This is a genomic window from Janthinobacterium rivuli (assembly GCF_029690045.1).
Lineage (GTDB): Bacteria > Pseudomonadota > Gammaproteobacteria > Burkholderiales > Burkholderiaceae_D > Janthinobacterium > Janthinobacterium rivuli.
In genome coordinates, this window is record NZ_CP121464.1 from 6,125,067 (window position 1) to 6,240,409 (window position 115,343).

Sequence of the window (115,343 nt, forward strand, 5' to 3'; positions counted from 1 at the left end):
TTTGACTGGCCGCTGCTCACCGCGGCCACTGCGAATGCTTGGCAAGCTGCTGCCGCCCATTTCATTCGCCTGTGCGCGGGAAAGATCAGCACGGGACATCTCAGTTGCGCCAAGTTCCTGCTCCACGGCATAGGCAGAAGTGGCACCCAGCAGGAAAGCCGAGAAAATCACGTGTTTCACGAAAGGCGGGGGAGTGCGAAATTGCTTTTTCATGCTGGTCTTTGTCTGGATGAATGTTGTATGAGTAAAGGGAGCGCCATGCGCTTAATACTTGCCCTGCCAGGTCACGCTGATTTCTTTCGGTCCGGGATTGATCGACAGGCCCGATTTACTCTGGTCGCGCTGCGCATGCCACAGCCAGCTGCCCATGGCGTAGCCCAAGATGCCGCCGGCGACCGTGTCGGAGACCCAGTGCTTGCGGCCAAACACGCGGCCGGCGGAACCGACGGCGGCCACGCTGTACAGCCATGGCGCATCATATTCCTTGGCAAACGGCGTCACGGCGGCAAAACCGATCGCGGCATGCGCGGAAGGGAACGAGGAATTCGAGCGGGAATTGCCGCTGCCGACGCGGCTCCACGTTCCGAGGTCTTCCTCTGGACGGGCGCGGCCAAACGCATATTTGCCGGCCACCGCCAAACCCGTAGCCGCGGCAACCGATTGCAGGGAAATGAGTCCCGTATTTTGCATGCGCTCATCGCCCAGGGCGAAGGCGGCGGCAGCGGCGCCCACTGCCGCGTACGGCATGGCCTTGCCCAGCTTGTCCCAGTTGCGGTAAACCTTGGAATCTTCATGTTTCTTGACGAAACGGTCGACCGGTTTGTCGGCCAGCGCGGAAGCCACCACCACACCGCCGACCACCGCCGTCGCCTTGAGCCATTCAGGAACGCTAGGCGTAGCAGATGCGGATTGCTCCAGGCGCGCGCGCATGGCGGGCCATGGGCTGACAAACGGCCGGTCCGGCGGATTGACGGCAGGCAGATGCTGTTCGTCCGGGCGCTCGGCAAAGTTGCCCAGGCCATCGTAGCTGTGCATGTCGGCGCGCGGGCGCTCGAGCATGTCGTACAGGTCGCCCGGCGAGGCCACCATCTGCCCCACGTCGCGCGTCCATGGCGCAATGGCAAAACCGGCCGTCGATTGCGTGTCCATCGGCAACATGCTGTTCAGCGGCACGGACATGAAGATGCCACGGTCCTGGTATGGCTTCGATGGCGTGCCGGGGCTGGTGATGTCGTTGCCGTTCGTATGCGTGTACCAGGCGCCGACTTCGATGCCGGACTGGAAGCGGCGCTTGAATTCCATGCGCACGCCCGTGTCTTTTGCCAGGAAGCGGCCGGCACGCGCCGTCACGGTAATGTCGTGCGGCAAGCGGTAATGCAGGGAACCGATCGCCGTCACCGTCTTGTAGTCGCGCGAATCGAGCAAACCCTTGTAGCCTCGCTGTTGCAAGGCATCGACGGCCACGTCGGCCGCCCAGCGGCTATCCTTCGGCAGGTACAGCACCTGGCCACCCACGCCGCGGAACATGTCTTCATACAGGCCGGCCGACATGCGGGTATACACGCGCTCGGCAGGATTGTTGTATTTATTCAGCAAGACGCGGCTCAGCGAGAAACGCCCGCCGCGCAGATATTCCGCGATATCGGTACGCACGTGCGGCAAGTTGCTGTTCGATGGCTGCTTGACACCCGATACCGTTTCCAGCAACTGCAGGCTGGCGGCGCTGTTCAGGTACAGGCCGTCACCGAGGCGGCGGTCGTAGTTGGCCACGGCCGAAATCGAATAACGGAAGGCGCCGCTCGGGTCATTGAAGAAGAAGCCCACCTTGGGAGCGACCTTGAAGCGGTTCGCCTCACGGTCCAGCGATTTGATCTGCACCACGTCGCCATCGACGCCGACGCCGACGGCCAGCTTGCCATCATCGCTCAGGACGTTGGCGGCCCTGGCGGGAGCCGGTGCGGCGGCAAGCGCGGGAGCTGCGGCAAGTACCGGCACGGGCGCGGACGCAGGCGCTGGTGCAGGCGCGGCGGCAACGACGGGCACCGGCTTGTCGAGGAATTCCTGCAGCCAGCCTTGCTGGTCATCCCGGATGACGTCGCCTTTCTCCGGATAGCGCAGCAGCACGACGTCGAGGAAGGCCTTGCGGTCGATCTTGCCTGCCAAATAATCGTTCAGTTTTGGCAAATCAAAGAATTCGTAGGTGGCGATTGGCTGGTCCAGCTTGGTATACGTGATGCGCAAGGTCGTCACGCCCTTCGGCGTGAAAGCGACAGCCGTGCGCGCGGCGCGGCCAACGGCGCGGCCCATGTTCGAAATCCGGCTATTCGTCAGGCTCAGGCTCAGGACATTGCCCTCTTGCTCGACACGGATATTTTTATAGTCCTGTTTTACCAGAGCATTGACCAGATCGGCGCCATACACGGGGTCGCGGTGCCATTCTTCCTTGCTCGGCAGCGGTGGCGGATTCTTGTCATCGACGAAATACGCCGGTTCGTACACCTTGGGGACAAACTCGCGTTCGCCAAATGGAATGCTGATAAAGGCGTTCACGCTGAACTGGTCGCGGTTGCGTGCCGCTTGCAAGGCAAGCCAGCCCCAGCGGTACTCCAGGCCCAGGGAAGCGCCTTTACGGCGCTTGCCGGCGTCCGTTTCGCTGGCGCGGAAGTCGCGCACATAATTCGTTGCATCGTATTCGGCTACCACCGACCAGCGCGGCAGCGCAGTCGGCGTCCAGCGCGCGCCGGCAAACACGCCGTCCGGGCGTTTATGGGCATAGCCCAGGCTCGCTTCGATATTCTTGCTGGCGCCAAATGTCTTGGTGGCAACGAGATATTGCCCCTTGAACAACTCGGTACCGAACAAATCCGTCATGCCGACGGCAACGGACGGCATCCACTCCGTTTCCGTCCACAGGCGCAATTTACCGTCGACGACCTTATCCTTGTAGCGGCCATAGCCACTGCCATATTCGCCGGGCACATTGGTAAAGCCAGGAATGCCCGTGATCGACACATAGCGCCCCGTCATTTGCAGGAAAGGCAGGATATTCGCCGTCGCCCACAACTGGCCATACGGGCTGTCATAGCTGTAGCCGACGCTGAAGGTGCCGTCCGTTTCCACCACGGCGCTGGGCATATTGATGTAGCCGGATTGACCACCATGATTCGGGGTCGCGGCCATCACCGACGGCGCGCCAAGCACCAGACAGCCACACCAGGTATATTTGATTGATTTTCTGAGTACGCTTAACAAATCCGGCTACCTAAAAGATCCTGCACCTGGAATTCCTGACAATATATTCAGAAAATCAATGAGCTTGGGGAAACGTGAATGAAACGAAAAAAGGCCAACCGACGGGCATCTTGCAATGCCACGCATCAGTTCGCCACTAAAACTGGGCACTCCCGGGCAATTGATCGTTGCTTAACCATGCCTCAGGAATGTATGTCGCAGAATTTTAACATTGTTTTCTTGTAGCAAATGCTTAACTTGTTTCCCTTGCGCCACACCTGTCCATGCAGCGAAAACGCCGCCTGCGGCCCTGCATCAGGCTTGAACTGTCACTTCAAACTGCCAAACACTTTGCCGATAATCTTGCTGCCATAGGCGAGCGGATTGCTGCGGATGGCTTTTTCTTCCTCGCCGATCATCAGGTACAGGCCGTCAAGCGCACGGTCCGTGACATAGCCTTCCACCGTCGATTGCTGCTGCGGCACCAGTCCCGTCTTGCCGATCTGGCTCATGGTGCTGTTGTACTTGCTGGCCAGGCCGGAACGGTCGGTCACGGATTTCACGATGGGCAGGAATTTGACGGCCAGGGGCGCCGAGGTCTTCTGGCGGAAGAAATCCGTCACAGAAGTATCGCCACCGGACAGGATATTTTTCGCATCGCTCACGCTCATCGATTTGACGGCGTCGAGCAGCAAGGGCTTGGCCATCGGCACGGCCGACTCGGCGGCACGGTTCATCGACACCACCAGGTCGTCCAGTTGCTGGCCGCGGCCCGTCATTTTCAGCAAGGGCTTGGCTTGCTCCAGAATGCCGGGCAACTTGATCTTGACCTTGTCATTGTTCAGAAAACCATTTTCGATGCCCAACTTGGCAACGGCGGCGGCCGATCCGGCTTCCAGCGCCGCTTTCAAGCCATTGCTCGCATCCTGGTTGCTGAGGGCATCCAGGGGACCGGCGCCGGCGCCGGACGACAGCAACACCAGCGCACACAGGAGGGCGGCCGAACGGCCAGTGGAAGGGTTCAGGCGCATAGTTTTCCTTTTCTAAAGAATAGACAGACCACCTTCTGCTGGAACCTTAGCACATCAAAACCGCAAATACCGCAGCAATTTTTTGCGTCTTGGGGAAAACAAGGAGAGCCACAGATGGCGAAGGGAAAGGACTATACAGCACCTACTGTTGTATCCGCGCACGCTAATGTGGGCAACATGGCTCAGCCGGCTATCGCCGCCAGCTGTTCGCATACCCGCGCCAGATCCGTCTCGCGCATGCGCGCCGCCGTCTGGCGCAGGGATTTTTCAGCGCCGGCCACGCCGGCCGCCGCCGCCATCGACAGCCAGATGTACGCCTGCTGCAAATCGAGCGGACCGCCCTGGCCGCTGGCCGCCATCAGGCCCAGATTCATCTGCGCCCGCGCATGGCCCTGGCGCGCGGCCAGCGCATACCAGTCCCAGGCGGCGGCATAGTCCTGCGGCACGTCCTGCCCATTGTCATGCCGCAGGCCCAGCGCGAACTGGGCCAGGCTGTGGCCCTGCGCGGCGGCGCGGCAATAACAGGCGCAGGCCTGCTGGCTGTCGGGCGCGGGACCGTCGTCGCGGTCATGCAAGACACCCTGCATGTATTGCGCCGGCGCGTAATCCTGTTCGGCGGCGCGGCGGTACCATTCCAGCGCCACCGACAGATCCTGCGGTACGCCCTGGCCATGTTCATAACGCAGGCCCAGGTCGAACTGCGCCCGCACATGTCCCTGATCTGCCGCCTTGCGGTACCAGAAGATGGCTTCCTGCGCATCGGCAGGCATGCCCTGTCCATGCTCATGCAACAGTCCCAGCTGGTACTGCGCGGCGGGAAAGCCCTGCTCGGCGGCCTGGCGGTAAAACGCTTGCGCCTGCGCGTAATCGTGGGCGCCATGTTCATGATGCAGGCCCAGGTTGTGCTGGGCCGCCGCATGGCCCAGCCCCGCCGCCTTGACATACCATTCCAGCGCCGCCTGTTTATCGCAGGGCACGCCCTGGCCATTGTCATAGATCAGGCCCAGGTTGAACTGCGAACTGGCGTGGCCCTGCTCAGCCGCGCGCCGGTACCAGCTGATCGCCTGCCTGCTGTCCTGCGGCAGCACGTCGCCATTTTCATAGCGCAGCGCCAGGTTGAACTGGGCCGGCGCATAGCCCTGCTCGGCCGCCTTGCGCATCCAGGCCGTCGCCTGCTGGCGATCCTGGCGCACGCCCTGGCCATTGTCGTAGCGCAGGCCCAGGTTGAACTGCGCCCGCGCATAACCCTGCTCTGCCGCCTTGCGGTACCAATTGATGGCTTGCACGAAGTCCTGCGGCACGCCCTTGCCATTGTCATACATCATGCCCAGGTTGTTTTGTGCACCGGCGTCGCCCTGTTCCGCCGCACGGCTGAACCACAGCATGGCTAGCCCGCTATCTTGCGCGAGCCCCTGACCCTTGGCATACAACCAGCCCAGGTTGTACTGCGCCGCCGCGTACCCCTGCTCGGCCGCCTGCTGGTACCAGTGCGCCGCCTGCGCAAAATCCTGGGGCACGCCCTGCCCCTTCTGGCACATCACGCCCAGGTTGTACTGCGCATGTTCGAGCCCCTGCGCGGCGGCCAGGCCGTACCAGTGCAGCGCCAGCGCATAGCTTTGTTCGATGCCCTGGCCATTGAAATGCATGAAGCCTAGGCTGTGCTGGGCGTTCGCATTACCCTTCTCGGCCAGGCCTTTCAGGCGCAGATAATCAGCTGTGTAATGAGCCGCCGTGGAATGAGCCGCCGTGGAGCGGGGATCGGCTAGCGGCACGGTCAAGCCTCGATGGCCAGCGCATGGGGCACCGCGGGGGCGGCATCGGCGATCAGGCGGTTTTGCTCCTGCAGCACGCCGATGAAACTGCCCAGCGAAATGGGCCGGTGGTACAGATAGCCCTGCATCGTGGTGCAGCCCTTGTCCTGCAGGTAGCGCGCCTGGCCTTCCGTTTCCACGCCCTCAGCGATCAGGTGCAGGCCGAGGCCGCGCGCGATCGAGATGATGGCCAGGATGACGGGATAGTGTCCGTGCTCGTCATGGATTTCCTTCACAAACGACTGGTCGATCTTGATCGTGTGGATGGGGAAGCGGTGCAGGTACGACAGCGAGGAATAGCCGGTGCCGAAATCGTCGATGGCCACCGACACGCCCAGCTGGCACAGCTTGTTCAACTGCTCGATCGCATACTGCGGGTTGCGGATGCAGATGTTTTCCGTGATCTCCACTTCGATCTTTTCCGGCGCGATGCCATAGCGCGTCAGCGCGCCGCGCATCTTCTCGAAAAAGTCGCCCCGGTCCAGGTATTGCGGCGACAGATTGAGCGACAGGCGCACGGCTTCGCCGCCGGCGGCGTTCCACTGCACCAGGTCGCGGCACAGGGCGCCCAGCATCCAGTCCGAGATCGGCAGCATCAAGCCGTTTTCCTCGGCGAACGGCAAAAATTCGCCAGCCGTCAGCAAGCCCCGTTGCGGGTGGTTCCAGCGCATCAGGCCTTCGGCGCCGACGATGCGGCCCGTCATCACGTCCACCTGCGGCTGGTAATACATCTCCAGCTGGTTCAGTTCCAGCGCCTTGCGCAGGCTTTGCTCGAGCGCGATCTTCTGGTGCGACACGTCGAGCATGGACTCGTGATAAAAACTGTGGCCGTTCTTGCCCAGTGCCTTGACCTGGTACATGGCGATGTCGGCGTGGCGCAGCAGCTCGTCGATGGTCTCGCCGTCGCCCGGATAGATGGCGATGCCGATCGAGGCCGAAATATGCACCTGGTTGCCATCGAGGTCGAAGGGCTGGTGCAGACATTCGAGGAACTTGTCGGCAATCAGACGCGCATCCTGGCGGTCGCGCAGCTCCGGCAGCACGATGGTGAATTCATCGCCGCCCTGGCGCGCCAGCGTGTCGCCGCGGCGCAAACAATCCTTCAGGCGCAGCGCCACCTGCTGCAGCAATTCGTCGCCCTTCACGTGGCCCAGGGTGTCGTTGACCAGCTTGAAACGATCGAGGTCGATGAACATCACGGCCAGTTCCGTCAGCTTGCGCCGCGCCTGGATCACGGCCAGCCCCAGGCGGTCCTTGAACAGCATGCGGTTCGGCAGGTCCGTCAGAATGTCGTGATAGGCCTGGTAGGAGATGACTTCCTCGGCGCGCTTGCGGTCGGTGATGTCGCGCGCCACGCCGTAGGTGCCGAAGTATTCCTGCTTCCGGGCTTCGTGATCGTGCATGCCGATCGAATTGAGCGGAACCGTCATCAAGGTGTTGTTGAAGGTACGGTCGCTGCCGCTGCCGCTATGGCACTTCAGGCGTAATTCCACATTGCGCGAGGCACGCTCGTCGATGCGGCGCTCATTGAAGGCATAGCGCGCCCGCTCCTGGTCTTCATCGTGCACGAGGATGGAATAATGGCTGCCGATCAGCTCTTCGCGGCTAAAGCCCAGCAACTGGTGCACACGATCGTTGATGAAGGTGATGCGGCCTTCATGGTTCAGGGTATAGATGATGTCGGGCGAGCTGTCGACCAGATAGCGGTACATCTTTTCCGAGTTTTCCAGCTGCAGCGCGATGCGCTCGTTTTCCAGCGCCAGCTTGCGCTTTTGCAGCGCGTTCTCCACCGTCTTGAGCAGCTCCTCGCGGCTGTACGGCTTGCGCAGATAATCGTAGGCGCCACGCTTCAGGGCGCCGATAGCCGCCTCGATGCCGACGTCGCCGCTCATGACGATCACGTCGCCCTCGATGCCGCGCCGGTTGATGTGGTCCATGATTTCATGGCCGCTCATGTCGGGCAGGCGCAAGTCCAGCAGGATCAGGTCGAAGCGCAGTTTCGACAACTGCGCCAGCGCCTCGCTGCCGCAGGTCGCCGTGTACAGCTGGTAACCGCGGTCCTTCAGCAATTCGTGGAGGGAGGCGAGCAAACGGGGCTCGTCGTCGACCAGCAGGATGCGCGGGCTGTTTTCCAGGTCAAACGGAATGGCGGAGGAGTTCATGGACGTTACGAAGACAAGGCGGTATTGCCGGGCGCGGGCAGCGCGGTTGCAGCGCTCGCCGGCACGGGAATGGGCAGTAAAATTTCAAACGAGGTGCCGGACTTGCTGCTGCGGCAGCCGATCACGCCATGCAGGCGCGTGACCAGGTCATGCACGATGGACAAGCCCAGGCCGTGATGCGCGCCTTGCTTGCTGCTGCGCACAGGGGAAAACAGATTGGCCAGCACTTCCGGCGCCAGGCCGGCGCCATTGTCGCTGACGCACAGTTCCAGGTACAGGCGGCGGTCGCGGTTGACGTGGCCACGGTTCGCCACTTCGATGCGCCCGCCGTCGGGCAAGGCTTCGACGGCGTTTTTCAGCAGGTTGAGCAGGATTTGCTTGAGCATGCCGGCATCGGCCTCCACCTCGCATGGCGCATCCTGCATGCGCGTGACCACTTCGATCTTCGGCGGCAGGAAATCGGTGGCGCGGAACAATCGCAGCACGTCGTCGACCACGCGCGCGCAATCGGTCACGCCGCTGGCCGGCACCGGCTGCAGATCGGCCAGGCCGCCGATCAACTGGCCGACCCGGTCGATTTCCTCGTTCAGGATAGCCATCTCGCCGATGACCGGCTCCTGCTTCTCCAGCTTGTGATCAAGCACGCTCAGGTAATTCTTGATGATGGACAGCGGGTTATTCACTTCATGCACGACGCGGCGCGACGCTTCGCGGTACTCCTCGGCCACGTGATCGAGCTGGCGCCGCGCCAGGCCGCGCGCGCTGATCGCCGTTTCCAGCGCCGTGGCGGCCTGGCTGGCATACGCGCGCAGGAAACCCTCGCGCTTCTGGCAAGCGGGAATCTGCCACGCCGCCACGCCGCCAATCAGCACGCCCAGACTGCGCTGGCCCGCCACCAGAGGCATGCAAACCAGGCTGTCCGTGCCGAGAATGCGGAACAGCTGCTCCTCGACGATACCCAGCGCCGGCATGTCGCGTTTCAGGAACGCCAGCTGGCATTCCAGCGCGGATGCCGCCAGGGGCCCGCCCTTGGCCAGCGGGATAGAGAAGCCGGCCAGGCGATGCTGATGTTCGCCCGCCGCCACGCCGACCAGCGCATGGCCGGTGGGGTTTTGCAGCAGGATGACGGCGGTGTCAAAATCGAACAGGATGCGCGCCGAGCGCGTGATGGCTTCGAGCAGGCTGCTCTCGCCCTGTTGCCGGGCGAAGGTCTGGCCCACTTCGGACACCAGCACCATATTGCGCACTTCGTCGGACAGGCGCTGCTGCACCGGATCGGGGGCGGGCGGCGCATACGCGGGCGGCGTGGCGATATCGTCCGCGCCGGCCAGGTCGATGCCCAGGTGCTGCGCGGCCTGCGCCACCTGGCGCGCGACGCTGCCGGCCAGGTCATCCAGCACCGCTACGTCCAGCGCGCACAGGCTTGCCGCCTGCGCGATGGACTCGGCCTCGTCCGCATCGTCCGCATGGCAGCACAGCAGGTGCGCCAGGCGCACGATGCGGATCAGGGGATGACTCGCTTCCAGGCGCGCCAGCGGTTCGTGGTGATACAGCACGCTGTCGGCCAGGAAGGAATCGAGATGCCAGCGCTCGATCAGCCAGGCGCCCGCTTCGGCATGCGTGATCTGCAAGGTGCGCTGCTCCACCGCGCACAGGGCGGCATCGTCGCGCGCCGTGAAATTGAACGCGTATTCCTTCGGCGCCGTGGCCAGCAAGGCCAGGCGGCCCACGTTGTGCAGCAAGCCGGCCAGATACGCTTCCTCGACGTGCGGATAGGCCATGGCCTTGGCCAGCGCGCGCGCCATGACGGCGGCCGACAGCGAACTTTTCCAGAAGGCGCGCAAATCCGTGCTGCCGGAATGGGGAAAGCTGTTGAAGGTCTGGAACACGGATTCGCTGATGACCAGGGTCTTGATCATGTCCGTGCCCAGCGACACGAGCGATTGCTCCAGGCTGACGACCTTGCCCTGGCGATGGTAGGCCGAGCTGTTGGCCACGCCGAGGATCTTGCTGGTCATGCCCGCATCCTTGGCGATCAGGGCGGCCAGCTCTGGCATGCCGGCATCGTCGGCCTGCAGGTGGGCGATCAGCATGAGGAGAATCTGCGGCATGGCCGGCAGGCGGGCAATCAGCAGGCGATTGCGAATATCTTGATCAGATTGATGCATCGTATCAGGCATTGCCGGTTCGAAAAGGATGAGCGCTTAGCAGCGAAGCGCGGCCACGTTCAGAGGAATCCTCCACTCCTGTAACCAAAAAATCTATTGCCTGAGAGGATGCCGGGAAAGAAGTCATCTTATCATAAGCGCCGGATATTACTTGCAATATAGAAAATTAAGTTGAAATAAATCCAGCGTTCTGCAGTGGAAACTTATGCCTTGAAGGAACCCAGCAAACGGTGGCGGAAGCGCCGCGATATCAGCCACATGGCCAGCGCCAGGCCCGTAAACGCCAGCTGGCCCGACGCCAGCCACAGCACGGAACCGGACAGCAGCGGCGAGATCACGCCGGCCACCACGGCACCCAGCAAGGTGCTGGCAAACGACTGGCACGAAGCGACCGTGCCGCGGATATGCGGGAACAGGTCGAGCGCCAGCAGGGTCGCGCCCGGCCCCACCAGCGACATGCCGAACGTGTAGAAGAACAGGGGCAGCACCGACCAGGGCAGCGATGGCGGCAGGAACAGGTGATACACGACGTTGACGCTGGCGGCGCACAGCAGGAAGGCAAAGCCGATGCCGATCTGGCGCGCGAACGTGATTCTGCCGGCGATGCGGTTGGCCGCCGCGGCGCCCATGAAGATGCCGCTGACGCAGGGAATGAACAGCCAGGCGAATTGCGATGGCCCCAGGCCCAGCTGCTTGGGCAGCATTTCCGGCGCGGCCGTGATGAACAGGAACAGGCCCGCGAAATTGAGGGCGACGATGCCGGCCTTGATGTGGAACAGGGGCGAGCGCAGGATCTGGCCGTAGCTCGACGCGAGGAAACGGGGATTGAACGGCTGGCGCTTTTCCATCGGCAGGGTTTCGGGCAGGCGCCAGTAGCAGAACGCCAGCAGCACCACCGTGTAAAAGGCGAGGAACAGGAAGATCGAGCGCCAGTCGAACCAGATGACGATCCAGCCGCCGAGAATCGGCGCCACGGCCGGGGCGATGGAAAAGATCATCGTCACCAGCGACAGCAGCCGCGCCGCCGCCGCATCGGCGTACAAGTCGCGGATGATGGCGCGGCTGATCACCACGCCGGCGCCGGCCGACACGCCCTGCATGATGCGGAAGAACCACAGGTAGTGCACCGTGTGCGCCGAAGCGCAACCGAGCGAGCCGATGGCAAACATCAGCAGCGACACGAGAATGACGTTGCGCCGCCCAAAAGTATCCGAGATGGCGCCATGCCACAGCACCATGCCGGCAAAGGCCAGCATGTAGAACGTCAGCGACTGCTGCACTTCCAGCGGCGAGGCCTGCAGCGAACCCTGGATCGCGCCAAACGCGGGCAGATAGGTGTCGATCGACAAGGGTCCCAGCATCGACAGCCCGGCCAGCATCATCGCCAGCGCACCGCGGCTCAACGGCGCCATGTGGCTCGGCGTGGGAGGCGGAACGGGGGTGACCGGGTCGGGCGGCACATCGGCCGGAGGGGTGGGAAACATGGCGGATCCAAAGTGGCGCGCGGACCTGCATCGGTCCGCGCGCGGGGTTACTGCGGGGTCTTGCGGTGAACGCTTACTGCTGTGGTTTCGGTTTGGCTTCTTCGCGGCGGTTGTAGCCGGCGACCATGTCGAAACGGAACAGACGGCATTCCAGCGCGCCGTTGAAGAATGGCGTCTTGCGCGCTTCTTTCAGACGCAGCAGCTTGGGCAAGCCCAGGTCGGCCGTAAACAGGAACACGGTCCAGCCGGCGAAACGCTGCTTCAGGGTCGTGCCCATGGCCGAATAGAAGGACGTCGACAGTTCATCTTCCGGGATGGTGCTGTCGCCGCGCACGCCGATACGCTCGCCGTACGGCGGGTTGGTCAGCATGATGCCCGGCACGTCGCTTGGCGGCTTGACTTCCTGCGCCTCGATCTGTTTCAGCGGTACGTCGAAGCGCACGCCGGCGCAGCGCAGGTTATGGCGCGTCATGGCGACCATGTCGCCCGAAATATCGCTGCCGAAAATGGTCGGTTCGGCCGGCAACGGATTGACCTTGATGGCGTTTTTCATGGCATTCCACGGCGCCGGATCGAAGTCGTGGAAGTTTTCAAACGCGAACTGGCGCGAAGCGCCCGGCGGAATGCCCTGCAGCATCTGCGCCGCTTCGGCCAGAATGGTGCCGGAACCGCACATCGGGTCGAACAGCACCATGCCGGGCTTCCAGCCCGACACGCGCAGCAGGCCGGCGGCCAGGTTTTCGCGCAGCGGCGCGTCGCCCGTCTCTTCGCGCCAGCCGCGCTTGAACAGGGCTTCGCCCGAGGTGTCGAGGTAAACAGTGAACGTGTGCGCGTCGAGGAAGCCGACGATGCGCATGTCCGGCGTCTTGGTGTTGACCGAAGGACGCTCGTTGAACTGGTCGCGGAAGCGGTCGCAGATCGCATCCTTGATTTTCAGGGTCGTGAATTCCAGGCTGCGCAGCGGCGATTTGACGGCCGTGACGTCGACGCGGATCGTGTGGTGCACGCCGAACCAGTCTTCCCACGATTGCGCCAGGGTCAGGTCATAAATATCGTTTTCCGTCTTGTAGCCGGAATGGGCCATGCGCATCAGCACGCGCGAAGCGATGCGCGAATGCAGGTTGATGCGATAGGAGTCCAGCAGGTCGCCCGAGCAGTGTACGCCGCCCGGTACCTGGTTGTGGACCTTCATGGTCGAACTATCCTGGGCGATCTCGCCCAGTTCCTCGGCCAGCGCCGCTTCCATGCCGCGCGGGCATGGGCAAAAATATGAAGCCATGGTGGTGTACTCTTTATCCGTTGGAAAACAAACTAAAATCTGGGGTCAGACCCGGCGGGTCTGACCCCGGCACTAATTACTTTACTGATAACGCGCGCTCGACAAAATCGAGGCGGTCCTGGCCCCAGTATCCTTCGCCATCGACGATGTACCATGGCGAACCGAAGACGGATGCGGCGGTAGCTGCCTCCGTATTCGCGTCGTATTCGGCCTGCACGCTGGCCGTTTCCGACGTTTTCAGCAACTGGCGGCCATCGAAACCGGCGTCAACGGCGATCTGCACCAAGGTTTCCTCGTCGCCGATGTTGCGCTCTTCGGCCCAAAGGCCGCGCATGATGGCGTGCGCCAGGTTCAGCGAGGCTTCCACGCCGTGCGCCAGGCGCGTGGCGATGATCAGCTTGGCCGACGCTTCCGGCGACACGGGGAAGAACTTCGGCTGCAGGGTCAATGGCACTTGCAGAAAGGCCGACCAGCGCGCCAGTTCGGCCAGGCGGTAGGCCTGGCGCTGCGGTGCGCGCTTGGCCAGCGGCAGGCCGCCCGACACACTGAAAACCTTGCCCAGGTCGAAGGGACGCACGTCGATCTGCGCGCCCGTTTTGGCGGCGATGGCCATCAGGCGCGCGTGACCCAGATAGGTCCATGGCGAGTGGGGGGCGAAGAAATACTGCACGACTTTGCTCTGGGTTGCACTCATCTCGACTCCCTTAGAAAGGCTTGACCACGACCAGCACGACGACGGCCAGCAGCATCACCACCGGCACTTCATTAAACCAGCGGAACCAGGTGTGGCTGCGCTTGTTGAGACCTTTTTCAAACTTGCGCAGGATGGAACCGCAGGCGTGGTGATAGCCGAGCAGCAGCACCACGAACGTCAGCTTGGCGTGCATCCAGCCCGGCATCTTCATGCGGCCCTCGCCCCCGCCATACAGCATCCACATCAACGCCAGCCCCAGCACCATGGCCGGCAGCGCCAGCAGCGACATGAAGCGGTACAACTTGCGCGCCATCAGCAAGAGGCGCTCGGTGGCGACCGTTTCCGTCTCCATCGCCAGGTTCACGAAGATGCGCGGCAAGTAAAACAGGCCGGCAAACCAGGACATGACGAAGATGATGTGGAAGGCTTTGGTCCAGAGAAAGAGCATGGGGTTCCCAGTGTCGGAGGTGGAGAAAAACAGAGCGCGGGCCGCCTTGTGGGCCGCCCGCGAGGAGACTACTTGCGGATTTCGCCGTGGCCAAAGACCACGTACTTGAGCGATGTCAGGCCTTCCAGACCCACCGGACCGCGCGCATGCAGCTTGTCGTTCGAGATGCCGATTTCGGCGCCCAGGCCATATTCGAAGCCGTCGGCAAAACGCGTCGACGCGTTCACCATCACCGAGGCGGAATCGACTTCGCGCAGGAAGCGCAGCGCGTCGCTGTAGTCTTCCGTGATGATCGATTCCGTGTGCTTCGATGAATACTGGTTGATGTGATCCATCGCTTCGTCGATGCCGTCGACCACCTTCACCGACAGGATCGCCGCCAGGTATTCGGTGGACCAGTCTTCCTCGGTGGCCGGCACCAGATGCGGATAGGCAGCGGCGGCCAGGATCGCATGGCTTTCCGGATCGGCGCGCAGTTCCACCTGCTTGGTCAAATACAGTTCGGCCAGCTGCGGCAGCACGGTGGCGGCGACGGCGCGCGACACCAGCAAAGTTTCCATGGTGTTGCAGGTGCCGTAGCGGTGGCACTTCGCGTTGAAGCCAATATCGATCGCCTTTTTGATATCGGCCTTGGCGTCGATATACACGTGGCAGATGCCGTCGAGGTGCTTGATCATCGGCACGGTGGCCTCTTCCATCAGGCGCGCGATCAAGCCCTTGCCGCCGCGCGGCACGATGACGTCGACGAATTGCGGCATGGTGATCAGCGCGCCGACGGCGGCGCGGTCCGTGGTGTCGATGACTTGCACGGCATCGGCCGGCAAGCCTGCTCCCTGCAAACCCTCCGCCACCAGCTTGGCCAGCGCGCGGTTGCAGTGTATCGCTTCCGAGCCGCCGCGCAGAATCGTCGCATTGCCGCTCTTGATGCACAGGCCGGCCGCGTCCACCGTCACGTTCGGACGGGCTTCATAGATGATGCCGATGACGCCCAGCGGCACGCGCATCTGGCCCACCTGGATGCCCGTCGGACGGAATTTCATGTTCGAGATTTCGCCGATCGGATCGGCCAGCGAGACGATCTGCGTCAAGCCTTCGACCATGGTGGCGATGGCGGCGTCGGACAGGGTCAGGCGGTCGAGCATGGCCGGCGCCAGGCCGGCGGCGGCTGCCGCATCGAGGTCGCGCTGGTTGGCCGCGCGCAGCAGGTCGGCATCGCGCACGATGGCGGCGGCGATCAGGCTCAAGGCGCGGTTGCGCGTGGCGCTGTCGGCACGCGCCATGGCGCGCGAGGCGGCGCGCGCGCGCATGCCCACGTCCTGCATATATTCTGTGATGTCCATGCTCGTATCCATAAAAGTTAACCCTTGGCGATCTTCAGGCCCAGCTGCAGCATGGCGTCCCAGGCGTCGCCCGCGTAGCCCTTGGCGCGCAAGCCCTTGATCATCTTGTCCACCTGCGCCGCCTGCTGCAGCGCCGCTTCCAGCACGGGCAGCGAAATGCGCCGCAGGGCCGGTTCCATCATCCGCTCGCGCGGACCCCAGATGCGGTATTCCTTCAGCAGCGCGCCCAATGGACGCCCTTGCGCCATGCCGGCCTTCAATTTTAACAGCGTGCGGATTTCCTCGGAGACGGCCCACAAGACCAGCGGCAGCGCCTCGCCCTCGCCCTTCAAGCCTTCGAGCATGCGCACCAGGCGCGCCGGGTCGCCAGCCAGCATGGCTTCGGACAGCTTGAAGACATCGTAGCGGGCCACGTTCAGCACCGCGTCCTGCACTTGTTCGTACGTCAGCTTGCCCGCAGCATGCAGCAAGCCCAGTTTCTGGATTTCCTGGTGCGCCGCCAGCAAATTGCCTTCCACCCGCTCGGCGATGAAGTCGATGCTGGCCCGTTCGGCGCTTTGCCCCTGCGCGGCCAGGCGCTGCGATATCCAGGCCGGCAACTGCGCCCGTTCCACGTTCGGAATGTCGATATACACGGCCGCCTGCTGCAGGCTGGCGACCCAGGCCGCCTTCTGCGTGGCCCAGTCCAGCTTGGGCAAGGTGATCAGGGTCAGATTGTCGGGACTGAGGTTTTTCGCGTAGCTTTGCAGCGCCGCGCCGCCATCCTTGCCCGGCTTGCCGGTGGGGATGCGCAGCTCGATCAGTTTTTTATCGCCGAACAGCGACAGCTCCTGGTTCGCCGCCAGCAGTTCGCCCCACTTGAAGCTGCGCTCCACCGTCAGCACGTCGCGCTCGGAGTAACCTTGCGCGCGCGCCGCACGGCGGATCTTGTCGGCCGCTTCCAGCGCCAGCAAGTGTTCGTCGCTGGTGATCACATACAGCTGCGCCAGCGGCTTGGCCACATGCCCATCGAGCGCGTCTATCCGCAATTGCATGGCGACCCCGTTACTGCTGCGGGGCTGGCGCGACCGGCGTCACGGGCGCCACTGGCGCCACCGACATGGCCGGCAGCACCGGCTTGATGGCGGCCAGGCGGCGCATGATCTGCTGCACCAGGTCGTTGCGCATGTCGCGGTACAGCGCCGCTTCTTCCGTTTCCTTGGCCAGTACCTGCGATTCGTCGAAGGTGATCGGACGCACAAGGCTGATGGTGGTCGGCGCCAGCAACTGGTTGCCTTCCTTGTCCAGCACGCGGAAATTGATCGAATAGCCGAGTTGGTACTCTTGCACGCGGCCATTTTTGTTCAGCGACAAAATGGTCTTGGTACGATTCCTCTCCGGGTCATTGAGCACTTCAAGGACGGCGTCGGCGCCATCCTTGGTGCTCACCACCTCCGTGCTGCCAATGGCGCGGATATAGCGCTTCAGGCCGATCGCCAGCGGCGACGTGTCGGGCAAGCCGATGTACATCGTCGCGAACGGCAGCATGAAACTGCCGTTCGAACCGCGCAAATGAAAGCCGCAGGCCGACAGCAAAACAGTCAGGCCCAACGCCAGCACGGCGCGGCGGCCCAACAGCGATACTTGAGAGGAAGTCGTCATGATTACACCACGATGCTGATTAACTTGCCTGGCACGACGATGATTTTCTTCGGCGTGGTCTCGACATACTTCTGCACACTTTCGCACGCCAGCGCGGCCGCTTCGATGCTGGCCTTGTCCGCATCCTTGGCCACCGTGATCGAGCCGCGCAGCTTGCCGTTCACCTGGATCATCATCTCGATCTCGGACTGTTCCAATGCGGCCGGGTCGACTTGCGGCCATGCCACGTTGAGCAGATCGCCGTGCACGCCAGCGTAACCGAGTTCCTGCCACAGCACGTGGGTGATGTGCGGCGCGACAGGGTTCAACAGGCGCAGGAAGATGGAGAAGCCTTCGGCGATCAGCGCCTTCGACTGCGCGCTGTCGTCCAGCTTGGCCGATTCCAGCGTGTTGAGCATCTTCATGCAGGCCGACACCACGGTGTTGTACTGGATGCGCTTCAAGTCGTAATCGGCTTGCTGCAGCAGCTTGTGCAATTCGCGGCGCAGGTTTTTCTGCGCGTCGCCCGTGGCAGGAGCGGCGCCGCCAGCCAGCGCGGCCTGGATCGTGGCCGACCGGGCGTAGCCGAAGTTCCACACGCGGCGCAGGAAACGGTTCGCGCCTTCGACGCCGCTGCCCGACCATTCCAGCGTCTGTTCCGGCGGCGAGGCGAACATGGTGAACAAACGGGCCGTATCGGCGCCGTACTGCTCGATCTGCGCTTGCGGGTCGATGCCGTTGTTCTTCGACTTCGACATTTTTTCCGTGCCGCCGATTTCCACCGGCTGGCCATCGGCCACCAGGACGGCGCTTTGCGGACGGCCCTTGTCATCGAGCGACAGGCGCACGTCGTCCGGGTTGAACCAGGTGGTCTTGCCCACCGCGTCCTTGCGGAAATACGTTTCGTTGAGCACCATGCCTTGCGTCAGCAGGTTGACGAACGGCTCGTCGAACTTGACCAGGCCGAAGTCGCGCATGATCTTGGTCCAGAAGCGCGCGTACAGCAAGTGCATGACGGCGTGTTCGATGCCGCCGATGTACTGGTCCATCGGCATCCAGTAATCGTTGCGCGCGTCGACCATGGCGTCGTTCGAGCCTGGCGAGGTATAGCGCATGTAGTACCACGACGAATCGACGAAGGTATCCATGGTGTCCGTCTCGCGGCGCGCCGGCTTGCCGCACTGCGGGCAGTCGCACTGCAAAAAGGCTTCGTATTTGTTCAGCGGATTGCCCGTGCCGTCCGGCACGCAGTCTTCCGGCAGCACCACCGGCAGATCTTTTTCCGGCACCGGCACCACACCGCAATCGGCGCAATGGATCATCGGGATCGGCGTGCCCCAGTAGCGCTGGCGCGAAATGCCCCAGTCGCGCAAGCGGAACGTGGTTTTCTTTTCGCCCAGGCCCAGCTCGGCCAGGTCGGCGGCCACCGCATCGACGGCGGACGCGAAATGCAGGCCGTCGTATTTGCCGGAGGCGACGCAGACGCCATCCTTGCTGCCATACGATTCCTGCCATGCATCGGTGGAAAATTCCTGGCCCTTGACTTCGATCACTTGCTTGATCGGCAGATTGTATTTCTTGGCGAAGCCGAAATCGCGTTCGTCGTGCGCCGGCACGCCCATCACGGCGCCATCGCCGTAGGTGATCAAGACGTAGTTGCCGACCCAGACTTCCACTTGCGCGCCCGTCAACGGATGGGTGACGAACAGGCCGGTCGGCATGCCCTTCTTCTCCATTGTTGCCATGTCCGCTTCGATCACGGAACCGAGCTTGCATTCGGCGTTGAAGGCGGCCAGTGCAGGGTTCGTTTGCGCGGCGTGGATGGCCAGTGGGTGCTCGGCGGCCACGGCGCAGAAGGTCACGCCCATGACGGTGTCAGGACGCGTGGTAAACACATACAGCTTGCCGTCGCCGATCAGGCTGCCTTCGGCGTCCTTGATCTGGTGCGGGAAGGCGAAACGCACGCCCGTCGACTTGCCGATCCAGTTGGTCTGCATGGTGCGCACGCGCTCGGGCCAGCCCGGCAGCTTGTCGTCCACATACGCCAGCAATTCTTCCGCGTAGTCGGTGATGCGCGCGTAGTACATGGGGATTTCGCGCTTCTCGATCAGCGCGCCCGAACGCCAGCCGCGGCCATCGACGACTTGTTCGTTGGCCAGCACGGTCTGGTCGATCGGATCCCAGTTCACGGTACCGGTCTTCTTGTAGATGATGCCTTTTTCCAGCATCTTGAGGAACATCCACTGGTTCCATTTGTAGTATTCGGGCTTGCAGGCGGTCATTTCGCGCGACCAGTCGATGGCCAGGCCCATCGATTCCATCTGCTGCTTCATGTGGGCGATGTTCGAATACGTCCATTGCGCGGGCGGCACGTTGTTGGCCATGGCCGCGTTTTCCGCCGGCATGCCGAACGCATCCCAACCCATCGGCATGAGCACGTTGTAGCCGTTCATGCGCAGGTAGCGGTACATCACATCATTGATCGTATAGTTGCGTACGTGACCCATGTGCAGCTTGCCCGAAGGGTAAGGCAGCATCGAGCAGGCAAAATACTTGCCTTTAGGGAAACGTGGGTCGTGTTCGACGGCTTTATAGGCGTCGATCGCCTTCCAGTGCGATTGGGCGGCTTGTTCGACGTCGGCGGGACTATATTTATCTTGCATGATGATGTGCGACCAGCGTGGCCCGGCCAATAGTGGATATGAACCGAGCATTATACTGGTTGTCGCCGCCCGATAGCGCGGCGCGCTGGCGGCCCGGTCTGGCAAATTTTGGCCGGCGCGCAATTCTGCTGTGTAATATATGCACAATCTTGTTCTTTGCATCAAAGCCGGCCATGATCGTCTACCAGGAATATCCGCCCCTCCCCGCCCTGCGACCCTGGCTCGATTGCGTCTGGACCTGCCGCGTGCAAACGGGCGCCACACCCGTCACGCACCAGGTCTTGCCCGACAATTGCATCGACATCCTGTGCCAGGACCAGCAGGACGCCAGCTTTGCCGTCGGCATGATGACGGCGCCGATTGCCGTCGTCAGCCACGGTCTCGTGCAAACGGTGGCGGCCCGCTTCAAGCCGGGCGCGGCCGCCAGCTTCTTCCAGCTGCCCTTGTGCGAGCTCAGCGATGGCCGCACGGGCTTGCAGCAGCTGTGGGGCCGCGAGCTGGCGGCGCGCCTCGGTGACGCCCTGTGGAGCGAACCCTTGACCAATGCGCAACGAGTTTCCATTTTGCAAGAATATCTGCTGCTGCGCCTGCGCACCGCGCCGCCACGGCGCCAGGCGGGCGCGGCCGACCACGCCATCGCGGCCATCGAGGCGGCAGCGGGACAGGTGCGCGTGGACGGCCTGGCGCAGCAGCTGGGCGTGTCGCGCCAGCACCTGGCGCTGCAATTTCGCCAGCAAGTGGGCATCAGTCCGAAGCTGTTTGCCCGCATCTGCCGCTTTCGCGCGGCCAGCGCCGGCATGCAAAACCTGGCGGGACAACAGGACTGGGCGCAAGTGGCCTTGCAATATGGTTATTTCGACCAGTCGCACCTGATCCACGACTTCCAGGATTTCGCCCGCAGCTCGCCCGAGGCGTGGCTGGCGGGCAGGCGCACTTGAACACCTTCCATTTTTACAATCACGCGCCGCGCGCCAGTGGCATGATGGCGTGATTCTTCATTCACCAGGAGCAGAACATGATCAAGGGTTTACGCACCGTCACCTATCCCGTCCCCGACCTGGACAAGGCCAAGGCCTGGTACAGCCAGGTATTCGGCACGGCGCCGTATTTCGACCAGCCGTTCTATGTCGGTTTTAATATCGGCGGCTTCGAGCTGGGCTTGCTGCCAGATGGCCAGCCTGGCGCGCAAGGCAGCGTGACGTACTGGGGCGTGGACGGCATCGAGCAGGAAGTCGAACGCATCGTGGCGCTGGGCGGCAGCCTGCACCATCCGATCACGGACGTGGGCGACGGCATCCGCACGGTGGAATTACTCGACCCGTTCGGCAACCAGATCGGCCTGATCGACAATCCCCATTTCGACACGGCCAAGGTCGTTTAGGCCGCTTCGCCCTGCAGCCATGCGCGAAATTGCTGCAGGGCCGTCTTTTCATGCGCCGTTTCGGGCGTGATCAGGTAATACGCGCGCTGGCCGCGCAGTGGGCGCTCGCATGCAATGCGCAGCTCGCCACGCGCCAGTTCCGCTTCGACCAGCATGCGCGGCAGCAAGACCACGCCCTGCCCTTGCACGGCCGCCATGGCCAGCATGGAAAACAGTTCATAGCGGGCGCCATAGTGCGCCCCATCGCGTCCTTCTCCCTCGACCTGCATGGCGTCAAACCACTGGCGCCAGGCGCCCGGGCGCGTACTTTGCTGCAACAAGATCAGTTCCAGTAAATCCTGCGGCTGCCACTCGCTGCGCGCCGCCAGCAGGCGCGGGCTGGCGACGGGCACGATTTCCTCGTGCATGAGCAAGGTGGCGCGCGTGCCGGGCCAGCGCGCCAGTTGCTCTGGCGTGCCCGCATACAGGGCGCCGTCGTATTCCGTATCGGCAAACATGAACGGTTTTGTATACGCGTCGATATGCACGACGATGTCCGGGTGCAGCCCCGCCAGTGACGACAGCCGCGGCATCAGCCAGCGCGTGGCAAACGTGGGAACGGAAGCGAGCTGCAAGGCGCCGCCGCCGCCCTGGCGCGCCATGGTGTCGAGCGTGTCGCGCTCCAGGCCATCGAGGCGGGCGGCGATCTGCCGCGCATACGCGGCGCCGGCGCTGGTCAGCAACACGCCATGGCGCGTGCGCTGGAACAGTTGCACGCCAAGAAAGCTTTCCAGAGATGAAATCTGGCGCGACACGGCGCTTTGCGTCAGCGACAGTTCGCGCGCCGCATGCGTGTAGCTCTGGTGCCGCGCCGCCGCCTCGAAGCAGTTCAAGGCTTGCAGCATGGGGATTTTGCGTGACATGGGGGTATCGGGCCGGTCAAAGAAGCGTAGTATGCCGCAAGATATGCGCAGCACGCATGTCTGGGTGCGAAAAAATCGTTTGCGCAAGGCTAGGCAAAAACCTACCATGAGCCATATTCAATCTTGCGCCGATCACCGGCGCTCACCTGCGAGGCCTGTGATGAGCAAAACCGTATTCGACTGGAATTCCCCCCTGCTGCTGGAAGAACAACTGACGGGCGACGAACGCGCCGTGCTGGAAGCGGCCCGCGACTATTGCCAGGGCAGCCTGGTGCCAAGGGTCCTCGAATCGTTCCGCCATGGCCGCACGGACGCGGCCATTTTCCGCGAAATGGGTGAGCTGGGCTTGCTGGGCACCACCATTCCCGAAGAATACGGCGGCGCCGGCCTGAACTATGTTTGCTATGGCCTGGCCGCGCGCGAAGTCGAGCGCGTCGATTCGGGCTACCGCTCGATGATGAGCGTGCAATCGTCGTTGGTGATGGTGCCGATCAACGCCTTCGGCAACGAAGAAACCAAACAGAAATACCTGCCGAAACTGGCGACGGGCGAATTCATCGGCTGCTTCGGCCTGACGGAACCGAACCACGGCTCCGACCCTGGCAGCATGGTCACGCGCGCCCGTAAAGTGCCGGGCGGCTACAGCCTGTCGGGCGCCAAGATGTGGATCACCAACAGCCCGATCGCCGACGTGTTCGTCGTCTGGGCCAAGGACGATGAAGGCGCGATCCGCGGCTTCGTGCTGGAAAAAGGCTGGAAAGGCCTGTCGGCGCCGGAAATCCATGGCAAGGTGGGCTTGCGCACCAGCATCACCGGTGAAATCGTCATGGATGAAGTGTTTTGCCCGGAAGAAAACGCCTTCCCCGACGTGCGCGGCTTGAAAGGCCCGTTCACTTGCCTGAACAGCGCCCGCTACGGTATCGCCTGGGGCGCGCTGGGCGCGGCCGAAGACTGCTACCTGAAGGCCCGCCAATACACGATGGACCGCCAGCAATTCGGCCGCCCATTGGCAGCGAACCAGCTGGTGCAAAAGAAACTGGCCGACATGCTGACGGAAATCACCATGGGCTTGCAAGGCTGCTTGCGCCTGGGACGCATGAAGGATGAAGGCTCGCCCGCCGTGGAAATCACGTCCATCATGAAACGCAACAGCTGCGGCAAGGCGCTCGATATTGCCCGCATGGCGCGCGACATGATGGGTGGCAACGGCATTTCCGACGAGTTCGGCGTCATCCGCCACCTGGTCAACCTGGAAGTGGTCAACACCTATGAAGGCACGCACGATGTGCACGCGCTGATCATCGGCCGCGCCATCACCGGCATCGCCGCCTTCAACTAATGGACGCCTTGGCTTCCACCCTGCGGCCCGCGCCGCTGGTCGGCTTGCGCGTGCTCGACCTGTCACGCGTGCTGGCCGGTCCGTGGGCCGGGCAAATGCTGGCCGACCTCGGTGCCGACGTGGTCAAGGTTGAACAGCCGGGCCGCGGCGACGACACGCGCTCCTGGGGTCCGCCGTACCTGAAAGACGAGGACGGCCGCGATACTGCCGAGGCCGCCTATTTCCAGTGCGCCAACCGCAACAAGCGCTCGCTGTGCATCGACCTGGCCGCCCCTGAAGGGCAAGCGCTGGTGCGCAAGCTGGCGGCCGAATCGGACGTGCTGCTGGAAAATTTCAAGCTCGATGGCTTGAAGCAATATGGTTTGGACGCGGCCAGTTTGCTGGCACTCAACCCGCGCCTCGTCTACTGCTCCATCACGGGCTTTGGCCAGGATGGGCCGTACGCGGCGCGCGCCGGCTATGACTTTTTGATCCAGGGCATGGGCGGCTTGATGAGCATCACGGGCATACCCGATGGCCAGCCCGGTGCCGGGCCGCAAAAAGTGGGCGTGGCGCAGACGGACATCCTGACGGGCCTGTACGCCACCATCGCCGTGCAGGCGGCGCTGGCCGAACGGGAACGCTCGGGCCTGGGCCAGCATATCGACCTGGCCTTGCTCGACGTGCAAGTGGCCGCGCTGGGCAACCAGGCCGCCAATTACCTGTGCGGCGGCAAAGTGCCGCAGCGTATGGGCAATGCGCATCCGAACATCGTGCCCTACCAGGATTTTCCTACGGCCGATGGCGACATGATTCTGGCGATCGGCAATGACGGGCAATTCTCGCGCTTTTGCGCCGTCGCCGGCCACCCGGAATGGGCGCTGGACGAACGTTTTGCCACCAATCCGCAGCGCGTGGCAAACCGGTCCATCCTGATCCCCCTGATGCGCCAGGCCACGGTCATGCGCACGACGGCCGAGTGGATCAGCGCCTTCGAGGCGCAAGCCGTGCCGTGCGGTCCCGTCAACCGCATCGACCAGGTCTTTGCCGACCCGCAAGTGGTGGCGCGTGGCTTGAAAGTGGAGATGCCGCATCCCACGGCGGGCACGGTGGCGCTGGTGGCCAATCCCGTGCGCCTCTCAAGCTCGCCGGTGCAATACCGCTTGCCGCCACCGTTGCTGGGGCAGCATACGCAGGAAGTGCTGCAGCAGTGGCTGGGGTTGGACAACGCGGAGATTGACGGCTTGCGCGAACGCAAGGTGGTGTAAAAAGCTGGGGTCAGACCCGGCGGGTCTGACCCCGGAATTATTTCAGGGTCAGCTTCAACGCCGGCTTTTCGCCATAATCCTCATAGCGCTCGTTGATGCCGGCGATACAGAACGTGATTTCTTCCAGTAAATCCGGCACTTGCGCCTTCATCGCTTCCGCATCCTGCACAACGATGTCGAGCACTTCGTTTGGTTTCAAACGGAACTGCGTCATGTTTTCGTCGTCGCGCAGATAGCTGAGGCAATCGACCCAGGCATCCATGCTGTTGCCGTAGAACTCGGGGAAACCGAAGGCTGGCACGCATTGCGCGTGAAAGCTCGCTGCGTCGGTGATGTCTTTTCCATTCAGGATGGCAGTGGCCATAGCTTCCTCAGTTCTTCAGCGACAGCACGTCCTGCATGTCGAACAGGCCGGTCGGCTTGTCGGCCAGGAAACGCGCGGCGCGCAGGGCGCCGTGGGCGTAGGTGACGCGGCTGCTCGACTTGTGGCTGATCTCGATGCGCTCGCCGATGCCGGCAAACAGCACCGTATGGTCGCCGACGATATCGCCGCCGCGGATGGTGGCAAAGCCGATGGTCGACGGGTCGCGTTCGCCCGTCACGCCTTCGCGGCCGTACACGGCGCATTCCTTCAAGTCGCGGCCCAGGGCGCCGGCCACCACTTCACCCATTTGCAGGGCCGTGCCCGACGGCGCATCGACCTTGTGGCGGTGATGGGCTTCGATGATCTCGATGTCGTAGCCTTCGGACAGGCTTTTCGCGGCCAGTTCCAGCAGCTTCATGGTGACGTTCACGCCCACGCTCATGTTCGGCGCGAACATGATGGCCGTCTTTTCGGCGGCGGCGGCAATGGCGGCCTTGCCAGCGTCATCGAAACCGGTGGTGCCGATGATCATCTTGATGCCGTGCTCGGCGCAATACGCCAGGTGCTGCAAAGTGCCTTCGGGACGCGTGAAGTCGATCAGGTAATCGGCGCCGGCCAGGCCGGTAGCCAGGCTTGACTCGATCAGCACGCCGGCAGGTTTACCGAGAAAGGCGGCGGCATCCTGGCCGACGGACGGCGAACCAGCGCGGTCGAGCGCGCCAGCGAGAACAGCGTCAGGCGCGTTGCTGACGGCTTCGATCAGGATATGGCCCATACGGCCGCTGGCGCCAGCGATGGCAATTTTCAGTTCAGTCATTTTATTCTCTTACAGCAACTTATTTGGTGGGTTCGGCAGCAGGTGCAGGTGCAGGCTCGGCGGCAGGCGCCGTTGCGGGTGCGGGTGCGGGTGCAACTTCAGGCTTGCTCACAGGAATGGCAGGGGCGGCGTCGGCCGGCACCGGCACGGCGCTTGGCGCCACGGGCGATGGCACGGCGGCGGCAGGCGCGTCAGCCTTGGCAACCTTGGCGAATGGCGACGGACCGGCGATGCGGTCGATGTATTCTTTTTCCGTCGGCAAGTTGCCGCCTTCGAAACGTTCCACTTTGCCATCCTTGCCGAAGTACACGACCACGCGGCTGCTGGTGGTTTCGCCACTGCCCCGGGCCAGGCGGAACGGGTAATCCCAGCGGTCGGCATGGAAGATATCGGTCAGCAGCGAGGTGCCGAGGACGAAACGCACCTGGTCGCGCGTCATCCCCACTTTCAACTGGGCCAGCATCTCTTCGGAGACGAAGTTGCCTTGTTGAATGTCAGGACGGTAGGGCGAGAAAAACCACATGAATTTTTGCAGCGGCGTGATGGTGGTCGTTTGTGCGCCCTGTTCGGGAACCAGTTCCTTGCCTTCTTTTTGAGCAGCTGCCGGCTTTTCGCCCAGAATGCCACGGCTGGCGCAGCCGGACATGGCCAGCGCGACACAGACCATGCCTGCCACGACTGGTGCTCGAAATGAAATACGGTGCCAGAGAGATGGCAATACAGCCGGTGTTACGCGCATAAATGACCTCAATTGGATGAACAAAACGCCAGGAGTGACCGGCCCGCCAAAAAAAAGCATATTTTGGCACTCCCCGACAAAACGCTATATGATAAAGCACCTGACCCACATACGAGCAACAAACATGAGTAACAATCCTAGTGATCTCAAGGCAAGCGGCCTGAAAGCCACCCTGCCACGGCTGAAGATACTCGATATCTTCCAGAGTAGCCCGGTACGCCACCTGACCGCGGAAGACGTGTATAAAATTCTGCTGGCCGACAATATGGATGTCGGTTTGGCAACTGTCTACCGCGTCCTGACGCAGTTCGAACAGGCTGGCTTGCTCAACCGCAACCATTTTGAAACCGGCAAGGCGATTTTCGAACTCAACGAAGGCTCCCACCACGACCACCTGGTGTGCCTCGACTGTGGCCGGGTCGAAGAATTCTTCGACGAAGAAATCGAAATCCGCCAGCAAAAAGTGGCCGAGGAGCGCGGCTTCAAGATCGCCGAACACGCCCTGGCCATCTACGGCAACTGCACCAAGACAGCTTGCCCGCACAAAACCGCCTGATCCACGCTTGCCGGTCCCACGGAGCGGCTGGCGCGTCAGGCAGTACGATCAATGATGGCTGAGCGCGCTTGACAGCAACTTGGCCGTGATATCGACAATCGGGATGACGCGTTCGTAAGCCATGCGCGTCGGCCCGATCACTCCCAGCGTTCCCACGATCTTGCCGTTGACTTCATACGGCGCCGTCACCACGCTCATCTCATCCATCGGCACCAGGTTCGATTCGCCGCCGATGAAAATCTGCACGCCCGTCGCCTTGCTCGACACGTCGAGCAGCTGCATCAAGCCCGTTTTTTGCTCGAACATGTCGAACATCTGGCGCAGCGAATGCATATTCGAGGACAGATCGCTCACGCTGAGCAAGTTGCGCTCGCCGGAAATCACCATGTCGTCGCTATGGTCGGCCATCGCTTCGCTGCCCGCTTCCACGGCCGCCTGCATCAGGCTGCCCATATCGTCACGCAGCTGGCGCAGCTCGCCCTGCAGGCGCACGCGCACGGCGTCGAAGGACAGGCCGCCATAATTCTGGTTGATATAGTTGGCCGATTGCACCAGTTGCGCCGGCGTATAGTCGGCTTCCGTCAGCAATAAACGGTTCTGCACGTCGCCGCCGGGGGCGACGATGACGAGCAGGATGCGTTTTTCGGACAGGCGCAAGAATTCGATTTGCTGGAACACGGATTCGCGGCGCGGACTGAGCACGACGCCGGCAAACTGCGACAGCGACGACAGCATCTGCGCCGCGTTGGCGATGGTTTTTTGCGGCTGCGGCGTCTGCAGGCGCATGCGCGACTCCACCATGTGCTCGTCCAGGTGCCGGACCGTCAGCAAGGTGTCGACAAAGATGCGGTAGCCGCGCGGCGTGGGGATGCGTCCGGCCGAGGTGTGCGGACTGGACACATAACCGAGCTCTTCCAAGTCAGCCATGATGTTGCGGATCGTGGCCGGCGACAGGTCGAGGCCGGAAATTTTCGACAAGGCGCGCGAACCGACCGGCAGGCCGTCGGCGATATATCGCTCGACCAGGGCTTTCAGCAGTGTTTGGGCACGTGTATCGAGTTGCATGGTGTTTTATTTAAGCAAGTGTTTTGTTAAGCAAGCGGCAACGAAAGCGGCCGAACGTGCAGCAACAGCGCCTATTATGCACGTTCGCCCGTCCTGCGGCGATCAATCTTCCAGTTGCCCCTGCAACCACAACAGCAATTCATTAAAGTTGGCGCAGATGGCGTCGGGCTGCACGCCGGCGGCCAGGTGGGCATCGCTGCCCTTGCGGTTCATCCACACGGCACGCATGCCCGCCCCCTGCGCTCCCGTCACATCGAAATACAGATCGTCGCCGACATACACGGCTTCATGGGGCGCCACGTCCAGCGCGGCGCAAGCGGCCAGGAAGATGCTGGCGTCGGGCTTGGCCACGCCAAAGTCGCTGGCGGCGATCGATACCTTGAAATGCTGCGCCAGGCCGATAATTTCAAGGTCCGCATTGCCATTCGAGATGGAGCCGACCAGCATACGCTGGCCCATCCAGGCCAGGCCCGGCAAGACGTCGTCATATGGCTGGACGCGATGACGGGCCGCAAGGAACTGCGCGATGGCGCCGTCGACCAGGGCGGGATCCTCGCCGGCCGCCTCGAAGGCGGCCAGCAGGCCCGCGCGGCGCAACTCGATCAGGTTGCCATGGAAATGCGGCTGCGCATTGAGCATGGCCAGGCGATGCTGGCGCAACACCTCGATGGAAAACTGCTGCGCCACCTTGGGCGCATGCGTGGCCAGCCAGTCGTGCAGCAGGGTTTCGGCGGCGGCAATCACGGGCGCGATAGGCCACAAGGTATCGTCGAGGTCAAACAGGATGGCCTTGGGCGGCACGGCGGGTTTTACAGGAGCAAGGGACATGGGACTCACAATGGGATGCTGCGTCACAGTGCGCAGGGTATAGCTATTGTCGCACCGATCGCCGCCGCCGGCATGGCTGCGCCCCCGTGAAATGGGGCCGGGCCAGCGCTTCCCGGCGAAAAATTGTTACAGGGTGATACAAGGCAAGATCATCCAGCTTGCCAGATAGACTAAAATAGGCGCCATTCCAATGCGGCGCCAGCGTCCGCGTTGCGCTACCCAACCTAATTCGTTTTGGAGACTGTATGAAAAATTTGTACCTGCGCTCGATGCTGGCGGCGGCTTGCGCCGCCACACTGGCAGCCTGCGGCGGCAGCGGCGGCAACCTGTATCTGCAAGTCCAAGTCTTCGGCCTGGCCAAGGATGGCCTGATTCTCCAGAATGACGGGGAACGCTTGCCGGTTACTGCTGGCCTGTCCACCGCTGTTTTCACCAAGCTGGTCAAGAACGATGACCGCTACGACATCACCATCGCACAACAGCCCAAGGGCGCCGTTTGCACGATTATCAATGGCGTCGGCAAGGCATCGAGCTACTCCGTGAGCACGGCCCAGGTGAACTGCAAGACCAACACCTACCTGCTTCGCGGCACGGTCACGGGCCTGAGCGCCGATGGCTTGCGTCTGGTGATGGGTTCCAACGGCACCACCCTGCTGGCTGGCGCCACCGCCTACGAATTCAGCGTTGATGACGGCGCCGCGTACGGTATTTCCATACTGGCTCAGCCAACGGGCCTGAAGTGCCGCTTCCAGGGTTCCAGCAGTGCGGACGGCAGCGATACGGTCGGCACGATGGGCTCCGCCGCCACGACCGCGGCCACACTTGACTGCACGCCGCAGTAATCCTTGCGATCCGTCACCTATTTTTTGGAGAAATACATGAAGTTATCCTGCTTGCGCCCACTCGCCGCACTGCTGCTGACCCTGGGACTGGCCGCTTGCGGCGGCAAGGCCTCGTATGACGTCAGCGGCACCATCACAGGCTTGAACAATGAAGGACTGATCCTGGCCAACGGCAGCGACACCCTGCCGGTTCCTGCGGGCAAAACAGAGTTTACCTTTATCAAGCGCATCGACTATGGCACCGACTACAACATCACCGTCAATAAACAACCAGCCCACATGACTTGCGGCATCAGCGGTGGTTCCGGTTCGGCTGGCCATTACATCAATATCAGCGCCGCGGTTACTTGCTCGCAAAACAAATATACCGTGGGCGGCACGGTTTCCGGCCTGACGGTGGACGGCCTGGTGCTGATTAACGGCAGTACGACAACAACGGTGGCCAAGGATGCCACGACCTTTACCATGTCCGGCTCGGTCGCCTATGGCGACACCTATGGCATCAGCGTCTCCGAAACCCAGCCAAAGGGGCTGAAGTGCACGGTACAGCCAGGTACAGGCGGCGGCACCATGGGCGAAGCGAATGTGACGACGGTGCAGATCGTTTGCAATCCGGCCTGAGTGGCGGCAACGGTAGCCGCTGCGCGGCTACCGGGAAGAGATATCACGGAAATCTATAGTTGATATTCCAAAGATAAATTGGAGTTATATGTGGCGATGCAGCATAATGCATCTGTCTCCTCCAACTCTTCCAAGAATTGGATTTAGCCCGCTTTTACCAGCGGGCTTTTTTTTGCCCAAAATTCCTCAAACGGGTTTATTCAAGCCCGGCTGCAACATTTGCACGATGCTGGAGAAATCCTGCTGCGCATAACCGGCTTGCGCATGCATCTGGTACAACTGCCGCACCAGCCCGCCCAAGGGCGTGGGCGCGTTCGCCGACAGGGCCGACTGCTGCGCCAGGCCCAGGTCTTTCAACATCAGCGCCGTGCCGAAGCCGCCCGTGTAATCGCGCGACGCGGGCGTGCCGTCCATGACACCGGGCCACGGGTTGTACACTTCCAGGGTCCAGTTGCGGCCCGAACTCTTGGCCATGATATCGGACAATACTTTCGGGTCCAGGCCATGCGCCACGCCCAGGTTCAGCGCCTCGGCCGTCCCCGCCATCAAGATACCCAGCAGCATGTTGTTGCAAATCTTCGCCACCTGGCCCGCGCCCGCCTCGCCCGCATGGAAGATATTCTTGCCCATCTTTTCCAACAAAGGCCGCGCCTGCTGCAAGGCCGCTACACTACCGCCGACGATAAAAGTCAGGGTGCCAGCCGCCGCGCCCGCCGTGCCGCCCGAGACGGGCGCATCGATCATGGCAAAGCCGCGCTCGCTGGCCGCCTGCGCCACTTGCCGCGCCACATCGGCGGCGATGGTGCTGCAATCGATGAACAAGGCACCGGGCTTGGCCGAATCGAGCACGCCACCGGCCGCCAGGTACAGTTCCTGCACGTGCTTATTGGCTGGCAACATGGTGATGACGGCGTCGGCCGTCTGCACGGCCGCGCTGGCGGACGCAGCCGCCGTGGCGCCCGCCTCGACGAGGGACGCCACTGCCGCCGGCGCCAGGTCGAACACGGACACGTGAAAGCCGGCGGCCACCAGATTGCGGGCCATCGGCGCGCCCATGTTGCCCAAGCCGATGAAAGCGATATGTTGCATGGTAAAAATCTCCTGTTGTTCTTTTAATGCAGGTCGCGCAAAGGATGGCTATCCCATGGCGCCGCGAAATATTCATTGAGATACGCACCGCTGACCTCGGCCAGACTGGCCGGCTGCCACTGCGGCGCGTTGTCCTTGTCGATCAGCAAGGCGCGTACGCCTTCGCGGAAATCGGCATGGGCGCAGCATTGCACGGCAACAATCAATTCCAGCTGGAACACTTGCGCCAGACTCATGTGGCGTGTGCGTTCACGCATGGCCCAGACCAAGGCCGCCGAAGTGGGCGCGCCCTTGTCGAGCGAGTGGGCCGCCTTTTGCAGCCAGGCCGAATCGCCGTCATACGCGGCAATGGCGGCCACCACTTCAGGCAAGGTGGGCGCTTGCGTCAGCACGGCGATGGCGTCGAAGTTGGCGCGCACTTCCGAGACGGGCAGCATGGATGCCGGCGCCGAGAAGCCGCGCAGCAAGCGGTTCAGCTGCTCGCTGTTCGCTTGCGGGCTGGCTTGCCATTGCGCCAGCGCCAGCGAGTCAAGCACCATGGCGCGCTCTTCCTGGCGCAGGAAATAGTCGCCCAGACCCGTGAACAGGGCGTCGGCCGCGTTCATCGGCACCCCCGTCAGCCCCAGGAACAGGCCGCTGCGCCCCGGCATACGGCCGAGGAACCAGCTGCCGCCCACGTCGGGGAACAGGCCGATGGTGATTTCCGGCATGGCGATGCGCGTGCTTTCCGTCACCACGCGATGGCTGGCGCCCGCCATCAGGCCCAGCCCGCCGCCCATGACGATGCCGCCGCCCCATACCAGCAACGGTTTCACGTACGTATGGATGCGGTGGTCGAGCCGGTATTCCTCGGCAAAGAAGGCCAGCGCCTGCGGGTTCGGCACGACATCCGGCTGCTCGACGACGGCCGTGCGCAGGCTGCGCACGTCGCCGCCGGCACAGAAGGCCTTGTCGGTCGACGATTGCAGCACCACGCAGGCGATGGCAGCGTCACTGGCCCAGCGCACGAGGGCGCCATCGATGGCACGTATCATGTCCAGGGTCAGGGCGTGCAGCGACTTTGGCGCGTCGAGGGTGATGACGCCCAGCTTCATGCCGCCGGGACAGTCGCGTTCTTCTATCTTGACGGTCTCAACCATTCTTCCACTCCGCCGGACGTTTTTCCAGGAACGCTTGCACGCCCTCTTTCTGGTCTTGCGTATCGAACAGGCCGAGGAACAAGGTGCGCTCGTCTGGCAAGGAATTGACCAGCGGATGGCTGCGCGCGCCCTGGATCAGGGTCTTGCAGGCCGTCACGCTGCTGGGGCTCTGGCGCGCCACCTTGGCGGCCAGGGCCAGTGCCGTAGCGGCAGCCTTGCCGGTTGGCACGACTTCCTCGACCAGGCCGATGGCCAGGGCCTTGGCCGCATCGACTCTCTCGCCACATAAAATCATGCGCTTGGCCCAGCCTTCGCCCACCAGCCACGGCAAATGCTGCGTGCCGCCCGCGCACGGCAGCAAGCCGACGGACGCTTCCGGCAAGGCCATCTGCGCGTGTTCTTCGGCAATGCGAATATCGCAAGCGAGCGCGCATTCAAGCCCGCCACCCATGGCATAGCCATTGATGGCGGCGATGCTGACGCCGCGAAACGCGGACAGCGCCTCGAACGCCTCGCCAAAGGCGGCGGCCATGGCGAACGCCGTGTCCTTATTGCCGTCGGCAAACACTTTCAGGTCGGCACCGGCCGAGAAGAACTTGGCGCCGCCGCCCGTGATCACGAGCGCATACACGTCCGGATCCGCATTCAGGTCGGCCACCAGCTGCGTCAGCGCGTTCAGGCTGGCCAGGGTCCACGTGTGGGCTGGCGGGTTGTCGAGGGTCACCAGGGCCGTATGGCCACGGCGTTCCAGCAGTAAATTTGTATACACTTTGCTCATCGTAAGGTCTCCGTGGCGCCGTCTTTCAAAATCGCTCGCGCGACGATCAGGCGCATAATTTCATTCGTCCCTTCCAGGATCTGGTGCACCCGCGTGTCGCGCACGTGGCGCTCGAGCGGATACTCGCGGATGTAGCCATAGCCGCCGTGCAATTGCAGCGCATCGTTGGCCACATTAAAACCGACATCCGTGGCGAAACGTTTGGCCATGGCGCAATACGCCGTGGCGTCCGGGCTTTCCTGGTCCAGTTTCCACGCCGCCAGGCGCACCATCTGGCGCGCCGCCACCAGTTCCGTCAGCATGTCGGCCAGCTTGAATTGCAAGGCCTGGAATTGCGCCAGTTCGCGGCCGAACTGCGTGCGCTCCTTCATGTAGGTTTGCGCGCGCGTGAGGGCCGCCTGCGCCGTGCCCACCGAGCACACGGCGATATTGATGCGCCCGCCATCGATGCCCTTCATGGCAATGGCAAAGCCTTCGCCTTCCGCACCCAGCAAGTTAGCTGCCGGCACTTTCACCTGGTCAAAGCTGATGATGCGCGTAGGCTGGCTGTTCCAGCCCATCTTTTCTTCTTTCTTGCCATACACGATGCCGGGCAAGTTCGCCGGCACGGCAAACGCGGAAATGCCGGCCGCGCCTTCGCCTCCAGTCCTCGCCATGACGATCAGCATGTCCGTCTGGCCCGCGCCGGAAATGAAGGCTTTCGTACCGTCGAGTACATAAAAGTCGCCATTCCTGGCGGCCTTGGTGCGCAAGGATGCCGCGTCGGAACCCGACTGCGGTTCCGTCAGGCAATAACTGGCCAGCTTCTGGCCAGCGGCCAGGGCCGGCACCCACTCGTCGCACAGGGCTTCCTGGCCCCAGCGCGACAGCATCCAGGTGGCCATGTTGTGAATCGTGATGTAGGCCGTGGTCGAGGTGCAGCCGCCGGCCAGCTCTTCAAACACGATGGCCGCATCCTGGCGCGAGAGGCCCAGGCCGCCCCAGCGCTGCGGCGTGTACAGGCCGCAAAAGCCCATCTCGCCCGCCTTGGCGATCGTTTCCACGGGAAAGATCGATTCCGCGTCCCAATGGGCCGCGTGCGGCGCCAGTTCCCCTTCGGCAAACGCGCGCGCCGCCTGCTGGAACTCGCGCTGCTCGTCGCTCAGTTCAAAGTCCATGCCAGCTCCTTATTTCAGGCTGATGGTGGTGTTGACCTTGCCCACCGAGGCCGCGTCCGTGAACCAGCGCTGGGTAATCGTTTGCGTCTGCGTGTAGAACAGCACGACTTGCTTGCCGAACGGCCCCAGATCGCCCAGCTTGGAGCCGCGCGAACCCGTAAAGCTGAACAGGGGAACGGGCACGGGAATGGGCACATTGATGCCGACCTGGCCCACGTCGATTTCTTCCTGGAAGTAGCGGGCGGCCGCGCCGCTTTGCGTAAACAGCGCCGTGCCGTTGCCGTTCGGATTCGCGTTGACCAGGGCAATCGCTTCGTCAAGCGTATCGACTTCGACGACGATCAGCACGGGACCAAAGATTTCCTGGTCATACACGACCATGCCGGGCTTCACGCCGGAGAGAATCGTCGGTCCGACGAAGTTGCCGTTCGGATAGCCATCGACCTTGACGTCGCGGCCATCGAGGGTCAAGACGGCGCCCTGTTCGATGCCCTTGGCGACCAGGCTGAAGACGCGCTCTTTTGCGGCGCAGGAAATGACGGGACCCAGGTCAGGATTGTCCTTGCCCGCGCCGACCGTCAAGGTTTGCGCCTTGGCGGACAATTCCGGCAGCCAGTCGCGCGCTTCGCCCACCAGCACGGCGACGGAGGCGGCCATGCAGCGCTGGCCGGCCGCGCCGAAACCGGCGCCCAGCAGCTGGTTCAGGGTCTGTTCTTTATTGGCATCCGGTAAGACAACGGCGTGATTCTTGGCGCCCATCATGCATTGCGCGCGTTTGCCGTTCAGGCTGGCGCGCTGGTACACGTGCGTGCCCACCTTGCTCGATCCCACGAACGAGATCGCCTTGATGTCCGGGTGGTCGCACAGGGCATTGACGACGTCTTCGCCGCCGTGAATCACGTTCAGCACGCCGGCCGGGATGCCCGCCTGCAAGGCCAGGCGCACGAGTTTTTCCGTCACGAGCGGGTCTTGCTCCGATGGTTTCAGCACGAAAGTGTTGCCACAGGCAATCGCCATCGGGAACATCCACAAGGGGATCATGGCAGGGAAATTGAACGGGGTAATGCCGGCGCACACGCCCAGCGGCTGCATCACGCTGTAGGTATCGACGCCACCGGCCACGTTTTGCGCGTATTCGCCCATTTGCAGGGTGCCGATATTGGCCGCATGCTCCACCACTTCCAGGCCGCGGAAGACGTCGCCTTCCGCGTCGAGCAGGGTCTTGCCCTGTTCCATGGTGAGCGTCGCGGCCAGGTCGGCCATGTTTTCACGGATCAGCTGCTGCAATTTGAGGAAGATGCGGGCGCGCGCGCCAATCGGCGTCTTGCGCCAGGTTTTGAAGGCGCGCTGGGCCGAGGCGATGGCCGCGTTGACTTCGTCCGGCGTGGCGAACGGCACCTTGGCCAGGACTTCCTGCGTGGCCGGGTTGACGACGTCGCGCCAGACGGTGGTCTGGGATTCAACCCACTCGCCGTTGATCAAGAGGGGAACGGTCGGAATTGCAGTTTGCGTGGTCACTCGGTGTCTCCTTGTGTGGGTATAAGTCTGTTTGCATTATTCGCACAATCGCCGCCGCGAACAAGGCGTGAAAATGCGAGATAATGCAAAGCTGAATCTGTTAATCTGCAAATGTTGTAAATTTGCAGATTCCACAAACCGGGGAAGAGGAAACGCAATGGCAAAGGTTTTCATGGGCGTGCGCCTGCAGCGGCTGCGCGAGGAACGGCGCATGACGCAGGTGGCGCTGGCCAAGTCCCTGGGCATTTCGCCCAGCTACCTGAACCAGATGGAACGCAACCAGCGCCCGCTGACGGTGCCGATTTTGCTGCGCATCGGCACGGTGCTGGGGGTCGATCCGCAAATCTTTTCCGAACACGACAGCGCCAGCCTCGTGGCCGACGTGCGCGACGTGTTCGGCGAATTGCCGGACGCGCCGCCCACCTCGATGGCGGAATTGAAAATGCTGGTGGAAAACATGCCGGAACTGGCGCGCTCGATTTTGCTCTTGCAGCGGCGCTACCGGGTGATGGCGGAACGGGCCGACACGCTGGCCGCGCGTCTCGACGACGGCAGCCGCGGCGCCAGCTCGGCGGCCCCGTCCACGGATGAGGAAGTGCGCGAATACCTGAACCGGCGGCAAAATTACATCGATGAGCTGGACCGGGCGGCGGAACTGGTGGCGGGACAATTCGATCCCGCCCTGCGCACGCTCGATGCGCTGCAAGGCCGGCTGCTGGAACGCCACGGCATCGAAGTGCGCTTGTCCGATGGCGACGCGGGCATGGTGCGCAAGCACCGCTATGACGCCCAGCAACACATCCTGTGGCTGCCCGACACCCTGACGGGCGGCCAGCGCGCCTTCCAGATGGCGGCGCAAATCAGCCTGCTCGAACACAGCGAGCTGATCGACGCTCTCGTACTGGCGGCGGGATTGTCCGGCGCGGCCGCGCAAACGGGCGCGCGCCTGGCGTTTTCGAATTATTTCGCGGGCGCCCTCTTGATGCCGTACCAGCGCTTCCTGCAGGCGGCGGAAACGCGCGCCTACGATATCGAGCGCCTGGCGCACCAGTTCGGCGTGGGTTTCGAAGCCGTCTGCCACCGCCTGAGCACCATGCAGCGCCCCGAGGCGGCAGGGCTGCCGTTTTTCTTCGTGCGCGTCGACCGCGCGGGCAATGTCTCGAAGCGCCAGTCGGCCACGGACTTCCACTTTTCAAGGGTGGGCGGCACGTGCCCGCTGTGGATCGTGTACGACGCCTTCAGCCATCCGGGCCAGGTACTCACGCAAGTGGCCAGCATGCCGGACGGCTGCACCTATCTGTGGATCGCGCGCCAGGTCAGCACGGCGTCACCGGGTTTCAGGGCACCGGGGAAAACCTTTGCCGTGGCGCTGGGCTGCGACATCTCGCAGGCGCACCGCTTGATCTATTCAAAGGGACTCGATTTGCACGATCCGAGCAGCGCCACGCCCATCGGCACGGGCTGCAAGGTGTGCGAGCGCCAAAGCTGCCCGCAGCGGGCGTTTCCGTCGCTGCTGGCGCCACCACCAGCATCGGCCTGATTTATTCGGCGACCCGCGCGCGCAGTGCGTCAAATTCGCGCGCAAATTGCGCGCGCCAGTTGCGCCGCGTGGACTCGTCGATCCAGGCCGCGTCGAGGCCATTCAACATGAAGCCGCGCATGTCATCGAGGCCGAAGCCGAATGCACGCATCATCATCCAGGCACCCGTCGGCGTCACGTGGTGCAGGGTCGGATCGTCCGTGTTCGGATGCAGTTTCAGGCCCAGCTTGGCCATGGCGCGGATCGGGTGATCGAGCGCCCAGCGTTCGGGCGCCAGCGTGCGCAGATAATACGAATTGGTCGGCACCACGGTAAACACGAGACCGCGCTCCACGCAGCGCTGCGCCAGTTCCAGGTTGTCGACAATCGTGTAGCCATGGTCGACCCGGTCCACCTTCAATTCGTCTATCGCCGTCGCCACGTTCATCCACGGCATGCCGAATTCGCCCGCATGCGCCGTGCATTTGAAACCGGCGGCGCGCGCGGCGCGGTAAGCGTCGATGAACAACTCTGGCGGGCGATCGTTTTCGCGGTAGTCGATGCCGATGCCGATGACTTCCGGCGCGCGGTAAGCCTTCATCCATTCCACCATTTGCACGGCTTCGGCGGGAGCCGCTTCGCGGTCGATGCTGGGGATCAAACGGCCGATCACGCCAAAGTCGCGCTGTGCATCGCGGATGGCGGCCACGATGGCGTCTTGCGCCGCTTCATAGCGGATGCCCGACACGCGCACGGTGCCGGTCGGATTCCAGAAGAACTCCGCATAGCGCACGCCGTGGCCATGCACGTCTTCCAGGTATTCGTAGGCAAGGCAATACAGGTCCGTTGGCGAGACGATCAGGTGCGCGTCGAGCGCGCGCAGCACGCGCAGCACGCCGACGGGCTTGTCGCCGCGCGTGTAGAAAGAGTCGATTTCCTCGGGCGTGACGACATTGCCCGTCTTCGCGGCCAGCGCGCGGAAGGTAGCCTGGCGCACCGTGCCGAACAAATGGCAATGCAGCTCCACTTTCGGCATGGCGCGTAAAAACTGTTCGATGCTCAGGGGGGAATTAGACATGAAGCTCGTTTCGTAATGGAGTGGATCAGGCGAGGATGCCGGTGAGGCGACGCATCAAACGCTCGATGGCGGCCGGGCCGTCGGCCAGCATCGCCACTTGTGTATTGATGGCGGCGCGGCGCGGCACGCGGAACTCGCACACCGTCATGCCGCGCGTCAGTTCGCCCGTCAATTCGATGGCCACGTGGGCGCTCTGGAACTGGAACAGCTGCGGCGCTTCCAGGTACAGGGCCACCACGGGGTCGTACATGGGCATGGGCACGGAACCGTCGCTGCTGCGGATGCGCACATACGCTTCCAGGTAGCCGGCCAGGCACTGCGCGCGCGGCGTGCCGATGGCGCGCAGCTGCCGCACTTCCGCATTCGTCACCAAGAGCTGGCGGCACAGGTTCAGGCCGAACATGCGCAGTGGGATGCCTGCCTGGAAAACTTGCGCGGCCGCTTCCGGGTCCGCATAGATATTGAATTCGGCCGCCGCCGTATGGTTGCCCTGGTCGGTCGAGCCGCCCATCAGGATGATTTCGACGATTTTGTCCGCGATATCGGGCGCCTTGGCCAGCGCGGTTGCGATATTGGTCATCGGCGCAATCGCCATGATGGTGATCTGGCCAGGATACTTGCGCACGGCGGCGATCAGCGCGTCGACGGCGTGGCCGGCAGCATCCGTGGCCGCGCCCGGCGGCAGGATTTCTCCCGTCGTCGGCATGCCGCTGTCGCCGAGGATGCGCTGCGCCGTTTCGATGACGCCCGCCAGCGGCTCTTCGCAGCCGCAGTAGATCGGCACCGTCAAACCGTCATGGGCCTTGATGCGCAAGGCGTTGTCGTAGGTGATGGCGACGGGCGCATTGCCCGCCACCACGCTCACGCCCAGCCACTCGATAGCGGGATTGCTGCCCAGGAGCAGCATCGTCAGCCAGTCATCGAAACCGGGATCGGTATCGAGCCAGATCTTTTTCAAGGGTTTGTCCATGATGGTTTCCAGTCGAAGTTAGGCACCCAGCCACAGGGCGCTGTCCGCAGGCAGCACGAACGACACGGCCGTGCCTTCGCGCCAGGCGGCGCCACCGGCCGCGCAAATGCCCTTGACCTGGCCCAGCGGCGTTTGCAGCAGGTATTCGACGGTGTCGCCGAGGAAGCCGCGCGCCAGCACGGTGCCCGGATACTGGCCCGCCGCGTCATCGGCCGCGCACACGCGCACCTTGTCCGGACGCCAGCCCAGCACCGTGGTGCCGGCGGCGACGGGCAACGTGTACGGCAGGCTGGCGCCCGCGTGGTGCAGCGCGCCGTCGCGGTAGTCGAACAGGTTTTCAAAGCCCATGAAGTTGGCGACAAAGCGCGTCGACGGCGTATTGAAGACGGCTTCCGGCGCGGCCAGCTGCTCGATGCGCCCGCCGTTCATGACGACGATGCGGTCGGACAGGGCCAGCGCTTCTTCCTGGTCGTGCGTCACGTACAGCATGGTGATGCCCAGTTCGCGCTGGATGCGGCGCAGTTCGGCGCGCATCTGCACGCGCAGCTTGGCGTCCAGGTTCGACAGCGGTTCATCGAGCAACAGCAAGGCAGGTTCGACGACGATGGCGCGCGCCAGCGCCACGCGCTGCTGCTGGCCGCCGGACATCTGCGCCGGCAAACGCATCTCGAACCCCGTCAGTCCCACGGCGCCGATCACGGCTTCCACCTTGGTTTTCAGCAGGGCCGGCGCGACCTTGCGCAGGCGCAGCCCAAACGCGATGTTGTCGTAGACGTTCAGGTGCGGGAACAGTGCGTAGGACTGGAACACCATGCCGATATTGCGTTTATTGGGCGCCAGCTTGCCGATTTCGCGGCCATCCAAAATGATGCGGCCCGACTGCAGCGGCATCAGGCCGGCAATTGCGCGCATGGTGGTGGTCTTGCCGCAGCCGCTGGGGCCCAGCAGGGAGATCAGTTCGCCCTGCTCGACGTGCAGGTCCAGGTCTTTCACGGACGTCGTGTTCTTCGCGTAGCCGAGGTTCAGCTTGTGCAGTTCCAGATAACTCATGGTTTGTAGCCTCTTACATGTATTTAGAAATGCCCAGCACCTTCTCGGTCACCATCACGAAGGCCATGGTGAACAAGACCAGCAAGGTCGACAGGGCAGCGATCGACGGATCGAAGCTGTTTTCCATATGGCCCAGCATCTCGATCGGCAAGGTGCTGATGCCGGGGCCCGTCAGGAACAGCGACACGGGCACCTGGTTGAACGAGGTGACGAAGGCGAGGAAGAAGGCGGCGATCACGGCGTTGCGGATATTCGGCAGCACGATCATGAAAAACGCCCGCAGGCGCGACGCACCCAGCGTGATGGCGGCATCCTCGATATCCACGCGCAAATTCACCAGGCTGGCATACACGACGCGCACCGAATACGGAATCAACAGCGCGATATGGCCGATCAGCAGGCCCACATACACAGGCGCGTTAATCGTCAGGACCAGGTGGTGCAGCAAGCCCAGGCCGACGAGGATGGCGGGAATGATCAGCGGCGACGTCAGCACCTGCCGGATGGCACCGATACCGGGCGGCGGCATGCGCGAAAACGCATATGCGACGGGTATGCCCAGCAACAGCGCGATGACGGTCGCGATCAGGCCGATCTCCAGGCTGGTCTGAAAAGCGCGGCGGAACTCGGGCGCCGACCATACTTCCAGAATCCAGCGCAGCGAATACGACTCGGGCGGGAAGGCCAGCGTCTCGCCGCCGGAAAAACCGGCCAGCACGACGATGGCAAAAGGCCCCAGCAGGAACAAAAACACCAGCCACAGGACGGCGCGCGAAAACAGGCTTTCTTTCATACGGAACTCCGGCTCGAGGAAATACGTTTAAGGCCGGCATTCACCAGCAAGGTCATGCAGACGAGGATGACGGCGATGACATTCGCCGCGCCGAAATCGCTCTCCACGCTGACCTTCTGGTACAGCAGCGTTTCCAGCATCAGCACCTTGGTGCCGCCCAAGAGGGCCGGCGTCACATAGGCCGTCACGCAGCCCGTGAACACCAGCGTGCCGCCAACGACCAGGCCTTCCTGCGTTAGCGGCAGGGTGACCTTGCAAAACACTTGCCATGGATTGGCGCCCAAAGTCGCCGCGGCCGGTTCCACGTCGCGCGGCAGGTTTTCCAGTGCACCCGCCAAGGACATCAGCATCAGCGGCAGCAGCAATTGCAGCAGGCCGACAAACACGGCGAACTCGCTGAACAGCAAACGCAGCGGCTCTTCCGTCAAGCCCATGTTGACGAGTGCCGCGTTGACGGCGCCGTTACGGCCCAGCAACACGATCCACGCATAGGTACGCGCGATCGGCGAGACCATCAGCGGCAGGATCATCATGCCGACCACCAGCCCGCGCCACTTCGGCGACACGCGCGCCACGGCTTGCGCGGCCGGGTAGCCGAGGATGATGGAGGCGAGCGTCACCAGCGCGGCGATGCGCAGGGTGCGCCAAAAGATGGTGCGGTTGAATTCCTGCGAGAAGAAGTCAATGAAGCGGTCAACGCCCCACTGCATGCCGTCGCCGACGCGGAAGGCGTCGACCAGCAAGGCCAGCACGGGCAGCAGGAAGCAGACAACGATAAAGATCAGCGCCGGCAGGACCAGCAGCAGTCCCAGACGCTTTTTTGGATCAGCAAACATGGTGTTCTCTCCTCGTCACCACTATTTGCTCATGGCCTTGTTCCACTGCGTCATCCAGTTGCTGCGCTGCTTGAGGATGGTTTCCGGCTTGACGAATTTCAGCGAGCTGATTTGATCGGCGCCATAGGTATTGAATTGCGCGGCCGCCACGGACAGGCGCACGTCCTTGTTGACGGGCGAGTCGACCAGGTTGGTCGCCAGCTGCGTCTGCACTTCCTTGGACAGCCAGAAATCCATCAGCTGGTAGGCCAGGTCCGCATTCTTCGAGCCGGCCACGATGCCCATCACATTCATGCCGGCCGCCTGGCCTTCGGCCGGGATGCTCCATTTCAGGGGCAGGCCCGTCTTGAGCATTTGCGACCACGTAAAGCGCGCCACGGGTGCGGCCCAGATTTCATCTTGCGCAAACAGGGCGGCCAGCTGCGCGCTGTTTTTCGAGAACGTGACGACGTTGCCCTTCATGCCGACGATCTTCGCAAAACCGGTGGCGTAGTCGTCCGTCTTGCCACCCCAGGCCGCATCGGCCATGCGCAGCATCAACGGGCCCTGCGTGGTGCTCACGTCAGGGAAGGCCACGCGGCCCTTCAGTTCAGGGCGCCACAGGTCCTTCCAGGACGTCAGCGGGGCGATCTTGTCGCTGCGGTACACCAGGCCGACCGAGTACAAGGTGTAGCCGACGGCGAAATTGCCGCCGATGGGGTTTTTCGCCACGTCGTACAGGGCTTTGTAATTGCTCAGCTTGGCATAATCCATGGGCTGGATGACGCCTTTTTGCGCCGCTTCCAGCATGCCGGAATCGGACAGCAGCACCAGGTCGATCACCGGATTTTTGCTGTGCACCACCAGCTTGGCGATGCGGTCCGCATTATTCCCCGTTTCCACCTTGATATCGCAACCGCATTTGGCCTTGAACGGCTCGTACACATACTTCATGAACAAGGGCTGGGCAATCGGATAGGCCGAAATGACCAGCTCGCGTTTTTCCGCGTGGGCGGCGTTAGCCAGCAAGCCTAGGCTCAACGCCAACATGAGGTGCTTTTTCAAGATGCTTCCTTTCAGGGGACGGCGCTGCGGGACAGCGCCTGTAAAGATGTATCAGACTCAGAAATAATGTCGCATGCCGACGATCAGAACGCTTTGCGTCTTGCCGCCCGAGGCGCCAAAGCCGAACACGCGCGCGAACGTCGCGTCGCCCGCCGCTTTCTGGTAGCTCCAGGTGATGGCGACGTCGGTGCGCTTGGACAGGAAGTAATCGGCCTGGAAGTTGACCTGATGCCATTTCGGCGTCTTGTTGATCACGTCATATTTACCGGTGGTAAAGAAATACGACGCGCCCAGATTCAGCGCTTCCGTCAGCTTGTGGTTCACGTTCAAGTCCACGTTTTGCAAGGTCAGATTGCTTTGATCGAGGTAGTGGTAGCGCACGTTGGTGTACAGCGCGCCAAACTTGGTCTTGCCCACATTATAAAAGCCTCCCGTGCCGGCGATGGCCTGGTCATTCACGCCGGCGCCGCTGACGGCGCTCTTGTTGAAGATCAACAAGGGGCTGCCATAGTCATTGCCGATGGCGCCATTCGGCGCGTCCGGGCTGTTCGGGTGATCCATCTTGGTATAGGCGACGGCCCAGCTGAAGGCATCGACCTTGTAGCCGGCGCCCATGCTGTAGACGCGGTTGCGGTTGGAATCCTGGGGATTTTCGCTGACACCATACAAGCCCGTGAACGACACGTTGCTGATGTTCGGGCTGACGTACTTGACGGCGTTTTGCACGCGCAAGTTGTTGTAGCCATTGTCGTTGTCGCCGATATGCACGCCGTTACTGGCGATGACCACCGGGCCCAGCAGATCCTTGACGGCTTCGTACTGGCGCCCCAGAGTCAGGGTGCCCTTGTCGTTGCTCGACAAACCCACATACGACTGGCGGCCGAACAGGCGACCGCTTTGCGAGGCCGCGCCCGTCATCACGTTAAAACCGTTTTCCAGCACGAAGATGGCCTTGGTGCCGTTGCCCAGGTCTTCCTGGCCGCGGAAACCGATGCGGGGATTCTGGTTCGTGCCGCTCAGCGCATGCGTGCGGCTGCCGTTACCCTCATCCGAGACATAGCCGATACCGGCCGACAGCAAGCCATACACTTGCACGCTGCTTTGCGCCTGCGCCGCACCCTGCGCCGCCAGCAAGCCACCCACTACCATCGTTCCCGTCATCCATTTGTTCATCGCCGCCACCCTAAAAAGAATAAACCCTGAGTTTTTTTGGAATTATTGTATTGATGCGTCCCCTGCATGGCGTGCCACCGCGAGTACCGGCGCCGCCTGGCAAGCGCTTCTCTGAAGATTGTTGCCTTCAAGACAAGTAAAGACCAGTCCAGAATATGGTAAATTGCGGGATAAGAAAATTTGTTTATTTTTATAAATCCATTACTTTTTCTAATAAGCAAAACCCATGCATGAGTTGAGCAAGAAGATTTCCTTACGACATTTGCAAGCGTTTGCCACCCTAGCCCGGGTAAACAGCTTCAGCAAGGCTGCACAGGAATTGTGCGTGACCCAGCCGGCCCTCAGCGCGTCGATCAAGCTGCTGGAAAATCAACTGGGAAAAAAGTTGTTTAACCGCACAACCCACCAGCTGGAACTGACGCGCGAAGGCAAGCTGGCGCTCGATTACGCCACGCATTTATTGAATACGGCGAGCAACACGTTTGCCGATATCCAGCGCGCCATCGGCAGCGGCCGGCACCGCATCCGCATCGGCGCGATACCGTCCGCCATGGCGATGACGGCCGTGGTGGTGGCGCGCTACTGCGAGCAGCATGGCGACGAAGTGGAAATCGTCCTGTCGGACATGCCCAACGACGGCTTGCTGCACGCGCTGCATTCGGGCCAACTGGACTTTTGCGTGGGCATCGAGGTGCCCGGCTCCGTGTCGCTGGAAAGCGTGGGCCTGTTTGAAGACGAGCTGGTGCTGGTGACGGCGGGACGCCATGCGCTGGCGCCACTGAAGGAAGTGCGCTGGGAGCAACTGGCGGGCCAGGAAATCGTCGTGTTCACCAAGGGCAGCATCTGGGAATTCGCCTCGAGCGCGCTGCGCCAGCATGGCTTGAGCCCGTCGAGCCTGTACCAGATGATACACAGCGAATCGCTGTATGGCGTGGTGCGCGCCGGCATCGCCGTGGGCATCATGCCCAGCCTGTACACGACCTTCCTCAACGACGAGGACCTGCACGTGGCACCGCTGCGCCAACCCACGTGCAAGCGCAAGATCGCCTTGATGCGGCGCAATGAAATCAGCCGCAACCACCACGTGGACGACTGTTTTTCAGCGCTGCGGCAGGATTTGCAGCAGGTCGACCAGTGGTTTTAAGTTAAGCCAGCACTGCCGGGGCCAGACCCCCGCTCACGTCGGCGCCTGCTCAGACGCCGGTGGTGGAGAGGGTCTGACCCCAGCCCTTGCGATTACTGCGGTGCTTTGAGCAGATTCGCCAAAGCAACATACTGCTCCAGCCCCACGGTTTCCGGACGCAGGGTCGGGTCGATGCCGGCCGCCTTGATCTGCTCTTCCGTAAACATGCCGGCCAGGCAGTTGCGGATCACCTTGCGGCGCTGCGAGAAGGCCTTCATCACCACCGCTTCCAGCGTCGCCTGGTCGCACGCCAGGCGCTCGGCCACGGGGATCATGCGCACGATAGCCGATTCCACTTTCGGCGGCGGGTCAAACGCTGTCGGCGGCACGATGAACAGCAGCGACATTTTGTAGCGCCATTGCAGCATCACGGACAGGCGGCCATAGGCCTTGCTGCCCGGTTCGGCCACCATGCGTTCGACGACTTCCTTTTGCAGCATGAAATGCTGGTCCTGCACCAGCGGCGCGAAGTCCGCCAGGTGGAACAGCAATGGGCTGGAGATGTTGTATGGCAAGTTGCCCACGATGCGCAGCTTCTGGCCGGCCGGCACGGGGATTTGCGCGAAATCAAACTTCAGCGCGTCGCCCGAATGGATCGTCAGCTTGGCCGGATTGAAGGTTTTTTCCAGGCGCACGATCAGGTCGCGGTCCAGCTCGACCACATGCATCTGTTTCAAATGGCGCAGCAGCTGCTCCGTCATGGCGCCCAGGCCGGGGCCGATCTCGACCATGGCATCATCCGCCTGCGGCCCGATGGCGGCCGTGATGTCGTCGAGGACGAAGCGGTCATGCAGGAAGTTCTGGCCAAAGCGTTTGCGGGCAACGTGTTTCATAATTTTTTTCTATCAATGCGGTAAAGCCGGCACAGGCCGGCGGGATCGTTGAGCAGGCAGCGTCGGGTTACGCCTTGCGGCTAACCCGACCTACGCTCAGGTCGGGGTGCTGGCGCGCAGCATGTCGAGCGCCGTTTGCAGGGCCTGCTCCATGCTGTGGCAATCGGCCAGCCCCAGCCCTTGCGCGGCCAGGTCCAGCGCCGTGCCGTGGTCGACCGAGGTGCGTATCAGCGGCAAGCCCAGGGTGATATTGATGCCGCGCCCGAAGGTCGCGTATTTCAGCACGGGCAAACCCTGGTCGTGGTACATGGCCAGCACGCAATCGGCGTCGGCCAGATATTTTTGCTGGAACAGGGTGTCGGCCGGATACGGTCCGCGCGCATCGATGCCGCGCGCTTGCGCCGCGGCAATCGCCGGGGCGATGACGTCGATTTCCTCTCGTCCCAGATACCCGCCCTCGCCCGCGTGCGGGTTCAGGCCGGTAACGAGGATGCGCGGCGCGGCGATGCCGAATTTCTGTTGCAAGTCCGTCTGGAGAATATCGAGGGTGACGGCCAGGCTGTCCATCGTGATGGCGGCGGACACATCCTTCAATGGCAGGTGCGTGGTGGCCAGCGCCACGCGCAGGGTCGGTTCGCCATGTCCCGGTTCGCCAGCCAGCATCATCACCACTTGCGGTGTATTGGTTTTTTCTGCCAGGTATTCCGTGTGGCCGGAAAAGGCCACGCCGGCGTCGTTGATCGTGCTTTTTTGCAAGGGAGCCGTGACCATGGCACCGAACCAGCCGGCTGCTATGCCTTCCACGGCCGCGTCCAGGGTAGCGAGCACGGAACGCCCGTTTTCCTTGTCCAGCACGCCGGGAATGACATTGTTGACGGTGGGAATATCGATCACGGCCAGGCGGCCCGGTCCGAACTGAGGCAAGCCGCTGTTGCGCACGGCTTGCAGCGACAGCGCCGCCAGTCGGATCTCCGGATCGATCAGGCTGGCCGTCAGCGCCAGGAAGGCGGCGTCGCCCAGCAGGATGCAGTTGACCTCATTGCGCATGGCCCAGGCCGCGCGTATGGAAATTTCCGGGCCAACACCGGCCGGTTCGCCACAAGTGATGGCGATGGCCGGGCGGCGTGCAGGGGGCAAGTTACTCATGCGCAATGAATCAGCGGCATTACTGGTCGTCCGCGCGGAATTCGACGTAGGCACGGTCGCGCACTTCGCGCGCCCAGTTTTCCGTCGCTTCTTCCAGCTTGCGTTCGCGCAAGGCATTGCGTGCGGCGGCGCGCTGTTTCTCTTTCGAGACGTCGTCGCTCTTGCGTTCCAGCACTTCGATCAGGTGGAAGCCGAAGCTCGATTCGATCGGTTCGCTCACCTCGCCCGGTTTCAGCGCATTCATCGCCGTTTCGAATTCCGGCACGGTGTCGCCTGGATACAGCCAGCCCAGGTCGCCGCCCTTGGCCGCCGAACCGTCATTCGAGAACAAACGGGCCAGGTCTTCGAACTTGGCGGCCTTGTTGTCGAGGCGCTCTTTCAATTCCAGCAATTTACGCTTGGCTTCGGCAGCCGACAGGGTCGGCGTTACTTTCAGCAGGATATGGCGGGCATGCGTCTGCTGCACGGCAGCGACGGCTTGCGCTTCGGCCGCGCTGCGTCGGTCCACCAGCTTGAGGATATGGAAGCCGGTGTTGCTCTTGATGATAGGCGTGATCTGGCCCGGTTTCAGTTTCAGCAGTTGTTCCGTGAACAGGGGCGGCACGCGGTCGCTATGGCGCCAGCCGATATCGCCGCCGCTCAGCGCATCGCTGGCGTCGGAATAGGTGGCGGCCATCTTGGCGAAATCGGCGCCCGTGCGCAGCTGGCGGCTGACTTCTTCGGCACGCGCGCGGCGCGCGGCGATCTGTTCGGGGCTGGAGTTTTCCGGAATGCGCACGAGAATCTGCGCCAGATTCAGCTCCACCTGTTCGCTGGCGGCCGCTTTTTCCGCTTCCAGGAAGTTATCCACTTCGGAATCGGAAATCTGGATCTTGGCGTCGACTTCATGTTCGCGCAGGCGCTGCATGATGATTTCATCGCGGATTTCTTCGCGGAAGGTCGCAAACGGCGTGCCTTCTTTTTCCATCTGGTTGCGCAATTCCTGCACCGTCATTTTTTGCTGCTCAGCAATACGGCCGATCGCGCGGTCCAGGGTCTGGTCATCCACGCGCACGCCCATTTCCTTGGCCAGCTGCATTTGTGCGCGCTCAACAATCATGCGCTCCAGCAATTGACGACGCAGGTCGGCAGGATCGGGCAAGGGCACGTTCTGCGCCTTCATGCGCTGTTCCACGCTCTTGATGCGGGCAACTACTTCATTGCGCGTAATCACTTCATCATTGACGACGACGGCGATGGAGTCGATGGTCTGGCCACTGCTCGAGGCCGGTGGCGTGAACCCCTTGGCCGGCGCTGGGGCGGCGGCAGCGGGCGTGGCGACAGGCGCTGACGCAGCCTGTTGCGCCCAGACACTACTGGTCGCGGCGCCGGAAATGGCGCACAACAAAACCGTTGCAATTTTGAGTTGGTGCATACTGGCATTACGCATAATGTGTAGAGCGCTCATGAGTTCAGGTGAATAAAAAAACCGGTTTGTGCCAGCGCCGGGGACACCGGCGGCGGCAACGGTGCCTATCTTAACGGAGTGGCTGGCTCAGTGTCTGGTAACCAGGGATGGTTTTTGTAAAAGTTTCCAGGCCATTCGCGCCCAGACCCAGGCCATTCGACAAGCCCGTCAATTCCAGCTGGAAGAAGATCGGCGTCGAGACAGTCTTGGCCGTCGTCACGAAACGCTGCGCGCCCATGCGGAACACCCAGCAGTCGCCCTTGTATTCCAGACCGACCAGGCTTTCCAACATGCTGCGATCCTTGATGGAGTAACTGATGCGTCCCACGCCATACAGGCGATCCGTCAACGGCCATTGCGTCGATATTTCCGCATTGCGCAAACTGTCACGCTGGAAACGATTGCTGAAATTCAATACTTTCTTGGCACCAGGCTGATATTGCAAGCTGTAGTTGTAGCTCATCAGGCGGCGATCGCTGGGATTGTACTGCACCAGGCTGTCGGCGGTCCAAGTCTCAGACACGCGGCCCGTTGCCGCCAGCAGGATATCCGAACGCGACTGGTTGACGGGCGTGGTCGAATTGAGCTGCACACGCTGGTCGGCAAAATAGAAACGCTGGCCGAAGGTCAGGCGCATGCGCTCGGTGCCGTCCGACTGCAGGAAGCGCGAGACGACGGCGGCCGTGACCTGGTTGGCGTCGCCGATGCGGTCGCTACCGACAAAACGGTTTTCCGTGAAGATCTGCGTCAGGTTGAAAGTGCCGTCGGCCGTATCGAAATTCGGAAACTGCGACTGGTCCCGGTACGGCGTGTAGACGTAGAACAGGCGCGGCTCCAGGGTTTGCGTGCCGCCCTTGGCGCCAAACAGATTCGTGTCGCGTTCAAACACCAGGCCGCTGTCGACCGAGAAGGTCGGCACGGCGCGCGTAAACGACGTGTCCGGAAACAGCGCCTTGGTCCTGGCGTCATTGTCGAGCTGATACGCGCTGGCATTGAGCATCAGCTTGGGCGTGATGAAGTAGCCAGGGCGCATGATGGGGAAACTCACCTGCGGCACGGCCACGAGGCGCGAGCCTTGCACCAGGGTCGGGTGGGCGAAGCGCGTCGCTTCCGCGTCGAAGGTCCAGTCGAAGCCGCCCCAGACGTCATATTTGCCAGCGTGGAAGTTCACCGCCGGCAAGCGGTCATACGGACGCGGCACTGTCACGTTGGGATCAGGATCCTGCAGCACCTGGTAATTCTGCACGCGCGCCGTCAGGTTCCAGTCCTCGGTGCGGTAATCGGTGCGCAATTCGCGCAGCAACTGGCGCTCGGTGGCGGTGGCGACGGTTTTCGAAAAATCGTTCGGGTAATTATTGTCGGACGCCTCGCGCAGATCCCAGCTGTAACTCCAGCCCTTGGCCAGCGCCTGCTCATGCCTGGACTTGATCATGTAGCGGTTGGTCTTGGTTTGCTTGTCGTTAGGCAAGAACTCAAACGACGTTTCACCTTGGTACAGGCCGGCATCCGTCTCGCCCATGTAGCGGCCCGTCGCGCCGAGCTGGATGCCGCGCCGCTGGATGTAGCGCGGGAACAGGGTCAGGTCGCGGTTCGGCGCGATGTTCACGTAATACGGCATCAGCAGCTCGAAACCGTTCTTCGAGGCAAAGCCCGGCGTGGGCGCCAGCCAGCCCGAGCGGCGCGCACCGGACAGCGAAAATGAAATGCCCGGCGTGCCCAGGATCGGCACATCCTTGAAATAGATGATGGTCTTGCTGCCGGTGCCCACGTCGCGGCCCGTATCGAGGTTCAAGGTGCTCGATTTCAGGTACCAGTCCGGATTCGGCCCTTCGCAGGTACTGTAGGTGCCGTCGATGACAGTGGCTTCGTCGGGGTTGATGAAGTCGACGCGCTCGGCCTTGCCCTGGCCGCCGCCCACTTCGAAGCGGTACGTCGGATTGAGCAGGAAACCCTTGCCGGTCTCCATGTTCAGCTTCAGGACGTCGCCCGTGTAGTAATCGCCGAAACGCCACATCTTGATATGGCCCTCGGCATCAAACTGATCTTCAACTTGTTTGTAACAAGCTGTATCGGCCGTCATTTTTGTGGTTTTTCCGCGCTCAATCACGACATTTTTGTCGAGATTGATCTCCCTTTCGGGGCGTCCGTTCATGCTGTTCGCCGTCATGACGGTGGGCGCGTCGGGATCTTCCACGTGAACCGGGCGCGGCGCTTTCTGGGCGTGGACAGGCACCGTCGTGGCGGCGACGAGCGCGCTGATGGCGAAAGCCCAGCGCTGCGAAGGGGGGAGGCCGAAAACCAGCTCATGAATTGGAAGGGGCAAGCACCATGACAGGCGATTTTTTGATTTGAATCCCTTATTATATGGGAATACGCACCATCAACCCGATTCCACAGGCCGCTTAATGTCATTCTCCCCCAATTCCTCCACCGCGCCGGCCTCCGCCGACGCTCGCCTGACCCTGTTGAAAGCCTGGTTGGCCCCGCTGAACCTCGTCGCGCCCGAATCCGCCCGCCCCGCTTCCAGCGATGCGAGCTTCCGCCGCTACTACCGTCTCGACGTGCTGCCAGGCAATGCAACATTGCCAGGAAGTACACTCATCGCCATGGATGCGCCGCCCGAGCGCGAAAACGTGCCCGCCTATATCAAGGTGGCCGGCTTGCTGAAAGGCGCCGGCGTGTCCGTGCCCGAGATCATCGCGCAAGACCTGGAACAGGGCTTCCTGCTGCTGTCCGACCTGGGCACGACCACCTATCTCGACGCCCTGAACCACGACAATGCCAGCGTGCTGTACGCCGAAGCGCTGGAATCGCTGATGAAAATCCAGCTGGCCAGTCAGCCCGACGTCTTGCCTGACTTCGACCGCGCCTTCATCCTGCGCGAAATGAATCTGTTCCCGGAATGGTTTATCGGCAAGCACCTGGGCGCCACCTTGACGGATGTGCAACAAACCCAGCTGGACAAGGTTTTCGAGGCCATCACGGCGAATATCTTGTCGCAGCAACAAGTATTCATGCACCGCGACTACCATTCGCGCAATTTGATGCACATCAACGATGGTTCCATCCCCAATCCCGGCATCCTCGACTTCCAGGACGCCGTCTTCGGCCCCGTCACCTACGACATCGCCTCGCTGCTGCGCGACGCGTATATCCAGTGGGATGAGGAACTGGTGCTCGACTGGGTAATCCGCTACTGGCAGCGCGCCAAGCAGCTGGGCTTGCCAGTCAATCCCGACATCGACGCCTTCTACCGCGATTTCGAATTCACGGCCCTGCAGCGCCACCTGAAAATCCTCGGCCTGTTCGCGCGCCTGAATTACCGCGACGGCAAGGATCTGTACATGGGCGACCTGCCAACCGTGCTCGACTACGTGCGCAAGACCGCCAACCGCTACACGGAACTCAAGCCGCTGGTGCGTTTGCTCGATGCCCTCGAGAACAAAACGCCGCAGGTCGGTTACACCTTCTGATCACGTCAGAGCAATTTACAATGAATCAGAAAACGAGTATTCCATGAAAGCCATGATCTTTGCCGCAGGCCGCGGTGAACGGATGCGTCCGCTTACCGATACCTGTCCCAAACCGCTGCTGAAAGTGCGCGGCCGTCCGCTGATCGTCTGGCATGTGCTGAACCTGGTGCGCGCCGGCATCACCGACATCGTCATCAACCATTCGCACCTGGGCCACCAGATCGAGGAAACCCTGGGCGACGGCAGCGCGTATGGCGCGCGCATCGCGTATTCGCCCGAGACCACCCCGCTGGAAACGGCGGGCGGCATCGCCCAGGCGCGCCATTTGCTGGGCGATGAACCATTCCTCGCCATTTCCGGCGATATCTATTGCCCGTATTTCGACTTCAAGCAGGTACTCGACGTGCTGGCCGACAAGGATGTGCTGGGTACGCCGTACCCGGCCGACCAGCGCGACATCGCCTGGACTTACCTGGTGCCCAATCCCGACTTCCACCCCAAGGGCGACTTCGGCCTGACCTTGTTCGCGATCAACAATACGGACGACACCAAGTGGACCTTCGCCAACATCGGCGTGTACCGCCCTGAAATGTTCGACGGCATCGCGCCCGGCAGCCACGCCAAGCTCGGCGATTTGCTGCGCCGGTATGCGGACCAGGGCCGCGTGGGCGGCGAGGTCTATCCTGGCGAGTGGACGAATGTGGGTACGCCGGCACAGCTCGACGCGCTCAATGGCGTGACAGCCAAGGCAAGCGCAACATGATGGCCAACTACGCGGCCCGGCGCGCGGCGCTGCTGGCGCAGATGCTGCCGGGCAGCGTGGCTGTCATTGCCACGGCGCCCGAGGTGCCGCGCAACAGCGATTGCGATTATCCGTATCGCCACGACAGCTATTTCTATTACCTGAGCGGCTTTACGGAACCCGACAGCGCCGTGGCCCTCGTGGCCGCCAGCGCCACGGCGCCCGCGCGCGCCATCCTGTTTTGCCGCGCCAAGAACACGGAGCGCGAAATCTGGGACGGTTTCCGCCATGGCCCCGAAGCGGCCCGCGCCACATTTGGTTTCGATAGCGCCTTTCCCATCGAGGAACTCGACGTGGAAATGACGCGCCTGCTGGCCGACTGCCCCGCCATTTACTATGCGCTGGGCGGCAGCCTCGATGCGCAAGTAAAAGTCTGGCGGCACAACGTGCGGCAAAAGGCCCGCAGCGGCGTCACGGCGCCCGCCATCGCGCATGACGTCAATGACATGCTCGACGCCATGCGTCTGCTGAAAGACACGGAAGAACAGGGCCTGATGCGCCGCGCGGCCGCCATTTCCAGCGCCGCCCACGTGCGCGCCATGCGTGCCACGCGGCCCGGCATGCACGAATACGCGCTCGAAGCGGAGCTGCTGTACGAATTTCGCCGCAGCGGCGCGCAGTTCCCCGCATATTCCTCCATCGTGGCCGGCGGCGGCAACGCCTGCATCCTGCACTACAGCGCCAACAACGCGCTCTTACAAGACGGCGAGCTGGTGCTGATCGACGCCGGCTGCGAACTCGATGGCTACGCCTCCGACATCACGCGCACCTGGCCCGTCAACGGCCGTTTCAGCGGCCCGCAACGGGCGCTGTATGAACTGGTGCTGGCGGCGCAACAGGCGTCGCTGGACATGCTGCGTCCCGGCTTGCCGCACAGCGCCATCCACGAGGCGGCCGTGCAGGTGCTGGCGCAGGGCATGCTGGACCTGGGTTTGCTGGACCGGCAGAAAAGCGGCGGCGTGCAGGACGTCATCGCCGACAAGGCGTATATGCCCTTCTACATGCACGGCACCAGCCACTGGCTGGGCATGGACGTGCACGACGTGGGCGCCTACCGCGACACGGGTACGCCCGGCAAGCCGTGGCGCGCTTTGGCGCCGGGCATGGTGCTGACGGTGGAGCCGGGCATCTATGTGCGCCCGGGCGCGGGCGTGCCGGAGCAGTTCTGGCATACCGGCATCCGCATCGAAGACGATGTGCTGGTCACGCCGCAAGGCCATGAAGTCTTCAGCTCGGCGCCCAAGAGCGTCGCTGAAATCGAACAACTGATGTCACAGGATTAACGCCGCCGCATGCATACACCGTCCACTTTCGATCTCGCCATCTGCGGCGCCGGCCCCGTCGGCATGGCGCTGGCCGCCCTGCTGGTGCAGCGCGGCGGCCGCGCCGCCGGCATCGCCCTGCTCGACGCCAAATCCATCGAACAAGCGAGGCGCGACCCGCGCACCATCGCCCTGTCGCACGGCAGCCGCCAGATTCTCGAGGAAGCGGGCGCCTGGCCCGTGGAGGCGACACAGATCCACCAGATTCACGTCTCGCGCCGCGGCCAGTTCGGGCGCAGCCTGATGGACCGCGGCGAGCATGGCGTCGAAGCGCTCGGCTATGTCGCCCGTTACGGCGCCGTCGTCAGCGCGCTGGCCGACGTGTGCGAGCGCCTGGGCGTGGCCAGCCTGCGCCCGGCCCTGGTGACGGGCAGTGCCGAGGATGCCGACGGCGTCAGCGTGCAGATCGAGCAGGCGGGCGCCGCCTCGAGCTTGCGCGCCAGCCTGCTGGTGCAAGCCGAGGGCGGCCTGTTCGGCCAGCAACCGGAACGCGCCGTCAGCCGCGATTATGGCCAGAGCGCCATCATCGCCCATGTGCGCACAAGTAGCCCCATCGCCCACCGCGCGTATGAACGCTTCACCGACGAAGGCCCGCTGGCCCTGCTGCCTCAGGACGATGGCTACGCGCTCGTGTGGTGCGTGCCGCCCACGCGCGCCGAACAATTGCTGGCCCTGGACGACGCGGCCTTCCTGGCGCGCCTGGGCGCCGCCTTCGGCAGCCGCCTGGGACGCTTTACGCATACGACGGCGCGCCTGGCCTATCCATTGGGCCTGAACGCCCAAGGGGGCGGCACGCCGCGCACGGTCGCCATCGGCAATGCGGCGCAATCCCTGCACCCGGTGGCGGGACAGGGCTTGAACCTGGGCTTGCGCGACGCCGCCGTGCTGGCCCGCGTGCTGGCGCAGGACGGCAGTCCGGCCGGGCTGGAACGCTACGCCAGCCTGCGCCAGGCCGACCGGGGGCTGACCGTGCGCGTCACCGACACCATGGCGCGCATCTTCACGGGCAGCGCGCCCACGCAAGGCTTGCTGGGCCTGTCGCTGGGCCTGCTGGACGCATTTCCCCCTGCACGCAAGGCATTGGCTGGATTGATGATGTACGGCCGCCGCTAAGGCTTAGCAATAAGGAAAGAGCTGGGGCAAAAAAGAAACAGGGAACATATCCGGCATGGAGTAAACGGCCTGCGGATGCGACAATGGCTGTCACCTGGTTTCTGGCGACCGTTCCATGACAGATGCATTGCCCGCAGCACCGCCTGCCGCTCTTCCCGAAGTGCTGTTTTCCCGCCTGCTGGAAGACGCCCTCGACGCCGTCATCATCATCGACGAGCAGTGCCGCATCCGCTATATCAATGGCGCCATGCAGGCATTGTCCGGCTATGCCAGCGGAGAATTGCTGGGCCAGACCCTGAACGGCCTGCTGCCCGACGCCGTCGGCGCGCAGCACGACAACCACGTGATCAATTACATCCGCAGCTCGCGCACGTCCAGCGTGCTGGGCAAGATACGCGAATTCGCCATCCGCCACCGCGACACGCAGATGATCCCCATCGAAATGAAGGCGATGGACCTGGGCGTGGTCGACGGCATGCGCTATTTCGGCGCCTTTTTGCTCGACGTGCGCGAACGGCGCGAACTGGCGGCAAAGAACGCCAGCCTGCTGGCGCAGCTGGAACAGCAGGCGCTGCACGATGCGCTGACGTCGCTGCCCAACCGGCGCGCCTATGAAGCGCAGGCCGAGCAGGCAATGGCGCGCGCGGCGCGCAGCGGCGCAGCCCTGAGCGTGGGCGTGGCCGACCTCGACCATTTCAAGAAGATCAACGACCGCTACGGCCATGCCGTGGGCGACGCCGTGCTGCGCACGGTGTCGCAGGCGCTGCGCGACACGGGACGCATCACCGACGTGGCGGCGCGCCTCGGCGGCGAGGAGTTCGGTCTGCTCTTCCCCGACGCCAGCCTGCAGCAGGCGCACCAGGTGGCCGAGCGCATCCGCGCGGCCGTGGCAGCGGCCGTCACCGTGCTGCCCGACGGCGGCGCGTTGCACGTCACCATCAGCATCGGCGTGGCGCCACTGGTGCAGGGCGCCAGCCTGGACGCGGCCATGTCGGATGCCGACAAGGCCCTGTATGTCGCCAAGCACCAGGGACGCAACCAGGTCGTCGCGGCAGCGGCCGGCCAATAAAAACGGCCCGCGCAAGGCGGGCCGTCCGGTCGCCGAAAGCGGCGTTATTCGATGGCTTTCAACATATCCTCGATCACCTTCTTGGCGTCGCCAAACACCATCATCGTGTTCGGCTGGTAGAACAGGTCGTTGTCCAGGCCCGCATAGCCGGAAGCCATCGAACGCTTGTTGACGATGATGCTCTTGGCTTTATACGCTTCCAGAATCGGCATGCCGGCGATCGGCGATTTCGGGTCCTTCGCCGCCGGGTTGACGACGTCGTTCGCGCCCAGCACCAGCACCACATCCGTCTGGCCGAATTCGCCGTTGATGTCTTCCATCTCGAAGACCTGGTCGTACGGCACTTCCGCTTCGGCCAGCAGCACGTTCATGTGGCCCGGCATGCGCCCCGCCACCGGATGGATCGCGTACTTGACGGTGATGCCCTTGTGCGTGAGTTTTTCCACCAGCTCTTTCAGCGAGTGCTGCGCGCGCGCCACGGCCAGGCCGTAGCCGGGCACGATGATGACGGTTTCCGCATTGCCCATGATGAAGGCGGCGTCGTCGGCCGAACCCGATTTCACGGGACGCTGTTCCTGCGCGCCCGCCGCGCCAGCGGCCGGCGCATCGCCGCCGAAGCCGCCGAGGATGACGTTGAAGAACGAACGGTTCATGGCCTTGCACATGATGTACGACAGGATCGCGCCGGAGGATCCCACGAGCGAACCGGCAATGATCAGCATCGAGTTATTCAGCGAAAAACCGATGCCGGCCGCGGCCCAGCCCGAATAACTGTTGAGCATCGATACCACCACCGGCATGTCGGCGCCGCCGATGGGGATGATGATCAGCACGCCCAGCGCAAAGGCGATGACGGTCATGACGATGAACGGCGTCCAGGCCGGCTCGACACCGTCGGCGAAGCAGAACACCAGGCCCAGCGCGATCATCACCAGCGCCAGCACGAGGTTGAGCATGTGCTGGCCCTTGAAACTGACGGGCGCGCCCTGGAACAGGCGGAACTTGTATTTGCCCGACAGCTTGCCGAAGGCAATCACGGAACCGGAGAACGTGATGGCGCCGACAAAGGTGCCGATGAACAGCTCGAAGCGGTTACCGATGGGCAGCGCCTCGCCGTTCTTGGCGATATTGAAGGCCCACGGTTCCGACACGGCCGCCACGGCGATGCACACGGCCGCCAGGCCGATCAGCGAATGCATGGCCGCCACCAGTTCCGGCATCTTCGTCATTTCCACGGTTTTCGCCAGGTAGGCGCCGATGGCGCCGCCCGTGACGATGCCGATGATGACGAGGGTCAGGCCCATGCCGCCCGTTTGCTGCTCCTTCAGTTTGAGGATCAGCGCCACGGTGGTGACGGCGGCAATGGCCATGCCGCTCATGCCGAAGGCATTGCCGCGGCGCGCCGTCGAGGGCGACGACAGGCCCTTCAAGGCCTGGATGAAGCACACCGAGGCGATCAGGTACATCATCGTCACCAGGTTCATGGTGACGAAGCTCATGGCGTGACTCATTCTTTTGCTCCTTGCTTGGCTTTCGGTTCTTTTTTACGGAACATCTCGAGCATGCGCTGCGTGACGAGGAAGCCGCCGAACACGTTGACGGCGGCCAGCGCCACGGCCAGGGTGCCGGCCGCCTGCGCCAGCGGGCCTTGCGTCAGGCCGGCCGCCAGCATGGCGCCGACGATGATGATGGCGGAAATGGCATTGGTGACGGCCATCAGCGGCGTATGCAGCGCCGGCGTGACGGTCCAGACGACGTGGTAGCCGACATAAATGGCCAGCACGAAGATGATCAGGTTAATGATGGTGTGACTGATTTCCATGATGTTGTTCTCTCCGGCGCCGCGTTATTTTCTGAGGATGTCATTGCCCGCGCAAACCAGGCTGGCCTTGATGATTTCATCCTCGCGGTCGATCAGCAATTGATCGTCCTTGTCGATGATGAGCTTTAAGAAGTCCAGCACGTTGCGCGCATACAGGGCCGAGGCATCGGCCGCCACCAGGGTCGCCAGGTTCGGTTCGCCCACGATGTAGACGCCGTGCTTGACCACCGTCTTGCCCAGTTCCGAGAGCGGACAATTGCCGCCCTGCTCGACGGCCAGGTCGACGATGACGGAACCGGGTTTCATGGCTTTCACCGTTTCTTCGGAAATGAGCACCGGCGCGGCGCGGCCGGGAATCAGCGCGGTGGTGATGATGATGTCGGCCAGTTTCGCCCGTTCGTGCACGAGTTCGGCCTGGCGGCGCATCCAGTCGGCCGGCATGGCGCGCGCATAGCCGCCCGAGCCCTTGGCGATTTCCTTTTCTTCATCGGTAAGGAAAGGCACGTCGAGGAACTTGGCGCCCAGCGACTCCACCTGTTCCTTGACGGGCGGGCGCACGTCGGACGCCTCGATGACGGCGCCCAGGCGCTTGGCCGTGGCGATCGCCTGCAAACCGGCCACGCCCACGCCCATGATCAGCACGCGGGCCGCCTTGACGGTGCCGGCCGCCGTCATCAGCATCGGCATGAAGCGCTGATAGGTATTCGCGGCCACCAGCACGGCCTTGTAGCCGGCGATGTTCGCCTGCGACGACAGCACGTCCATCGACTGCGCGCGCGTGATGCGCGGCACGGCTTCCAGCGCGAAGGCGGACAGCCCGGCCGTGGCCATGGCGGCGATATTGTCCGCGTCAAACGGGTTGAGCATGCCGATCAGCACCGTGCCGCTGGCCATCAGCGCCCGTTCTTCGGCATCGGGCGCGCGCACCTTGAGCACGATGGCGCAGCCATAGGCTTCCTGGGCCGTGCCGATCTGCGCGCCGGCGGCGGCATACGCCTCGTCGGGAATCGAGGCTTGCAAGCCCGCTCCCGACTGCACGACGATCTGATGCTTGGCTGCCAGCTTCTTGACTGTCTCGGGCGTTGCCGCCACCCGCGTTTCACCAGGCCGTGTTTCGGCCGGTATGCCTATCCTCATGATGCCTCCGCTAATTGATAAACTGACTAGAATCTAACACGGAAAGCAGCGCGTTAAACGTTTGTGAAGCAGCAACTTTTAGTCGTACGACACTAATTTACCCCTAATACCAATCCTTGTTCCGCCATGCGGTATGGCGCCCGTATTGTGGGAAAGGTGTGTCAATCTCACCACAGTCGAGCACGTGTGCGCGCTTGTTTTGACCACCGGTAAAGCCTATATTAGCGGGCGTTTCCTGCCATCTTGCCGCCTAAGCCCCCATGCTAGTGCGCTCCCCGGGAAAGACGTAAGTACCTCCCACCGCTATTTGCTAAAACGTTGTCATTTATCAATATGTCCGCGCAACAGAAGGCCGGGTTCAAACCGCGCGCGCAGAACAAGATAAAATGTCGGCTCTTTCAAGGATGGAATCATGCCGAGAATCTGGAAACCCTCTGTCACCGTTGCCGCCATCGTCGAGCGCGACGGCCTGTTTTTACTGATTGAAGAAGAGACCAGCGAAGGCATCAAGATCAATCAACCGGCCGGTCACCTCGACCCGTTCGAGTCGCTGGAACAGGCGGTGATCCGCGAAACGCTGGAAGAAGCGGCCTACGATTTCATCCCCACGGCACTGGTCGGCATGTACATGTCGCGCTATCAGTCACTGCGCACGGGCGAGGACGTGACTTATTTGCGCTTCACCTTTTGCGGCACGGCCGGCGCCGAGCATGACCGCCCGCTGGACGAAGGCATCATCCGCACCCTGTGGATGACGCGCGACGAACTGGCCGCGTGCCAGGAACGCCACCGCAGCCCGCTGGTGCTGCAGTGCGTGGACGAATACCTGGCTGGCCGGCGCGCGCCGCTGGCCCTGCTGCACACGCATGCGTCCGTTTTCAATAGCGCATAGCAATACGCATTGCCATATTATTAAAGTAACTGGAAAGCAAGATGAGCAAGAAGAAAGTCGTTATCGGCATGTCGGGCGGGGTCGATTCCTCGGTCGCGGCATGGATGCTGAAGGAACAAGGCTATGAAGTCATCGGCCTGTTCATGAAAAACTGGGAAGATGACGACGATTCGGAATACTGCTCCACACGCCAGGACTGGATCGACGCGGCCAGCGTGGCCGACGTCATCGGCGTCGACATCGAAGCCGTCAATTTCGCCTCCGAATACAAGGACCGCGTGTTCGCCGATTTTCTGCGCGAATACCAGGCCGGCCGCACGCCGAATCCGGACGTGCTGTGCAACGCCGAAATCAAGTTCAAGGCCTTCCTCGACCACGCCATGACCCTGGGCGCCGACCTGATCGCCACCGGCCACTATGCGCGCGTGCGCCAGGCGCCCACCGATGCAGGCCGCTATGAACTGCTGAAAGCCGTCGACGCCAGCAAGGACCAAAGCTACTTCCTGCACCGGTTGAACCAGGCGCAGTTGTCGAAAACCCTGTTTCCGCTCGGTGAAATCCCGAAGACGGAAGTACGCCAGATCGCCGAGAAACTGGCGCTGCCGAACGCGCAAAAGAAGGATTCCACGGGCATCTGTTTTATCGGCGAACGCCCGTTCCGCGAATTTTTGAACCGCTACCTGTCCTACAAGCCGGGCCCGATGAAAACGGCCGACGGCAAGACCGTGGGCGAACACGTGGGGCTGAGTTTTTATACCCTGGGCCAGCGCAAGGGCATCGGCATCGGCGGCGTGAAGTCGTATCAGAATGCGGACGGCAGCAGCGACGCCTGGTATGTGGCGCGCAAGGATATCGCCAACAATACCCTGTGGGTGGTGCAGGGCCATGACCACCCGTGGCTGCTGTCGCCGGCCTTGACGGCCGACCAGGCCAGCTGGGTTGCCGGCGTGGCGCCGCAAGCAGGTGCATTGAGCGCCAAGACGCGCTACCGCCAGGCCGACGTGGCTTGCCAGCTGCTGCCGGACGGGAATGAACACTTCAGCCTGGCCTTCGACCAGGCGCAATGGGCCGTCACGCCAGGCCAGTCGGCCGTGCTGTACGACGGCGACGTGTGCCTCGGCGGCGGCATCATCGCCAGCGCGAGCGGCCTGGAAGGCGTCTAACTATTGCCTTGCGCGGCGGCAGCCAAGGCCTGCTGCTGCTTGCGCACCATGGCAATGACCGTGTTGCGCACGGTTTTCAGGACCGTGTCTGCCATGAACGGTTTCACGATGAAGCCCGACACGCCCATGGCGTGGGCCGCCTGCAGCGAGGCGGCATCGATGCCGCCCGAGACCATGAAAATGAGCGTCTTCGGATACTGGGCGCGGATGGTTTGCACCACATTCGTCCCATCTTCCACCTGTTCGCGCGCGATGCACACGAAATGCGGATGGTGCTTGACCAGCAGCGCCAGCCCCAGCGCGCTCGTATGCGTCTGCCCGCAGACATCGTAGCCGCCATCGGTCAGGACCGTGTTCAGCAGGCCGCGCGCCACGGCGCTGCTATCGATCAGGACTGTCTTTAACATCATGATTTACTTCCCTTGCTTGATTGTTCTTGCCTGGCGCTCTACTTTTCCCACGCCAGCTTGTTCCAGGTGACACCCAAGGTCACGTCGGTCTTGAGTTCCACTAACTTTCTTGAAAGATACAGTATTTCCCGCTCTTTTCGCAGGCTTTCACCCAGCGCACCGGGCAAAATGCCCGCGCCGGCCATCACGGCGTCGATATTGCCGTAGGCGCGCAACAGTTTCGCGCCCGTCTTCAGGCCGATTTTCGACACGCCGGGGATGCTGTCGGTGACGTCGCCCATCAGCGCCAGCAGGTCGGGCAGCAGTTCCGGCGGCACGCCGAACTTTTTCTCGACCCAGGCGTGGTCGTGCCAGATGCCCTTGAAGTGATCCCAGACGAGCGCGCCGTGCGCGATCAGGCCATGCAAATCCTTGTCGGTAGTGGCGATGACGGCCGCGCCGCGCCCCTCGTGCAGCCAGCGCATGACGGCCGTGCCGATCACGTCGTCGGCCTCGACCTCGGGAATGCTGACCACGTGCATGCCGAAGCTGGCCAGGGTGTCGTAAAAGCCGGGCAAGGCGTCGCGCAGCACCTGCGGCATGGGCTGGCGCCCCTCGCGGTAACCGGCATACAGGGCGTGGCGCCAGGTCGGGCCACCGAAATCGAAGGCCGGCAGGATGTGCGTCGGCTCGTGGTCGTTGATGAGAGTGCGGAATGACGACAGCGCATGGCGCAGCGCGATCTCCGCCTTCAGGTCGGAATCGGGTTCAGGACTGGCTTCGTAGACGCGGCGTACGATATTCAAGCCGTCGATAGCGAGGAGTCGGGCCATGCGGTAAGTGGATACTGATTGAATTGATCATTTTACCGTATGGAGCAAGCACTATTCCCCGCGAATTCCGCTTGGCAGGTTTTACGCGGCGTAACAACGCCTAACAAAACCGTAGCGAGCGGAAGTGAATTGTGGCTAAGAAGCGCAACCGTACTCAAGTACGGTGAGCATCGCAGGCCGCAAGTCGCGACGCGCAGTAGGTTTGGTTCGGCGTTCTCATTTGGCGAAATCGTAGGGCCCGCCTTTTTCCAGGGCGCGCTGGTAGGCCGGGCGCGCATGGATGCGCTGCAGGAACGCCGTCAGCTTCGGCAGTCGCTCGTCGAGTCCGCCGCGCATGGCGGCCGCTTCCAGCGGAAAACTCATCTGGATGTCGGCCGCCGTGAATTCATTGCCGGCAAACCATTTGCTGTTCTCCAGCTCCGCTTCCATGTAGGCCAGCTGGCTATTAATATTGGGCAGGACGAAGCTGCTCTTGACCTTGCTGGCGATGCCGCGCGCGATCGGCTTGACGAAAAACGGCATCGGCGACGATTCGACCTTGTCGAACACCAGCTTCATCAGCAGCGGCGGCATGGCCGAGCCTTCCGCGAAATGCAGCCAGTAAGTCCAGCGCAGCTTGTCCGGCGTGCCCGCCGCCGGTATCAAACGGCCATTGCCGTAGCGCTCGACCAGGTAATCGATGATGGCGCCCGATTCGGCGATGGTGTTGGCGCCATCGGTGATCACGGGCGACTTGCCCAGCGGATGCACGGCTTTCAAGGAAGCGGGCGCCAGCATGGTTTTCGGGTCGCGCTGGTAGCGCTTGACCTCGTAGTCGAGGCCCAGCTCTTCAAGCAGCCAGAGCACGCGCTGCGAGCGCGAGTTGTTCAGATGGTGGACGACGATCATGGTTTTCCCGGTAACGATGGTTGAGTTCCAGTATAGCCGGGGACGGCCGGATCGGGTCGGCGCAAGCGAATCGACGAAAAAATTGCGAAAAACAGTATTTTCAATTGATAACTTTTCAATAATCCCTTATCTTGTTTTGTTTCCAATCAGTAAGGAAACCCCTGTGGATTTCGACGCAAACAACACTACTCCCAGACAAGAAGCCATCACCTTCAGCGCCACCGGCAGCGAATACTTCCGTATCTGGATCGTCAACCTGCTGCTGAGCATCGTCACCCTGGGCATTTACTCCGCCTGGGCCAAGGTGCGCCGCAACCGCTATTTCTATTCCAGCACCCACCTGGCTGGCAGCAGCTTCGAATACCATGGCAATGCCGTGGCCATCCTGAAGGGCCGCATCGCGGCCGTCGTGCTGATCGGCGGCTACAACATCGCCCTGAAGGTTTCGCCCATCGTGGGCCTGCTGATGTTCGTGCTGCTGGCCGCCATTTTGCCCTGGCTGATATGGAAAAGCCTGCAATTCAAGCTGTACAACACCAGCTACCGGGGCATCCGCTTCGGTTTCGGCGGCAGCGCCCGGGAAGCCTACAAGTATTTCCTGTGGCTGCCCATCCTCAATACCTTCACCCTGGGCTTGATGACGCCATTCCTGCACCAGCGCCTGAAGCGCTTTCAGCACACGCAAAGCCGTTTCGGCGCCACCCCGTTCAGCTTTGACGCCACGGTCGGCAGCTTCTACAAGACCTATCTGCTGTTCTTCGCGCTGCTGCTGGGCGGCCTGCTGGTCCTGATTTTCGTCGTCTTCGGCAGCGTGTTCACCTCGTTTGCGGCCAATATGAATGACAAGGCCAAGGTTGGCAGCCTGCTGTTTGCCATCGGCGCCTTGTACCTGTGGGCGTTCACCGTGCTGCCGCTGTTCATGACCATGATCCAGAACCTGATCTGGAACCATACGCGTTTGCAGCAGCACCAGTTCCAGTCGCAGCTGACCTGGGGCCGCACCACCTTCATCATGCTGACCAACCTGCTGGGCGTCGTCGTCACACTGGGCCTGTTCGCGCCATTCGCCCATGTGCGCTGGCTGAAGTACCGCCTGGAAGCGACGTCGATGCTGGTGCACGGCAGCCTGGACGAGTTTGTCGCCGCCACGGGCCAGCAAGTGTCGGCCACCGGCGAAGGCATGGCCGACCTGCTGGACTTCGACCTGTCGATGTAAGCAATGCACGCCGACACGCAAGAAGACCACGCCGCGCTGGCCGCCCGCTATTTCGACGGCCAGAGTTCGCGCCTGTACCACGTGACGCTCAGCGTGCGCGATGGAGTCGCCGTGCTGGCCGGCGATATCGCGCGCAGCTGCCCGCTGGGCGAGCTGCACGTGTCCGAACGCAGCAGCCACGCCGTGCGCAAGGTCAGCTTCTCCGACGGCGCCTACCTGGAGATCGCCGACCAGGCGGCCTTCAACAGCCTGCTGCACGCCACGGGCCACCGCGACGGCTGGGTGGTGCGGCTGCAGCAAAGCTGGCGCGGCGCCCTGCTGGCCACGGTCGCCACCGTGCTGGCCCTGTGGCTCAGCTACCAGTACCTGCTGCCCGTGGTGGCGAAGGGGGTCGCATATGCGATTCCCCAGTCCGTCGAGCGCCAGCTGGGCCAGGGCGTGCTCGATTTCCTCGACCAGCACGTGTTTGAGGCGAGCAAGCTTGCTGACGCGCGCCAGCAAGCCCTGCGCGCCCAGTTCGCGCGCCTGGCCACGCCCGGCGACAGCACGCCCCAGCACCGCATCGTTTTCCGCAAGAGCAAGATCGGCCCGAACGCGTTTGCCCTGCCGTCCGGCGACATCGTGCTGACCGATGAAATGATCGAACTGCTGCCGGACGACCTGGCCATCATGGGCGTGCTGGCGCATGAGCTGGGGCATTTGCAGCAGCGCCACCTGACGCGGCGCATCATCCAGACCTCGGCCGTCGGCGCCGGCGCGGCGCTGCTGTTCGGCGACGTGTCGACGGTGGTGGCGACCTTGCCGCCGCTGCTGCTGGACTTGAAGTATTCGCGCGACGTCGAACGCGACGCGGACGACTACGCCATCGCCATGCTGCGCCAGAACGGCATCCCGCTGGAACACCTGGCGCAAGTGTTTGTCGCCCTGGGCAAGCTGGACCAGGGCACACCCTACCTGTCGAGCCATCCGGCCAGCACTGAACGCATCGAGCGTATCCGCGCCGCACAACGCTGATCCCGCGCGGCGTCCACGGGGCGCCGCGTTCTTTCCCACCAACACGTTCCGCGAATCGAAGGTAGACTCGGCAGTATCAGTCTGACTTCACCGGAGTGCCCATGCACCTAGTACCATTTCGCTACCTGACCTTCATTGCGACGGCAGCCATCTTTGTCCTGTCCCTGTTTTACTACGATCATTACTGGCTGCCCGTGCTGGCCGGTGCGCTGACCCTGGTCGGCATCAGCGACCTGCTGCAAACGAAGCGCGCCCTGCGCCGCAACTACCCCATCCTCGCGCATTTCCGTTTTTTCTTCGAGAGCATCCGCCCCGAAATCCGCCAGTATTTCCTGGAAAGCGACAGCGAGGCCACGCCGTTCTCGCGCAGCCAGCGCAGCATCGTCTACCAGCGCGCCAAGGAGCAGACGGACAAGCGCCCGTTCGGCACCCAGCTCGACGTGTATGCAGCGGGCTATGAATGGATCAACCACTCCATCGCTCCCGCCAAGGTCACCGGGCACGATTTCCGCATCGAGATCGGCAACCACCCGGACTGCCCGCGCGCCAAACCGTATTCGGCCAGCGTCTTCAATATCTCGGCGATGAGCTTTGGCGCCCTGTCGGCCAACGCCATCCTGGCCCTGAACGGCGGCGCGCGCAGCGGCGGCTTCATGCACGATACGGGCGAAGGCAGCATCAGTCCTTATCACCGCGAAAACGGTGGCGACCTGGTATGGGAAATCGGCTCCGGCTACTTCGGCTGCCGCAATCAGGACGGCACGTTTTCGGAAGAGCGCTTCATCGCCAACGCCAGCTCGGAACAGGTGAAAATGATCGAGCTGAAAATGTCACAGGGTGCCAAGCCGGGCCACGGCGGCGTGCTGCCCGGGCCGAAAGTGACGATCGAGATCGCCACCACGCGCGGCGTGATGGTGGGCGAGGATTGCGTCTCGCCGGCCGCGCACAGCGCCTTTTCCACGCCACTGGAAATGCTGCACTTTATCGACCGCCTGCGCACGCTCTCCGGCGGCAAGCCGACGGGCTTCAAGCTGGCCATCGGCCACCCGTGGGAATTTTTCGCCATCGTGAAAGCCATGCTGGAAACGGGCATCACGCCCGACTTCATCGTCGTCGACGGCAGCGAAGGGGGCACGGGCGCCGCACCGCTGGAATTCACGGACCACGTGGGCACGCCGCTGCAGGAAGCGCTGGTGCTCGTGCATAACACCCTGGTGGGCGCCAACCTGCGCGCGAAGATCAAGATCGGCTGCTCGGGCAAGATCATTACGGCCTTCGACATCGCCCGCCTGCTGGCGCTGGGCGCCGACTGGTGCAATTCGGCGCGCGGCTTCATGTTCGCGCTGGGCTGCATCCAGTCGCAAAGCTGCCACACGGACCGCTGCCCCACGGGCGTGGCCACGCAAGACCCGCAACGCCAGCGCGCGCTGGTGGTGCCCGACAAGATCGCCCGCGTGGCGCACTTCCATCAAAACACCATGAAGGCGCTGGCCGAGCTGATCGCCGCCGCCGGCCTGGCGCACCCGCAGGAACTGCGTCCGCACCACCTGGTGCGCCGCATCTCGCCGAATCAGGTGAAACTGGCTTCGGCCCTGCTGCCCTTCCTGGAAGCGGGCCAGTTGCTCGACCCGAGCCAGCTGCCGCAACTGCCGCCCGTGTTCGGCCTGTACTGGCCCAAGGCGCAAGCGGCCTCGTTCCAGCGCCTGGATTGATGCCGGCACTGCGCAAGTGGAGCAATACCACTTAATAACCACTTGCGCAAAAACCCAAATCCAATACAATACCAAAATAAGTACAAAACCAAGGCAGCTTTTCCGGTGATTGTCCAGACGCGTCACCGGGGGCCAGAATACGGACTTGTCGTCATCAGAATGAATACCGGAGGAGTTGCAGCATGGAGCAGGGTTTGCGCGAGAAAGTAGGACAGCTATTCATGGTGGGCTTCGACGCCCTGCAGGCGGACGAGCATATCAAGACCTTGATACGCGAAAAGAAGGTGGGCGGCGTGATCCTGTTCCGCCGCAACGTGCACACGCCCGCGCAAGTGTCCGCCCTGTGCCGCGAACTGCAGGAGATCAACGCGGAAGTGTCCGACATTCCGCTGCTGATCTCCATCGACCAGGAAGGCGGCATGGTGATGCGCATCGAGCAGGGCGTCACGCCAATTCCCGCCGCGATGGCCTTTCAGGCGGCCGGCTCCATCGACGACTGCGAACGCATGAACCAGATCAGCGGCGATGAAATGCGCCAGCTGGGCATCAACCTGCTGCTCGCGCCCGTGCTCGATGTGAACAACAACCGCAACAACCCGGTCATCGGCGTGCGCGCTTATGGCGAGGATGCCGCCACCGTCATCGCCTACGGCATGGCGGCCATGCGCGGCCAGCGCGCCAGCGGCGTGGCCGTCACCGCCAAGCATTTCCCCGGCCACGGCGACACGGCCACCGACACGCATTACGCCATGGCGCTGGTCCCGCACGACAAGGAACGCCTGCGCGCCGTGGAACTGGCGCCCTTCCGCGCGGCCATTGCCGGCGGCGTGGACGCCATCATGACGGCGCACGTGGTCTTCCCCGCCTTCGAGGCCGACACCAAGGTGCCGGCGACCTTGTCGAAAGGCGTGCTGACGGACCTGCTGCGCGGCGAGTTGAAATACCAGGGCGTGGTCATCACCGACTGCCTGGAAATGGCGGCCATTGCCGACGGCATCGGCATCGCCCAGGGCGCCATCGCCACCTTGCAGGCGGGCGCCGACATCGTCCTCATCTCGCACCGCGAAGCGCAGCAGACGGCCGCCATCGAGGCCGTCATCGCCGCCGTGGAGCGCGGCGACATCGCCATCGACCGCATCGACGCCGCTTGCGCGCGCGTGGCTGAACTCAAGCGCAACCGCGCCGTGCGCGACTGGCGCGCCCGCCCCGTCGCCCCGCCGGCGCTGATGCAACCGGCCGCCATGGCCCTGTCGCAGCTGCTGCAAAAGGCAGCCCTGCGCGTGCAGGGCGACTACCGCGCGCTCGACGCCAGCCTGCCCGTGACCCTGCTGACGGTGGAAGTGCGCTCGCGCAGCGAGATCGATGAAGTGGCGCTGGGTCGCAACAAGGAAGCGCGCAGCTCGATGCTGCCGGCGCTGCGCGAAGCGGGCCTGGACGTGCGCGAATATGCCTTGTCGGCCGAGGCACTGGACGACGAAGTCAATGAAGCCATCGCCTTTGCGCAAGGCGCGCAACAGATCGTGCTGCAAACGTATAACGCCATGTTCGTCGATGGCCAGCGTCGCCTGGTCGAAGCCCTGCCGCAGGATAAACTGTGGCTGGTGGCGGGCCGTTTGCCGTATGACCTGGACCTGGCGCCCCACGCGCAAGGCCGCCTGGCCGCCTTCGGCTGCCGTCCGGCAGCGCTGGTGCCGGTGGTCGACAAACTGGCCGGCAAAGCGTAAGCGCCGTACTGCAGACGTAAAAAAACCCGCATGCGCGGGTTTTTTCCATTCAGCTTGCTGCAACGGGCGGCAGCGCCGCCACCGCCAGCAGGGCAAACGGCCCGAGGAACAGGCCGATGCCGAACCAGAGTCCCCCGTGGCGGCCGCGCCGGCTGGCCAGCAGCCAGGTGGCGACCGCAAACAGAAACATGAAGATCAACAGTATCGCCATTGCCACTCCTTGCCATGCGGAAAACCCAGTGTAGCCCACGGGCGCGCCCGTGGCTACTCCGGCGTTGACCCTAGCGCTGCACCTGCATCAGGATCACGCGCTTGCTGCTGCCGTCGGCCGGCGGCGTGGCGGACGGTGGCGGCGGGCTGTCGCAGGAACCGCAGGAACCGCAGCCGCTGCCGCAACCGGGCGCCACCTTGAAGAAGGCCGACATCTTCGCCTCATCGAGGCCGCAGCGCACGAGGCCGCGCACGATGGCGCGGCGCACGCCCGCCGGCAGGTACTTGGTCGAAAAATGCAGCAGCGCGGCTGCGACGATCAGGGCGACGATCAGGGTTTGCCACATGCTTTTCTCCTAAGCACCCAGCATCAGGGCGATGCGGTACGTGATGAACGAGGCGGCGTAGGCCAGGGCGAACATGTAGCCGGCCATCAGCAGCGGATAGCGCCAGCCGCCCGTTTCGCGCTTCACCACGGAGAGGGTCGACAGGCACTGCGGCGCGAACACATACCAGGCCAGCAGGGACAGCGCGGTGGCCATCGACCACGAATGGGCGATCAGCGGCTCCAGCGTGGAGGCCAGCGCGTCGCCCGTTTGCGACAGCGCGTACACGGTGCCCAGGGCACCGACGGCCACTTCGCGCGCCGCCATGCCCGGCACCAGCGCGATGCAGATCTGCCAGTTGAAACCGATCGGCGCGAAGATCACTTCCAGGCCGCGGCCCAGGATGCCGGCCAGGCTGTAGTAGATCGGCGGGTGGATCGCGTTGTCCGGCGGGCCGGGGAAGGTGCTGAGGAACCACAAGATGATCATCAGGCTCAGGATGATGGTACCGACGCGCGTGAGGAAGATCTTCGCGCGCTCCCACAGGCTGACGGCCAGGTTGCGCAGGTGCGGCCAGTGGTAGGCCGGCAGTTCCAGCATCAGCGGCTGATTGCCGCGCACGCCCATGCCGCGCTTCATGACCCAGGCCACGGCCATGGCCGAGATGATGCCGGCGAAGTACAGGACGAACAGCACCAGGCCTTGCAGGCTCAGGTAGCCCCATACCTGGCGTTCCGGAATGAAGGCGGCGATGATCAGCGCGTACACGGGCAGGCGCGCCGAACACGTCATCAGCGGCGCGATCATGATGGTGACCAGGCGGTCGCGCGGATTCTGGATCGTGCGCGCCGCCATCACGCCGGGAATGGCGCAGGCAAAGCTCGACAGCAGCGGGATGAAGGCGCGGCCGGACAGGCCCACGCCGCCCATCAGGCGGTCCAGCAAAAAAGCCGCGCGCGGCAGGTAGCCGCAGTCTTCCAGGCTCAGGATGAAGAAGAACAAAATCAGGATCTGCGGCAGGAACACGAGCACGCTGCCGACGCCGCCGATGATGCCTTCCACCAGCAAGCTTTTCAGGTGACCGTCGGGCATGTTCGCCGTCAGCACGGCGCCCAGGTGGCCCACGCCATCGGTGATCATTTCCATCGGCGTGGCGGCCCAGGCAAATACGGCCTGGAAGATCAGGAACATCAGCACGGCCAGGATGATGGGGCCGAAGACGGGGTGCAGCACCACGTCGTCGATTTTTTCCGTCAGGTTGCCCTTGTCGCTCGTGTCATTGCTGACGGCGGCCAGGATGCGGCGCACTTCGCGCTGGGTTTCTTCGACGCTGACGGCATCGATGGCCGCCAGCGGTTTCGCTTCCACGGCCGGCAGCGGCAGCATGGCGTCGATGGCATTGAGCAGGGCTTTTTCGCCGTCGTGCTGCACCGCCACGGTTTCCACCACGGGCATGCCCAGTTCCTGCGACAGCTTGGCGGTGTCGATCAGCATGCCGCGCTTGCGCGCCACGTCCGTCATGTTCAGCGCCAGCAGCATGGGCAGGCCCAGGCGCTTGACTTCCAGCACCAGGCGCAGATTCAGACGCAAATTGGTGGCGTCGACGACGCAGATGATGGCGTCCGGACGCGGGTCGCCGCGGCGCAGGCCGCCCACCACATCGCGCGTGATGGCTTCATCAGGCGTGGTGGCCGACAGGCTGTAGGCGCCCGGCAGGTCGAGCAGGCGCACAGGCTTGCCGGCGGGCGAAGTGAAATGGCCTTCCTTGCGCTCGATGGTCACGCCGGCGTAGTTCGCCACTTTCTGGCGCGCGCCCGTCAAACGGTTGAACAGGGCGGTCTTGCCGCAGTTGGGATTGCCCAGCAAGGCAATTTGTGGCTGATGCGGCGGCTTGTGCACGCCCGCATCGACGATCGTTTCGACAGCACCCATGGTCATTCCGGTTGAAGCAGCGGTTGAATCGTGATCAGCGCCGCTTCGAAGCGGCGCAGTGCGAATGTGGCATTGCCCACCTTGATGGCCAGCGGATCGCCGCCGGGAATGCCGCGCTTGAGCATGCGGATGCGTTCACCGGGAACGAATCCCAGCTCCATCAGGCGGCGGGCCAGGTCGACGCCGTCCTCCGTCTGTCCTGCCGTGTGGGGCGTGATATGCAACACCGTGCCGCTCTGGCCGACTGCCAGCGCATCGAGCGTCATCATGGGTGGAACTAGAGTCATGAGCAAATTCCGTTCAAATTAAGAACACCTGATACCAGCTGCGGCGCGGGCGCCTTCCGCCGGTTCCAGGTTTGTGAGGTAAAACGCAACTGTTGCGCATTACCGACAAGCGGCCATTCCATCTGTCCAGACGGCAACCGTCCGAGACAATACCAGCATTATAAACATGAATGCGAATAGTTTTTATTTAGCCCGGAGAGCCGCCCCCACCAAGGGCTGCACCATCCGAAAAAATGGCATATCGATGCGCCGCGCCAGGCCGCCAACTGCCGCACACTTGATCAAAATCGCTTGCATTGTCCCGCACTTTGCGCGACAATGAAACGTAATGATAATGATTCTCATTAAAACACTAGCAACAATGCTTTCCAGCACTAGTGTCTGTTCATCCTCCAGCCAGAAGGTGTATCAATGATTGTATGTGTCTGCAACAACATATCTGATCGTGAAATCCGTCAAGCCGTCGATCTTGGCCTGTCCAGCATGGCCGAACTGCGCCGCGACCTGGGCGTGGCCACCTGCTGCGGCAAATGCCACACCTGTGCGCGGGAAGTGCTGAACGATCACCTGAACGCCACCGTGGCGCTGCAAGAAACCGTATTGATGCGAGCTGTACTGACAAACTAAAGAAAGCGATGAACGCCATGACGATGATGCCCCCGCCCGTAACGGTGCAGGCCGTGCAGCAATTTGCCGACTTCGACAAGAAGCGCAACAAATTCGCGCCGCTGATGGCCATCGTCGTCCTGCATATCGCCGGCTTTTACGCCATCCAGAGCGGCCTGCTGAGCCGCGTCGTCACGGCGGCCATGCCGACCATCACCACCATCAGCATCATCGCCCCGCCGGCGCCGCCGAAACCGCCCGCACCGTCCGTACCGAAAACCGTGGAATTGAGCGCGCCCGTGCCGCGCGCCGTGATCCCGCCGCTGCCGCTGATCGCCGTCGCGCCAAGCGAACCGACGATCACGCCGCCGCAACCGACGCGCGCCGAAGCGGCACCGGCTGTTGCCACCGCCGCGCCGACGGCACCATCGGCACCATCGCCGACGCCGCCGGCACCATCGACGCCGCGCACCGTCAGCAGCGTCGAATACATCAAGGCGCCGCAACTGATCTACCCGAACTTGTCGCGCCGCCTGGGCGAAAGCGGCACCGTGGTGTTGCGCATCCTGATCAACGAAAAAGGCTTGCCCGAGCAAATCCTGATCCAGAAATCGACCGGCTACAACAACCTCGATGAAGCGGGCCGCCAGGCCGCGCAACGCGCGCTGTTCAAGCCGATGATCGAAAACGGCAAGCCCGTGCCCGTGTACGTGCTCGTCCCACTGACCTTCCAACTGAGCTAGCCTTCCGGCGGCCACAGCGCCGCTGCCAGCCCGCAAGCACCGCACCCTGTGCCCTGCTTGCTTTTTTGCGCCTGTTTTCGTCAAGCGATTTGCTTGTTTCAGTCTGCCAGCCTACATCCCCGGGCCAGGCAGACTTTTTTTTGCCGGTGCTTCACGCAGTATCGTAGCTCGGATTAGCGCGGCCAAAGGCCACGCGTAATCCGACACCGCCACGATTACATCTCCGCCCACATCCGCAGCAGGTTGTGATAATGCCCCGTCAGCCCCACCGTCGCCGGTGAATCGCCATGCTCCGCGCGCACGCTCTGGATGTTCTGATCGAGCTCGAACAGCATGCTGCGTTTCCAGTCTTCGCGCACCATGCTTTGCGTCCACAGGAAAGAGCAGATGCGCTCGCCGCTGGTGACGGGCAGCACCTGGTGCACGCTGCTCGACGGATACACGATCACGTCGCCGGCCGGCAGTTTCACTTCATGCGTGCCGTAAGAATCGACCACCACCAGCTCGCCGCCTTCGTATTCATCCGGCTCGCTCAGGAAGACGGTCGACGAGACGTCGGCGCGCATCGACTGCATGCCGTTTTTCGGCGTGCGGATGGCGCCGTCGATATGCAGGCCATAGTGTTCGCCGCCCGCATAGCTGTTGAAGAAGGGCGGCAGGATGCGCAGCGGCAGCACGGCGGCAAAGAACAGCGGATTGGCCATCAGCGCGCGGCTGACGATCTCGCCCAGTTCCAGCGCCAGCGGCGAACCTTCGGCCAGCTGGCGGTTGCGCTTGACTTGCGCGCCTTGCGCCCCGACGCTGGCGCGTCCGTCGACCCAGTCCGTCTGCGCCAGGCGCTGGCGAAACTGCGTCACCTGTTCCGGCGTCAGCACGCCGGGTATATGCAGCATCATCTTGCTATCCTTTTTTCAGTAAATATCGCTGCCTGATTATCGCATCGCCGGCAGCGGCCAAGAAGACACAAAAGCAAGAACGGACCAACATTTCCCGCCTTTTCAGCGCAGCCATGCAGGCCCACCAGCGGCGGCCAAATAGCGGCGGGAACGCGAATGAGAATGGCCTTCATTTTCCTTAACAAATAAAAAACGGCGCAAGTGGGCAATCCACTTGAGAATGGGTTTTATTCGCACGATATTTACGTTAAAAAGACGGAAAAATGCCGTTTAGCACCGGAAATCGCCGACATTTTGCGCTATCATGCGGGCATAGCGAAACCGGCAACCTGAGCGCCACCAGGCAGCCAACGCCACCCGGCAGTGAACGCCAGCAGCCTGCGGTTTCATCATCGAACGCGACACAGAACAAAGGAAATCCCATGAAGGGCGATAAAGAAGTCATCCGCATGCTCAACGCACAGCTCACCAACGAACTGTCGGCCATCAACCAGTACTTCCTGCATGCGCGCATGTACAAGCACTGGGGCCTGGAAAAGCTGGGCAAGAAGGAATACGAAGAATCGATCGGCGAAATGAAACACGCCGACAAGCTGATCGACCGCATCCTGATGCTCGACGGCCTGCCTAACCTGCAAGCGCTGCACAAGCTGCTGATCGGCGAGAACACGCCGGAAATGCTGGAATGCGACTTGAAGCTGGAACGCGCCGCGCACGCCACCGTCAAGGAAGGCATCGCCATCAGCGAAAAAGCGGGCGACTACGTCTCGCGCGACCTGTTCCTGATGATCCTGGAAGACACGGAAGAGCATATCGACTGGCTCGAAACGCAGATCGACCTGATCGCCAAAGTCGGTATTCAAAATTATCTGCAAAGCCAGATGGCGATTGAAGAGTAATCTTTCGCAGCATCGTAAAAAAACCGGCAGAGCCGGTTTTTTTTACGCCTGTCGTCAAGCCTTGCCGGTCTGCGATGGGCGCAGCTTCACGAACAGCACCGCCACCGCCGCGCACAGCAGCAGAGCGCCAGCCAGCCGGATGACGTTTTCCGGATTGCCGCCCAGCCAGCTGCGGTAATACAGCGGCAGAGTAAATATCTGGATGATCATCGGGATGACGATGAACATATTAAAAATGCCCATGTAGACGCCTGTGCGCGCGGGCGGAATGCAGCCGGCCAGCATGATATAGGGATTGCCCATGATGCTGGCCCAGGCCAGGCCGATACCCAGCATGGGCAGCAACAGCAGCGCCGGGCTGTGGATCAGCGGGATGCTCAGCATGCCGACACCTGCCGCGCACAGGCACACGCTGTGCATGCGCTTGGGGCCGAAGCGGCGCGTGAACGGCACCAGCGCGAAGGCGGCGACAAAGGCGACGAAATTGTAGAAGGCGCCCACCTGCCCGTTCAGCAGGCCCGCGTCGCGAAAGCCTTGCGATGCGGGGTCCGTCGTATGAAACAGCGTCGCAGCCAGCGACAGCGCGATGTACTGCCAGTAGCAGAACAGGGCGTACCACTGGAACAGGTTGACGAGGGCCAGCTGCTTCATCGTCGGCGGCATGTCGCGCAGGGCCGCGCCGATGTCGGCCAGCGTGTGGCGCCAGCCGGGCGGGCGGCTGCGGATGGCTGCCAGCTCGGCCGCCGTGAGCGGATTTTCCGGCGTCGTCTTCAGGGTCCACAGCACCGAGGCGAGCGAGAACACGGCGCCGATCAGGAAGGCGGCGATGACGATGTGCGGGATATGGCTGCCGTTGACGGCATCCTTGTTCATGCCCAGCATGACCAGCAGCGACGGCGTCAGGTAGGCCAGCGTTTGCCCCAGCCCCGTAAACGCGCTTTGCGTGAGAAAACCCAGCGAATGCTGCTTCTTGTCGAGCTTGTCGCTGACAAAGGCGCGGTACGGTTCCATCGTCACATTGTTGGCCGCGTCGAGTATCCACAGCAGGCTGGCCGCCATCCATAAAGTCGGACTGAACGGCATGGCCAGCAGGCCCAGGCTGCACAGGATGGCGCCGATCAGAAAATATGGCGTGCGGCGGCCCCAGCGCGTCACCGTGCGGTCGCTCATGGCGCCGATCAGCGGTTGCACGAGCAGCCCCGTCATGGGACCGGCCAGCCACAGGTAGGGCAAGCTCGCCTCGTCGGCGCCCAGGTATTTGTAGATGGGGCTCATGCTGCTTTGCTGCAGGCCAAAGCTGAACTGGATGCCGAAAAATCCGACATTCATGTTGACGATCTGCCAGAACGACAGGTGTGGACGCTGCGCAGTGGCGTCGCTCATGACTGTTCCCTTTCCAGCCACAGCATATGCCAGGGCTGCAAGCCCACCGTGCCGGCCAGCACGCTGCCATCGAGGCTGTTGCGCCATTCGCCCGCAGGCAAAGTGAAACGCTGGCTGGCGCCGCTGAAGTTGCTCAGGTTGAGAAACGCATCGCCGCGCAGCAGCGCCAGCACGGCCGGCGTGTCGGCGGGCAGTACGCTGCGCGGCGCAGCGGCGGCCAGGGCCGGCAAGCGCCTGCGCGCGTCGACCAGCTGGCGCAGCGCCAGGTACAACCGGCCGCTGGCGCTCACGCCATCGTGGCGCCATGCCAGCAAGCTGTCGTCAAATGCGGGGCGCTGCAGCCAGCGGCTGTCCATGGCCCGGTCGGGGCGCTGCGTGTAGCTGTGATCGTTGGTCATGCCCAGTTCATCGCCCATGTACAACACGGGCAAGGCGCCAAAGCTCAAGGCCAGGCCATGCAGCAGCAGCAGGCGCCGCAACGCGTATTCCTGCTCCTGCACCGTGGCGGCGCTTTGCAGGCCGGCCAGCGAGGCGGCCATGCCGTTGCTGCCATGCGCCTTGTCGGCACTGCTGCTCTGGAAGGCGGCGCCGCGCGCATAGCTGCCCGGTGCCCCCGCAAAGAACTGTGCGATGCGCGCCAGGCGCGCCGGCCCGTCCTCACCGGCTTCATTGAGCAGCACGTTCCAGCCGATGTCGTCGTGGCAGCGCACATAACTGAGCCAGCTGGCGGCCGGCGGCAGCGGCGGCGTGGCGGCGATCACCTGCTGCAGCAAGTCCGTGCTTTCCTCGGCCAGCGCGCCCCAGCCGGCGGCCATCAGGCTGCTGTGATAAGCGATATGGCATTCGGGCGCCGCATCGCTGCCAAAGTAGGCGGGCAGCTTGGGCGTGGGCACGATGGCTTCGGCCTTGAGCAGCACACCCGGCGCGACGATGGCGGCAATCGCCCGCAACGCTTGCAGCAGGCTGTGGGCTTCGGGCTGGTTCATGCAATCGCTACCTTCGCGCTTCCACAGGAAGGCCGTCGAATCGAGGCGGAATACCTCGATGCCCTTGTTGGCCAGGCCCAGCATGGCGCCGGCCATGGCCGCGAAGACGGCCGGATTGGCGTAATTCAAATCCCACTGGTACGGGTAAAACGTGGTCCAGACCCAGCGATCAAGCTCCGGCACGAAGGTGAAATTGCCCGGCGCCGCCTGCGGAAAAACCTGGCCCACGGTGCGCTCGTAGCGGTCCGGCTGCACGCGGTCGGGATAGGTATGGAAAAAATCGCGCAGCAGCGGATCGCCCGCCTTGGCGCCCAGCGCCCACGCATGGTCGTCGGCCACGTGGTTGAGGATCAGGTCCGAGCACAGGCTGATGCCGGCCGCGCGCAGCTGCGCCGTCAACGCCAGCAAGTCGGCGTTGCTGCCCAGCGCGGGATCGACTTCCTCGAAGCTGGCGACGGCAAAGCCGCCATCGCTTTCGCCGGCGCGCGCACGCAGGAACGGCAGCAGGTGCAGATACGTCACGCCCAGTTCGCGCAGGTGGGCAATGCGCGCCGCCACGCCCTGCAGGTTACCGCCGAAGCGCTGCACATACGCGCTGTAACCGAGCATGGACTGGCTGGCAAACCAGTCCGGCTGCGCTGCGCGCTGCGCATCCTGGCGCAGCAGCTCGGGGGCGCGCGCCGCGTACAGCCGCCCCACGCTTTCCATCAGGTCGCCCAGCCAGGGCAGGAAGTCCGGCCGCTGGCCATACAGGCTGCCCAGGCGGTCGAGCAAGACCGCCTCCTGGCGCGCATAGCGGCGCGCCGCATCGTCGCGCAAGTGCGTGGGGAGCGGCGCCAGCAGGCGCGCCAGGGGGCTGCGTATCGACATCATGAATCTATCCTTGCTTAAAATGCGTATTTCAGGCTGACCTTGACGGCGCGCCCCGTGATCGAGCGGGCCGCATGGCCATCGCCCTCGACTTCCGTATAGCCGATCTTGTTGAACAGATTGTTCGCCGTCAGCGCCACCTGCATCTGCGGCGTGAGCTGGTAATTGACGAAGGCGTTGAGCACCTGGTAGGCGGGCAAGGTGATCGTGTGCGCATCGTCGCCCCACGACTTGCCCGTGCCGACCAGGCTCGCGCCCAGGGTAGCCTGCCCCCATTCATAGGTCGGCGCGATCTGGTACACGACACGCGCCTGGCGCCGCGGCGTATTGCCGATCAGCGCCACGTCGGCCGCCGCCGTGCCCGTGATCTCGGCATCCGTGAACGTCAGGCCGCCATTGATGCGGAAGTCGCCGGCGCTCCAGGCCGCTTCCACTTCCACGCCCTTCGCTTCATAGCTGTTGGCCGTGCGCAGCTGGGTGGTCGCCTCGTAATTGCTTTCCTTGGTCTTGGCCTGGAACACGGTCACAAAAGTGCTCAGGGGACCGCGCCGCCATTTCACGCCGCCTTCGAGCTGGCGCACGGTGTTGATCGCCACGGGCACGCTGCCATCCAAGGGCGTGCCGAACAGGATGCGGTCCGCATTGAAGGCCACGCCTTCGCTGACGCGGGCAAACACGGCCAGATTCGCTTGCAGCTTGTAGTTCGCGCCCAGCGAGTACGAGGTGTGGCCCAGGGTGTAGTCGACCTGCTGTACCGTCGACGGCAGGTAGGCTTGCGCGCCGGTGGCCTGGTTGGCCGTGCCGCTGGCGTGCTGGCGGTCGCGCCGCAGGCCGCCGTCGAGATTCAGCGCGCCGCTTTCCCAGGCCAGGTTCAGATACGGCGACGTCGTGCGGTATTCCATGTCGACGGCGCGCGAGCAGCAGGCGCCGAAGGCCGGGCCGATGTAGCCTGGCGTGCCGCTGGCCGTCTGCAGCAGCGCCGGCTGGTCGCCCGTGGCCTGCATCAGGTATTCATTGAAGTTCCAGGTCAGGCCCAGCTTTTGCTGCGACAGGTACAGGCCGGCCGTGGTGGTCAGCTTGCCGCTGTCGAGCACAAACGTCTTGGCCAGCTTGGTGTCGCTCAGGGTATTGCTGGCGTCGTCGATCGAGGTATTGAACACCACGGCGGAAAACGCGCGGCCCGTGTAGGGCTGGCCCCGATTCGGGCCGCTGGCAAACACGTAGCCGCCGTCGCTGCCGTTATTCGACGGGAACACGCCCGTGAAGCGCCCGGAATTGTCGGCGTAGCGGAAGTTTTCGCTCACGCTCCAGCCCTGCCCCAGCTTGAACGACGCTTCCAGCCCCACGGTGTCACTCTTGACGTGCAAGCCGTCGTTGACGCGGGTGGCCACGCGCTGGTTATCCTTGTTCAGCACCATGTCGGGCACCCAGTACGGCGAATAGAAGCTGGCCTTGCGCGGGTCGATGCCGGCGATTTCCGTGATGCGGCCATTGCGCACGCTGACCGGCACGGGCAGGGCCGTAGGCGACTGGTCGTCGAGGTGCTTGAACGACAGGCGCACGAAGCCGCTGTCGAATTCATGCGTGACATTGCCGCGGATCTGGCCGCCTTTTTCGCTGTTGACGCCACTGTGGCGGATGCCTTCGCCCGTGCGCCAGGAGCCGCCGATGAAGAAGCGCGTGCGCTCCGAAATTGGCGCACCGTAGTCGAAGTCCACGCGCGTCTGGTCGTAGCCCAGGCCGCGGCTGAGGGCCACGCTGCCGCCCTTCTCCTTGCCGTTCTTGCTGATGAAATTGATGATGCCGCCCGGCGAATTGGTGGCCAGGGTCGAGGCCGAACCGCCGCGCACCACTTCCAGGTGGTCGAGCGTGGAATCGATCTTGACGAAGCTGTCGGGCGTGGTGAAGTTGAAGTCGCCGAACTGCAGCACGGGCAAGCCATCTTCCTGGATCTGCACATAACGCGCGCCGCCAGCGGAAATGGGCAAGCCGCGCACGGTGATGTTGGCATTGCCTTCGCCGCCCGAGGACTCGGCCCGCAAGCCAGGCACCGAGCGCAGGACTTCGGCGGCGCTGGTCGGCGCGTTGTGCAGGATGGTGTCGAGCTCCATGCTGCTGACGGAATTGCTCGATTTCATTTTGGACGTGCCGCCGGTGGTGCCCGTGACCACGATGCGTTCCAGGTTCAGGCCATCGGCGGGGGCGGCAGCCGATTGTGCCTGGGCGGCGCCCCATTGCAGCAGGGCCAGGGCGACGGCGGCGGCCATGCAGCCGCGTTGAGCAGTACGTGTCTTCATCTTGTCTCCAGTGTTGTATGCCGATACATCGAGGTATCCGCTTGTTATGAGTCCTGGCCGCCGCATGCCGTGGCGCGCTGGCTGAGCCGGTACGTCATTATTCAACGAATAAGAATTTATTGCAATCGATTGCAATCGAGCACTGCAACATGGATTTTATGTTGTTTTCAAGAGAATTTTACGGGTGATACAGAGCCAAATATGCGGGATATGAGGCGAATACGACGGTTTTCATGCTGCGGCGCAGCATGGAAATATACGGATAAATTGGAATTTATTGCAATCGGTTGCAATCGACAGTCAACGCGCTCTTCAGCGGCCCGAGGCGCGTATGATCAGCTCGGTTGGCAATTGCTGCGATGGCGCAGGCGCGCCGTCGACCAGCGCCAGCAGCGAGGCCACCAGCGCGCGCCCGGCGGCGCGGATCGGCTGGCGCACGGTGGTCAGCGGAGGGTGGAAGTACGCAGCCAGTTCGATATCGTCGTAGCCGACCACGGCCACCTGTTCCGGCACGGCCACGCCGCGCGCGCGCAGGGCGCTGATGGCGCTCATGGCCAGCAAGTCGCTGCAGGCAAAGATGGCGTCGAACGGCAGCTGGCGGTCCAGCAATTCCTGCACGTCCGTCGCGCCGCCCTGCGGCAGGAAGGAGCCGGCTACGTACAGTTGCGGGTCGGGCGCCAGTCCCTGCGCGGCCAGCGCCTGCGCATAGCCCTGATGGCGCTGCGCCACTTCGGGCAGCTTGGCGTCGCCAAAGAAGGCGATGCGCCGGCGCCCCGCCGCCAGCAAGTGTTCCGTGGCCAGCCGGCCGCCGGCGATGTTATCGCCGCCGACGGTGCAATACAGCTGCTGCGGCAATTGCGCGCCCCACACGACGATGGGCACCTGGCGCGCGGCCAGCTGGTTCAGTTGTTCATGGTGGCGCCACTGGCCGATCAGGATGATGCCGATCACGCGGCCGCTGTCGAAGGACTGGGCGGCCGCATCGAGCGTTTCGGCATCCACGCGCGAGATAAGCATGTCGAAACCCTGCTCCGTCAGCGCATCGGCCAGGCTGCCCAGCATGCTCAGAAAGAAAGGATCGGACAGGTGCTGGCGCGTGGCCGCGTCATACGGCACCACCACGCCCACGGTGCGGTTCTGTTTCAGGCGCAGGTTTTGCGCGCCGATATTGATGGAATACTTGAGCGAACGGGCCAGCGCGATGACGCGCGCGCGCGTCTCTTCATTGACCAGCGAACTGCCGCTCAACGCGCGCGACACGGTCGACGTGGACACGCCAGCCAGACGCGCGATATCGGCCATCTGCAGGCGTTGCTGCGCCTTCGTATCGTTGCCGGTCATCGTGCGCTCACTGCGGCGCGGTGTCCTTGAACGACTGCCGCTCGGACAGTTTGTCGAACAAACGCGCCAGCGCCGGGTGATCCGCGCGCCAGTCGATTTCCGGGAAGCGGAAGCTGAGCCAGCCCAGGGTACAGCCCACGGCCACGTCGGCCAGGGTGTAGTTCTTGCCGGCGCAATACGCGCTTTCGCCCAGACGCGATGCCAAAGCCGCCAGGCCCAGCGTGACTTTGTCCAGCTGGCGCGCGATCCAGGCCGCGCTTTGCTGCTCGGGCGGGCGCTGCGTGCGCTCCAGGCGCACCAGCACGCCCGCGTCGAGAATGCCGTCGGCCAGCGCTTCCCAGTTCTTGATATCGGCCCGCTCGCGGCCATTGCCGCCGGCCGGCAGCAGTTTACAGACGGGCGTGAGCGTGTCGAGGTATTCGACGATGACTTTCGAATCGATGAGCGTGCTGCCATCTTCCATCACCAGGCAGGGCACTTTACCGAGGGGATTGGCCTGGGCGATGCGGGTTTCCGGCGCCCACACGTTTTCCAGCTCGAAGACATAGTCGAGCTTTTTTCCGCCAGCACGATACGGGCTTTGCGGACATACGGGCTGGCGAGGGAACCGATCAGTTTCATAGGTACTTTAAGGTAAGGGAGCAGCAAGCAGTATAGCATCGGCGACAGCGGTGTTTGGCAGCACGCGCCCGACGGTCGCTCGGGTGTGGCAGGCACGCCGCATCGGGGCCGGATTCGGCCAAAATGGGGGCCATCCGCAGCCGAGGGACGGCTGGCCAGCGGCCAGCGGTGGTAAAATCGCCCTTTACTGTGGCGCCGTCAGTGTTGCTGTATTGCAATAGCCCTGCCCTCCCCGCGCGCCACACGCCAACCGTTTCTTTAACTTGCGTCCGCTCTCATGACTTCTACTACTCCGTATTCCACGCTGTCGGCCCTGTCTCCGCTCGATGGCCGCTACGCCAGCAAGACCGATCTGCTGCGCCCGATCCTGTCCGAAGCCGGTTTCATGCACCACCGCGTGAAAGTGGAAATCTCCTGGCTGCAAGCGCTGTCGCAAGCCGGTTTCGCCGAGATCAAGCCGTTCTCGGCGGAAGCAACCGCCCTGCTCGACAAGATGGCGGCCGATTTCTCGGAAGCCGACGCGGCCCGCATCAAGGCCATCGAAGCGGTCACCAACCATGACGTCAAGGCCGTCGAGTACTGGCTGAAGGAACAAGTGGCGGACGTGCCGGAACTGGTGGCGGCGTCGGAATTCATCCATTTCGCCTGCACCTCGGAAGACATCAACAACACCTCGCACGGCATGATGCTCAAAGCCGCGCGCGATGGCGTGATGCTGCCGGCCCTGCAAGGCTTGGTGACCAGGCTGACGCAGATCGCGCACGACAACGCCGACGTGCCGATGCTGTCGCGCACACACGGCCAGACGGCCAGCCCGACCACCCTGGGCAAGGAATTTGCCAACGTCGTGGCCCGCTTGCAGCGCGCCGTGAAACGCATCGAACAAGTGGAAATCCTCGGCAAGATGAATGGCGCCGTCGGCAACTACAACGCCCACCTGTCCGCCTATCCCGGCTTCGACTGGCCGGCATTCTCGCAAGCGGTCATCGAACAGCGCCTGGGCCTGGTCTTCAATCCGTACACCATCCAGATCGAGCCGCACGACTACATGGCCGAGCTGTTCGACGCCTTCGCGCGCGCCAACACGATCCTGCTGGACCTGAACCGCGACATCTGGACGTATGTCTCGCTGGGCTACTTCAAGCAAAAGCTGAAAGCGGGCGAAATCGGTTCGTCGACCATGCCGCACAAGGTCAACCCGATCGACTTCGAAAACTCGGAAGGCAACCTGGGCCTGGCCAACGCCGTGCTGAAACACCTGTCGGAAAAACTGCCCGTCTCGCGCATGCAGCGCGACCTGACCGATTCGACCGTGCTGCGCAATATCGGCGTGGGCCTCGGTTACACCCTGCTGGCCTATGACAGCTGCCTGCGCGGCCTGAACAAGCTGGAAGTGAACCACGCGCGCCTGGCGCAAGACCTGGACGCGACCTGGGAAGTGCTGGCCGAGCCCGTACAAACCGTGATGCGCCGCTATGGCATCGAAAACCCGTACGAGCAGCTCAAAGAGCTGACGCGCGGCAAGGGCATCTCGAAAGAAGCGCTGCAAACCTTCGTCAATGGCCTGGCCATTCCGCAGGATGCCAAGGACGTGCTGTTGACCATGACGCCGGGCAACTATATCGGTATCGCCGCGCAATTGGCCAAAGCCATCTAAGCAGTTTCCACATGGGGATCCTGCTATCCCACTCCTGCGGGGCGGCCAGCACACAAATGCTGCCCGCCCCGCGGTTTTTCCGGCAATCTTTCTTGTAGAATCTGCAGCACGCAGCGCAATTTGCTTTTCTTTGGTATATTAGGCCGAATTAGTCCTAACACGTACTACTTTCAAGAAAGCCGTCGATGCAACGCTACACCACCACCGCCATCATCCTGCACTGGCTGACCGCCCTGCTGATCATCAGCGCCTTCGTCATGGGCCTGGTCATGGTCGATATTCCCGGCCTGACGCCCACCAAGCTCAAATATTTCTCGTGGCACAAATGGCTGGGCGTGACCGTGCTGGCCATCGCCGCCATCCGGCTGCTGTGGCGCAAGGCCAATGTGCCGCCGCCGCACCCGGCCAGCATGGTTGCCTGGCAAAAGAAGGCGGCCGACGCCATGCACGTGCTGCTGTACATCCTGATCTTCGCCGTGCCCGTCTCCGGCTACCTGTACACCCTGGCCGCCGGCGTGCCCGTGGTCTACCTGGGCCTGTTCCAGTTGCCCGTCATCATGGCGCCGAACCCGGAACTTAAGCCGCTCTTAAAAGAAATTCATTATGTTCTGAACATGACGATGGCCGCCGCCGTGGCCGCCCATGTGCTGGCGGCGCTGAAGCACCAGTTCATCGACCGTGACGGCGTCCTCAAGCGCATGCTGCCGTAACACCGACTTCCCCTTGCTCACTGAAAAACTACAGGAAAAAAACAAGATGAAAACCACCCAACGCCTCGTCCTCGCTTCCCTGCTGGGCCTGTCCGTGGCCGCCACCGCCGCCACCTTGCTGAAAGTCGATCCCGCCAAGACCAGCGTGTCGGCCGTGTTCAAGCAAATGAACGTGCCGGTGGAAGCGAAGTTCAAGAAATTCAATATCGCCATCGATTACAACCCGGCCACGCCGGACGCCTCGAAGGCGTCGGTGGAAATCGAGACGGCCAGCATCGATATCGGCGATCCGGAATACAACAAGGAAGTGGCCAAGAAAGAATGGTTTAACTCTGCACAGTTCCCGAAAGCCACCTTCGTCTCGAGCAGCATCAAAGCCGCCGGCGCGGGCAAGCTGACGGTTACCGGCAAGCTGAGCATCAAAGGCAAGACCACCGACGTGACCTTCCCCCTGGCGGTGAAAGCCGATGGCGGCAAATATGCCTTCGACGGCGCCCTGCCGATCAAGCGCCTGACCTATAACATCGGCGAAGGCGAGTGGAAAGACACGAGCATGGTCGCAGACGAGGTCACAATTAAATTCCACGTCGCAGCGCAATAACAACCCCACCACCTGTTCAACTATAGGATCTGCATGAAATTTTCGCACTTGATGATCGCCGTGCTGGCAACCGCCGGCGCGGGTTCGGCCATGGCCGCTACCGACACCTACAACCTCGACCCAACGCACACTTTCCCCAGCTTTGAAGCCGATCACATGGGCATGTCCGTGTGGCGCGGCAAGTTCAACAAGACCAAGGGTACGGTCACCCTGGACCGCGCCGCCAAGACGGGCAGCCTGGACCTCGTCATCGATGCCGATTCGATCGACTTCGGCCTGGACGCCATGAATACGCACGCGAAAAAAGCGGACATGTTCAACGTCGAGAAATTCCCGCAGATCACCTACAAGAGCAAGTCGCTGAAGTTCAACGGCGATCAACTGGTGGAAGTCGACGGCGAACTGACCCTGCTGGGCGTGACCAAACCCGTCAAGCTGAACGTGAGCAAGTTCAAGTGCATCATGCACCCGCGCTACAAGCGTGAAGTGTGCGGCGCCGACGCCACAGCGGAATTCAAGCGCAGCGACTTTGGCCTGAACTACGGCATGCCGGCGTTCTCGCCGGAAGTCAAGCTGGCCATCCAGGTGGAAGCCATCAAGGCCGACTAAACACGACCTTGCCGCATGACAAGCCCGCCTCGCTGCCCGCAGCCAGGCGGGCTTTTGCATGCGCCGTGCGAATCCGCTGGACTTTTCTATCGTGCGGCATCAGTATCAATTTGCCATGACGTGCAGGCCGCACCGCTCTGGCACAACCACTCATCCATCGCGCGGAGGATTACATGAATTTCATTATCTGGATCGTTATTGGCGGTGTCATCGGCTGGCTGGCCAGCATGGTCATGAAAACCAATGCACAACAGGGCATCTTTCTCAATATCGTCGTCGGCATCGTCGGCGCCTTCCTGGGCGGCTGGCTGCTGGCCCCCCTGTTCGGCACGGGCACCATCAATAGCGACAATTTCAGCCTGGCTTCGCTGCTCGTTTCGTTCCTGGGCGCCGTGATCCTGCTGGGCATCGTGAATCTTTTGCGCCGCGGCAAAATACGCTGAGCAGACAAATCGCAGCACATCAGCAAGTGGCCGGGCCGCGCAAGCGCCCGGCCATTTTTATTGCTGGCAAGACAATTGTATGGACAATACCACAGCCGCGGCACAAGAAAATGCCCGTTCGCAGCCCGCTCCTGCCCCTGCAATGCCGAAAATAGTGCAATTTCCACAAGCCACTACAAACATGCTGTCGGGAAAATGTGATTGACTAGTGCGAGTTCGATACGGATACTCTATGTCGCCCGCTGAGAAAAAACACTGGGTACACGTTGGTTCCGACTTCCCTTCATGTAAAAGACTAGAACTCGAATGAAAAAATCTTTAATCGCGCTCGCCATCCTGAGCAACTTCGCACACGCCGACGAAGGCATGTGGATGCCCCAACAGCTGCCACAAGTAGCCAAGGAACTGAAAGCGGCCGGACTGAAACTCGATCCGACCAATCTGACCAAACTGACCGAGTTCCCGATGGGCGCCATCGTCAGCCTGGGCGGTTGCTCGGCCTCGTTCGTCTCGCCGCAAGGCCTGGTTGCCACCAACCACCATTGCGTCTACAACAGCGTAGCGGTCAATTCGACCAAAGAGCGCGATTTGCTGGCCAACGGTTTCCTGGCCAAGACGTTCGCTGAAGAACTGCCGGCCTCCCCAGGCAGCCGCATCTTCGTCACCTCGGCCGTGACCAATGTCAGCGACAAGATCATCACCGCCGACGTGGCCAAGCTGCAAGGCAAGGCACGCATCGACGCGATCGAGAAAAACCAGAAGAAACTGGTCGCCGAATGCGAAAAAGAAGCCGGTTTCCGCTGCACCGTGTCGGCCTACTACGGCGGCCTGGAGTTTTACCTGATCAAGCAACTGGAAATCCGCGACGTGCGCCTGGTGCACGCGCCTCCAGCGGGCGTGGGCAAGTTCGGCGGCGACACCGACAACTGGATGTGGCCGCGCCACACGGGCGACTACGGTTTCTACCGCGCCTATGTCAGCAAAGACGGCAAAGCTGCCGACTTCAGCAAGGACAACGTGCCTTACCAGCCAAAACACGTGCTGAAACTGGCCAAGGATGGCTTGAAAGAAGGCGATTTCGTGATGGTCCTGGGCTACCCTGGCCGCACCAACCGCCACCGCCTGCCATCGGAAGTGGCGTACACGTTTGACTGGAACTACCCGGCCTTCGTGAAAGCATCGGGCGAAACCCTGGCCATCATCGCGCGCGAAACCAAGGACAACAAGGATGTTGCCCTGAAATACGCGGGTCAGGTTGCTGGCGTCAACAATTACTACAAGAACCGCCAAGGCATGCTGGACTCGTACGCCGGCAGCGATTTCCTGGCACGCAAGACGGCGGAACACGAAGCCCTGAAGACCTGGGTCAACGCCACGCCAGCACGCAAGGCCGAATTTGCCGGCGACATCGAGCAAGTGGAAAAGCTGATCGCCGAGCGCGATGCCGACACCAAGCGCGATTTCTTCCTGGGCTACGCACAGCCACGCCTGCTGAACACGGCACGCAGCCTGTACCGCCTGTCGAACGAAGGCACCAAGTCCGATACGGAACGCAAATCCGGCTACCAGACGCGCGACTTGCCACGCCTGGAAGCGGGCATCACCTCGGTCGAGCGCACCTACGATGAAAAAGTCGACAAGGCGCTGGTACTGAACAGCCTGACCAAGTACGCCGCGCAACCGGCAGCACAGCGCCGCGCCAGCTTCGACGCCGCCATCGGCATCAAGGATGGCATGTCGCCAGCCGACCTGTCCGCCGCCCTGGACAAACTGTATGCCGGCAGCAAGCTGGCCGACAAGGCCGAGCGCGCAGCATGGCTGAAACGCACGCCAGCCGAATTCCAGGCCAGCAAGGACAGCTTCATCCAGGCAGCCGTCGCCATGTATCCTGATTCGCTGAAAAACGAAGCGGAAGACGAAGAACTGGCAGGCAAGATCCAGCAAGCCTACGCCAACTACATGAAAGCCAAAATTGCCTTCATGAAGAGCAAGGGCCAAGCCGTCTATCCTGACGCCAACAGCACCCTGCGCGTCACGTTTGGCAAAGTAGCCGGCCGCGACCATGGCGCCGACGGCACCACCTGGTCCGCCTTCACCACCGTCAATGGCGTCGCCGCCAAAGCCACGGGCCAGGGCGAGTTCAATGCACCAGCCAATCAACTGGCCGCGATCAAAGCCAAGGACTTCGGTAAATTCGTCGATCCGAAGCTGAAAACCGTACCGGTCGACTACCTGGCCACCCTGGACATCACCGGCGGCAACTCCGGTTCGGCTGCCCTGAACGCCAAAGGCGAATTCATCGGCCTGGCCTTCGATGGCACCCTGGACTCGATCATTTCCGATTGGGACTACAACAAGGCCAATACCCGTTCGATCCAGGTCGACCTGCGCTACATGCTGTGGAACATGAAACACATCGACCACGCAGACAACCTGCTGAAAGAAATGGGCGCTGAATAACAAGAAGCAATAACCCGGCAACGGGCGCTTTAAGCTGAGCCACTCCTGCGGGAGTGGCTTTTTTTCGCCTAGCGTTTTACCTTGGTGAAGCGGTAAGGCACGGCTTGCTCCTCGCCAAACACTTGCGCCCGGCCACTTCCCAGCGGCAACATCACTCTGCGTCCGTCCTGCAGCAGCAAGGCCAGGTCGGCGCCGGGAAAGCGCTGCGCCAGCAGCGGATAGGCTTGCCGCGCGATGGTAGCGGCGGGAATCACGATGCGATAATCGGCCTCGCCAAAATCGAGCAGCAGTGCGGGAAGCTCATCCGGCCCCGGCAGCGCCGTGATGCGCAGGCGCGCACTCCCCTTGACGAGCTCGAAGGCTGACCACAGGGGCAAGCTGTGCTGCGTGGACCCGGTCTGCAGTTGCGGCGCATGGCCCGCCACCGCCGACGTCAGCACGACGTCAGGCCGTTCTTCCGAGACTGCCCCATCGACGGCCAGCAGCCAGCCCCGGTAGCGTATCAGCGCACCCTGCGCGCTAGCCGTGACGGAGCCGCCCTGCGCCACAGGTCCCTTTCCCGCCGGCAAGCGCAAGGGCGCCGCCTGTGCCGCCTGGCAAGCCCACCACACCAGCACCGCCATCGCCATCGCAGTCGCCATCTTGCCCATGCCACCTCCCTTGCGCGTGAAACGTATTCATAACACAAGTACGGCGACTAGCCCCTGCGGCGCCTCAAGGCGGCAGCGCCGGTGCTACAATTGGCGCCTAGCGGGCGTACTTACCCAGCGCGCCTTCCCCCTCCCAGACTCAGACCGCTATGCCACCAGACTTGCGCACGACCTACGAACTCGGTAACCACAACCAGACCACGACCTGGCTGGAATGCATCACCTTCTACAAGGATCTCGCCGCACGCTACCCGCAAGTGCTGCATTTCGAACAGATCGGCCTGTCCGACTCGGGCGTGCCCATCCACGCTGGCGTCGTCAGCGCGGACGGCGTGTTCGACCGCGAGCAGATCAAGCGCGCGGGGCGCACCGTGTTCTTCAACAACAACGGCATCCACCCGGGCGAACCGGAAGGCATCGACGCCTGCATGGCCATCGTGCGCGACCTGTGTACGCAGCCGGAACGCCTGGCGGCGTTGGGCAGCACCGTGCTGCTGTTCATTCCGATCTACAACGTCGATGGCAGCCTGAACCGCGCCAATACGTCGCGCGTGAACCAGGATGGCCCTGAGCAATTCGGTTTCCGCGGCAATAGCCGCCACCTGGACCTGAACCGCGACTTCATCAAGTGCGACAGCCTGAACGCGCAAGTGTTCAACCGCCTGCTGGCCAGCTGGGACCCGGACGTGATGGTCGACACGCATACGTCGAACGGCGCCGACTACCCGTACACGATGACCCTGATCCACACGCAGACGGATAAGCTGGGCAATGGCCTCGGCCCCTTCCTGCAAGACACCATGCTGCCGCACATCTTTGCGCACATGGAAAGCGCCGGCTGGCCCACCTGCCCGTACGTGAACCCCGTCAAGGACAGTCCCGACCACGGCATCGCCGAATTCCTTGAAGTGCCCCGTTTCTCGACCGGCTTTGCGGCTCTGCACCACGTTATCGGTTTCATGCCGGAAACGCACATGCTGAAACCGTTTGCCGACCGCTACGCTTCCATGCGCGCCCTGCTCGACATCACGATGGCGTTCACGGTGGAACACGGCGAGAAAATCCGCCAATTGCGCGCGCAAGCCAAGGCGGCCGGACGCACGCAAGCCGAGTGGCCGATCCACTGGGCCATGAACGAAGAGCAGCCGTCGACCGTCCCCTTCAAGGGCTATGCGGCGCAATACACGCCGAGTATCCTGGGCGACTACCAGCGCCTGTCCTACGACCGCTCGCAGCCGTGGGAACGCGATATCGCCTACTACAACCGCTTCGATGCGGACGTCACCGTGGCCGCCCCGAAAGCCTACATCGTGCCGCAAGCGTGGCGCGAAGTCATCGAGCGCTTGCGCTGGAACGGCGTCGAAATGAGCCGCATCACCACCGAACAGACGCTAACGGCACGCTACTACCACATCGCATCCGTCGGCACGCGCGCCACGGCCTACGAAGGCCACATGTTCCACGACATGGTCGACGTGGAAGCGCGCACGGGCCAGTTCACCGTACAGGCCGGCGATTATGTAGTGTCCCTGGAGCAGGACAACGCCCGCTACGCCGTGGAAACCCTGGAACCGCAGGCGCACGACAGCTTCTTCCGCTGGGGTTTCTTCAACAGCGTGCTGGAAAAGAAAGAAGCGTTTTCCGATTACGTGTTCGAAGACATGGCCTCCGAACTGCTGCGCGACGAACCGGCGCTGGCGGCCAAGTTTGCCGAGTGGAAAGCAGCCAATCCGGCCTTGCTGAGCAATCAGGAAGCCGTGCTCGACTTCATTTTTGCACACTGCCAGCGCTTTGCCGAGCCGGAATGGCGGCGCTATCCGGTGATCGCCCTGATGTAACTCAGGGGCTGTAGCGAATGCAACATCCTGGCGCCGCATCGGAGACCCCGGTGCGGCGCCTCTTTCTGTGCCCTGCCCACAAGGTAATCCCATGCACTACGCACTGAACCTGCGCACCTTCATTTACAGCCATTATTTTTACCTGGGCTTGCGCGTGGCCATCGGCCTGGTCGGCCTGGCCTTGCTGACCCAGGAAATCAGCGACAGCGCCACCGCCATGACGGTGTGCATCGGCGCCCTGTGCACCACCCTGATGGACATGCCCAGCCCGCTGCGCCACAAGTTCAATGAAATGCTCGCTTCCGTGCTGCTGTGCAGCGCCGTAACCTTATTGATCAGCCTGTGCGGCCCCGTGCAGTGGCTGTTGATGACGGTACTTGTCCTCGTGAGTTTCCTCGCCAGCATGATGGTGGTGTACGGCAAGAAATCCATGCCCTTGCAGCTGGCCGCCCTGTTCATCATGACCATGTCGATGGAGCATCAGATGACGTGGCAGCAATCGTTCCACCATGCGGGCCTGTTCATGCTGGGCGGCTTGATCTATCTGGCCTACGCCATGGCCATTGCCTGGGTCTTGCGCCACCGCATCAAACAGCAAGTGCTGGCCGAAGCCCTGTTCGAACTGGCCGCCTACATCGACATCAAGGCCGACTTCTACGACACGCGTTTTAATCTGACGGAACAATTCAACAAGCTGGTGCGCCACCAAAGCATCCTGGCCGACCGCCAGCAAGCGTCGCGCGACCTGATTCTGCGCAGCCACAAGAACAGCAAGGACGCCATCGTCGTGCAGGTGCACGTATGCATGCTCGATCTGTATGAACTGATCCTTTCCACGCACACGGATTACGCGCTGCTGCGCCAGCACCTGGCCGACTCCGACGTGCTGAAATCCCTGCACGACCTGGCCTACAAGGCGGCCCGCGACATCGAAGCCGTCGCCTACGCCGTCACGCGCAAGCGCGCTTCGTACGCGCAGATCATCTATGACAAGGAATGGGCCGACATCGAAGCGGAAATTGCCCGCCTTCACGCAAAAGGTGACGCTGCGCAGGAAGCGCTGGCCACCCTGCGCGCGCAGCGCAACAAGATCCGCGCGATTCTGAAAATGATCGCCGAGCTGCACCTGGCCACGCAAAAAGTCTATGCCGACGTGCCGTTCTGGAGCGGTGCGGACATGGCGCCCTTCTTGTCGCAGCAGAAATATGAGCTGACAACCCTGCTGTCGAATTTGCGCCTGGACTCGCCCGTGTTCCGCTTCGCCCTGCGCGTGTCGATGGCCATTTCCGTGGGATTGCTGATCGGCCACTGGCTGCCATATGCGGCGCACAGCTACTGGATTGTCTTGACTATCGTCATCATCCTGCGCCCCACGTTCAGCATGACGCGCCAGCGCCGCGCCGACCGCATCATCGGCACCATCATCGGCTGCGTGGTCACGGCCATCGTGATCCGCTACGTGCACAGTAATATCGTGCTGATGGCCATTTTATTTCTCTCCATCGTGGCCACGCCCACCTTCATCTATTTGCGCTACCGCTACACGGCCATCGCCGTCAGCCTGATGATCTTGCTGCAAATGCATTTGGTGGCGCCCAGCAACCCGAACCTCGTCAGCGAGCGCCTGATCGATACCCTGATCGGCGCGGCGGTGGCCACCGTGTTCAGCTTTGTACTGGCCAACTGGGAATACCAGAGCCTGCCACGCCTGGTGCGCCAGGTGTTGACTGTAAATGTGAGTTATATGCAGGCCAGCTTCGCGCTGCTGCAAGGCAAATGTTTTGATGATTTCGCCTACCGCATCGAGCGCAAACGATTGATGGACAGCCTGGCTGCGCTCAGCTCGGCGCTGGTGCGCATGCTCGATGAACCGGCCAGCAAGCAGCGCGCCGTGGAAGACATCAACCTGTTCATCGTGCAAAATTATTTATTGGTCGCCCACGTGGCGGCGCTGCGCTCCATCCTCGGGCGCCATGCCAGCCAGCTGCCCGTCGCGCCCGTCAATGCCTTGCTTGGCCACAGCCATACGCAAGTGTGTCTGACCCTGTCGCGCGCGCTGGAACAGCTCGACGACAAGGCTGCCATCAGCGCCCCGCTGGCTACCCTGCCAGCGCCGCCCGTCAGCGACGTAGCCTGGTCTGGCTGGCCGCTGGTGCAGCGGCGCATCCGCCTGTTGCAGGCGGATGCGGACAAGATTGTGATACATAGCGCGGCGATCGTGCATATTGTGGCACCGCGCTAAGCCTGCACAGCTTACTTCAGGTATTGTTCAAACCAACCGATAGTACGCTTCTGCAAGTCACGCTGGTGCTCGGGCTTGCGGAAGGAATGGCCTTCGCCATCGTAGATGAACAGGCTGGACGGCACGCCCATGGCACGCAAGCCGTGCCAGAATTCCAGCGACTGGGCGGCAGGCGTTTCCACGTCGCGCTCGCCCACGTAGATCAGGGTCGGCGTCTTGGCCGCCTTGATCGATTCGATGGGCGACGCCTTGCGGTAGACGGCCGGATTGTCATACGCGGAGGCGCCAAAGAACGGGATCATCCACTGATTGATGCCGTTCTGGCCGTAATAACTGATCCAATTCGACACGCCCGCGCCCGCCACAGCCGCCTTGAAGCGGTCGCTGTGCGTGACGCCCCACATGGTCATGAAGCCGCCATATGAATGGCCGATCAGGCCCAGGCGCTGGCCATCGACGGGCGCCACTTTTTCCACCGCGTCGATACCGGCTAGGATGTCGCGCCAGTCGCCGCCGCCAAAGTCAGCCATGTTGGCGCGCGTAAAGGCTTGGCCCTGGCCAAAGCTGCCGCGCGGATTGGGCAGGAAGACAAAATAACCTTTTTGCGTCAATTCGTGGATCAGGGTGCTCGCCGCTACATAACGGGGCGAGGCAGCCGCGCCGGGGCCGCCATGCACGTTGACGACCATCGGGTAGCGCTTGCCTGCCTCCGTCTTCAACGGTCCCAGCAGCCAGCCCTGCACCTTGTATTGCTCGTTGCTCCAGCCCACGTTCTGCACCGACAGTTGTGGCGCAAAGCCGTCATTGTCGCGCGTGATCTTTTTCAGCTGGCCCACCGGTCCCGCCACCAGGTAGCTGGCGTGCGTAAAATCTTCCTGCGCGGCGGCGGCGTGACGGCCATCGGCGCTGAACGACAAGCGGCCATCGCTGCCGCTGCTGCTCAGTTCACCGAGCATCACAGGTTGGCTGGGGCCGGTCTGCGCATCGACGGGCACCAGCGCCAGCTGCGAATCGATCAGGGCCGTCGCCAGCAAGCCGGCGCCGCGCCAGACGACGCCATTGAAGGTGCCGCGGTAGTCTTGTGTGAGATTGCGCGGCGTGCCGCCAGCCAGCGGCACCGTGTAGATATCGCCGCCGATGGAGCCGAAATCGCTCATCAGGCCGCCGATGAAGACCACCGTCTTGCCGTCCGGCGAGACCGAGGGCAGGTTCAGCTGCATGGCCGGCGACGCGATCACGCGCAGGGCGCCCGTGGCCGCATCGATATGGCTGAGCTTGGCGACCCACCAGTTGCTATCGCCATTGCCCTGCGCGCTGGTGGCAACAAAGCCGCGGCCATCGGGCGTCCAGCTGTATTCATACACATAGGTGTCGCCTGGTGACAGCAGACGCGGCTCGCCGCCGCTGACCGGCACGACGGCGATACGCTGGGCATCGTCTTCGCTGCCCACTTCGCCCACCTGGCGCGCGCCCGCCTCGACGGCGCCGGCCAGCTTGCGCGCGCCCACCGTCGCCAGCAGGGCCAGCTGCTTGCCGTCCGGCGACCAGCGCGCCGTGCTGGCTACGCCCTTGATACTGGTCAACATCCGCACCGGCGCCTGCGACAGGGTGGCCAGATATAGCTGCGCCGTGCCCGCCTTGGCGTCATAGCCGATGAAGGCCAGTTGCCTGCCGTCCGGCGACCAGCTGGGCTTGTCGTAGGAACACACGGCACACGGATCGAATTGCTGCACGATGGCGCCGTTGGCGGCGTCGCGCACGACGATCACCGCATGCGGGCGCTGCGGCAGTGGCTGTTCCACCCTGCTCGACTCGATGGCGGCGATGCGCTGGCCATTGGCCGACAAGGCCACGGCGCGGTAATCGCGCAATGCTGGCTCGGATGCAGACGCGGCCTGCGCCAGGGTGGCCAGGAGGCTGCTTGCCAGCAAGCCGCAAGCGGCCAGATCAGTTATTTTCATCATGTAAATTCCGGTTAGAAATAAAAAAAACCGCCGGCAAGCGCGGCGGTTTCGGATGGAACAGACTGCATTAGCGGGCCTTCTTGCCCAGATGCGAATGCCGCATGCTGTACAGGAAGTAAATGGCCACCGTCACCGCCATCCACACACTGAACACGACAAACGTCGTATGCGGCAAATCGCGCATGATGTACAGGCAAGCCAGAATGCTCAGACCCGGAATCACGTACGGGCCGAACGGCACGCTGAAGCCTTCGATGCGGTTCGCGCCCTGCTTGTGGCGCAGCACGGGCACGGCGATCGAGACGACCATGAAGGCCGTCAGGGTACCGATGCTGACCATGTCCCACAGGTAAGTCGCATCGACGGAACCGGCCACCACGGCCACCACCAGGCAGACGATGATGGTATTGCTGACCGGCACCAGAGTGCGCGGGTGGATCTTCTGGAACGATTTCGGGATCAAACCATCACGGCTGACGGCAAACAGGATGCGCGTCTGGCCGTAGATCGTCACCAGGGTCACGCTGAAGACGGAAATGACGGCGCCGGCCGACAGCACCAGCGCGGGCCAGGTCTTGCCCGTGACGTTTTGCAGGATCACCGCCAGGCCCGCTTCCTGGCCTTCGAACAATTTCGCCTGTTGCGCGCCGAGGGCGGCCACGGCCACCAGCAAATAAAACACGGTGACGATGAGCAAGGCGCCGAGGATGCCGCGCGGCACATTGCGCGTGGGATTTTTCACTTCGTCGCCCGCCGTCGCCACCGTATCGAGGCCGATGAAGGAGAAGAAGACGGTGCCGGCCGCGGCCGTGACGCCCGTCATGCCGGCAAAGCCCTTGCTGTTGTCGGTATTGAAGAAGGGGAAGAAATTGTCGGCGTTAAAACCGGAAAACGCGATGACGATGAAAAACACGAGGATCGCCAGCTTGATGATGACCATGATGGCGTTCATCAGGGCCGATTCCTTGGCGCCACGCAACAGCAGGAAGCCGCACATGCAGATCAAAAAGATCGGCGGCAGGTTGATGTGGCCGGCATGAAACTCCATGCCATGCGGGCCAGAAACGATCATCGGCGTGCGCAGCATCTCCGGGATGTGCCAGCCAAACGCGTTTTCCAGGAAGTTGTTCAAGTAGGACGACCAGCCGATGGCCACGGCACTGCCCGCCAAGCCGTATTCGAGCAGCAGACAGGCGGCCATGATGAAGGCAAGAAACTCGCCCACGGTGGCGTAGGCAAACGAATACGAGGAGCCGGAAGCGGGTATGCGGAACGACAATTCCGCATAGCACAAGGCCGTCAGGCCGGCCGTGATGGCGGCGATCAGGAAAGACAGGACGACCGAAGGACCCGCCTTGGGGACGGCTTCGACCATGGTAAAGAAAATGCCCGTGCCGATGGTGGCGCCGACGCCGATCATGGTGAGGGAAAACAGGCCGATGGACCGGCTCAAGCCACTGCTGCTGAGGCCTTCACCATATTCGACCGTGGTATCGATCGGCTTGGTGCGGCAAATTTTCTGGACCAGGGTTTGGCTCACTAATATTCCTTTATGAGGCACACATATTCGTATGACGGGTAAAAACAAATAACGCTCCGGCCCTACCTGGCAAAAAACCGGAAAGATCGCGTCCATTCTCAAAACTAAGCGATTATAGGGCTTTCATCGGCTCAGCTAAACAGAACTTTGATGTAAGGAAACAACGACTGGCGTGCGCCGCTAAACCCGCAAGAGTGCTGCTGAAGAAAAAATTGCTTCCATGAAAGAAAAAGCGCGCCGCTGCAGGGGCAGGGGCGCGCTTCTGGCTCAGCTCAGTTCAGCTGAATTACTTCTTGCCGTGTGGCGCATCGGCCGGCGGCCAGCCCGCTTCGTAGCCTTGCGGCACGTCGTCGCGGCGCGCTTTCGGCGCCAGGCCCAGCGCGTAGTACAGCACCGTCAGCAGGATCAGCCAGGCCGGTCCCACCATCAGGGCGATGCGCGTATCGGGGAAATACGCCATCAGGCCGATCACCAGCGCCAGGAAGGCCAGCGAAATCCAGGAACCATACGGCGCGAACGGCATGCGGAAGGCCAGGTTCTTGATTTCCAGCGGCGTCAAGGTCTTGCGGAACTGAATCTGCGTGACGAGGATCACGCCCCAGGTCCAGACGGCGCCGAAGGTGGAGATCGAGGTGACCCAGATAAACACTTTTTCCGGCACCAGGTAGTTCAGCAGCACGCCCAGCAGCAGCGCGAAGACGGACACGAGGATGGCGCGGCGCGGCACGCCGCTGGCCGTGGTTTCCGCGAACGCTTTCGGCGCCTGGCCTTGCAGCGCCAGGTTGTACAGCATGCGGCCCGTGCTGAAGATGCCGCCATTACACGACGACAGGGCCGCCGTCAGCACGACGAAGTTGATGATGCCGGCGGCCGTCTTGATGCCCAGGCGTTCGAACGTCATGACGAAGGGGCTGCCGGTGGTGCCGATTTCATTCCATGGGTAGATCGACAGGATCACGAACAGTGCGCCGACATAGAAAATCAGGATGCGCCAGAACACGGAATTGATGGCGTCGGGAATCGATTTCTTCGGGTTGGCCGCTTCACCGGCCGTCAAGCCGATCATTTCCACGCCCAGGTAGGCAAACATCACCATCTGCAGCGACATCAGCACGCCCTGCGCGCCATTCGGGAAGAAGCCGCCATGCGTCCACAGGTTCGAGATGCCGATGGCCACGCCGTCGTTGCCGAGACCGAAGATGATCATGCCCGTGCCGCCGATGATCATCAGGATGATGGTGACCACCTTGATCAGGGCGAACCAGAATTCGAACTCGCCGTAGGCTTTCACGGCCAGCAGGTTGATGGCGCCCATGGAACCGAGGGCCGCCAGGGCCCAGATCCAGCGCGGCACGTCGGGGAACCAGATGCCCATGTAGATGGCGACGGCGGTAATTTCCGCCACGCACGTGACCAGCCACAGGAACCAGTAGTTCCAGCCCGTCAGATAGCCTTGCAGGGGACCCAGGTAATCCTGGGCATAGCGGCTGAAGGAACCGGCCACGGGATTGTGCACGGCCATTTCGCCCAGCGCGCGCATGATCATGAAGATGACCGCGCCACCGATGATGTACGACAGCATGATGCCGGGGCCGGCCATCTTGATCGCGTTGCCGGAACCCAAAAACAGGCCCACGCCAATCGCGGCGCCCAGCGCCATCAGGCGGATCTGCCGCTCGCCCAGGCCGCGGTGCAAGCCTTGTTCACTCGTTTTCATTACGTGTCTCCGTTTTTTTCTTGAATACACCGATCCCTCCACCCCAATGGCGGTTCCGCTCTTGCTGGAATGGAGGAAAAGGCTGGCCGGCGGCTGAGCGCCGGCATGCTCATGTGGTCAGGCTACTGCGTCAGGCCAGTTCGGCGATCAGCTCGATCTCGACGCAAGCGCCCAGCGGGATTTGCGCCACGCCGAAGGCGGAGCGGGCGTGCTTGCCGCTGTCGCCGAAGACTTCGACGAACAGTTCCGAGGCGCCATTGGTCACCAGGTGCTGTTCCGTGAATTCGGAGGTGGAATTGACCAGACTCATGACCTTGACGATGCGCTTGACCTTGTTCAAGTCGCCGCCGCACGCGTCTTGCAGGGTGGCGATCAGTTCGATGGCGATGCCGCGCGCGGCGATCTTGCCTTCTTCCGTGGTGACGTCCTTGCCCAGCTGGCCAACCCAGACCTTGCCATCCTTCTTGGCCAGGTGGCCGGACAGGAAGACGGTGTTGCCCGTGCGGGCATGCATCACGTAGGCGGCAGCTGGCGCGGCAACGACTGGCAGTTCGATGTTGAGGGCTTTGAGTTTTTCGTAAAACGACATGCTATTTCTCCAAGAAAACAATATAAGCGAAACCAAAATTCATGCACGGCAGGGCACGCAGGATGACGCCCTGGCAGCGCGGTAGTGACCGACAACAGTGCCAGATTAAACGTCATCATATTGGTGAACCAGCAGTTTTAGTTCACAAATAGGCCCGGTTATTCAGTGGATTATACCGACAATCAAACAAAATTCAGCATCGGTTCATGAAGCATGCTCTACAGGCATCGAGCGTGACTTTTTCATTAAATTGTCACTTGTGCAATGTCAAGCCCTCGGGGTCAAGGTTTATCGCCTCCAGAAATGCCTGGTCGTGCGAAACCACAAGTAGCGCGCCCCGATATTGCAGCAGCATCTGCTCCAGCGCCTGCAGGCTGGCCAGGTCCAGATGATTGTCGGGTTCATCTAACAGCAGCAGTTGCGGCGGCGCCTGCGCATACAGTTCGGCCGCCAGCGCCACCTTCATGCGCTCGCCACCGCTGAGCAAACGGCTGGGCATGGTGGCGCGCGCGCCGGCAATGCCCAGCAGCGCCAGCCGCGTGCGCAGCTCGCCTTCCGGCAGCAGGCTGTTGCGTGCCTGCAAGCGCTGCACGGCGCTCCACTCGCCGTCTTGCAGTCCAGCATGCTGGTCCAGCCACGCCATCCGCGCATGGCACAGTAGCTCGCCGCTGGCGGGCGCCAGCTGGCCGGCGATCACGCGCAGCAAGGTCGACTTGCCACTGCCATTATTGCCCGTCACGGCCAGGCGGCGCGCGCCGCTGATGACCAGGTTCACAGGCTGCACCTGGCCATAGGGCAAGACCAGATCGCGCAGCTCCAGGATCAGCTTGCCGTTCGGCACGGCACTGTCGGGCGCCAGCAGCAGCCGTTCAGCCTCGGGCGCGCAGCGGGCGCTGGCCTCCATCACCCTTTGCTGGCGCGCCTGCTGCGCCTCTTGCGCGCGCAGGCGCAGCTTGCCCTGGCTATCCTGGCTTTTCTCCTTGCGCGCGTCGAGCAGCAGCTTGCTTTGATTGCCTTCGCGGCCATCCTTTTCACCACGTACCACCCGTTTCTGCTGGCGTTCGGCCTGCTGCTGCGCTTCGCGCTGTTCGCGTCTGGCGCCGGCCTTTTCCGCCTGCAGGGCCGCCGCAAAACCGGCCTGCTCCAGCGCGCGCTGCTGCGCATACATGGCGTAATTGCCGCCATAGCTGCGCAAGCCTTGCGGCGACAGCTCGGCGATGTCATCGACGTGCTCGAGCAAGCCGCGGTCATGGCTGACCAGCAGCAAGCCGCCCGGCCAGCGCGCCATCTGCGCCACCAAACGGGCGCGCTGCTGCGCATCGAGATGGTTGCTCGGTTCATCGAGCACCAGCCAGTCCGCCTGCGACAGCCAGGCCCCTTGCAGGGCGATGCGCTGGCGTTCGCCGCCGCTCAGGCTGGCAGTGCGCGTAGCGGCATTGACATGGCGCAAATCGAGCGCATCGAGCGCCTGGCGCAAACGGGCGTGGGCATCCCAGCGATCTCCCACGAGCGCGTAATCGGCTTCATCGATACTGCCCTCGGCGATGCGCGCCAGCGCGGCCAGCAAGTCCTGCATGCCAGCAAGGGCCGCCACGGTGGGATAGCGCTGCGGATCGAGTTCCTGCGCCACGTAATGCACGCTGCCGTCACAGCGCACGGCACCGGAAGACGGCTGCGCCTGGCCCGCCAGCAGGCGTGCCAGCACGCTCTTGCCCACGCCGTTATCTCCGACGAGGCCGATACGTTGCGGGGCAAAGACAAATTGCAGATCGGAAAACAGGGTGCGGCCATCGGGCAGCACAAAGGAAAGACGGTCGAGTTGTAGTAATGCGGGCATGGATACTCCTGGTACGTGCAGACAGGGCTGGCGAACCCGCACGGCGCAAAGGCGCTGTGGCGGGATGGGCGAGGCCGTGCACAGCACGGCAGTATCAATGGCGCATGTCGAAGCGTCCTGGAGAAATGGGAAAGAAGCGTCAGTGTAGCAGAGCAGGCTTGTCAGCGCTGGCCCAGGGTCGTGTCGCCGAACAGGTTCTTGAATTCGCGCGGCTGCGAGCGCCAGTACTGCGGCGGCGCCTGCACTTGCGCGCCCAGCTGGGCCGCCGCATGCCAGGGCCAGCGCGGGTCGAACAGGATGGCGCGCGCCAGCGCCACCATGTCGGACTGGCCGTTGGCGATGATGTCTTGCGCCTGCTGCGCTTCCGTGATCAAGCCCACGCTAATCGTAGGCAAGCCGCTGTCGCGCTTGATGCGTTCGGCAAACGCCACCTGGTAGCCTGGGCCCACGGGGATTTGCTGCTGCGGCGAAATACCGCCGCTGGAGACGTGGATGAAGTCGGCGCCCAACTGCTTGAGTTCCTGCGCGAAACGCACGCTTTGCTCGATGTCCCAGCCACCCTCGACCCAGTCGGTGGCGGAAATGCGCACGCCCACGGCCACCGTGGCTGGCACGGTGGCGCGCACGGCTGCAACCACTTCCAGCGGAAAGCGCATGCGGTTTTCCAGGCTGCCGCCATATGCATCCATGCGCTGGTTGGATAGCGGCGACAAAAACTGGTGCAGCAGATAACCGTGCGCCGCATGCAGTTCGATGCCTTCGATGCCGAGCGCATGCACGCGCTGCGCGGCCGCCACAAAGGCGCCCTTGATCTGCAGCAAACCCATTTCATCGAGGGCGATCGGCACGGTTTCGCCGGGCGCATGCGCGATGGCGGACGGCGCCACCGTTTGCCAGCCGCCTTCGGCCAGGTGCACGCAGGCACCGCCCTGCCATGGCGCGCGGCTCGACGCCTTGCGCCCCGCGTGGCCCAGTTGCACCACCAGCGGAATCGGAGAATGGCGGCGGATGGCCTGCACCACCTTGGCCAGCGCCGTTTGATTCGCATCCGACCACAAGCCCAGGTCTTCGGCCGAGATGCGTCCCTCGGGCGAGACGGCCGTCGCCTCCGTCATCAGCAAGCCCGCGCCGGACAGGGCCAGGTGACCCAGGTGGATCATGTGCCAGTCGGTGGCGTTGCCGTTGTCGGCCGAGTACTGGCACATGGGCGCGATGGCGATGCGGTTGGCCACCTGCAAGGGGCCAAGGGCATATGGCGTGAATAGCTGGCTCATGGCGGACTTTCGGAAAAGGGGAAGCACCGATTCTACTGTGCTTTGCAAAGCGCGGCTTACACCTGCTTACGTTTGATACAGCGCAAGGGCTAGCCTTGGGCCGGCGCAGCCGCTAATCTGGACACATCAATAACACCCGCAGCACCACCCCAGGAGAACACATGAACACGACGACTACCGCCAGCCGCATCCACCCTTTGATGGCAGGCGCCGCCATTTCCGTGACGGTCCTGTGCCTGGTGGGCGCGGCGTCCATCGCCGGCATCCTGCCCAATTCGCGGGCGAACGTGCCGGCCACGCCAGCCATCCCTGCCGACGTGGCCGCCATGACGCCGGCCAGCGCCGCTGCCTTGGCCGCTCCCGTGACTGCACCGGTGGCCGCGCCTGTCGTCGCGCAAGCCGCCCCGGCACCGGCACCGGCACCGGCGCCCGTCGTGCACAAGCGCGTCGTGCGCCACACGCAAGTGGCGCAAGCGCGTCCTGCCTACAATGACAACAACGACGGCTACCGCGACACGGCCTACCGCGAACCCGTGCGCCAGCAGCCAGTGCCTGCGCCGGCACCGGCACAACCGAACTACGTGGGCATAGGCACGGGCGCCGTCATCGGCGGCTTGATCGGCAATCAGGTCGGTGGCGGCCGCGGCAAGGCGCTGGCGACGGTGGCCGGCGTGATCGGCGGCGGCATGCTGGGCAATGCGGTGCAGAACCAGGTGCAACAGCCACAACGTTAATCGTACGGTCCCAGATAGTCGAGCTTGCCCACGGCCACGCCATTGTTTCTCAAAATGGCGTGGACCATGGAGACGTGGAAATAGAAGTTCGGCAAGGCAAAGCTGAGCAGGTAATCGTCGCCCGAGAATGTTGTCCCCTCGTCCGTCCAGTTCAGCACGACTTCCTTCTGCGCGCTGCCCGCCATCTGGCCCGCATTCACGCTGTCGATGTAGGCGATGGTATTGGCGATGCGTTCCTGCAGCTGCTCGAACGATGCTTCGTTATCCTCGAACTTCGGCGACGGCACGCCGCTCAGGCGCTCGACCGACATCTTCGACGTATCGCTGGCGCGCTGCACCTGCGCCGTCAAGTCCAGCATGTCGGGCGCCAGCTGCGCGCCCAGTAAAATCTCGGGCACGATGCCATCTTCCTCCACATGGGCTTGCGCTTTTTCCAGCAGGGCCGAGACGACCCGCAAGCCGCGGATGAAGACGGGAATGGTTGCCTGATACATGGACACGGACATGGCGGACTCCTGATAGTGAACGATGAATCAGTGTACCCGAGGCGCCGCCTGCGGGTACGCACACAAGCTTACTTGTCCAGGTTGACCTTGCCGTCCGGTAAATGCGCTGGCTGTTCAACGGACTCCTGCGGCTGTATCGGCGCCGGCTTGTCCTTGCGCTTGCCAGTGAAAAACTTGAAGATGGCCGCGCCGCCGCCCACGACGGCCAGGAGCAGCACTTTCTTGAAGGCCAGCAGCAGCGCCAGCAATTTTCCAAACAGGCCCAGCTTGCTGGCCACGCCACCAGCCACCAGCGCCGCCAGGCCATACTCGGCCACCTTGTCCGTCTTGCTGTCGAAATCCGTGTAGCGGTTACCGTCGGTAAATTCCGTGAACGCCGTCACTTGCTGCATCTCTTTCTTGATCGTCGCGATCTGCTGCATGCTGGCAATCGCGTTCAGGTTCAGCACGCCTTCACGGCCCAGCACGCGCACGTTGTAGTTCAGCGAGTGCTCGCCGCCATCGACCATCAAATCCTTGGCCCAGTACAGCTTGTGCGTATCCTTGGCATAGCTGGGTTTTTCCGCCCAGCCCATCAAATGGATGCCGGGATAGCCCTGCTTCTTGCGCTCCGCATTGTTTTCCAGCACGGACGCCTGCATATCCTTGAGCAATTCGTCGTACTTGATGCTGTCCGCATCGTCATCCTTGATATGCCCTTCCTTTTCATACGTCACCACCACGCCCCAGCTATCGCGCTCAAGCACGCTGATCTTGGCGGGCACGATCATGCCCAGCGATTCCATGCCCGGCGGATTGCCCCAGGCGTCGACCAATACGCGCTCGGCGTCCGTCGGCGACAAATAACGGAAATTGGCGGGCAAATCCAGGGTGGCGATGCCACCGGGCAAAGTGATCTTGCCGCGCTGCAGGTGCAACTGGGCGAGGAATTGCTCGGCCGTCATTTCCGGTGCGGCGGCCTTCTCTTCGGCAGGGGCGGCAGCCGTCAGGCCGGAGAGGGTCAGGCACAGCAGCGCTGTCAGCAGGCGTTTCAACATGATCGGTCCAGGAATTTGCAAAAGGGCAAATATTTTAAACCAGTTGATTGCTTAATGGATAATTATTTCTGTGCGGCATCTTTTTATGAAAAAAGCGCCAGGCGGGTTTCCCCGGCTGGCGCCTGATGCCGTGCATGGCTGGACGATCAGGAGACGCGCACGACCATCAAGCCCGCACGCAAACCCACGCGCACGTCCGGGTTCGGAAACACCACCAGCTCTTCCGCGTGCCGCACCGTGTAGACGTGGTCGCCATCGCTGGCGATCACGGCGTGCTGCGGCAGGGACGTGAAATTCTGCGTGCCGCGGTCAAACGCCATGCGGAATTCATCGCTGTGCTTGATGATTTCCTGCGCCACCTTGAACACGTGCGGCGCTGCCTTGACGGGCTGCGCAGGCAAGCCGCGCAGCAAGCCGTCCAGCGCCCGCGACACGTCGTCGAACAGGGACAAATCGTTCTGCCCCAGGGTGCCCACGCGGCCCAGTTCCACCGTGCTGGCGGCCGCGCCGAAATGCTCGGCCGAATAATAGCTATACGTGCCGGCCGACTGCGGGTTCATGATGATGGCGCCGATGGCGGCCTGGCCCAGCCAGGCTATCAGCTGCGCCTTGGCGTCGTCGGCCACCAGGTCCGGCACGATGGCAAACGTGGGGTACACGGAAGGCCGGATGGCCGTGTGCAAATCCAGGTGCCAGCGCACGGGACCGGCCGCTGCAAAGAACGCTGTTGTCGCGGCGATCATTTCATCGGCGCGCGCGCTTTCCGCCGCTTGCGCCAGGCTGCCCCGCACGGGGCGGAACATGCGATTGAGGTCGGCGTCAATAAAACGCTTGCCGGCCCGGATCGCATCGACATTGCCCACGCAGACAAGCAGGTCGACGGCCAGTGCGGACGCATCGCGCGACAAGGCGTCGAGCAGATGCGCCAGCACTTCGATCGGTCCCGTCTCGTCGCCATGCACGCCCACCGAGACGGCCACGCTGGCGCGGCCGGCTCCCGGTTTGACGACTTGCAGCATGCCGGGCGCCGGCAAGGCCACCGTGAAACCGGCGTCCGAAAACAACTGGGCCACGCCGCTGAAATCGGCCTGCGCCAGCGCCTGCACTACCGGTGTTACTACCTGGGTTACTTCTTGCGTCATTACACCGCCGCTTCCGCTGGGGTTTTCGCCGTGATTTTATTCACGGCTTCCGACAAGGTCCATACGTCCAGCATGGCTTGCTCCAGTTCCGTCGCCGCCACATAGGCCGACAGGCCGAGCGCGCCCGTCACGGCATCGACGGCCTGGCCCGCATTGCCTTGCTCGGCGCGCGCCAGCACTTGCGTCAGCAGACGCTGTTGCGTGCGGCGCAGGGCCTGCTGCGCGTAGTTGCGCAACTGTTCCTGCGATTTGCCTTGCGCGGCCAGCTTCAGGCCACGCTCCAGGGTGTCGATGCCCGCCTGGCTGCGCAGGGCCAGGCCCACTTGCAGGAAGGCGGCCAGGTCCATCGAAGCAGGACGCGGCACGGACAGGGCCGGGAACAGGAAGCCGGCAACGACTTCCAGCGCGTCGACCGCATCCCACGCTTGCACGAAGGCCGGCGTCAAGCCGGCTACCTGCGCCGCTTCCGACTTGATGCCAACGGCTTTGAGCAGCTCGCGCTTCGATTCCGCGCCAAACAGGCGCGTGAGTTCGGCCAGACCGGCGCCGCGTAATTGCTCGGCCGGCACCGACAGCACGCCGGCGATCATGGTTTGCTGCAGCACGCGCGTTTGCGCGTCGACCTTGATCGACACGTCGCGTGGAATCGTCAAGGCATCCGCATCGAGCGCGTCGAACACGGGCGCCAGATTCAGCGCCACCCATGCCTGGCCCCAGGCCAGGATCACGGTCGATTCGTCCACGCCGTGTTCCGCCGCCAGGTTGCGGATCATCAGCGGGCCGCAGCGGTTGATCACTTCATTGGCCAGCACGGTCGCCAGAATGGCGTTGGCCAGCGGATGGTCGAGCGCCGAACGGGTTTCCACCAGCAGGGACGGGAAGTACGGTTTGAGCACCGGCTCGGCCCATGTTTCGCCCGTCAACGGCAAGGCGGACAGGATGCGCTTGAAGCGGTTCTTCACGTTGGCGATCACCACCGCCAGCTCCGGCGTGCTCAAGCCACGACCGTCGCTCTTGCGGCGCGCCAGTTCGGCCACCGACGGCAACTGCTCCAGTTCGCGCGACAGGGCGCCTTCTTCTTCCAGGCTGGCGATCAGGGCGGCATAGCCATCCTGCACGGCGCTTTCGCTTTGCGCCTGCAACTCGCGCACCAGCAAATGCGTCTGCTGCGTGTTGTCGCGCAAGACCAGGCGCTCGACGTCGTCCGTCATCGCATACAGCTCGCGATTGCGTTCGGCTTCCGTCAGCTTGCCCGCATTGACTTCCACGTCCAGCCAGATTTTCACGTTCACTTCATGGTCCGAGCAATCCACGCCGGCCGAGTTGTCGATCGCATCGGTGAAGATGCGGCCACCGGCCAGCGCGAACTCGATACGGCCCGCCTGCGTCGCACCGAGGTTACCGCCTTCGGCAACGACTTTTACGCGCAGCTCATTGCCGCTGACGCGGATGTGGTCATTCGCGCGGTCCTTCACTTGCGCGTGGCTCTCCGTCGACGCCTTGATGTAGGTGCCGATGCCGCCGTTGTAGAACAGGTCCACCGGGGATTTCAGGATGCGATGCATCAGTTCTTCCGGCGCCAGCGAGGTTTCCGCGATATCGAGCGCGGCGCGGATCTGCGGCGACAGTTCGATGCTGCGGGCGGAGCGCGGATACACGCCGCCGCCTGCAGATATCAAGTCCTTGTTGTAGTCGTCCCACGAGGAACGCGGCAAGGCGAACAGGCGCGCGCGTTCCTCGAACGAGACGGCGACGTCCGGTGTCGGGTCGAGGAAGATGTGGCGGTGGTCGAACGCGGCCACCAGTTTCAGCTGGCGCGACAGCAACACGCCATTGCCGAACACGTCGCCCGACATGTCGCCCACGCCGACCATCGTGATCGGGGTGGTATTGAGGTCGTGGTCCATTTCATAGAAGTGGCGCTTCACGGCTTCGAACGCACCCTTGGCGGTGATGCCCAGTTTCTTGTGGTCGTAACCGTTCGAGCCGCCCGAGGCAAACGCGTCGCCGAGCCAGAAACCGCGCTGCACAGCGATGCCGTTGGCGATGTCCGAGAACGTGGCCGTGCCCTTGTCGGCAGCGACCACCAGATACGGGTCGGCTTCATCGAAGCACACGGTGTCGACCGGCGGGACGATATTGCCCAGCGAGCGGTTGTCCGTCACTTCCAGCAGGCTGGAAATGAACAGGCGATACACGGCTTCGCCTTCGGCCGCGATGGTTTCACGCACGGCATCCTTCGGCATCATCTTGCAGACAAAACCACCCTTCGCGCCGGCCGGCACGATGACGGCGTTCTTGACCATCTGCGCCTTCACCAGGCCAAGCACTTCCGTGCGGTAGTCTTCCATGCGGTCCGACCAGCGCAAGCCGCCACGGGCGACAGGGCCGCCGCGCAGGTGCACGCCTTCAAAGCGGCGCGAGAAGACGAAAATCTCGCGGTAAGGACGCGGTTCCGGCACCAGCGCCAGGCTGCTGGTGTCGAACTTGAAGATGATCTTGTCGCCTTGTTGATTGTTCTGGAAGTAGCTGGTGCGCAGGGTGGCGGCCATCAGGTCGGCCAGCGCGCCGAGGATTTCCTCGGTGTCCGCGTGGTTCACGGAAGGCAGGCCAGCCTTGATGGCGGCGATGCTTTCCAGGGCCGTCGCATGCTGCGCGTCGGACAGCGAAGGATCAAAGCGCTGCAGGAAGGCTTCGACCAGGGCTTCGACCTGGGCCGGCTGCTTGCGCAGGCTTTCGGCGATGTAGCGCACCGAGAAGCGGCTGCCCGTCTGGCGCCAGTAGCTGGTGTAGGCGCGCACCAGCTGCACTTCGCGCGTCGACAAACCGCCTTCGATGACGAGGCCATTCAGGCGGCCATCTTCGGCCGTGTCGTTGAACAGGGCGGCAAACAATTCCTGCGCGACGGCGACGACGGATGGCTGCGCCAGTTTCGCCGCGCTGGCCGCATCGACCGTCAGGCTGGTGACGAAATAGCGCGTGCCGTCGGACAGCGAAACGGAATACGCCTGTTCGCGGTCGATGGCCACGCCCGCATTGTGCAGGGCCGGCAGGATGGTCGACAGCGGCGGCACCTTGTTGGCCGAGTACAGGCGAATCGTGGTGACGGCGCCCGTCTCGATGCGCACGGCCACGTGCGCCGGATCCGTGTTGCGCAGGATGGTGTCGAGGTCGCGGAAGGCGACGGCCGGCGCGGTGGCGGCCACGTAATCGAGCGGCAAGGTAGCGCACAGTTTGCGCAGGCTGGTGCGCAGGGCCACGTCAGGCACGGCGTCGGCCACGGCGGCAAAGCCGTTATGCCAGCCATCGAGCACGCTCAGCAGCGGCTGTTCGATATCCGTTTCCAGGTCCAGCGGGTAGCGGGCGGCGTGGGCGATCAGGTAGACGCGCGCCAGGGGGCCGTCGGCCACCAGGGTTTGCATACTCACGTGCGTGGCGCCGGAACTGGCTTGCAGGGCTTTCGCCAGGCTCGATGCCACGCTGGCGCTGTAGCGCTCGCGCGGCAGGTAGACCAGCACGTTCAGGTGGCGCGCATACACGTCGCGGCGCGCGAAGACCTTGGTGCGCGGCTGCTTGTACAGCGAGACGACGGCACCACACACTTGCGCCAGCCAGTCGAGGTCCGCTTCCAGCGCTTCCGTGCGCGGCAGGGATTCAAGGATTTCGCGGAATTTCTCGGCGCGGAAGCCTTGCTGGCGCACGCCGGCCAGGCTCAGTACCTTGGCCACGCGGCCGCGCGCAAACGGCAGCGCCGCCAGCGGGGTGGAGTTGCCGGCACGGGTGAACAGGCCGACGAAGCAATGCTCGCCCAGAATCGCGCCTTGCGCATCCATGTCGCGCACGCCGATGAAGTCGAGCTGCTGGTCGCGGTGCAAAGTGCCCGCCACGTCGGCCTTGACGATGGACAGCGCCGAGTCGCGCTTGGCCAGGGTGTCGAAGTCGCCGGGAATATTCGCCAGGCAGGTGCCGTAGACCGGGTGCGCCGTATCCTGCAGCACGCCAACACGGCTAGGAATGTCGCGTTCGAGTTCGCGCACGCCCGGCTTGACGCGGTAATAGGCGTAGCCGAATACTTCAAAGCCGCCACTGCGGGCCCACTCCAGGAAGGCCGCCACTTCCGCGCCTTCTTCGCCATGCTGCGATGCAGCCGTGGCCACAGTGGCCAGGCGCTCGCTCATGGCGGCGGCATCGCGGCGCACGATGGCGGCGTCGCGCGCGACCGTCTCCAGGGCGGCGACCAGCGCGGTCTGGGCTTGCGGCGCCAGTTCTTCGTCGAGCAGCACCAGCACATACGATTCGAGCGGGTCGCCAGACTGGCGCACCGCTTCAACGCTGCCATCAAGAGCGCGGCGCACGGGCAGCACGGTATTCATCACGCCGCGCACGGCCAGGTGCTGGCGGCGCATGGCCATGACGATGGAGTCGACCAGGTAAGGCATGTCTTCGTTCAGGATCAGCAAGGCGCTCGCCATGCCGCCACGGCCATCCGCATAACGCAGGGTGGCGATCTGGCAGCCGTTGCCGGTGCGCTTGGCCGCTTGCGTGAAGCCGTCGACCAGCACGGGCGCCAGGCTGTCGGGCGCGATGTCGGCCAGGTCTTCGGCGTCGAGCGAGTCGAGCCATGCCTGCACCAGCTGCACGACAGGCGCTGCCGCCTTGCCTGCATTGCCAGCCGCGTTAATCAACTCCAGCGTTTGTGTACGCAAATCTTGTGGCGTGTGATTCATCTTGCATCTCCATTACGGTAATGTGAATGTCCAACGCTGTCGTTCGGGCTTGTGGCTGCGCGGCAGCGGTGTCAAGAGACGGGGGTCGCCCGTCCAATTCTGTCTGTGCTACGGATAGTTGTCTCGGATTTTTTCTGTGTTTTTTCTATCGCCTACAAGTCGTACAATCCCGGTAAGTTGAGGATGATCGTCAATTCTTCAAGCGCCGCATGCACTTCCAGCGCCAGCTGCGGGTCGGCCAGGTCGCCCGGCTCCAGATGGTCGCGGTAGTGTTTTTCCACCCACTGCACCAGACGATGGTACAGCGTTTCCGTCATGATCACGCCCTGATGCATGGCGCGCGCCTCGGTTTGCGTCAGGGCCACGCGCAAACGCAGGCAGGCGGGCCCGCCGCCGTTGCGCATGCTCTGGCGCAGATCGAAATGAATCAGTTCGTCAATCGGACCACCGCTGGCCACCAGGCCTTCCAGGTAGCGCGACACGGCGCGGTTTTCCTGGCACTCCTGCGGGATCACCAGCGCCATCTTGCCGCCCTCTTTCGTCAGCAACTGGCTGTTGAACAGATAGCTGGTCACCGCATCCTGGATCGGCACCTGGCCCGTGTCCACGCGCAGCGCGTCCAGCTGCGCGCCCGTGGCGGCGACGGCGCGATGCAGCTGCGAGAGGCTGGCTTCTTCATCGGCAAACGCCTGCTCGTGATAGAACAGCACATTGCCATTGCCGACGGCGATGACGTCGTTATGGAACACGCCCTGGTCGATCACGTCCGGGTTCTGCTGCACGTACACGGTGCGCTTCGCGTCCAGGCCATGCAGACGCGCCACGGCTTGCGACGCTTCCAGCGTCTGGCGCGCCGGATAGCGCTTCGGCGACGGCGCCGATGGGTCGAACTCCACCCGGCCATACACGAACAGTTCAACGGATGGCGCGCCGTGGCTGGCGCCCAGACGCGTGTGGTTGGCCGCGCCCTCGTCGCCAAAGGCGGGCGTGGGCGGCAGCGCGTCGTGCACGGCGAAGTGCTTGTCGTCGCTGAAAATGGCGCGCAGGCTGCGCGCAGACTGCGCGTGCTCGAAGGCGCGGTGCAGCTTGTTATTCAGGTTGGCGGCCGTGAAATGCACGCGGCCATCCTGCGTATCGGCCGACGGGCTGACCGTGGCGGCGTTCGCCGTCCACATGGGCGAGGCGGAATACGCGCAGGCCAGAATCACCGGGGATTCCTTGTAGGCGCGCGCCAGCACTTCGGCATCCGTGCCCGTGAAGCCGATGGAGCGCAGCAGGCGGAAATTCGGCCGGTCCTGTGGCGGCAGCAAGGCTTGCGCAAAGCCGCGCGCGGCCAGGGCGCGCATCTTGGCCAGGCCCTGCAAGGCGGCCTGCTTCGGATTCGAAGCGCTTTTCACATTGCTGAACGAGGCCACGTTGCCGAATGAGAGTCCGGCATAGTTATGCGATGGCCCGACCAGGCCGTCAAAATTGTATTCGCGCGTGCTGTGCATGGGGAGTTTCCTTAAAAATTCAGGCCAGGCGACAGCTTGGCCGGCATTTCCAGCGCGCCGTTCTCGATCGAGGCGACCGGGTAGGCACAATAGTCAGCCGCGTAATACGCGCTCGGACGGTGGTTGCCCGACTTGCCGATGCCGCCGAACGGTGCCGTGCTGGCCGCGCCCGTGGTCGGACGGTTCCAGTTGATGATGCCGGCGCGCGCGCGTACCTGGAAGGTTTTCCACAGGGCCGGGTCGTCGGATAGGAGCGCCGCGGCCAGGCCGAATTCGGTGGCGTTGGCGACCTTCAGGGCCGCGTTGAAATCGGCCACGCGTATCACTTGCAGCAGTGGGCCGAACCATTCCTCGTCGGGGATGCCGGTGGCGTTGGTGACATCGACGATACCAGCCGTGACAAAACCCGCCTCGGGATTCAACTGGCGCATCTGCAGCAAGGTGGTGCCGCCCTTGGCAACCATGTCCGATTGCGCCTGCACCAGGCGCGCGGCCACGGCGTTTGAAACCACGGGGCCCATGAATGGCTGCGGTTGGGCGTCGGACGCGCCGATGCCCAGTTTCGCGGCCACTTCCACCAGGCGCGCTATAAAAGCCACCCCGGCGGCATTATCTTGTACCACCAAACGGCGCGCGCAGGTGCAGCGCTGGCCGGCCGACACAAAGGCAGAGAAGATCGCGTGGTGCACGGCCGCGTCCACGTCCTTCACATCCCACACCACCAAAGCGTTATTGCCGCCCATTTCCAGCGCCAGCATCTTGCCCGGCTGGCCGCCGAACTGGCGGTGCAGGCTGATGCCCGTCTGGCACGAACCCGTAAACAATACGCCATCGAGGTGTGGATTGGCGCCCAGCGCCACGCCCGTATCGCGCCCGCCGTTGACGAGGTTGACCACGCCATCCGGCAAGCCGGCCTGCTGCCACAGCTGCACGGTTTTGATGGCCGTGCGCGGCGCATATTCGCTGGGCTTGAAGACGATGGTGTTACCGGCGATCAGGGCCGGCACGATGTGGCCGTTCGGCAGGTGACCGGGGAAATTGTACGGGCCGAAAACGCCGAACACGCCATGCGGGCGGTGGCGCAGCACGGCGTCGCCATCGGCGATCTTGCTTTGCGTGATGCCCGTGCGCGCGTTATACGACTGCACCGAGATATCGATCTTGTTGGCCATGGTGGCCACTTCCGTGCGCGACTCCCACAATGGTTTACCCACTTCTTCCGAGATCAGCAGCGCCAGCGCTTCCGCATGCTCCTTGAGCAGTTCGCGAAAGCGCACGCAGATGGCGATGCGCTCTTCGACGGGCGTGTCGGCCCATGCTTCGAAAGCGGCGCGCGCGGCCTGGCACGCCTGTTCGACCTGCGTTGGCGTCGCTTCCAGGCTGGCCCAGGTCTGCTTGCCGGTCGACGGGTCGATGGTGAGCAGTTCGCGGCCCGTGCCCGGCAGCCAGGCGCCGTTGATGAAGTTCGATGCTGCGGTAGATGAATTAAGGTTGGACGATTTAGACATGGGGATGCTTCCTCGGGTTGAGTGACAAGGTGCGCACGGTGTCGCCGTGATGGCAGCGCAGCAGATGCAGTTCATCGTCGTCCAGCGCGATCTTGCCGCTGTGCGGATTGGCGCCGGTGACGATCATGCGGAAATCTTTCAGGTCGGTGTTCGACACCAGGTAAGGTTCGGCCAGGGCCGTGTCGCCGCACACTTCCGGCACAGGCACTGGCACAGTCGCGGCGTCGAGCACGGCCGGCATGCTGTCGCGCATGGCGCGCAACTCGGACACGCGCGCCTGCAGCACGGGACCGGCGTCGAAAATATCGACATAGCCTTCGAAGTGCAAGCCTTCCTGTTCCAGCAGGCGGCGCGCGGGCGCCGTGCTCAGATGCACCTTGCCAATGACTTCCTGCGCCTCGTCGGGCAGGTAGGCCACGTACATCGGTTGGCGCGGCATCAATTCGGCGATGAAGGATTTCTTGCCCAGGCTCGTCAAGTCGTCGACGTGGTGGAAATCCATCTTGAAGAAGTGGCGCCCCAGGCCTTCATAGAACGGCGAGCTGCCGTCCGGCGCCTGGTAGCCGCGCATTTCGGCGATCAGCTTTTCCGTGAACAGGTGCGGGAACTGGGCGATGAACAGGAAGCGGCTTTTCGACAGCAGCTTGCCGTTGTTGCCGCTGCGGTAATCAGGGTGCAGAAACAGCGAGCACAGTTCCGTGCTGCCCGTCAGGT

Annotated in this window: 98 protein-coding genes and 1 pseudogene (2 of these 99 cut by a window edge); 33 read left to right on the forward strand and 66 right to left on the reverse strand. The window is 62.9% G+C overall.

Annotated features, from left to right (window positions below):
- The 14 genes from P9875_RS27795 to leuS form a co-directional block, all read right to left on the reverse strand.
- Nucleotides 1-99: the 5' end (the start) of an SLBB domain-containing protein gene (locus tag P9875_RS27795; protein WP_278317197.1), read on the reverse strand. The gene continues 1,704 nt to the left of window position 1, outside the view; 99 of the gene's 1,803 nt are visible here — the first part of the coding sequence; the start codon lies at nt 97-99; its stop codon lies off the left edge, out of view.
- 165 nt (nt 100-264) lie between these two features.
- Nucleotides 265-3,180: a YjbH domain-containing protein gene (locus P9875_RS27800; RefSeq protein WP_278317198.1), complete on the reverse strand. Its 2,916-nt coding sequence runs from the start codon at nt 3,178-3,180 to the stop codon at nt 265-267.
- 380 nt (nt 3,181-3,560) lie between these two features.
- A complete protein-coding gene (locus P9875_RS27805; protein WP_035822663.1) occupies nt 3,561-4,262 on the reverse strand; it encodes a DUF4197 domain-containing protein in 702 nt (233 codons plus the stop codon).
- 182 nt (nt 4,263-4,444) lie between these two features.
- Nucleotides 4,445-6,034 (reverse strand): SEL1-like repeat protein, encoded by a 1,590-nt coding sequence (locus tag P9875_RS27810; protein ID WP_278317199.1) that lies wholly within the window; start codon nt 6,032-6,034, stop codon nt 4,445-4,447.
- 2 nt (nt 6,035-6,036) lie between these two features.
- Nucleotides 6,037-8,235 carry an EAL domain-containing response regulator gene (locus tag P9875_RS27815; protein ID WP_278317200.1) on the reverse strand — a complete coding sequence of 733 codons (2,199 nt, stop codon included), beginning with the start codon at nt 8,233-8,235 and terminating at the stop codon, nt 6,037-6,039.
- Nucleotides 8,236-8,240: 5 nt separating this feature from the next.
- On the reverse strand, nt 8,241-10,403 hold the full coding sequence (locus P9875_RS27820; RefSeq protein ID WP_278317201.1) for an HDOD domain-containing protein: 2,163 nt from the start codon (nt 10,401-10,403) through the stop codon (nt 8,241-8,243).
- A 203-nt stretch (nt 10,404-10,606) separates the two neighbouring features.
- On the reverse strand, nt 10,607-11,887 hold the full coding sequence (locus P9875_RS27825; protein WP_217916900.1) for a multidrug effflux MFS transporter: 1,281 nt from the start codon (nt 11,885-11,887) through the stop codon (nt 10,607-10,609).
- A 73-nt stretch (nt 11,888-11,960) separates the two neighbouring features.
- On the reverse strand, nt 11,961-13,133 hold the full coding sequence (locus tag P9875_RS27830; RefSeq protein ID WP_099376293.1) for a THUMP domain-containing class I SAM-dependent RNA methyltransferase: 1,173 nt from the start codon (nt 13,131-13,133) through the stop codon (nt 11,961-11,963).
- A gap of 109 nt (nt 13,134-13,242) precedes the next feature.
- Nucleotides 13,243-13,860, reverse strand: coding sequence for a 2-hydroxychromene-2-carboxylate isomerase (locus P9875_RS27835; RefSeq protein WP_278317202.1), 618 nt, complete (start codon nt 13,858-13,860; stop codon nt 13,243-13,245).
- A gap of 10 nt (nt 13,861-13,870) precedes the next feature.
- On the reverse strand, nt 13,871-14,308 hold the full coding sequence (locus tag P9875_RS27840) for a CopD family protein (RefSeq protein WP_034745744.1): 438 nt from the start codon (nt 14,306-14,308) through the stop codon (nt 13,871-13,873).
- Nucleotides 14,309-14,376: 68 nt separating this feature from the next.
- The gene (locus tag P9875_RS27845) at nt 14,377-15,648 is read right to left on the reverse strand and encodes a glutamate-5-semialdehyde dehydrogenase (RefSeq protein ID WP_278317203.1); all 1,272 of its coding nucleotides are present in this window, start codon (nt 15,646-15,648) and stop codon (nt 14,377-14,379) included.
- Between the two features lie 17 nt (nt 15,649-15,665).
- Nucleotides 15,666-16,682 carry a DNA polymerase III subunit delta gene (gene holA / locus P9875_RS27850; protein WP_099403942.1) on the reverse strand — a complete coding sequence of 339 codons (1,017 nt, stop codon included), beginning with the start codon at nt 16,680-16,682 and terminating at the stop codon, nt 15,666-15,668.
- A gap of 10 nt (nt 16,683-16,692) precedes the next feature.
- On the reverse strand, nt 16,693-17,289 hold the full coding sequence (gene lptE / locus P9875_RS27855; protein WP_035822677.1) for an LPS assembly lipoprotein LptE: 597 nt from the start codon (nt 17,287-17,289) through the stop codon (nt 16,693-16,695).
- 2 nt (nt 17,290-17,291) lie between these two features.
- Nucleotides 17,292-19,931, reverse strand: a complete 2,640-nt coding sequence (leuS, locus tag P9875_RS27860) for a leucine--tRNA ligase (protein WP_278317204.1) — start codon at nt 19,929-19,931, stop codon at nt 17,292-17,294.
- A 149-nt stretch (nt 19,932-20,080) separates the two neighbouring features.
- Here leuS and P9875_RS27865 point away from each other — a divergent pair, with 149 nt between their 5' ends.
- A complete protein-coding gene (locus P9875_RS27865; RefSeq protein ID WP_278317205.1) occupies nt 20,081-20,869 on the forward strand; it encodes a DUF6597 domain-containing transcriptional factor in 789 nt (262 codons plus the stop codon).
- Nucleotides 20,870-20,946: 77 nt separating this feature from the next.
- Nucleotides 20,947-21,312, forward strand: a complete 366-nt coding sequence (locus P9875_RS27870; protein ID WP_278317206.1) for a VOC family protein — start codon at nt 20,947-20,949, stop codon at nt 21,310-21,312.
- Here P9875_RS27870 and P9875_RS27875 read toward each other — a convergent pair.
- A complete protein-coding gene (locus tag P9875_RS27875; protein ID WP_278317207.1) occupies nt 21,309-22,214 on the reverse strand; it encodes a LysR substrate-binding domain-containing protein in 906 nt (301 codons plus the stop codon). The genes P9875_RS27870 and P9875_RS27875 overlap by 4 nt on opposite strands.
- 160 nt (nt 22,215-22,374) lie before the next feature.
- Here P9875_RS27875 and P9875_RS27880 point away from each other — a divergent pair, with 160 nt between their 5' ends.
- Nucleotides 22,375-23,553 (forward strand): acyl-CoA dehydrogenase, encoded by a 1,179-nt coding sequence (locus P9875_RS27880; RefSeq protein WP_034778773.1) that lies wholly within the window; start codon nt 22,375-22,377, stop codon nt 23,551-23,553.
- On the forward strand, nt 23,553-24,800 hold the full coding sequence (locus P9875_RS27885) for a CaiB/BaiF CoA transferase family protein (RefSeq protein ID WP_278317208.1): 1,248 nt from the start codon (nt 23,553-23,555) through the stop codon (nt 24,798-24,800). Before P9875_RS27880 ends, P9875_RS27885 begins: the two co-directional genes overlap by 1 nt.
- Before the next feature lie 37 nt (nt 24,801-24,837).
- Here P9875_RS27885 and P9875_RS27890 read toward each other — a convergent pair whose 3' ends face one another.
- From P9875_RS27890 to P9875_RS27900, 3 genes are read right to left on the reverse strand one after another with little or no spacing between them, the layout of a single operon-like run.
- A complete protein-coding gene (locus P9875_RS27890) occupies nt 24,838-25,164 on the reverse strand; it encodes a barstar family protein (RefSeq protein ID WP_278317209.1) in 327 nt (108 codons plus the stop codon).
- 7 nt (nt 25,165-25,171) lie between these two features.
- Nucleotides 25,172-25,981 carry a 4-hydroxy-tetrahydrodipicolinate reductase gene (gene dapB, locus P9875_RS27895; protein WP_035822687.1) on the reverse strand — a complete coding sequence of 270 codons (810 nt, stop codon included), beginning with the start codon at nt 25,979-25,981 and terminating at the stop codon, nt 25,172-25,174.
- Between the two features lie 19 nt (nt 25,982-26,000).
- On the reverse strand, nt 26,001-26,648 hold the full coding sequence (locus P9875_RS27900) for an outer membrane protein assembly factor BamE (RefSeq protein WP_423221869.1): 648 nt from the start codon (nt 26,646-26,648) through the stop codon (nt 26,001-26,003).
- A 196-nt stretch (nt 26,649-26,844) separates the two neighbouring features.
- Between P9875_RS27900 and fur the strand changes: the two genes are divergently transcribed.
- Nucleotides 26,845-27,276 carry a ferric iron uptake transcriptional regulator gene (gene fur, locus P9875_RS27905; RefSeq protein ID WP_034745717.1) on the forward strand — a complete coding sequence of 144 codons (432 nt, stop codon included), beginning with the start codon at nt 26,845-26,847 and terminating at the stop codon, nt 27,274-27,276.
- Between the two features lie 48 nt (nt 27,277-27,324).
- Here the strand turns inward: fur and hrcA are convergent, their stop codons facing one another.
- Together hrcA and P9875_RS27915 are read right to left on the reverse strand one after the other, a co-directional pair.
- On the reverse strand, nt 27,325-28,341 hold the full coding sequence (hrcA, locus tag P9875_RS27910) for a heat-inducible transcriptional repressor HrcA (protein WP_035822689.1): 1,017 nt from the start codon (nt 28,339-28,341) through the stop codon (nt 27,325-27,327).
- A 102-nt stretch (nt 28,342-28,443) separates the two neighbouring features.
- Nucleotides 28,444-29,169 (reverse strand): HAD family hydrolase, encoded by a 726-nt coding sequence (locus P9875_RS27915; RefSeq protein WP_278317211.1) that lies wholly within the window; start codon nt 29,167-29,169, stop codon nt 28,444-28,446.
- 245 nt (nt 29,170-29,414) lie between these two features.
- On the opposite strand from P9875_RS27915, the gene P9875_RS27920 reads away from it, so the two are divergent.
- Together P9875_RS27920 and P9875_RS27925 are read left to right on the forward strand one after the other, a co-directional pair.
- Nucleotides 29,415-30,011: a hypothetical protein gene (locus P9875_RS27920; RefSeq protein ID WP_099403947.1), complete on the forward strand. Its 597-nt coding sequence runs from the start codon at nt 29,415-29,417 to the stop codon at nt 30,009-30,011.
- 36 nt (nt 30,012-30,047) lie between these two features.
- The gene (locus tag P9875_RS27925) at nt 30,048-30,632 is read left to right on the forward strand and encodes a hypothetical protein (RefSeq protein ID WP_099403948.1); all 585 of its coding nucleotides are present in this window, start codon (nt 30,048-30,050) and stop codon (nt 30,630-30,632) included.
- 186 nt (nt 30,633-30,818) lie between these two features.
- Here P9875_RS27925 and mmsB read toward each other — a convergent pair whose 3' ends face one another.
- From mmsB to P9875_RS27950, 5 genes are read right to left on the reverse strand one after another with little or no spacing between them, the layout of a single operon-like run.
- A complete protein-coding gene (gene mmsB, locus P9875_RS27930; RefSeq protein ID WP_099403949.1) occupies nt 30,819-31,721 on the reverse strand; it encodes a 3-hydroxyisobutyrate dehydrogenase in 903 nt (300 codons plus the stop codon).
- A gap of 23 nt (nt 31,722-31,744) precedes the next feature.
- Nucleotides 31,745-32,860 (reverse strand): enoyl-CoA hydratase/isomerase family protein, encoded by a 1,116-nt coding sequence (locus P9875_RS27935; RefSeq protein WP_278317212.1) that lies wholly within the window; start codon nt 32,858-32,860, stop codon nt 31,745-31,747.
- Nucleotides 32,853-33,638, reverse strand: coding sequence for an enoyl-CoA hydratase (locus tag P9875_RS27940; RefSeq protein WP_035822702.1), 786 nt, complete (start codon nt 33,636-33,638; stop codon nt 32,853-32,855). The genes P9875_RS27935 and P9875_RS27940 overlap by 8 nt, the downstream gene beginning before the upstream one ends.
- Nucleotides 33,635-34,795: an acyl-CoA dehydrogenase family protein gene (locus P9875_RS27945; RefSeq protein WP_099403952.1), complete on the reverse strand. Its 1,161-nt coding sequence runs from the start codon at nt 34,793-34,795 to the stop codon at nt 33,635-33,637. Before P9875_RS27945 ends, P9875_RS27940 begins: the two co-directional genes overlap by 4 nt.
- A gap of 9 nt (nt 34,796-34,804) precedes the next feature.
- Nucleotides 34,805-36,313, reverse strand: a complete 1,509-nt coding sequence (locus tag P9875_RS27950; protein WP_099403953.1) for a CoA-acylating methylmalonate-semialdehyde dehydrogenase — start codon at nt 36,311-36,313, stop codon at nt 34,805-34,807.
- Nucleotides 36,314-36,470: 157 nt separating this feature from the next.
- On the opposite strand from P9875_RS27950, the gene P9875_RS27955 reads away from it, so the two are divergent.
- Nucleotides 36,471-37,853 (forward strand): short-chain fatty acyl-CoA regulator family protein, encoded by a 1,383-nt coding sequence (locus tag P9875_RS27955; RefSeq protein WP_225242775.1) that lies wholly within the window; start codon nt 36,471-36,473, stop codon nt 37,851-37,853.
- Between the two features lies 1 nt (nt 37,854).
- Here the strand turns inward: P9875_RS27955 and P9875_RS27960 are convergent, their stop codons facing one another.
- The 7 genes from P9875_RS27960 to P9875_RS27990 are packed head-to-tail and all read right to left on the reverse strand — an operon-like array spanning nt 37,855 to nt 44,764.
- Nucleotides 37,855-38,910: an adenosine deaminase family protein gene (locus tag P9875_RS27960; RefSeq protein ID WP_278317213.1), complete on the reverse strand. Its 1,056-nt coding sequence runs from the start codon at nt 38,908-38,910 to the stop codon at nt 37,855-37,857.
- Nucleotides 38,911-38,935: 25 nt separating this feature from the next.
- Nucleotides 38,936-39,880 (reverse strand): nucleoside hydrolase, encoded by a 945-nt coding sequence (locus tag P9875_RS27965; RefSeq protein WP_278317214.1) that lies wholly within the window; start codon nt 39,878-39,880, stop codon nt 38,936-38,938.
- Between the two features lie 18 nt (nt 39,881-39,898).
- Nucleotides 39,899-40,930 (reverse strand): ABC transporter ATP-binding protein, encoded by a 1,032-nt coding sequence (locus P9875_RS27970; protein WP_278317215.1) that lies wholly within the window; start codon nt 40,928-40,930, stop codon nt 39,899-39,901.
- Between the two features lie 13 nt (nt 40,931-40,943).
- Nucleotides 40,944-41,723 carry an ABC transporter permease gene (locus tag P9875_RS27975; protein ID WP_278317216.1) on the reverse strand — a complete coding sequence of 260 codons (780 nt, stop codon included), beginning with the start codon at nt 41,721-41,723 and terminating at the stop codon, nt 40,944-40,946.
- Complete coding sequence (locus tag P9875_RS27980) at nt 41,720-42,559, reverse strand: ABC transporter permease (protein ID WP_278317217.1); 840 nt, start codon at nt 42,557-42,559, stop codon at nt 41,720-41,722. Before P9875_RS27980 ends, P9875_RS27975 begins: the two co-directional genes overlap by 4 nt.
- A gap of 21 nt (nt 42,560-42,580) precedes the next feature.
- Nucleotides 42,581-43,603 (reverse strand): ABC transporter substrate-binding protein, encoded by a 1,023-nt coding sequence (locus P9875_RS27985; protein ID WP_278317218.1) that lies wholly within the window; start codon nt 43,601-43,603, stop codon nt 42,581-42,583.
- Between the two features lie 57 nt (nt 43,604-43,660).
- Complete coding sequence (locus P9875_RS27990; RefSeq protein ID WP_035822726.1) at nt 43,661-44,764, reverse strand: porin; 1,104 nt, start codon at nt 44,762-44,764, stop codon at nt 43,661-43,663.
- Between the two features lie 238 nt (nt 44,765-45,002).
- On the opposite strand from P9875_RS27990, the gene P9875_RS27995 reads away from it, so the two are divergent.
- Nucleotides 45,003-45,920, forward strand: a complete 918-nt coding sequence (locus tag P9875_RS27995; RefSeq protein ID WP_034778821.1) for a LysR family transcriptional regulator — start codon at nt 45,003-45,005, stop codon at nt 45,918-45,920.
- A gap of 92 nt (nt 45,921-46,012) precedes the next feature.
- Here the strand turns inward: P9875_RS27995 and rsmA are convergent, their stop codons facing one another.
- The 4 genes from rsmA to P9875_RS28015 form a co-directional block, all read right to left on the reverse strand.
- A complete protein-coding gene (rsmA, locus tag P9875_RS28000; RefSeq protein ID WP_035822728.1) occupies nt 46,013-46,792 on the reverse strand; it encodes a 16S rRNA (adenine(1518)-N(6)/adenine(1519)-N(6))-dimethyltransferase RsmA in 780 nt (259 codons plus the stop codon).
- A gap of 96 nt (nt 46,793-46,888) precedes the next feature.
- On the reverse strand, nt 46,889-47,938 hold the full coding sequence (gene pdxA / locus P9875_RS28005) for a 4-hydroxythreonine-4-phosphate dehydrogenase PdxA (RefSeq protein ID WP_278317219.1): 1,050 nt from the start codon (nt 47,936-47,938) through the stop codon (nt 46,889-46,891).
- A gap of 19 nt (nt 47,939-47,957) precedes the next feature.
- Nucleotides 47,958-49,352 (reverse strand): peptidylprolyl isomerase, encoded by a 1,395-nt coding sequence (locus P9875_RS28010; RefSeq protein ID WP_235211752.1) that lies wholly within the window; start codon nt 49,350-49,352, stop codon nt 47,958-47,960.
- Between the two features lie 103 nt (nt 49,353-49,455).
- Entirely contained in the window at nt 49,456-51,399 is a 1,944-nt protein-coding gene (locus tag P9875_RS28015) for an LPS-assembly protein LptD (RefSeq protein WP_278317220.1), read from the reverse strand.
- Between the two features lie 6 nt (nt 51,400-51,405).
- Here P9875_RS28015 and P9875_RS28020 point away from each other — a divergent pair, with 6 nt between their 5' ends.
- From P9875_RS28020 to P9875_RS28045, 6 genes are all read left to right on the forward strand, one after another.
- Nucleotides 51,406-51,717, forward strand: a complete 312-nt coding sequence (locus tag P9875_RS28020; RefSeq protein ID WP_278317221.1) for a hypothetical protein — start codon at nt 51,406-51,408, stop codon at nt 51,715-51,717.
- Nucleotides 51,718-51,790: 73 nt separating this feature from the next.
- Nucleotides 51,791-52,858, forward strand: coding sequence for an aminoglycoside phosphotransferase family protein (locus P9875_RS28025; protein ID WP_278317222.1), 1,068 nt, complete (start codon nt 51,791-51,793; stop codon nt 52,856-52,858).
- Between the two features lie 43 nt (nt 52,859-52,901).
- Nucleotides 52,902-53,621 carry an N-acetylmuramate alpha-1-phosphate uridylyltransferase MurU gene (gene murU / locus P9875_RS28030; RefSeq protein ID WP_278317223.1) on the forward strand — a complete coding sequence of 240 codons (720 nt, stop codon included), beginning with the start codon at nt 52,902-52,904 and terminating at the stop codon, nt 53,619-53,621.
- Entirely contained in the window at nt 53,621-54,943 is a 1,323-nt protein-coding gene (gene pepP, locus P9875_RS28035; RefSeq protein ID WP_278318884.1) for a Xaa-Pro aminopeptidase, read from the forward strand. The genes murU and pepP overlap by 1 nt, the downstream gene beginning before the upstream one ends.
- A gap of 9 nt (nt 54,944-54,952) precedes the next feature.
- Nucleotides 54,953-56,095 carry an FAD-dependent monooxygenase gene (locus P9875_RS28040; RefSeq protein WP_278317224.1) on the forward strand — a complete coding sequence of 381 codons (1,143 nt, stop codon included), beginning with the start codon at nt 54,953-54,955 and terminating at the stop codon, nt 56,093-56,095.
- 115 nt (nt 56,096-56,210) lie between these two features.
- Complete coding sequence (locus P9875_RS28045) at nt 56,211-57,164, forward strand: GGDEF domain-containing protein (protein WP_099403964.1); 954 nt, start codon at nt 56,211-56,213, stop codon at nt 57,162-57,164.
- A 44-nt stretch (nt 57,165-57,208) separates the two neighbouring features.
- Here the strand turns inward: P9875_RS28045 and P9875_RS28050 are convergent, their stop codons facing one another.
- The 3 genes from P9875_RS28050 to P9875_RS28060 are packed head-to-tail and all read right to left on the reverse strand — an operon-like array spanning nt 57,209 to nt 60,123.
- A complete protein-coding gene (locus P9875_RS28050) occupies nt 57,209-58,663 on the reverse strand; it encodes an NAD(P)(+) transhydrogenase (Re/Si-specific) subunit beta (protein ID WP_099403965.1) in 1,455 nt (484 codons plus the stop codon).
- An 8-nt stretch (nt 58,664-58,671) separates the two neighbouring features.
- Entirely contained in the window at nt 58,672-58,986 is a 315-nt protein-coding gene (locus P9875_RS28055; RefSeq protein ID WP_034778841.1) for an NAD(P) transhydrogenase subunit alpha, read from the reverse strand.
- Between the two features lie 24 nt (nt 58,987-59,010).
- Entirely contained in the window at nt 59,011-60,123 is a 1,113-nt protein-coding gene (locus tag P9875_RS28060; RefSeq protein WP_099403966.1) for a Re/Si-specific NAD(P)(+) transhydrogenase subunit alpha, read from the reverse strand.
- 412 nt (nt 60,124-60,535) lie between these two features.
- On the opposite strand from P9875_RS28060, the gene P9875_RS28065 reads away from it, so the two are divergent.
- Together P9875_RS28065 and mnmA are read left to right on the forward strand one after the other, a co-directional pair.
- Nucleotides 60,536-61,015, forward strand: a complete 480-nt coding sequence (locus P9875_RS28065; protein ID WP_034745637.1) for an NUDIX hydrolase — start codon at nt 60,536-60,538, stop codon at nt 61,013-61,015.
- Between the two features lie 41 nt (nt 61,016-61,056).
- Nucleotides 61,057-62,178, forward strand: a complete 1,122-nt coding sequence (mnmA, locus tag P9875_RS28070; RefSeq protein ID WP_278317225.1) for a tRNA 2-thiouridine(34) synthase MnmA — start codon at nt 61,057-61,059, stop codon at nt 62,176-62,178.
- Here the strand turns inward: mnmA and P9875_RS28075 are convergent.
- The 3 genes from P9875_RS28075 to P9875_RS28085 all read right to left on the reverse strand — a co-directional run bounded on the left by P9875_RS28075 (nt 62,175) and on the right by P9875_RS28085 (nt 64,288).
- Nucleotides 62,175-62,585, reverse strand: a complete 411-nt coding sequence (locus tag P9875_RS28075) for a response regulator (RefSeq protein ID WP_035828354.1) — start codon at nt 62,583-62,585, stop codon at nt 62,175-62,177. The genes mnmA and P9875_RS28075 overlap by 4 nt on opposite strands.
- Nucleotides 62,586-62,626: 41 nt before the next feature.
- Complete coding sequence (locus tag P9875_RS28080) at nt 62,627-63,400, reverse strand: 5'-3' exonuclease (protein ID WP_035822757.1); 774 nt, start codon at nt 63,398-63,400, stop codon at nt 62,627-62,629.
- Nucleotides 63,401-63,616: 216 nt separating this feature from the next.
- A complete protein-coding gene (locus tag P9875_RS28085) occupies nt 63,617-64,288 on the reverse strand; it encodes a glutathione S-transferase (RefSeq protein ID WP_278317226.1) in 672 nt (223 codons plus the stop codon).
- Between the two features lie 163 nt (nt 64,289-64,451).
- Between P9875_RS28085 and P9875_RS28090 the strand changes: the two genes are divergently transcribed.
- The 4 genes from P9875_RS28090 to nagZ all read left to right on the forward strand — a co-directional run bounded on the left by P9875_RS28090 (nt 64,452) and on the right by nagZ (nt 69,954).
- On the forward strand, nt 64,452-65,504 hold the full coding sequence (locus tag P9875_RS28090; RefSeq protein WP_278317227.1) for a YjgN family protein: 1,053 nt from the start codon (nt 64,452-64,454) through the stop codon (nt 65,502-65,504).
- 3 nt (nt 65,505-65,507) lie between these two features.
- The gene (locus P9875_RS28095; RefSeq protein WP_278317228.1) at nt 65,508-66,518 is read left to right on the forward strand and encodes a M48 family metallopeptidase; all 1,011 of its coding nucleotides are present in this window, start codon (nt 65,508-65,510) and stop codon (nt 66,516-66,518) included.
- A 101-nt stretch (nt 66,519-66,619) separates the two neighbouring features.
- A complete protein-coding gene (locus P9875_RS28100; RefSeq protein ID WP_278317229.1) occupies nt 66,620-68,230 on the forward strand; it encodes an FMN-binding glutamate synthase family protein in 1,611 nt (536 codons plus the stop codon).
- A 182-nt stretch (nt 68,231-68,412) separates the two neighbouring features.
- The gene (nagZ, locus tag P9875_RS28105; protein WP_278317230.1) at nt 68,413-69,954 is read left to right on the forward strand and encodes a beta-N-acetylhexosaminidase; all 1,542 of its coding nucleotides are present in this window, start codon (nt 68,413-68,415) and stop codon (nt 69,952-69,954) included.
- Nucleotides 69,955-70,003: 49 nt separating this feature from the next.
- Here the strand turns inward: nagZ and P9875_RS28110 are convergent, their stop codons facing one another.
- The 4 genes from P9875_RS28110 to P9875_RS28125 form a co-directional block, all read right to left on the reverse strand.
- Nucleotides 70,004-70,165 carry a hypothetical protein gene (locus tag P9875_RS28110; protein ID WP_158300279.1) on the reverse strand — a complete coding sequence of 54 codons (162 nt, stop codon included), beginning with the start codon at nt 70,163-70,165 and terminating at the stop codon, nt 70,004-70,006.
- 70 nt (nt 70,166-70,235) lie between these two features.
- The gene (locus tag P9875_RS28115; RefSeq protein ID WP_096238121.1) at nt 70,236-70,511 is read right to left on the reverse strand and encodes a hypothetical protein; all 276 of its coding nucleotides are present in this window, start codon (nt 70,509-70,511) and stop codon (nt 70,236-70,238) included.
- A gap of 9 nt (nt 70,512-70,520) precedes the next feature.
- Nucleotides 70,521-72,422, reverse strand: a complete 1,902-nt coding sequence (gene feoB, locus P9875_RS28120; protein ID WP_278317231.1) for a ferrous iron transporter B — start codon at nt 72,420-72,422, stop codon at nt 70,521-70,523.
- Between the two features lie 2 nt (nt 72,423-72,424).
- Nucleotides 72,425-72,709: a FeoA family protein gene (locus P9875_RS28125; protein ID WP_077408814.1), complete on the reverse strand. Its 285-nt coding sequence runs from the start codon at nt 72,707-72,709 to the stop codon at nt 72,425-72,427.
- Nucleotides 72,710-73,120: 411 nt separating this feature from the next.
- Here P9875_RS28125 and P9875_RS28130 point away from each other — a divergent pair, with 411 nt between their 5' ends.
- Both P9875_RS28130 and P9875_RS28135 read left to right on the forward strand, forming a co-directional pair.
- Nucleotides 73,121-73,336, forward strand: a complete 216-nt coding sequence (locus P9875_RS28130) for a (2Fe-2S)-binding protein (protein WP_034745611.1) — start codon at nt 73,121-73,123, stop codon at nt 73,334-73,336.
- Between the two features lie 17 nt (nt 73,337-73,353).
- On the forward strand, nt 73,354-74,058 hold the full coding sequence (locus P9875_RS28135) for an energy transducer TonB (RefSeq protein WP_051959629.1): 705 nt from the start codon (nt 73,354-73,356) through the stop codon (nt 74,056-74,058).
- 215 nt (nt 74,059-74,273) lie between these two features.
- Here the strand turns inward: P9875_RS28135 and P9875_RS28140 are convergent, their stop codons facing one another.
- A complete protein-coding gene (locus tag P9875_RS28140) occupies nt 74,274-74,954 on the reverse strand; it encodes a Fe2+-dependent dioxygenase (RefSeq protein WP_046684505.1) in 681 nt (226 codons plus the stop codon).
- 422 nt (nt 74,955-75,376) lie between these two features.
- Here P9875_RS28140 and bfr point away from each other — a divergent pair, with 422 nt between their 5' ends.
- Nucleotides 75,377-75,853: a bacterioferritin gene (gene bfr, locus P9875_RS28145; RefSeq protein WP_034745609.1), complete on the forward strand. Its 477-nt coding sequence runs from the start codon at nt 75,377-75,379 to the stop codon at nt 75,851-75,853.
- A 54-nt stretch (nt 75,854-75,907) separates the two neighbouring features.
- Here bfr and P9875_RS28150 read toward each other — a convergent pair whose 3' ends face one another.
- From P9875_RS28150 to P9875_RS28170, 5 genes and pseudogenes are all read right to left on the reverse strand, one after another.
- On the reverse strand, nt 75,908-77,236 hold the full coding sequence (locus P9875_RS28150) for an MFS transporter (protein ID WP_278317232.1): 1,329 nt from the start codon (nt 77,234-77,236) through the stop codon (nt 75,908-75,910).
- Nucleotides 77,233-79,095, reverse strand: coding sequence for an alpha-amylase family glycosyl hydrolase (locus tag P9875_RS28155; protein WP_278317233.1), 1,863 nt, complete (start codon nt 79,093-79,095; stop codon nt 77,233-77,235). The genes P9875_RS28150 and P9875_RS28155 overlap by 4 nt, the downstream gene beginning before the upstream one ends.
- Before the next feature lie 14 nt (nt 79,096-79,109).
- Nucleotides 79,110-81,389, reverse strand: coding sequence for a TonB-dependent receptor (locus P9875_RS28160; RefSeq protein ID WP_278317234.1), 2,280 nt, complete (start codon nt 81,387-81,389; stop codon nt 79,110-79,112).
- Between the two features lie 312 nt (nt 81,390-81,701).
- Nucleotides 81,702-82,730, reverse strand: coding sequence for a LacI family DNA-binding transcriptional regulator (locus P9875_RS28165; RefSeq protein ID WP_035822781.1), 1,029 nt, complete (start codon nt 82,728-82,730; stop codon nt 81,702-81,704).
- 7 nt (nt 82,731-82,737) lie between these two features.
- Nucleotides 82,738-83,351, reverse strand: a pseudogene (locus tag P9875_RS28170) (glutathione S-transferase N-terminal domain-containing protein).
- 277 nt (nt 83,352-83,628) lie between these two features.
- Between P9875_RS28170 and purB the strand changes: the two are divergent.
- The 6 genes from purB (at nt 83,629) to P9875_RS28200 (ending at nt 89,831) form a co-directional block, all read left to right on the forward strand.
- The gene (gene purB, locus P9875_RS28175) at nt 83,629-85,008 is read left to right on the forward strand and encodes an adenylosuccinate lyase (RefSeq protein ID WP_278317235.1); all 1,380 of its coding nucleotides are present in this window, start codon (nt 83,629-83,631) and stop codon (nt 85,006-85,008) included.
- 185 nt (nt 85,009-85,193) lie between these two features.
- Nucleotides 85,194-85,718, forward strand: coding sequence for a cytochrome b (locus tag P9875_RS28180; RefSeq protein WP_046684510.1), 525 nt, complete (start codon nt 85,194-85,196; stop codon nt 85,716-85,718).
- A 46-nt stretch (nt 85,719-85,764) separates the two neighbouring features.
- Complete coding sequence (locus P9875_RS28185; RefSeq protein WP_278317236.1) at nt 85,765-86,319, forward strand: YceI family protein; 555 nt, start codon at nt 85,765-85,767, stop codon at nt 86,317-86,319.
- A 33-nt stretch (nt 86,320-86,352) separates the two neighbouring features.
- The gene (locus P9875_RS28190; protein ID WP_099403978.1) at nt 86,353-86,928 is read left to right on the forward strand and encodes a YceI family protein; all 576 of its coding nucleotides are present in this window, start codon (nt 86,353-86,355) and stop codon (nt 86,926-86,928) included.
- A gap of 173 nt (nt 86,929-87,101) precedes the next feature.
- Nucleotides 87,102-87,371: a GlsB/YeaQ/YmgE family stress response membrane protein gene (locus P9875_RS28195; protein ID WP_034778894.1), complete on the forward strand. Its 270-nt coding sequence runs from the start codon at nt 87,102-87,104 to the stop codon at nt 87,369-87,371.
- 306 nt (nt 87,372-87,677) lie between these two features.
- On the forward strand, nt 87,678-89,831 hold the full coding sequence (locus tag P9875_RS28200; protein WP_035822796.1) for a S46 family peptidase: 2,154 nt from the start codon (nt 87,678-87,680) through the stop codon (nt 89,829-89,831).
- A 68-nt stretch (nt 89,832-89,899) separates the two neighbouring features.
- Here the strand turns inward: P9875_RS28200 and P9875_RS28205 are convergent, their stop codons facing one another.
- On the reverse strand, nt 89,900-90,481 hold the full coding sequence (locus tag P9875_RS28205; protein ID WP_035822798.1) for a hypothetical protein: 582 nt from the start codon (nt 90,479-90,481) through the stop codon (nt 89,900-89,902).
- Between the two features lie 149 nt (nt 90,482-90,630).
- Here P9875_RS28205 and P9875_RS28210 point away from each other — a divergent pair, with 149 nt between their 5' ends.
- Together P9875_RS28210 and P9875_RS28215 are read left to right on the forward strand one after the other, a co-directional pair.
- Nucleotides 90,631-92,319 (forward strand): M14 family zinc carboxypeptidase, encoded by a 1,689-nt coding sequence (locus P9875_RS28210; RefSeq protein WP_035822801.1) that lies wholly within the window; start codon nt 90,631-90,633, stop codon nt 92,317-92,319.
- A 91-nt stretch (nt 92,320-92,410) separates the two neighbouring features.
- A complete protein-coding gene (locus P9875_RS28215) occupies nt 92,411-94,561 on the forward strand; it encodes an FUSC family protein (protein ID WP_035822803.1) in 2,151 nt (716 codons plus the stop codon).
- An 11-nt stretch (nt 94,562-94,572) separates the two neighbouring features.
- Here P9875_RS28215 and P9875_RS28220 read toward each other — a convergent pair whose 3' ends face one another.
- The 6 genes from P9875_RS28220 to P9875_RS28245 all read right to left on the reverse strand — a co-directional run bounded on the left by P9875_RS28220 (nt 94,573) and on the right by P9875_RS28245 (nt 103,482).
- Nucleotides 94,573-96,525: a S9 family peptidase gene (locus P9875_RS28220; protein ID WP_235211755.1), complete on the reverse strand. Its 1,953-nt coding sequence runs from the start codon at nt 96,523-96,525 to the stop codon at nt 94,573-94,575.
- Between the two features lie 67 nt (nt 96,526-96,592).
- The gene (locus P9875_RS28225; protein WP_099403982.1) at nt 96,593-98,065 is read right to left on the reverse strand and encodes an amino acid permease; all 1,473 of its coding nucleotides are present in this window, start codon (nt 98,063-98,065) and stop codon (nt 96,593-96,595) included.
- A 286-nt stretch (nt 98,066-98,351) separates the two neighbouring features.
- The gene (locus P9875_RS28230; protein ID WP_278317237.1) at nt 98,352-99,782 is read right to left on the reverse strand and encodes an amino acid permease; all 1,431 of its coding nucleotides are present in this window, start codon (nt 99,780-99,782) and stop codon (nt 98,352-98,354) included.
- A 130-nt stretch (nt 99,783-99,912) separates the two neighbouring features.
- Nucleotides 99,913-100,371, reverse strand: a complete 459-nt coding sequence (locus P9875_RS28235; RefSeq protein WP_034745569.1) for a RidA family protein — start codon at nt 100,369-100,371, stop codon at nt 99,913-99,915.
- A gap of 253 nt (nt 100,372-100,624) precedes the next feature.
- Entirely contained in the window at nt 100,625-102,208 is a 1,584-nt protein-coding gene (locus tag P9875_RS28240; protein ID WP_278317238.1) for an ABC-F family ATP-binding cassette domain-containing protein, read from the reverse strand.
- Nucleotides 102,209-102,369: 161 nt separating this feature from the next.
- Nucleotides 102,370-103,482 (reverse strand): NADH:flavin oxidoreductase/NADH oxidase, encoded by a 1,113-nt coding sequence (locus P9875_RS28245; protein ID WP_278317239.1) that lies wholly within the window; start codon nt 103,480-103,482, stop codon nt 102,370-102,372.
- A gap of 161 nt (nt 103,483-103,643) precedes the next feature.
- On the opposite strand from P9875_RS28245, the gene P9875_RS28250 reads away from it, so the two are divergent.
- The gene (locus P9875_RS28250) at nt 103,644-104,216 is read left to right on the forward strand and encodes a glycine zipper 2TM domain-containing protein (RefSeq protein ID WP_035822816.1); all 573 of its coding nucleotides are present in this window, start codon (nt 103,644-103,646) and stop codon (nt 104,214-104,216) included.
- On the opposite strand, the gene P9875_RS28255 is transcribed toward P9875_RS28250, so the two are convergent.
- The 7 genes from P9875_RS28255 to astA all read right to left on the reverse strand — a co-directional run.
- Nucleotides 104,213-104,722, reverse strand: a complete 510-nt coding sequence (locus tag P9875_RS28255; protein WP_035822818.1) for a DUF1993 domain-containing protein — start codon at nt 104,720-104,722, stop codon at nt 104,213-104,215. The genes P9875_RS28250 and P9875_RS28255 overlap by 4 nt on opposite strands.
- A gap of 68 nt (nt 104,723-104,790) precedes the next feature.
- Nucleotides 104,791-105,759 (reverse strand): DUF2167 domain-containing protein, encoded by a 969-nt coding sequence (locus P9875_RS28260; protein WP_278317240.1) that lies wholly within the window; start codon nt 105,757-105,759, stop codon nt 104,791-104,793.
- A 146-nt stretch (nt 105,760-105,905) separates the two neighbouring features.
- Nucleotides 105,906-106,901 carry a succinylglutamate desuccinylase gene (locus P9875_RS28265; protein ID WP_278317241.1) on the reverse strand — a complete coding sequence of 332 codons (996 nt, stop codon included), beginning with the start codon at nt 106,899-106,901 and terminating at the stop codon, nt 105,906-105,908.
- Nucleotides 106,901-111,628: an NAD-glutamate dehydrogenase domain-containing protein gene (locus tag P9875_RS28270; RefSeq protein WP_278317242.1), complete on the reverse strand. Its 4,728-nt coding sequence runs from the start codon at nt 111,626-111,628 to the stop codon at nt 106,901-106,903. The genes P9875_RS28265 and P9875_RS28270 overlap by 1 nt, the downstream gene beginning before the upstream one ends.
- Nucleotides 111,629-111,780: 152 nt before the next feature.
- Nucleotides 111,781-113,121: an N-succinylarginine dihydrolase gene (gene astB / locus P9875_RS28275; protein WP_278317243.1), complete on the reverse strand. Its 1,341-nt coding sequence runs from the start codon at nt 113,119-113,121 to the stop codon at nt 111,781-111,783.
- An 11-nt stretch (nt 113,122-113,132) separates the two neighbouring features.
- The gene (astD, locus tag P9875_RS28280) at nt 113,133-114,629 is read right to left on the reverse strand and encodes a succinylglutamate-semialdehyde dehydrogenase (RefSeq protein WP_278317244.1); all 1,497 of its coding nucleotides are present in this window, start codon (nt 114,627-114,629) and stop codon (nt 113,133-113,135) included.
- A protein-coding gene (astA, locus tag P9875_RS28285) for an arginine N-succinyltransferase (RefSeq protein ID WP_099376232.1) crosses the window boundary here: on the reverse strand, nt 114,622-115,343 show its 3' portion. It continues 343 nt past the right edge of the window; the window shows 722 of its 1,065 coding nt (coding positions 344-1,065); its start codon lies beyond the right edge, outside the window; its stop codon occupies nt 114,622-114,624. Before astA ends, astD begins: the two co-directional genes overlap by 8 nt.

Excerpts from the sequence above, each read along its gene's own strand:
- P9875_RS27800 (WP_278317198.1), bottom strand. The coding sequence starts at position 3,180 with ATGGCCGCGACCCCGAATCATGGTGGTCAATCCGGCTACATCAATATG.
- P9875_RS27805 (WP_035822663.1), bottom strand. The coding sequence starts at position 4,262 with ATGCGCCTGAACCCTTCCACTGGCCGTTCGGCCGCCCTCCTGTGTGCG.
- P9875_RS27815 (WP_278317200.1), bottom strand. The coding sequence starts at position 8,235 with ATGAACTCCTCCGCCATTCCGTTTGACCTGGAAAACAGCCCGCGCATC.
- P9875_RS27820 (WP_278317201.1), bottom strand. The coding sequence starts at position 10,403 with ATGCATCAATCTGATCAAGATATTCGCAATCGCCTGCTGATTGCCCGC.
- P9875_RS27825 (WP_217916900.1), bottom strand. The coding sequence starts at position 11,887 with ATGTTTCCCACCCCTCCGGCCGATGTGCCGCCCGACCCGGTCACCCCC.
- P9875_RS27830 (WP_099376293.1), bottom strand. The coding sequence starts at position 13,133 with ATGGAAGCGGCGCTGGCCGAGGAACTGGGCGAGATCGCCCAGGATAGT.
- P9875_RS27835 (WP_278317202.1), bottom strand. The coding sequence starts at position 13,860 with ATGAGTGCAACCCAGAGCAAAGTCGTGCAGTATTTCTTCGCCCCCCAC.
- P9875_RS27840 (WP_034745744.1), bottom strand. The coding sequence starts at position 14,308 with ATGCTCTTTCTCTGGACCAAAGCCTTCCACATCATCTTCGTCATGTCC.
- P9875_RS27845 (WP_278317203.1), bottom strand. The coding sequence starts at position 15,648 with ATGGACATCACAGAATATATGCAGGACGTGGGCATGCGCGCGCGCGCC.
- holA (WP_099403942.1), bottom strand. The coding sequence starts at position 16,682 with ATGCAATTGCGGATAGACGCGCTCGATGGGCATGTGGCCAAGCCGCTG.
- lptE (WP_035822677.1), bottom strand. The coding sequence starts at position 17,289 with ATGACGACTTCCTCTCAAGTATCGCTGTTGGGCCGCCGCGCCGTGCTG.
- leuS (WP_278317204.1), bottom strand. The coding sequence starts at position 19,931 with ATGCAAGATAAATATAGTCCCGCCGACGTCGAACAAGCCGCCCAATCG.
- P9875_RS27870 (WP_278317206.1), top strand. The coding sequence starts at position 20,947 with ATGATCAAGGGTTTACGCACCGTCACCTATCCCGTCCCCGACCTGGAC.
- P9875_RS27875 (WP_278317207.1), bottom strand. The coding sequence starts at position 22,214 with ATGTCACGCAAAATCCCCATGCTGCAAGCCTTGAACTGCTTCGAGGCG.
- P9875_RS27880 (WP_034778773.1), top strand. The coding sequence starts at position 22,375 with ATGAGCAAAACCGTATTCGACTGGAATTCCCCCCTGCTGCTGGAAGAA.
- P9875_RS27885 (WP_278317208.1), top strand. The coding sequence starts at position 23,553 with ATGGACGCCTTGGCTTCCACCCTGCGGCCCGCGCCGCTGGTCGGCTTG.
- P9875_RS27890 (WP_278317209.1), bottom strand. The coding sequence starts at position 25,164 with ATGGCCACTGCCATCCTGAATGGAAAAGACATCACCGACGCAGCGAGC.
- dapB (WP_035822687.1), bottom strand. The coding sequence starts at position 25,981 with ATGACTGAACTGAAAATTGCCATCGCTGGCGCCAGCGGCCGTATGGGC.
- P9875_RS27900 (WP_423221869.1), bottom strand. The coding sequence starts at position 26,648 with ATGGTCTGTGTCGCGCTGGCCATGTCCGGCTGCGCCAGCCGTGGCATT.
- fur (WP_034745717.1), top strand. The coding sequence starts at position 26,845 with ATGAGTAACAATCCTAGTGATCTCAAGGCAAGCGGCCTGAAAGCCACC.
- hrcA (WP_035822689.1), bottom strand. The coding sequence starts at position 28,341 with ATGCAACTCGATACACGTGCCCAAACACTGCTGAAAGCCCTGGTCGAG.
- P9875_RS27915 (WP_278317211.1), bottom strand. The coding sequence starts at position 29,169 with ATGTCCCTTGCTCCTGTAAAACCCGCCGTGCCGCCCAAGGCCATCCTG.
- P9875_RS27920 (WP_099403947.1), top strand. The coding sequence starts at position 29,415 with ATGAAAAATTTGTACCTGCGCTCGATGCTGGCGGCGGCTTGCGCCGCC.
- P9875_RS27925 (WP_099403948.1), top strand. The coding sequence starts at position 30,048 with ATGAAGTTATCCTGCTTGCGCCCACTCGCCGCACTGCTGCTGACCCTG.
- mmsB (WP_099403949.1), bottom strand. The coding sequence starts at position 31,721 with ATGCAACATATCGCTTTCATCGGCTTGGGCAACATGGGCGCGCCGATG.
- P9875_RS27935 (WP_278317212.1), bottom strand. The coding sequence starts at position 32,860 with ATGGTTGAGACCGTCAAGATAGAAGAACGCGACTGTCCCGGCGGCATG.
- P9875_RS27940 (WP_035822702.1), bottom strand. The coding sequence starts at position 33,638 with ATGAGCAAAGTGTATACAAATTTACTGCTGGAACGCCGTGGCCATACG.
- P9875_RS27945 (WP_099403952.1), bottom strand. The coding sequence starts at position 34,795 with ATGGACTTTGAACTGAGCGACGAGCAGCGCGAGTTCCAGCAGGCGGCG.
- P9875_RS27955 (WP_225242775.1), top strand. The coding sequence starts at position 36,471 with ATGGCAAAGGTTTTCATGGGCGTGCGCCTGCAGCGGCTGCGCGAGGAA.
- P9875_RS27960 (WP_278317213.1), bottom strand. The coding sequence starts at position 38,910 with ATGTCTAATTCCCCCCTGAGCATCGAACAGTTTTTACGCGCCATGCCG.
- P9875_RS27965 (WP_278317214.1), bottom strand. The coding sequence starts at position 39,880 with ATGGACAAACCCTTGAAAAAGATCTGGCTCGATACCGATCCCGGTTTC.
- P9875_RS27970 (WP_278317215.1), bottom strand. The coding sequence starts at position 40,930 with ATGAGTTATCTGGAACTGCACAAGCTGAACCTCGGCTACGCGAAGAAC.
- P9875_RS27975 (WP_278317216.1), bottom strand. The coding sequence starts at position 41,723 with ATGAAAGAAAGCCTGTTTTCGCGCGCCGTCCTGTGGCTGGTGTTTTTG.
- P9875_RS27980 (WP_278317217.1), bottom strand. The coding sequence starts at position 42,559 with ATGTTTGCTGATCCAAAAAAGCGTCTGGGACTGCTGCTGGTCCTGCCG.
- P9875_RS27990 (WP_035822726.1), bottom strand. The coding sequence starts at position 44,764 with ATGACGGGAACGATGGTAGTGGGTGGCTTGCTGGCGGCGCAGGGTGCG.
- P9875_RS27995 (WP_034778821.1), top strand. The coding sequence starts at position 45,003 with ATGCATGAGTTGAGCAAGAAGATTTCCTTACGACATTTGCAAGCGTTT.
- rsmA (WP_035822728.1), bottom strand. The coding sequence starts at position 46,792 with ATGAAACACGTTGCCCGCAAACGCTTTGGCCAGAACTTCCTGCATGAC.
- pdxA (WP_278317219.1), bottom strand. The coding sequence starts at position 47,938 with ATGAGTAACTTGCCCCCTGCACGCCGCCCGGCCATCGCCATCACTTGT.
- P9875_RS28010 (WP_235211752.1), bottom strand. The coding sequence starts at position 49,352 with ATGCACCAACTCAAAATTGCAACGGTTTTGTTGTGCGCCATTTCCGGC.
- P9875_RS28015 (WP_278317220.1), bottom strand. The coding sequence starts at position 51,399 with ATGTGGCGTTTCGGCGATTACTACACGGGCGACGTCCTGAAGCTGAAC.
- P9875_RS28020 (WP_278317221.1), top strand. The coding sequence starts at position 51,406 with ATGGCCCTCGGCATCAAACTGATCTTCAACTTGTTTGTAACAAGCTGT.
- P9875_RS28025 (WP_278317222.1), top strand. The coding sequence starts at position 51,791 with ATGTCATTCTCCCCCAATTCCTCCACCGCGCCGGCCTCCGCCGACGCT.
- murU (WP_278317223.1), top strand. The coding sequence starts at position 52,902 with ATGAAAGCCATGATCTTTGCCGCAGGCCGCGGTGAACGGATGCGTCCG.
- pepP (WP_278318884.1), top strand. The coding sequence starts at position 53,621 with ATGGCCAACTACGCGGCCCGGCGCGCGGCGCTGCTGGCGCAGATGCTG.
- P9875_RS28040 (WP_278317224.1), top strand. The coding sequence starts at position 54,953 with ATGCATACACCGTCCACTTTCGATCTCGCCATCTGCGGCGCCGGCCCC.
- P9875_RS28045 (WP_099403964.1), top strand. The coding sequence starts at position 56,211 with ATGACAGATGCATTGCCCGCAGCACCGCCTGCCGCTCTTCCCGAAGTG.
- P9875_RS28050 (WP_099403965.1), bottom strand. The coding sequence starts at position 58,663 with ATGAGCTTCGTCACCATGAACCTGGTGACGATGATGTACCTGATCGCC.
- P9875_RS28055 (WP_034778841.1), bottom strand. The coding sequence starts at position 58,986 with ATGGAAATCAGTCACACCATCATTAACCTGATCATCTTCGTGCTGGCC.
- P9875_RS28060 (WP_099403966.1), bottom strand. The coding sequence starts at position 60,123 with ATGAGGATAGGCATACCGGCCGAAACACGGCCTGGTGAAACGCGGGTG.
- P9875_RS28065 (WP_034745637.1), top strand. The coding sequence starts at position 60,536 with ATGCCGAGAATCTGGAAACCCTCTGTCACCGTTGCCGCCATCGTCGAG.
- mnmA (WP_278317225.1), top strand. The coding sequence starts at position 61,057 with ATGAGCAAGAAGAAAGTCGTTATCGGCATGTCGGGCGGGGTCGATTCC.
- P9875_RS28075 (WP_035828354.1), bottom strand. The coding sequence starts at position 62,585 with ATGTTAAAGACAGTCCTGATCGATAGCAGCGCCGTGGCGCGCGGCCTG.
- P9875_RS28080 (WP_035822757.1), bottom strand. The coding sequence starts at position 63,400 with ATGGCCCGACTCCTCGCTATCGACGGCTTGAATATCGTACGCCGCGTC.
- P9875_RS28085 (WP_278317226.1), bottom strand. The coding sequence starts at position 64,288 with ATGATCGTCGTCCACCATCTGAACAACTCGCGCTCGCAGCGCGTGCTC.
- P9875_RS28095 (WP_278317228.1), top strand. The coding sequence starts at position 65,508 with ATGCACGCCGACACGCAAGAAGACCACGCCGCGCTGGCCGCCCGCTAT.
- P9875_RS28100 (WP_278317229.1), top strand. The coding sequence starts at position 66,620 with ATGCACCTAGTACCATTTCGCTACCTGACCTTCATTGCGACGGCAGCC.
- nagZ (WP_278317230.1), top strand. The coding sequence starts at position 68,413 with ATGGAGCAGGGTTTGCGCGAGAAAGTAGGACAGCTATTCATGGTGGGC.
- P9875_RS28110 (WP_158300279.1), bottom strand. The coding sequence starts at position 70,165 with ATGGCGATACTGTTGATCTTCATGTTTCTGTTTGCGGTCGCCACCTGG.
- P9875_RS28115 (WP_096238121.1), bottom strand. The coding sequence starts at position 70,511 with ATGTGGCAAACCCTGATCGTCGCCCTGATCGTCGCAGCCGCGCTGCTG.
- feoB (WP_278317231.1), bottom strand. The coding sequence starts at position 72,422 with ATGGGTGCTGTCGAAACGATCGTCGATGCGGGCGTGCACAAGCCGCCG.
- P9875_RS28125 (WP_077408814.1), bottom strand. The coding sequence starts at position 72,709 with ATGACTCTAGTTCCACCCATGATGACGCTCGATGCGCTGGCAGTCGGC.
- P9875_RS28130 (WP_034745611.1), top strand. The coding sequence starts at position 73,121 with ATGATTGTATGTGTCTGCAACAACATATCTGATCGTGAAATCCGTCAA.
- P9875_RS28135 (WP_051959629.1), top strand. The coding sequence starts at position 73,354 with ATGACGATGATGCCCCCGCCCGTAACGGTGCAGGCCGTGCAGCAATTT.
- P9875_RS28140 (WP_046684505.1), bottom strand. The coding sequence starts at position 74,954 with ATGATGCTGCATATACCCGGCGTGCTGACGCCGGAACAGGTGACGCAG.
- bfr (WP_034745609.1), top strand. The coding sequence starts at position 75,377 with ATGAAGGGCGATAAAGAAGTCATCCGCATGCTCAACGCACAGCTCACC.
- P9875_RS28150 (WP_278317232.1), bottom strand. The coding sequence starts at position 77,236 with ATGAGCGACGCCACTGCGCAGCGTCCACACCTGTCGTTCTGGCAGATC.
- P9875_RS28155 (WP_278317233.1), bottom strand. The coding sequence starts at position 79,095 with ATGATGTCGATACGCAGCCCCCTGGCGCGCCTGCTGGCGCCGCTCCCC.
- P9875_RS28160 (WP_278317234.1), bottom strand. The coding sequence starts at position 81,389 with ATGAAGACACGTACTGCTCAACGCGGCTGCATGGCCGCCGCCGTCGCC.
- P9875_RS28165 (WP_035822781.1), bottom strand. The coding sequence starts at position 82,730 with ATGACCGGCAACGATACGAAGGCGCAGCAACGCCTGCAGATGGCCGAT.
- purB (WP_278317235.1), top strand. The coding sequence starts at position 83,629 with ATGACTTCTACTACTCCGTATTCCACGCTGTCGGCCCTGTCTCCGCTC.
- P9875_RS28180 (WP_046684510.1), top strand. The coding sequence starts at position 85,194 with ATGCAACGCTACACCACCACCGCCATCATCCTGCACTGGCTGACCGCC.
- P9875_RS28185 (WP_278317236.1), top strand. The coding sequence starts at position 85,765 with ATGAAAACCACCCAACGCCTCGTCCTCGCTTCCCTGCTGGGCCTGTCC.
- P9875_RS28190 (WP_099403978.1), top strand. The coding sequence starts at position 86,353 with ATGAAATTTTCGCACTTGATGATCGCCGTGCTGGCAACCGCCGGCGCG.
- P9875_RS28195 (WP_034778894.1), top strand. The coding sequence starts at position 87,102 with ATGAATTTCATTATCTGGATCGTTATTGGCGGTGTCATCGGCTGGCTG.
- P9875_RS28200 (WP_035822796.1), top strand. The coding sequence starts at position 87,678 with ATGAAAAAATCTTTAATCGCGCTCGCCATCCTGAGCAACTTCGCACAC.
- P9875_RS28205 (WP_035822798.1), bottom strand. The coding sequence starts at position 90,481 with ATGGGCAAGATGGCGACTGCGATGGCGATGGCGGTGCTGGTGTGGTGG.
- P9875_RS28210 (WP_035822801.1), top strand. The coding sequence starts at position 90,631 with ATGCCACCAGACTTGCGCACGACCTACGAACTCGGTAACCACAACCAG.
- P9875_RS28215 (WP_035822803.1), top strand. The coding sequence starts at position 92,411 with ATGCACTACGCACTGAACCTGCGCACCTTCATTTACAGCCATTATTTT.
- P9875_RS28220 (WP_235211755.1), bottom strand. The coding sequence starts at position 96,525 with ATGATGAAAATAACTGATCTGGCCGCTTGCGGCTTGCTGGCAAGCAGC.
- P9875_RS28230 (WP_278317237.1), bottom strand. The coding sequence starts at position 99,782 with ATGAAAACGAGTGAACAAGGCTTGCACCGCGGCCTGGGCGAGCGGCAG.
- P9875_RS28235 (WP_034745569.1), bottom strand. The coding sequence starts at position 100,371 with ATGTCGTTTTACGAAAAACTCAAAGCCCTCAACATCGAACTGCCAGTC.
- P9875_RS28240 (WP_278317238.1), bottom strand. The coding sequence starts at position 102,208 with ATGCCCGCATTACTACAACTCGACCGTCTTTCCTTTGTGCTGCCCGAT.
- P9875_RS28245 (WP_278317239.1), bottom strand. The coding sequence starts at position 103,482 with ATGAGCCAGCTATTCACGCCATATGCCCTTGGCCCCTTGCAGGTGGCC.
- P9875_RS28250 (WP_035822816.1), top strand. The coding sequence starts at position 103,644 with ATGAACACGACGACTACCGCCAGCCGCATCCACCCTTTGATGGCAGGC.
- P9875_RS28255 (WP_035822818.1), bottom strand. The coding sequence starts at position 104,722 with ATGTCCGTGTCCATGTATCAGGCAACCATTCCCGTCTTCATCCGCGGC.
- P9875_RS28260 (WP_278317240.1), bottom strand. The coding sequence starts at position 105,759 with ATGTTGAAACGCCTGCTGACAGCGCTGCTGTGCCTGACCCTCTCCGGC.
- P9875_RS28265 (WP_278317241.1), bottom strand. The coding sequence starts at position 106,901 with ATGACGCAAGAAGTAACCCAGGTAGTAACACCGGTAGTGCAGGCGCTG.
- P9875_RS28270 (WP_278317242.1), bottom strand. The coding sequence starts at position 111,628 with ATGAATCACACGCCACAAGATTTGCGTACACAAACGCTGGAGTTGATT.
- astB (WP_278317243.1), bottom strand. The coding sequence starts at position 113,121 with ATGCACAGCACGCGCGAATACAATTTTGACGGCCTGGTCGGGCCATCG.
- astD (WP_278317244.1), bottom strand. The coding sequence starts at position 114,629 with ATGTCTAAATCGTCCAACCTTAATTCATCTACCGCAGCATCGAACTTC.